This is a genomic window from Rhizobium sp. BK491, assembly GCF_014194925.1.
Taxonomy (GTDB): Bacteria; Pseudomonadota; Alphaproteobacteria; order Rhizobiales; family Rhizobiaceae; genus Rhizobium.
Genome location: NZ_JACIAR010000002.1, coordinates 1,179,486 through 1,294,828, shown reverse-complemented (window position 1 = coordinate 1,294,828; position 115,343 = coordinate 1,179,486). Strand labels below are relative to the sequence as shown.

Annotated in this window: 106 protein-coding genes and 3 tRNA genes; 55 read left to right on the top strand and 54 right to left on the bottom strand. The window is 58.6% G+C overall.

Annotation, left to right across the window (positions count from 1 at the left end):
• Positions 1-427: 427 nt before the first annotated feature.
• Positions 428-1,801, bottom strand: a complete 1,374-nt coding sequence (locus tag FHX05_RS14205) for a PleD family two-component system response regulator (protein ID WP_183872339.1) — start codon at positions 1,799-1,801, stop codon at positions 428-430.
• 16 nt (positions 1,802-1,817) lie between these two features.
• On the bottom strand, positions 1,818-2,189 hold the full coding sequence (locus FHX05_RS14200) for a response regulator (RefSeq protein WP_041677854.1): 372 nt from the start codon (positions 2,187-2,189) through the stop codon (positions 1,818-1,820).
• Between the two features lie 131 nt (positions 2,190-2,320).
• Between FHX05_RS14200 and FHX05_RS14195 the strand changes: the two genes are divergently transcribed.
• Together FHX05_RS14195 and FHX05_RS14190 are read left to right on the top strand one after the other, a co-directional pair.
• On the top strand, positions 2,321-2,629 hold the full coding sequence (locus FHX05_RS14195; protein ID WP_112337507.1) for a DUF3572 domain-containing protein: 309 nt from the start codon (positions 2,321-2,323) through the stop codon (positions 2,627-2,629).
• Positions 2,630-2,631: 2 nt separating this feature from the next.
• Positions 2,632-3,279 carry a hypothetical protein gene (locus FHX05_RS14190; RefSeq protein WP_183710322.1) on the top strand — a complete coding sequence of 216 codons (648 nt, stop codon included), beginning with the start codon at positions 2,632-2,634 and terminating at the stop codon, positions 3,277-3,279.
• 17 nt (positions 3,280-3,296) lie between these two features.
• On the opposite strand, the gene FHX05_RS14185 is transcribed toward FHX05_RS14190, so the two are convergent.
• On the bottom strand, positions 3,297-3,875 hold the full coding sequence (locus FHX05_RS14185) for a GNAT family N-acetyltransferase (protein WP_112607126.1): 579 nt from the start codon (positions 3,873-3,875) through the stop codon (positions 3,297-3,299).
• Positions 3,876-3,958: 83 nt separating this feature from the next.
• Between FHX05_RS14185 and FHX05_RS14180 the strand changes: the two genes are divergently transcribed.
• The 3 genes from FHX05_RS14180 to FHX05_RS14170 all read left to right on the top strand — a co-directional run bounded on the left by FHX05_RS14180 (position 3,959) and on the right by FHX05_RS14170 (position 7,944).
• The gene (locus tag FHX05_RS14180; protein WP_183872337.1) at positions 3,959-5,248 is read left to right on the top strand and encodes a DNA polymerase IV; all 1,290 of its coding nucleotides are present in this window, start codon (positions 3,959-3,961) and stop codon (positions 5,246-5,248) included.
• Positions 5,249-5,438: 190 nt separating this feature from the next.
• A complete protein-coding gene (locus tag FHX05_RS14175; RefSeq protein ID WP_112398582.1) occupies positions 5,439-6,482 on the top strand; it encodes a GH25 family lysozyme in 1,044 nt (347 codons plus the stop codon).
• 190 nt (positions 6,483-6,672) lie between these two features.
• Positions 6,673-7,944 (top strand): L,D-transpeptidase family protein, encoded by a 1,272-nt coding sequence (locus FHX05_RS14170; RefSeq protein ID WP_183872336.1) that lies wholly within the window; start codon positions 6,673-6,675, stop codon positions 7,942-7,944.
• Between the two features lie 62 nt (positions 7,945-8,006).
• Here FHX05_RS14170 and dnaE read toward each other — a convergent pair whose 3' ends face one another.
• Positions 8,007-11,501: a DNA polymerase III subunit alpha gene (dnaE, locus tag FHX05_RS14165; RefSeq protein WP_183710328.1), complete on the bottom strand. Its 3,495-nt coding sequence runs from the start codon at positions 11,499-11,501 to the stop codon at positions 8,007-8,009.
• Between the two features lie 353 nt (positions 11,502-11,854).
• On the opposite strand from dnaE, the gene FHX05_RS14160 reads away from it, so the two are divergent.
• Positions 11,855-12,451 (top strand): hypothetical protein, encoded by a 597-nt coding sequence (locus tag FHX05_RS14160; RefSeq protein WP_183872334.1) that lies wholly within the window; start codon positions 11,855-11,857, stop codon positions 12,449-12,451.
• A gap of 76 nt (positions 12,452-12,527) precedes the next feature.
• Positions 12,528-12,995, top strand: coding sequence for a DUF5680 domain-containing protein (locus FHX05_RS14155; RefSeq protein ID WP_183872332.1), 468 nt, complete (start codon positions 12,528-12,530; stop codon positions 12,993-12,995).
• A 5-nt stretch (positions 12,996-13,000) separates the two neighbouring features.
• Here FHX05_RS14155 and FHX05_RS14150 read toward each other — a convergent pair whose 3' ends face one another.
• The 3 genes from FHX05_RS14150 to proS are packed head-to-tail and all read right to left on the bottom strand — an operon-like array spanning position 13,001 to position 16,358.
• Entirely contained in the window at positions 13,001-13,684 is a 684-nt protein-coding gene (locus FHX05_RS14150) for an ABC transporter ATP-binding protein (protein ID WP_183872330.1), read from the bottom strand.
• A 14-nt stretch (positions 13,685-13,698) separates the two neighbouring features.
• A complete protein-coding gene (locus FHX05_RS14145; protein WP_183710339.1) occupies positions 13,699-15,009 on the bottom strand; it encodes a lipoprotein-releasing ABC transporter permease subunit in 1,311 nt (436 codons plus the stop codon).
• 26 nt (positions 15,010-15,035) lie between these two features.
• Positions 15,036-16,358, bottom strand: a complete 1,323-nt coding sequence (gene proS, locus FHX05_RS14140) for a proline--tRNA ligase (RefSeq protein ID WP_183872328.1) — start codon at positions 16,356-16,358, stop codon at positions 15,036-15,038.
• Between proS and FHX05_RS14135 the strand changes: the two genes are divergently transcribed.
• Complete coding sequence (locus FHX05_RS14135) at positions 16,357-16,620, top strand: hypothetical protein (RefSeq protein WP_146746692.1); 264 nt, start codon at positions 16,357-16,359, stop codon at positions 16,618-16,620. The genes proS and FHX05_RS14135 overlap by 2 nt on opposite strands.
• A 375-nt stretch (positions 16,621-16,995) precedes the next feature.
• On the opposite strand, the gene FHX05_RS14130 is transcribed toward FHX05_RS14135, so the two are convergent.
• From FHX05_RS14130 to FHX05_RS14025, 22 genes are all read right to left on the bottom strand, one after another.
• Positions 16,996-17,271: a DUF1467 family protein gene (locus FHX05_RS14130; RefSeq protein WP_112337517.1), complete on the bottom strand. Its 276-nt coding sequence runs from the start codon at positions 17,269-17,271 to the stop codon at positions 16,996-16,998.
• A 150-nt stretch (positions 17,272-17,421) separates the two neighbouring features.
• Positions 17,422-17,826: a methylmalonyl-CoA epimerase gene (mce, locus tag FHX05_RS14125; RefSeq protein WP_183710345.1), complete on the bottom strand. Its 405-nt coding sequence runs from the start codon at positions 17,824-17,826 to the stop codon at positions 17,422-17,424.
• A gap of 30 nt (positions 17,827-17,856) precedes the next feature.
• Entirely contained in the window at positions 17,857-19,530 is a 1,674-nt protein-coding gene (locus tag FHX05_RS14120; protein ID WP_183872326.1) for a ribonuclease J, read from the bottom strand.
• Positions 19,531-19,544: 14 nt separating this feature from the next.
• Entirely contained in the window at positions 19,545-20,309 is a 765-nt protein-coding gene (locus tag FHX05_RS14115) for a biotin--[acetyl-CoA-carboxylase] ligase (protein ID WP_112410594.1), read from the bottom strand.
• Positions 20,309-21,751: an NADH-quinone oxidoreductase subunit NuoN gene (nuoN, locus tag FHX05_RS14110; RefSeq protein WP_112607149.1), complete on the bottom strand. Its 1,443-nt coding sequence runs from the start codon at positions 21,749-21,751 to the stop codon at positions 20,309-20,311. The genes FHX05_RS14115 and nuoN overlap by 1 nt, the downstream gene beginning before the upstream one ends.
• 18 nt (positions 21,752-21,769) lie before the next feature.
• Positions 21,770-23,281 carry an NADH-quinone oxidoreductase subunit M gene (locus FHX05_RS14105; RefSeq protein WP_112410596.1) on the bottom strand — a complete coding sequence of 504 codons (1,512 nt, stop codon included), beginning with the start codon at positions 23,279-23,281 and terminating at the stop codon, positions 21,770-21,772.
• Complete coding sequence (gene nuoL, locus FHX05_RS14100) at positions 23,281-25,275, bottom strand: NADH-quinone oxidoreductase subunit L (RefSeq protein WP_015339515.1); 1,995 nt, start codon at positions 25,273-25,275, stop codon at positions 23,281-23,283. The genes FHX05_RS14105 and nuoL overlap by 1 nt, the downstream gene beginning before the upstream one ends.
• A 7-nt stretch (positions 25,276-25,282) precedes the next feature.
• Entirely contained in the window at positions 25,283-25,591 is a 309-nt protein-coding gene (nuoK, locus tag FHX05_RS14095) for an NADH-quinone oxidoreductase subunit NuoK (protein ID WP_007689961.1), read from the bottom strand.
• 31 nt (positions 25,592-25,622) lie between these two features.
• Positions 25,623-26,237 (bottom strand): NADH-quinone oxidoreductase subunit J, encoded by a 615-nt coding sequence (locus tag FHX05_RS14090; protein WP_015339514.1) that lies wholly within the window; start codon positions 26,235-26,237, stop codon positions 25,623-25,625.
• A 149-nt stretch (positions 26,238-26,386) separates the two neighbouring features.
• Positions 26,387-26,878 carry an NADH-quinone oxidoreductase subunit NuoI gene (nuoI, locus tag FHX05_RS14085; protein ID WP_092710917.1) on the bottom strand — a complete coding sequence of 164 codons (492 nt, stop codon included), beginning with the start codon at positions 26,876-26,878 and terminating at the stop codon, positions 26,387-26,389.
• A gap of 40 nt (positions 26,879-26,918) precedes the next feature.
• The gene (nuoH, locus tag FHX05_RS14080) at positions 26,919-27,962 is read right to left on the bottom strand and encodes an NADH-quinone oxidoreductase subunit NuoH (RefSeq protein WP_034507519.1); all 1,044 of its coding nucleotides are present in this window, start codon (positions 27,960-27,962) and stop codon (positions 26,919-26,921) included.
• 12 nt (positions 27,963-27,974) lie between these two features.
• Positions 27,975-30,056 (bottom strand): NADH-quinone oxidoreductase subunit NuoG, encoded by a 2,082-nt coding sequence (gene nuoG / locus FHX05_RS14075; protein ID WP_183872324.1) that lies wholly within the window; start codon positions 30,054-30,056, stop codon positions 27,975-27,977.
• Positions 30,057-30,294: 238 nt separating this feature from the next.
• Positions 30,295-31,053 carry a 5' DNA nuclease gene (locus FHX05_RS14070; RefSeq protein ID WP_183872322.1) on the bottom strand — a complete coding sequence of 253 codons (759 nt, stop codon included), beginning with the start codon at positions 31,051-31,053 and terminating at the stop codon, positions 30,295-30,297.
• A gap of 9 nt (positions 31,054-31,062) precedes the next feature.
• Entirely contained in the window at positions 31,063-32,367 is a 1,305-nt protein-coding gene (nuoF, locus tag FHX05_RS14065) for an NADH-quinone oxidoreductase subunit NuoF (protein ID WP_095434513.1), read from the bottom strand.
• A gap of 10 nt (positions 32,368-32,377) precedes the next feature.
• Positions 32,378-33,499 (bottom strand): NADH-quinone oxidoreductase subunit E, encoded by a 1,122-nt coding sequence (locus FHX05_RS14060; RefSeq protein ID WP_112337526.1) that lies wholly within the window; start codon positions 33,497-33,499, stop codon positions 32,378-32,380.
• A 15-nt stretch (positions 33,500-33,514) separates the two neighbouring features.
• The gene (locus FHX05_RS14055) at positions 33,515-33,832 is read right to left on the bottom strand and encodes a hypothetical protein (RefSeq protein WP_112398587.1); all 318 of its coding nucleotides are present in this window, start codon (positions 33,830-33,832) and stop codon (positions 33,515-33,517) included.
• The gene (locus FHX05_RS14050) at positions 33,832-35,022 is read right to left on the bottom strand and encodes an NADH-quinone oxidoreductase subunit D (RefSeq protein ID WP_183872320.1); all 1,191 of its coding nucleotides are present in this window, start codon (positions 35,020-35,022) and stop codon (positions 33,832-33,834) included. The genes FHX05_RS14055 and FHX05_RS14050 overlap by 1 nt, the downstream gene beginning before the upstream one ends.
• Positions 35,023-35,088: 66 nt before the next feature.
• Positions 35,089-35,691: an NADH-quinone oxidoreductase subunit C gene (locus tag FHX05_RS14045; RefSeq protein ID WP_112337529.1), complete on the bottom strand. Its 603-nt coding sequence runs from the start codon at positions 35,689-35,691 to the stop codon at positions 35,089-35,091.
• Positions 35,692-35,709: 18 nt separating this feature from the next.
• Positions 35,710-36,291: an NADH-quinone oxidoreductase subunit B gene (locus FHX05_RS14040; protein ID WP_015339504.1), complete on the bottom strand. Its 582-nt coding sequence runs from the start codon at positions 36,289-36,291 to the stop codon at positions 35,710-35,712.
• Positions 36,282-36,647 carry an NADH-quinone oxidoreductase subunit A gene (locus FHX05_RS14035; RefSeq protein ID WP_034489570.1) on the bottom strand — a complete coding sequence of 122 codons (366 nt, stop codon included), beginning with the start codon at positions 36,645-36,647 and terminating at the stop codon, positions 36,282-36,284. The genes FHX05_RS14040 and FHX05_RS14035 overlap by 10 nt, the downstream gene beginning before the upstream one ends.
• A 257-nt stretch (positions 36,648-36,904) precedes the next feature.
• Positions 36,905-36,981: transfer RNA gene (locus FHX05_RS14030), tRNA-Asp, on the bottom strand.
• 48 nt (positions 36,982-37,029) lie between these two features.
• A tRNA-Asp gene (locus FHX05_RS14025) sits at positions 37,030-37,106 on the bottom strand.
• Positions 37,107-37,498: 392 nt separating this feature from the next.
• On the opposite strand from FHX05_RS14025, the gene FHX05_RS14020 reads away from it, so the two are divergent.
• From FHX05_RS14020 to FHX05_RS13990, 7 genes are all read left to right on the top strand, one after another.
• Positions 37,499-37,574: transfer RNA gene (locus FHX05_RS14020), tRNA-Val, on the top strand.
• Positions 37,575-37,664: 90 nt separating this feature from the next.
• Positions 37,665-39,230 carry an integrase gene (locus FHX05_RS14015; protein WP_183872318.1) on the top strand — a complete coding sequence of 522 codons (1,566 nt, stop codon included), beginning with the start codon at positions 37,665-37,667 and terminating at the stop codon, positions 39,228-39,230.
• 143 nt (positions 39,231-39,373) lie between these two features.
• Positions 39,374-40,570, top strand: a complete 1,197-nt coding sequence (locus tag FHX05_RS14010) for a phage portal protein (protein ID WP_183872316.1) — start codon at positions 39,374-39,376, stop codon at positions 40,568-40,570.
• A gap of 67 nt (positions 40,571-40,637) precedes the next feature.
• Entirely contained in the window at positions 40,638-41,018 is a 381-nt protein-coding gene (locus FHX05_RS14005) for a gene transfer agent family protein (protein ID WP_183872314.1), read from the top strand.
• On the top strand, positions 41,015-42,550 hold the full coding sequence (locus tag FHX05_RS14000) for a phage major capsid protein (protein ID WP_183872312.1): 1,536 nt from the start codon (positions 41,015-41,017) through the stop codon (positions 42,548-42,550). Before FHX05_RS14005 ends, FHX05_RS14000 begins: the two co-directional genes overlap by 4 nt.
• A 143-nt stretch (positions 42,551-42,693) precedes the next feature.
• The gene (locus tag FHX05_RS13995) at positions 42,694-43,176 is read left to right on the top strand and encodes a hypothetical protein (protein ID WP_246698916.1); all 483 of its coding nucleotides are present in this window, start codon (positions 42,694-42,696) and stop codon (positions 43,174-43,176) included.
• Positions 43,173-43,526 carry an HNH endonuclease gene (locus FHX05_RS13990; RefSeq protein ID WP_183872310.1) on the top strand — a complete coding sequence of 118 codons (354 nt, stop codon included), beginning with the start codon at positions 43,173-43,175 and terminating at the stop codon, positions 43,524-43,526. Before FHX05_RS13995 ends, FHX05_RS13990 begins: the two co-directional genes overlap by 4 nt.
• Here FHX05_RS13990 and FHX05_RS13985 read toward each other — a convergent pair.
• Positions 43,520-43,756: a hypothetical protein gene (locus FHX05_RS13985; protein ID WP_183872308.1), complete on the bottom strand. Its 237-nt coding sequence runs from the start codon at positions 43,754-43,756 to the stop codon at positions 43,520-43,522. The genes FHX05_RS13990 and FHX05_RS13985 overlap by 7 nt on opposite strands.
• Before the next feature lie 74 nt (positions 43,757-43,830).
• On the opposite strand from FHX05_RS13985, the gene FHX05_RS13980 reads away from it, so the two are divergent.
• The 17 genes from FHX05_RS13980 (at position 43,831) to FHX05_RS13905 (ending at position 54,431) form a co-directional block, all read left to right on the top strand.
• Positions 43,831-44,316: a hypothetical protein gene (locus tag FHX05_RS13980; RefSeq protein WP_183872306.1), complete on the top strand. Its 486-nt coding sequence runs from the start codon at positions 43,831-43,833 to the stop codon at positions 44,314-44,316.
• Positions 44,313-44,561: a head-tail connector protein gene (locus tag FHX05_RS13975; protein ID WP_246698915.1), complete on the top strand. Its 249-nt coding sequence runs from the start codon at positions 44,313-44,315 to the stop codon at positions 44,559-44,561. The genes FHX05_RS13980 and FHX05_RS13975 overlap by 4 nt, the downstream gene beginning before the upstream one ends.
• A 39-nt stretch (positions 44,562-44,600) precedes the next feature.
• The gene (locus FHX05_RS13970) at positions 44,601-45,020 is read left to right on the top strand and encodes an HK97-gp10 family putative phage morphogenesis protein (protein ID WP_183872304.1); all 420 of its coding nucleotides are present in this window, start codon (positions 44,601-44,603) and stop codon (positions 45,018-45,020) included.
• Positions 45,020-45,433, top strand: a complete 414-nt coding sequence (locus FHX05_RS13965; protein ID WP_183872302.1) for a DUF3168 domain-containing protein — start codon at positions 45,020-45,022, stop codon at positions 45,431-45,433. Before FHX05_RS13970 ends, FHX05_RS13965 begins: the two co-directional genes overlap by 1 nt.
• Positions 45,433-45,750 (top strand): phage head closure protein, encoded by a 318-nt coding sequence (locus tag FHX05_RS13960; RefSeq protein WP_183872301.1) that lies wholly within the window; start codon positions 45,433-45,435, stop codon positions 45,748-45,750. Before FHX05_RS13965 ends, FHX05_RS13960 begins: the two co-directional genes overlap by 1 nt.
• Positions 45,747-46,145, top strand: a complete 399-nt coding sequence (locus FHX05_RS13955) for a P27 family phage terminase small subunit (protein ID WP_183872299.1) — start codon at positions 45,747-45,749, stop codon at positions 46,143-46,145. The genes FHX05_RS13960 and FHX05_RS13955 overlap by 4 nt, the downstream gene beginning before the upstream one ends.
• On the top strand, positions 46,142-47,785 hold the full coding sequence (locus FHX05_RS13950; protein WP_183872297.1) for a terminase TerL endonuclease subunit: 1,644 nt from the start codon (positions 46,142-46,144) through the stop codon (positions 47,783-47,785). The genes FHX05_RS13955 and FHX05_RS13950 overlap by 4 nt, the downstream gene beginning before the upstream one ends.
• Positions 47,786-47,796: 11 nt before the next feature.
• Positions 47,797-48,393, top strand: coding sequence for a phage tail tape measure protein (locus tag FHX05_RS30355; RefSeq protein ID WP_246698913.1), 597 nt, complete (start codon positions 47,797-47,799; stop codon positions 48,391-48,393).
• A 15-nt stretch (positions 48,394-48,408) separates the two neighbouring features.
• The gene (locus FHX05_RS30840; RefSeq protein ID WP_348648315.1) at positions 48,409-50,517 is read left to right on the top strand and encodes a D-alanyl-D-alanine carboxypeptidase family protein; all 2,109 of its coding nucleotides are present in this window, start codon (positions 48,409-48,411) and stop codon (positions 50,515-50,517) included.
• A 490-nt stretch (positions 50,518-51,007) separates the two neighbouring features.
• Complete coding sequence (locus FHX05_RS13940) at positions 51,008-51,361, top strand: hypothetical protein (RefSeq protein ID WP_183872295.1); 354 nt, start codon at positions 51,008-51,010, stop codon at positions 51,359-51,361.
• A 169-nt stretch (positions 51,362-51,530) separates the two neighbouring features.
• Positions 51,531-51,725 carry a hypothetical protein gene (locus tag FHX05_RS13935; RefSeq protein ID WP_183872293.1) on the top strand — a complete coding sequence of 65 codons (195 nt, stop codon included), beginning with the start codon at positions 51,531-51,533 and terminating at the stop codon, positions 51,723-51,725.
• Between the two features lie 315 nt (positions 51,726-52,040).
• The gene (locus FHX05_RS13930) at positions 52,041-52,313 is read left to right on the top strand and encodes a hypothetical protein (RefSeq protein WP_183872291.1); all 273 of its coding nucleotides are present in this window, start codon (positions 52,041-52,043) and stop codon (positions 52,311-52,313) included.
• Positions 52,314-52,535 (top strand): hypothetical protein, encoded by a 222-nt coding sequence (locus FHX05_RS13925; RefSeq protein ID WP_183872289.1) that lies wholly within the window; start codon positions 52,314-52,316, stop codon positions 52,533-52,535. It abuts the gene before it with no gap.
• A gap of 49 nt (positions 52,536-52,584) precedes the next feature.
• Positions 52,585-52,791 carry a hypothetical protein gene (locus FHX05_RS13920; protein WP_183872287.1) on the top strand — a complete coding sequence of 69 codons (207 nt, stop codon included), beginning with the start codon at positions 52,585-52,587 and terminating at the stop codon, positions 52,789-52,791.
• A 68-nt stretch (positions 52,792-52,859) separates the two neighbouring features.
• On the top strand, positions 52,860-53,126 hold the full coding sequence (locus FHX05_RS13915) for a DUF2293 domain-containing protein (RefSeq protein ID WP_183872285.1): 267 nt from the start codon (positions 52,860-52,862) through the stop codon (positions 53,124-53,126).
• A 92-nt stretch (positions 53,127-53,218) separates the two neighbouring features.
• The gene (locus FHX05_RS13910) at positions 53,219-53,770 is read left to right on the top strand and encodes a hypothetical protein (RefSeq protein WP_183872283.1); all 552 of its coding nucleotides are present in this window, start codon (positions 53,219-53,221) and stop codon (positions 53,768-53,770) included.
• 13 nt (positions 53,771-53,783) lie between these two features.
• Positions 53,784-54,431 (top strand): hypothetical protein, encoded by a 648-nt coding sequence (locus FHX05_RS13905; RefSeq protein ID WP_183872281.1) that lies wholly within the window; start codon positions 53,784-53,786, stop codon positions 54,429-54,431.
• A gap of 185 nt (positions 54,432-54,616) precedes the next feature.
• Here FHX05_RS13905 and FHX05_RS13900 read toward each other — a convergent pair whose 3' ends face one another.
• From FHX05_RS13900 to FHX05_RS13865, 8 genes are all read right to left on the bottom strand, one after another.
• Positions 54,617-55,012 carry a hypothetical protein gene (locus tag FHX05_RS13900; protein ID WP_183872279.1) on the bottom strand — a complete coding sequence of 132 codons (396 nt, stop codon included), beginning with the start codon at positions 55,010-55,012 and terminating at the stop codon, positions 54,617-54,619.
• The gene (locus FHX05_RS13895; protein ID WP_183872277.1) at positions 55,009-55,518 is read right to left on the bottom strand and encodes a hypothetical protein; all 510 of its coding nucleotides are present in this window, start codon (positions 55,516-55,518) and stop codon (positions 55,009-55,011) included. The genes FHX05_RS13900 and FHX05_RS13895 overlap by 4 nt, the downstream gene beginning before the upstream one ends.
• Before the next feature lie 603 nt (positions 55,519-56,121).
• Complete coding sequence (locus FHX05_RS13890; protein WP_183872275.1) at positions 56,122-57,417, bottom strand: capsular biosynthesis protein; 1,296 nt, start codon at positions 57,415-57,417, stop codon at positions 56,122-56,124.
• The gene (locus tag FHX05_RS13885) at positions 57,414-58,991 is read right to left on the bottom strand and encodes a sulfatase-like hydrolase/transferase (RefSeq protein ID WP_246698912.1); all 1,578 of its coding nucleotides are present in this window, start codon (positions 58,989-58,991) and stop codon (positions 57,414-57,416) included. Before FHX05_RS13885 ends, FHX05_RS13890 begins: the two co-directional genes overlap by 4 nt.
• Before the next feature lie 131 nt (positions 58,992-59,122).
• Complete coding sequence (locus FHX05_RS13880) at positions 59,123-59,977, bottom strand: SDR family oxidoreductase (RefSeq protein ID WP_183872271.1); 855 nt, start codon at positions 59,975-59,977, stop codon at positions 59,123-59,125.
• A 19-nt stretch (positions 59,978-59,996) separates the two neighbouring features.
• Positions 59,997-61,355 (bottom strand): aminotransferase class I/II-fold pyridoxal phosphate-dependent enzyme, encoded by a 1,359-nt coding sequence (locus FHX05_RS13875; RefSeq protein WP_246698946.1) that lies wholly within the window; start codon positions 61,353-61,355, stop codon positions 59,997-59,999.
• A 50-nt stretch (positions 61,356-61,405) separates the two neighbouring features.
• Positions 61,406-68,866, bottom strand: coding sequence for a type I polyketide synthase (locus tag FHX05_RS13870; protein ID WP_183872269.1), 7,461 nt, complete (start codon positions 68,864-68,866; stop codon positions 61,406-61,408).
• Between the two features lie 324 nt (positions 68,867-69,190).
• Entirely contained in the window at positions 69,191-70,369 is a 1,179-nt protein-coding gene (locus FHX05_RS13865) for a polysaccharide biosynthesis/export family protein (protein WP_183872267.1), read from the bottom strand.
• Between the two features lie 374 nt (positions 70,370-70,743).
• Here FHX05_RS13865 and FHX05_RS13860 point away from each other — a divergent pair, with 374 nt between their 5' ends.
• From FHX05_RS13860 to FHX05_RS13830, 7 genes are all read left to right on the top strand, one after another.
• A complete protein-coding gene (locus FHX05_RS13860; protein ID WP_246698911.1) occupies positions 70,744-71,832 on the top strand; it encodes a class I SAM-dependent methyltransferase in 1,089 nt (362 codons plus the stop codon).
• A gap of 139 nt (positions 71,833-71,971) precedes the next feature.
• Positions 71,972-73,036, top strand: a complete 1,065-nt coding sequence (locus FHX05_RS13855) for a hypothetical protein (RefSeq protein ID WP_183872265.1) — start codon at positions 71,972-71,974, stop codon at positions 73,034-73,036.
• 1 nt (position 73,037) lies between these two features.
• A complete protein-coding gene (locus FHX05_RS13850; RefSeq protein ID WP_183872263.1) occupies positions 73,038-74,318 on the top strand; it encodes a capsule biosynthesis protein in 1,281 nt (426 codons plus the stop codon).
• 13 nt (positions 74,319-74,331) lie between these two features.
• Complete coding sequence (locus tag FHX05_RS13845) at positions 74,332-74,985, top strand: ABC transporter ATP-binding protein (RefSeq protein WP_183872261.1); 654 nt, start codon at positions 74,332-74,334, stop codon at positions 74,983-74,985.
• Between the two features lie 30 nt (positions 74,986-75,015).
• Positions 75,016-76,281: a capsule biosynthesis protein gene (locus FHX05_RS13840; protein WP_112607177.1), complete on the top strand. Its 1,266-nt coding sequence runs from the start codon at positions 75,016-75,018 to the stop codon at positions 76,279-76,281.
• Positions 76,282-76,297: 16 nt separating this feature from the next.
• Positions 76,298-77,404, top strand: a complete 1,107-nt coding sequence (locus tag FHX05_RS13835; protein ID WP_183872259.1) for a hypothetical protein — start codon at positions 76,298-76,300, stop codon at positions 77,402-77,404.
• Between the two features lie 173 nt (positions 77,405-77,577).
• Complete coding sequence (locus FHX05_RS13830) at positions 77,578-79,647, top strand: glycosyltransferase family 2 protein (RefSeq protein ID WP_246698910.1); 2,070 nt, start codon at positions 77,578-77,580, stop codon at positions 79,645-79,647.
• Positions 79,648-79,771: 124 nt separating this feature from the next.
• Here FHX05_RS13830 and FHX05_RS13825 read toward each other — a convergent pair whose 3' ends face one another.
• Entirely contained in the window at positions 79,772-83,227 is a 3,456-nt protein-coding gene (locus FHX05_RS13825) for a YhaN family protein (RefSeq protein ID WP_183872255.1), read from the bottom strand.
• Positions 83,227-84,462 (bottom strand): DNA repair exonuclease, encoded by a 1,236-nt coding sequence (locus FHX05_RS13820; RefSeq protein WP_183872254.1) that lies wholly within the window; start codon positions 84,460-84,462, stop codon positions 83,227-83,229. The genes FHX05_RS13825 and FHX05_RS13820 overlap by 1 nt, the downstream gene beginning before the upstream one ends.
• Positions 84,463-84,685: 223 nt before the next feature.
• Here FHX05_RS13820 and FHX05_RS13815 point away from each other — a divergent pair, with 223 nt between their 5' ends.
• Both FHX05_RS13815 and FHX05_RS13810 read left to right on the top strand, forming a co-directional pair.
• Positions 84,686-85,672 carry an aldo/keto reductase gene (locus FHX05_RS13815; RefSeq protein ID WP_183872252.1) on the top strand — a complete coding sequence of 329 codons (987 nt, stop codon included), beginning with the start codon at positions 84,686-84,688 and terminating at the stop codon, positions 85,670-85,672.
• Positions 85,673-85,817: 145 nt separating this feature from the next.
• Positions 85,818-86,555, top strand: coding sequence for an SDR family oxidoreductase (locus tag FHX05_RS13810; protein WP_183872250.1), 738 nt, complete (start codon positions 85,818-85,820; stop codon positions 86,553-86,555).
• Positions 86,556-86,660: 105 nt separating this feature from the next.
• Here FHX05_RS13810 and FHX05_RS13805 read toward each other — a convergent pair whose 3' ends face one another.
• Positions 86,661-87,041: a helix-turn-helix domain-containing protein gene (locus FHX05_RS13805; RefSeq protein WP_183872460.1), complete on the bottom strand. Its 381-nt coding sequence runs from the start codon at positions 87,039-87,041 to the stop codon at positions 86,661-86,663.
• Between the two features lie 153 nt (positions 87,042-87,194).
• Here FHX05_RS13805 and FHX05_RS13800 point away from each other — a divergent pair, with 153 nt between their 5' ends.
• Both FHX05_RS13800 and FHX05_RS13795 read left to right on the top strand, forming a co-directional pair.
• Entirely contained in the window at positions 87,195-87,584 is a 390-nt protein-coding gene (locus tag FHX05_RS13800; RefSeq protein ID WP_183710381.1) for a DoxX family protein, read from the top strand.
• 24 nt (positions 87,585-87,608) lie between these two features.
• On the top strand, positions 87,609-88,352 hold the full coding sequence (locus FHX05_RS13795; protein WP_183872248.1) for an SDR family oxidoreductase: 744 nt from the start codon (positions 87,609-87,611) through the stop codon (positions 88,350-88,352).
• Positions 88,353-88,509: 157 nt separating this feature from the next.
• Here the strand turns inward: FHX05_RS13795 and hupB are convergent, their stop codons facing one another.
• From hupB to clpP, 4 genes are all read right to left on the bottom strand, one after another.
• Positions 88,510-88,785, bottom strand: coding sequence for a DNA-binding protein HupB (gene hupB / locus FHX05_RS13790; RefSeq protein WP_015339480.1), 276 nt, complete (start codon positions 88,783-88,785; stop codon positions 88,510-88,512).
• 203 nt (positions 88,786-88,988) lie between these two features.
• Positions 88,989-91,409 carry an endopeptidase La gene (gene lon / locus FHX05_RS13785; protein WP_112337550.1) on the bottom strand — a complete coding sequence of 807 codons (2,421 nt, stop codon included), beginning with the start codon at positions 91,407-91,409 and terminating at the stop codon, positions 88,989-88,991.
• A gap of 418 nt (positions 91,410-91,827) precedes the next feature.
• Positions 91,828-93,105, bottom strand: coding sequence for an ATP-dependent Clp protease ATP-binding subunit ClpX (clpX, locus tag FHX05_RS13780; protein ID WP_015339478.1), 1,278 nt, complete (start codon positions 93,103-93,105; stop codon positions 91,828-91,830).
• 297 nt (positions 93,106-93,402) lie between these two features.
• Positions 93,403-94,035, bottom strand: a complete 633-nt coding sequence (clpP, locus tag FHX05_RS13775; protein WP_015339477.1) for an ATP-dependent Clp endopeptidase proteolytic subunit ClpP — start codon at positions 94,033-94,035, stop codon at positions 93,403-93,405.
• A gap of 403 nt (positions 94,036-94,438) precedes the next feature.
• On the opposite strand from clpP, the gene FHX05_RS13770 reads away from it, so the two are divergent.
• Positions 94,439-95,689, top strand: coding sequence for a GGDEF domain-containing protein (locus tag FHX05_RS13770; protein ID WP_183710383.1), 1,251 nt, complete (start codon positions 94,439-94,441; stop codon positions 95,687-95,689).
• A 141-nt stretch (positions 95,690-95,830) separates the two neighbouring features.
• Here the strand turns inward: FHX05_RS13770 and pstB are convergent, their stop codons facing one another.
• From pstB to FHX05_RS13735, 7 genes are all read right to left on the bottom strand, one after another.
• Positions 95,831-96,664: a phosphate ABC transporter ATP-binding protein PstB gene (gene pstB / locus FHX05_RS13765; RefSeq protein ID WP_081598367.1), complete on the bottom strand. Its 834-nt coding sequence runs from the start codon at positions 96,662-96,664 to the stop codon at positions 95,831-95,833.
• Between the two features lie 29 nt (positions 96,665-96,693).
• Positions 96,694-97,545 (bottom strand): phosphate ABC transporter permease PstA, encoded by an 852-nt coding sequence (pstA, locus tag FHX05_RS13760; protein ID WP_112337553.1) that lies wholly within the window; start codon positions 97,543-97,545, stop codon positions 96,694-96,696.
• A 10-nt stretch (positions 97,546-97,555) separates the two neighbouring features.
• Positions 97,556-98,527 (bottom strand): phosphate ABC transporter permease subunit PstC, encoded by a 972-nt coding sequence (pstC, locus tag FHX05_RS13755; protein ID WP_112607197.1) that lies wholly within the window; start codon positions 98,525-98,527, stop codon positions 97,556-97,558.
• Between the two features lie 76 nt (positions 98,528-98,603).
• A complete protein-coding gene (gene pstS, locus FHX05_RS13750) occupies positions 98,604-99,629 on the bottom strand; it encodes a phosphate ABC transporter substrate-binding protein PstS (protein WP_112337555.1) in 1,026 nt (341 codons plus the stop codon).
• Between the two features lie 264 nt (positions 99,630-99,893).
• Positions 99,894-100,238 carry a cupin domain-containing protein gene (locus FHX05_RS13745; protein ID WP_183872247.1) on the bottom strand — a complete coding sequence of 115 codons (345 nt, stop codon included), beginning with the start codon at positions 100,236-100,238 and terminating at the stop codon, positions 99,894-99,896.
• A gap of 141 nt (positions 100,239-100,379) precedes the next feature.
• The gene (locus tag FHX05_RS13740; protein WP_183872245.1) at positions 100,380-101,663 is read right to left on the bottom strand and encodes an O-acetylhomoserine aminocarboxypropyltransferase; all 1,284 of its coding nucleotides are present in this window, start codon (positions 101,661-101,663) and stop codon (positions 100,380-100,382) included.
• 168 nt (positions 101,664-101,831) lie between these two features.
• Positions 101,832-102,260, bottom strand: coding sequence for a CoA-binding protein (locus FHX05_RS13735; protein ID WP_112337558.1), 429 nt, complete (start codon positions 102,258-102,260; stop codon positions 101,832-101,834).
• 109 nt (positions 102,261-102,369) lie between these two features.
• Here FHX05_RS13735 and FHX05_RS13730 point away from each other — a divergent pair, with 109 nt between their 5' ends.
• From FHX05_RS13730 to FHX05_RS13690, 9 genes are all read left to right on the top strand, one after another.
• The gene (locus tag FHX05_RS13730) at positions 102,370-102,696 is read left to right on the top strand and encodes a hypothetical protein (protein ID WP_112414676.1); all 327 of its coding nucleotides are present in this window, start codon (positions 102,370-102,372) and stop codon (positions 102,694-102,696) included.
• Between the two features lie 863 nt (positions 102,697-103,559).
• Positions 103,560-104,396, top strand: a complete 837-nt coding sequence (locus tag FHX05_RS13725; protein ID WP_183872243.1) for a DMT family transporter — start codon at positions 103,560-103,562, stop codon at positions 104,394-104,396.
• 237 nt (positions 104,397-104,633) lie between these two features.
• The gene (gene rplM, locus FHX05_RS13720) at positions 104,634-105,098 is read left to right on the top strand and encodes a 50S ribosomal protein L13 (protein ID WP_004122374.1); all 465 of its coding nucleotides are present in this window, start codon (positions 104,634-104,636) and stop codon (positions 105,096-105,098) included.
• A gap of 2 nt (positions 105,099-105,100) precedes the next feature.
• On the top strand, positions 105,101-105,571 hold the full coding sequence (gene rpsI, locus FHX05_RS13715) for a 30S ribosomal protein S9 (protein ID WP_075852256.1): 471 nt from the start codon (positions 105,101-105,103) through the stop codon (positions 105,569-105,571).
• A gap of 140 nt (positions 105,572-105,711) precedes the next feature.
• A complete protein-coding gene (locus tag FHX05_RS13710) occupies positions 105,712-105,975 on the top strand; it encodes a hypothetical protein (RefSeq protein ID WP_183872241.1) in 264 nt (87 codons plus the stop codon).
• A gap of 66 nt (positions 105,976-106,041) precedes the next feature.
• Positions 106,042-106,419: an antibiotic biosynthesis monooxygenase gene (locus tag FHX05_RS13705; protein WP_183872239.1), complete on the top strand. Its 378-nt coding sequence runs from the start codon at positions 106,042-106,044 to the stop codon at positions 106,417-106,419.
• Positions 106,400-107,353: an agmatinase gene (gene speB, locus FHX05_RS13700; RefSeq protein ID WP_183872237.1), complete on the top strand. Its 954-nt coding sequence runs from the start codon at positions 106,400-106,402 to the stop codon at positions 107,351-107,353. The genes FHX05_RS13705 and speB overlap by 20 nt, the downstream gene beginning before the upstream one ends.
• Positions 107,354-107,490: 137 nt before the next feature.
• Positions 107,491-108,423, top strand: coding sequence for an N-acetyl-gamma-glutamyl-phosphate reductase (gene argC / locus FHX05_RS13695; RefSeq protein ID WP_112410617.1), 933 nt, complete (start codon positions 107,491-107,493; stop codon positions 108,421-108,423).
• Between the two features lie 416 nt (positions 108,424-108,839).
• Entirely contained in the window at positions 108,840-110,150 is a 1,311-nt protein-coding gene (locus FHX05_RS13690; protein WP_183872235.1) for a DUF2778 domain-containing protein, read from the top strand.
• Between the two features lie 23 nt (positions 110,151-110,173).
• On the opposite strand, the gene FHX05_RS13685 is transcribed toward FHX05_RS13690, so the two are convergent.
• Positions 110,174-111,277, bottom strand: a complete 1,104-nt coding sequence (locus FHX05_RS13685) for a COX15/CtaA family protein (RefSeq protein WP_183872233.1) — start codon at positions 111,275-111,277, stop codon at positions 110,174-110,176.
• Between the two features lie 112 nt (positions 111,278-111,389).
• Here FHX05_RS13685 and FHX05_RS13680 point away from each other — a divergent pair, with 112 nt between their 5' ends.
• Both FHX05_RS13680 and FHX05_RS13675 read left to right on the top strand, forming a co-directional pair.
• Positions 111,390-111,599, top strand: a complete 210-nt coding sequence (locus tag FHX05_RS13680; protein WP_015339457.1) for a DUF2842 domain-containing protein — start codon at positions 111,390-111,392, stop codon at positions 111,597-111,599.
• Between the two features lie 135 nt (positions 111,600-111,734).
• Positions 111,735-112,985 (top strand): GNAT family N-acetyltransferase, encoded by a 1,251-nt coding sequence (locus FHX05_RS13675; RefSeq protein ID WP_183872231.1) that lies wholly within the window; start codon positions 111,735-111,737, stop codon positions 112,983-112,985.
• Here FHX05_RS13675 and FHX05_RS13670 read toward each other — a convergent pair whose 3' ends face one another.
• Complete coding sequence (locus FHX05_RS13670; RefSeq protein ID WP_183872229.1) at positions 112,986-115,241, bottom strand: Wzz/FepE/Etk N-terminal domain-containing protein; 2,256 nt, start codon at positions 115,239-115,241, stop codon at positions 112,986-112,988. It lies immediately after the preceding gene.
• Positions 115,242-115,343 lie beyond the last annotated feature (102 nt).

The window sequence follows — 115,343 nt, the reverse complement described above, 5'->3', positions numbered from 1 at the left end:
CCCGCATGGTTAAAATTCATGACTTTGACGGAAAAGAATGCCCGATAGCATTAACGAAAAATAGTCAAGAAATTATCAAGAATAAAGAGAGATCTCCTCTCTCGCTAGAAAAGATACAATACAGATACTAAAGTAAAATTGAATATTCAATTTAGTTTCAATCAAGCTCCTGCCCTTCCAACTCCCACCTGACCGCCAAGCCACGAACAAGATAAAAACATATAGTAATATAATGCGAATATTTCGCCTTTGGGCAGAAAGTGAGAATTTATTCCGAAAATGAAAGTATAAGTATTCTTATTTCTTTGAACCAGAACTCAAGTGGCTGTGGAGGTGAGATAAAGAACGGGAAGAACTGAATCGTGGTTCAAAAACCTGGAAGCTACCTCAGTATCGATGGGTAATTGCCATTTTCGGCCGTTTACCCCTATGCGGCTGAAGCTACGACCCTGTTGCGGCCTGCCCTTTTGGCTTCGTAAAGCGCAAGATCGGCCTGTTTCATCAACTGCTCCGGCGTATCGATCGTCTCCAAACGGCACGAAATTCCGAAGGATGCGGTAATGTTAAGCGCCACACCAGTGTCGCGTAGTTTCACAGGCATATTTTCTACCGAAGCGCGTAGACGTTCTGCGACGGCTGCGGCGATATCGGCGGGCGTATCCGGCATGACGACTACGAATTCCTCACCTCCGTAACGACAGGCAAGATCGGCGCCGCGCACCGTTGAGCGGATCCGTGCGGCAAACTCCTTGAGAACTTCGTCGCCGGCATCGTGACCATGGGTGTCGTTTACGGTCTTGAAGCGGTCTATGTCGGTGATCAGAATCGAGAGCGGCCTGCCCCGTGCCAGGGATCGATCAAAAAGCACCTTTAAGTGATTGTCGAGGTAGCGCCTGTTGTGCAGGCCGGTGAGCGCGTCGGTGACGGCAAGCTCGATCGTCTGCTGTACGCTGGCACGCAAACGGTCGTTATAGCGTTTGCGGCGGATCTGCGTGAGGCAGCGAGCCACGAGCTCGTTCGGATCGATCGGCCGGACGATATAATCATTGACGCCGAGATCCAGCGCGCGGACGATCATGTCATCGGCCCCCTGCTCCGTCACCAGCAGCACTGGCAGGAAGCGGGTACGCTCCAGCGAGCGCAGCTGCGAGCAAAGCCTCAGCGGATCATAATCGTCGAAATTAGAATTGACGATCACCAGCTCGAACGGCCGTTCGGCCGCTTCGAACAAAGCCGCCTGCGGATCGGACATCGCAATGACCTGGGCAATCGGCTTCAGCGTTCGGATAATCCGCTCCTGCGAATTGGCGCGGCCGTCGACCAGCAGCACCTGGCCGGCTTCCTCGGAACGACCTTCTCCGGAGCGCATCAGATCGCCGATGCCGAAGTTGCGCGCGGTCTCGTTGCGCATATGCAGCTCGTCACTCAATGTCTTCAGGCGAAGCAGGCTTTTGACGCGCGAAATCAGCTGGAGGTCATTGACCGGCTTCGTCAGGAAATCGTCGGCACCGGCCTTCAGACCACGCACGCGGTCGGCAGGCTGATCGAGCGCCGTCACCATGACGACCGGGATATGCGCAGTTCGGGCATCGGATTTCAGGCGCTCACACACTTCGAAGCCGTCCATGCCGGGCATCATAATATCGAGAAGGATCAGATCGACCTGCGTGCTCGCGCAAATGGCGAGCGCCTTCAAACCGTCCTCAGCCGTCAGCACTTCGAAATATTCGGCAAGCAGCCGCGCTTCCAGAAGCTTTACGTTGGCCGGAATATCGTCGACTACCAGGATGCGTGCGGTCATCAGCTGCTCCCCATCATCAGGCGTCGCCCAGATAGGTTTTAATGGTCTCAATGAATTTCGGCACTGAAATCGGCTTCGAGACATAGGCCTCGCAGCCACCCTGGCGAATGCGCTCCTCATCGCCCTTCATGGCGAAGGCCGTGACTGCGATCACGGGGATCATGTGCAGGTCGTCGTCTTCCTTCAGCCACTTGGTGACCTCCAGACCGGAGACCTCCGGCAGCTGAATATCCATGAGAATCAGATCTGGACGGTGCTTGCGCGCGAGATCGAGCGCTTCCATGCCATTGCGGGTCTGGATCGTTGTATAGCCGGAGGCTTCGATCAGATCGCGAAAGAGCTTCATATTCAGCTCATTGTCTTCTACAATCATTACCTGCTTAGCCATGGAACGCTGCCCCTGCATCCTGTATTGCATCCATTCTCTCGAAATATAGGGTCGCGAGGAACCGATTCCAGAAATAGTTGAATCGCAAATTACCGGCATTTGGTTGAAAAATAGGTAACTCACCCCTCAAAATGCAAAGTAACTTCAAGAACCCGAAGAAGAGCGCGGCCAATCCGCAAGAGACTGCTATTGCCGTACTCGGCTGGCTCGCCAATGAACCCGATATGTTTGGCCGCTTCCTGGCGCTCACCGGCGTGGAGCCGGCGCAGGTGCGCAACGCCATCAACGAGCCCGCCTTTCTTGCTGGCATGCTCGATTTCCTCATGAACCACGAACCGACATTATTGGCCTTCTGCGAGGCCAGCGGCATTCCACCGGAGGCCGTCGCCGCTGCGTCGGCGCATTTTTCGCCGCCCGGCCTTGCCTCTGGAGAATACTGATCATGGATGCCCCGATCGAATTCGACGTATCGCATATCCAGCTTCAGGAACGGCCATTGATCGTCTGCGATGTCGATGACGTTGTTTTGCATTTCTTTGCGCCCTTCCTGGCCTTCATCGACGCCGAAGGCCATGAATTCCTGCCGCGCTCCTTCCGGCTGACGGGCAACATCGTTTCCAAGGCCAATGGCTCCGCGCTGGAGGAAAAGGATGTCCGCCGGCTGATCGAGGCGTTCTTCGAGGCGCAGGAGCAATGGCAGACGCCTTTCGATCGCGTGGTGGACACGCTCGCGACGTTTTCGAAAGATGCCGATATCGTTTTTCTGACAGCCATGCCGCCACAGTTCTGGGAGCAGAGGCGGCGGCTCCTCGACAGGCTTGAGCTTGACTATCCGTTGCTCGCGTCGCTGCAGCCGAAGGGGCCGATCGTACGCTCGCTGCATCGACAGCGCGAGATGCCCGTCGCCTTCGTCGACGACATGGCCCACAACCTGCATTCGGTCAGCGAATATGTTCCGGGATGCCTCCTCATCAATCTGAAACCGGCCTCCATCGTTCATCGCATGGCGCCCGCCGTCGCCGCTGGTATTCCGGAAGCCAATGAATGGGACCAGGCAGCACCGCTGATCCAGGCTCATATCGCACGCTGACGTCATCCTACCTACCCTCAAAGAGCGAGACGCATCAGAGGCCTGCCGTCCTTCCGCTTCGCAACTTCAGAAAATCCGGCGGCCTCGAATATGCGCTGCGAACCGACATAGAGACCGACCGATTTCGACTGCTTCGTACGCTCGATCGGGCAGCCCTCCAGCAGCCGCGCGCCGGAAGCACGGGCGAAATTCACAGCCTCCGACAGCATGCGATGGCTATACCCCTTGCCGCGATCCTTCGAATTTATGAAGAAGCAACTTACCGCCCAAACAGTGCTGTCTTCCGCATCGGCTGGATCGAGCGGACGAGACACTGTTTTCGGCGAGTTCCATTGCGGCAGCTCTGCACGCGGACCAACCTGCACCCAAGCGATCGGTTGCCCATCAATGTAGCCTAGGAGACCGGGCGGCGGCCCAGCCGAGATTCGCTCCTGGATCAACTGCTTCTTTGCTGCCGCATCCATCGTCTTGCGCTGCGATGTCGCGACACGGAAATGAGTGCACCAACAGCCATAGCAGGCACCGCTTGGTCCAAACAGCGTCTCGAAATCGCCCCAGCGATCCGGCGTCAATGCCTGCACGACTAAGTTCTGCACTCGCGCCTCCCCGGCAGTTTTCCAGCTTGAGACTCGCGAGCTTAGATCATAAAGTGGCGATGTTCAATTTTTGTTCTCACTCGATGACCCATGCGCCCGATAAGATCTCCGGCTTCTGTCGCGATTGCTTGAGCGAGCAATCGGCCACGCGCACGCGCTGCCGGAGCTGCGGAAGCCCTCGCCTCGTTTACCACCGGGAGCTTTACGCACTGACGCTGGCGCATATCGATTGCGATGCTTTTTATGCCTCCATCGAGAAACGTGACAATCCGGAGTTGGCCGACAAGCCCGTTATCATCGGCGGCGGTAAGCGCGGCGTCGTCTCCACTGCCTGCTATATCGCCCGCATCCACGGGGTGCGCTCCGCCATGCCTATGTTCAAGGCGTTGGAAGCCTGCCCGCAGGCCGTCGTCATCCGGCCGAACATGGAGAAATACGTGCGCGTCGGCCGCGAGGTCCGTGCGATGATGCAGGACCTGACACCGCTGGTGCAGCCGCTTTCGATCGACGAGGCCTTTCTCGAGCTGGAGGGCACGCAGCGGCTGCATCACGATCCGCCGGCGCGCATCCTCGCCAAGTTCGTCAAGCGCGTGGAGCAGGAAGTCGGCATCACCATCTCCGTCGGCCTTTCCTACTGCAAATTCCTCGCCAAGGTTGCCTCCGATCTACAGAAGCCGCGAGGCTTCTCCGTCATTGGCAAGGAAGAGGCGCTCTCCTTCCTGGAGCCACGATCGGTCACCACCATCTGGGGAGTAGGCAAGGCCTTTGCCGCTACGCTCGAAAGCGACGGTATTCGCACCATCGGCCAATTGCAGGCCATGGAGGAAGGTGACCTCATGCGCCGTTATGGCGTCATCGGCCAGCGACTTTTCCGTCTCTCGCGCGGGATCGACGACCGAACCGTGCATCCCAATGAAGCGGCAAAGAGCGTGTCTTCCGAAACCACCTTCTTCGAAGACATCTGGCGCCATGAAGATCTCGTGCCGATCCTGCGCGATCTCTCCGAGAAGGTTTCCCGGCGTCTGAAGCGCAGCGGCATTGCCGGCCAGACCGTCGTGCTGAAGCTGAAGACCGCAGACTTCAAGATCCGCACGCGCAATCGTCGGCTGGAGGACCCAACCCAACTCGCGGATCGGATTTTCCGCACCGGACTGCGGTTGCTCGAACCTGAAACCGACGGCACGAAATTCCGTCTCATCGGCATCGGGGTTACCGATCTTGGCGATGCCGGGCGCGCGGACCCACCCGATCTTATCGACGTTCAGGCCATGCGACGGGCCGCTGCGGAAGCAGCCATGGACAAGCTCCGAGAAAAATTCGGCAACAAGACAGTCGAAACCGGCTATACGTTCGGCGACAAAAACCAGAAATAACAATTATTTAGCACAAGTCACCGGATGGTGATTTTTGGCTGCATTGCAAATAATTGAACGACGTGCGCGATTCTTTGGCGCGAGAAAGCTCGGATTCAAACTTTTTTGGTAAATTTCCATTAGGACTTGGATTCTGTAACTTTCCGGCGGCGTGAACTCGTCGCCTCCAGTGTTTTGCGTACGGGTTCCTATGCGTCTATCGGCTGTATCGACCATTCTTCTCGCCTGCCTGACGATTTCAGGCTGCGCCGCCCGAGGTGAGCGCGAAGCCGCGCAAGCCGCCCCGCCTTCGAAAGAATTGACCGGTTCAATCACAAAGACCAGCAGGGTCGTGCCTTCGGTCGAAATCGGCGAAACCGTTTCGCGCGTCGAGCGGCAGCAGGCGCTCGCAGTCGCGATGCCGACGAATCTCCGGCCTGAGGGTCTTATGCCCTCCGACCAGAGCGGCGACGATGACGCGCCAGTCCCGCTGCAACGACCGCTCGCCATGCTCTCGCCATCGAATCCGGTGCCCCGCGCCCTGCGGCAGCAGCCGATGCAGATCTACAGCCATCGCTTCCGCGATGCCAAGCCGATCAACTTCGGTGCGTCCACCTCGCCCCGGAAGCTCGCTGTCCATGGTGTCGACGTCTCTCGCTGGCAGGGCGAGATCGACTGGGATACGCTGCGCACGCAGGGTGCGAACTTCGTTTACATCAAGGCAACGGACGGCGGCGATCACATCGATCCCATGTTCAAGAAGAACTGGCGGGCTGCCCAGCAGGCCGGCCTGAAACATGGCGCCTATCATTTCTTCTACTGGTGCCGGACTGCCGGAGAGCAGGCCGACTGGTTCATTCGCAACGTGCCGAAGGAAGCCGGAGCCCTACCGCCGGTCATCGACGTGGAATGGAACGGTGAGTCAAGTTGCAAGCGGCGGCCCTCGCGCGAGCAGGTTCTCGCCAAGATGCAGGTCTTCATGGACAAGCTGGAAAAGCATTACGGCCAGCGTCCGATCGTCTACACGGCTCCGGACTTCTATCGCGACAATCTGAGTGGCGAGCTGCTCAACTATCCCTTCTGGCTGCGCGCCGTGGCTCAACATCCGTCCAAGGTCTATCCGGGCCGTAAATGGCTGTTCTGGCAATATTCCGGCTCCGGTGTATCGCACGGCGTCGAAGGCAAGATCGACCTCAACGCTTTCCACGGCAGCGAACAGGACTGGCACAACTGGGTGGCCTCCAGCGTCCACTGATTCCCCGTTAGTTCAAGATTTCAATCGTCGCCGAAGCAGAGTTTGAACGCTCCGCTTCGGCGATGCCGCATTGGGCGTTCGGCGAACTCACGCTTTCATGGACGCAGAAAGGCATGAGTCTTCGGCAAGTCTTCCTTAAACTTCCAAGTCTAACCTCAGGTACAACGAGTATTGCGTTTTGGTTGTGTCTATGAAGCCATTTTTGTTGCTGGGGCTCGCGCTGGTGTCAGCCACCGCCCTTTCCCATCCCGTCTTTGCTGCGCCGGATACCCGCACCCTGCAGATCGTGGTGTCGAAGGACAAGCAGTCGCTCGCGGTCTATGACGGCGATAAGGTAATCGCGACTTCGAAGGTTTCCACCGGCAAGCGCGGCCACACGACCCCCAGCGGCATCTTCTCCATTCTGGAGAAGAAGGTGTATCACGAATCCAATCTCTATTCGGCCTCGCCCATGCCTTTCATGCAGAGGCTGACCTGGTCGGGGATCGCGCTGCACGAATCCAATTCCGTCCCGAGTTATCCGGCATCGCATGGCTGCGTGCGGATGCCGAAGGCCTTTGCGAAGACGCTTTATCAAATGACCGAGCGCGGCGTGCATGTCGTCATCGCCGATCAGCCGCTAGTGCCGCAGCCATTTGAAAACGCGATGCTGTTCCAGCCGCTGCCAGCTCCACCGCCGGCGCTGTTTTCCGGCATCGAACTCCGTCCGATGACTGCAAGCTTCCTGCCGCAGGCACAACAGCTGCAGGTGGCGACGAACGACGTGACGTCGATCCAGATACCGAAGGCGCGGGAGACTCTGGCGCCACCGGCCGATCCCGCTCCGCTCAGCATCCTCATCACCCGGCGGGGCTTGCGCGAAAACGTGCGCGACCTTCAGGGCATCCTGAACGGGATGGGCTTCATCACGGGAACGCCCGACGGCATGCTGGGGCCTGCGACAGTGCAGGCGATCGAGGACTTCAAGAAGGCGCATGACATCAAGACGACGGGCGGCCTCGTCAGCCCCGCGCTGATGAAGGCAATCTATGCCGCGGCCGGCAGGGGCGAACCGCCGAACGGCGCGATCATGGTCCGGCAGAACTTCAAACCACTGTTCGAAGGACCGGCCATCATTGCAGAGCCGCAGGAGGCGCTCGGCGTACATTTCTTCACCGCCAATGCGATCGACCGGATCAGCGGCAAGGCCGACTGGTTCGGCATGACGCTCGAGGAAGATCTGAGCAAGCAGACGAAGAAGCGCTACGGCATCACCAGCGAGGAACAATCGCAATCGTTCGACGCAGCCGGACAGGCGCTCAATCGCATCACCATCCCTGACGATATCCGTCACCGCATCGAGGATCTGCTGACCGCGGGATCGTCGCTGACGATTTCCGATACCGGCGTCGGACCGGAAACCGGCAACGAGACCGATTTCATCACCCTTACCAACAACGGCGCGCTGGGTAAAAAGGGCTAGAGCCTTTTTGTTTTTACGCAATTCCGGACGGAAAACCGCTATACACTTTTCCCGGAATTGCTTCAGACCAGCTCCACGTCGATCACGCCCGGCGCCGTGCGCAATGCGGCGGCGATTTCAGGCGTAATGCGATATTTCTCCGGTAGCGCCACCTCGACCTCTCGCAACCCCTCTTCCTTGATGACAATGAAGGAAACGAGGCCGTCGCCTTTCGTGTTCAGATGCGCGGCAACGGCTTTCAGCGGGCCGGAATCGCGGACATAGACGCGCAGCGCCTTCTGCATCTGCAACGACTTCTCTTCCAGCGACTGTGCTGTCTGCAGGCGCAGGCTGATACCCTCGGGGCGCTCGTCCGCCTGAGCCGTGATCACGAAGGATTTGCCGACTTCGAGAACGTCGCGATACTGGTTGAGCGTTTCAGAGAAAAGCACGGCTTCGAACTGGCCGGAAGCATCCGAAAAGACGAAGATGCCCATCTTATTGCCGGTGCGCGTCTTGCGCTCCTGCTTTGAGATGACAGTGCCGGCCAAGCGGCCGTTGCTGGCGCCTTGCTTCACCGCCGCGGAAAAATCGGCGAAGGGCTGCACCCGCATCTTGTCGAGCACGCTCTTATAAGTATCGAGCGGATGTGCCGTCAGATAGAAACCGAGCACCTGGAATTCGCGCAGGAGACGCTCCGAGGCGAGCCATGGCGTATAGGGCGGAAACACGATCTTTTCCGGACCGGAGGCAGCACTTCCGAACATGTCATGCTGGCCGCTGCGCTTGTTTTCCTGCGCCACCTGGGCATAGCCCATGACGCGGTCCAAGCCGGCAATCAGCTGCGCACGGTCGATTTCGAAGCAATCGAAAGCACCGGCGCAGATCAGGCTTTCCAGAACGCGGCGGTTGATCTGCTTGGGATCGATGCGCAGGCAGAAATCCTCGATGCTGGCAAAGGGCTGATCGCCGCGCACCTCGACGATATGGTCGACGGCGGATTCACCGACGCCCTTGATGGCGGCCAGTGCATAATAGATGCGGTTTTCGCCCGTTTCAAAATGGCGGAATGAGGTCTGCACGGAAGGCGCGATGACCTCGATGCCCAGCCGCTTGGCGTCCTGACGGAAGTCGTTGACCTTCTCGGTATTGGACATATCGAGCGTCATCGACGCGGCCAGAAACTCCACCGGATAATGCGCCTTCATATAGGCGGTCTGGTAGGAGACGATGGCGTAGGCGGCGGCGTGCGACTTGTTGAAGCCGTAATTCGCGAATTTGGCGAGCAGATCGAAGATGACATCGGCCTGCCCCTTCGACACGCCGTTCTTGATGGCACCGTCGACGAAGCGCTCGCGCTGCTGGTCCATCTCCGCCTTGATCTTCTTACCCATGGCGCGGCGCAGAAGATCGGCTTCGCCGAGCGAATAGCCCGAGAGCACCTGGGCGACCTGCATCACCTGCTCCTGATAGACGATAACGCCCTGAGTTTCCTTCAAGAGATAGTCGATCTTCGGGTGGATCGATTCGATCTCTTCCTCGCCGTGCTTGCGGGCATTATAGACCGGGATGTTCTCCATCGGACCTGGACGATAAAGCGCCACGAGCGCGATAATATCCTCGATGCAGTCCGGCCGCATGCCGATCAGCGCCTTGCGCATGCCCGCACTTTCCACCTGGAACACGCCGACCGTCTCACCGCGCGAGAGCATATCGTAGGTCTTCTTGTCGTCGAGCGGGATGCTGGCAAGATCGATCGAGATACCGCGTTTCGCGACGAAATCGACCGCCGTTTTCAGGACGGTCAGCGTCTTCAGACCGAGGAAGTCGAACTTCACCAGGCCGGCTTGCTCCACCCATTTCATGTTGAACTGGGTGACGGGCATGTCGGAGCGCGGGTCGCGATACATCGGCACGAGCTTCGATAGCGGGCGGTCGCCGATGACGATACCGGCGGCATGTGTCGATGCGTGGCGATAGAGGCCTTCGATCTTCTGGGCGATATCGAGAAGACGGGCGACAACCGGCTCCTTGTCCGCCTCCTCCTGCAAGCGCGGCTCCTCCTCGATCGCTTTGCTCAGCGGGGTCGGATTGGCAGGATTGTTCGGCACCAGCTTGCAGATCTTATCGACCTGGCCATAGGGCATTTCCAGCACGCGGCCAACATCGCGCAAGGCGGCGCGTGCCTGCAGCGAACCGAAGGTGATGATCTGCGCCACCTGCTCGCGGCCGTATTTGGCCTGCACGTAGCGAATCACCTCTTCACGCCGGTCCTGGCAGAAGTCGATATCGAAGTCCGGCATGGAGACGCGTTCCGGGTTGAGGAAGCGCTCGAACAGCAGCGAGAAGCGCAGCGGATCGACGTCGGTGATGGTAAGGGCGTAGGCGACCAGCGAACCCGCACCGGAACCGCGACCGGGGCCGACAGGGATATCGTGGCGCTTGGCCCATTTGATGAAATCGGCAACGATCAGAAAGTAGCCGGGAAACTTCATGCGCTCGATGACGCTCAGTTCGAATTCCAGCCGATCGCGATAGTCCTTCTCCTCGTAACCCGGTGCCATACCAAGCGAGGTTATGCGCTGCTCGAGGCCCTCTACCGCCTGAGCGCGCAGCTCGGCCGCCTCGGCGCGCCCGGCCTCTTCAGGGTCGTCAGTCGCCCCGGTAAAGCGCGGCAGGATCGGCGAGCGGGTCTTCAACACGAAGGAGCAGCGGCGAGCGATTTCGACCGTGTTCTCAAGCGCTTCCGGCAAGTTGGCGAAAAGCTTTGCCATGTCTGCGCGGCTCTTCAGATAGTGATCCGGCGTCAGGCGAAATCGCGTATCGTCCGAGACGATGGCATTGTGGGCCACCGCCATCAAGGCGTCATGCGCATCGTAATCGTCCCGCGTCGGGAAAAAGGCTTCGTTGGTGGCAACGAGCGGGATCTCGTGCTCGTAAGCCAGCTTGATCATCTTCTGCTCGTGACGACGATCATAGGTGCCGTGGCGCTGCAATTCGACATAGAGCCTGTCATCGAACAGCTGCTTCAGTCTCAACAACCGGGAGAGAGCCTGTGCGGCATGCCCTTCTTTCAAAGCCATATCGACCGGGCCGGTGAGCGAACCGGTGAGCGCGATCAACCCTCCCGTACCGATCTCATCCAGCCATGAGGCTGCGATGTGAACGGCGCTGTTGCCCTCGCCGCCGAGATAGGCCCGACTGACGAGATCGACGAGGCGCTCATATCCCCGCTCGGTCGCGGCAAGCAGCACGATGGATGGCATCTTCGCCAAAGCTTGCTGCGGCCCGCGCTTCTCGCTCTCACCGCCATCCTCCATATCGATCGATACCTGACAGCCAATGATCGGCTGCAGCCCCTCATCCATCGCCTTCTGCGAGAATTCCAAGGCGACGAACAGATTGTTCGTATCGGTAATCGCAATGGCCGGCTGACTGTCCCCGGCAGCCTTGGCCAATATCTTCTTGAGCGGCAATGCGCCCTCTAGCAGAGAATAGGCGGAATGAACCCTGAGGTGCACAAACTCCGGCATTTCGCCGACCGGCGCTGCCACGCCGCTGCCACCTGCATCCGCCATTTCATACCCTTCCGCACGCCTGAATGAATCAGCGACATTTTCGGCATTGCGGACCATAAAGTCCAGAAGTTGCTCCCATCAAATATGGGAACAGCATGTGCAAACGGGGATAAAACTTACATCGCCATCATGATGAGGGAAAAGCTGGCGACGAACATGACGATGGAAGTGAATGCTGCAACGTCTCGAATAATGTCGGTCATTTAGGCGCTCCTTACTCGTTATGTTTTCTTTTTGTTCCATTTTTGTTCGAGAGTCAATAGAAGCATCGGTAAATTTCATCAGAGAACTTTTTAGCCCGCGATGGACGCCCGCGCGGCCCGGCGCTATGCAGAGGCAAACCGGGGGTCACGATGAAGTCACTTGGCTGCGCTCTCATTCTTCTTTTGACCGCAATCGCGGCTCGCGCCGAAGACACCATTGCTTCCGACCGCATCATCGACGCGGCGATCGGCGATTGGAACAAGGACGGCAAGCCGGACCTTGCATTACTGGTGACAATGCCGCCGAATGACGAGGCAGATTATGAGATCGGGATCTACATCTATCTCCGCGACAAGGAGCACGAGCTACTGAAGCTTGCCGCCGCCGCCCCTGATAAGGTATGGGGCCGCGCTGAGCCTGGTGGCATCTACGGCCAGGAACCATCGATCGCCGCACTGCCGAGCGGTTCAATCGCGATCACCTCGCAGAACGATGCGATCGGGCGCGACCGATGGCATCAGACTTTGACGCTTGCCTATCGCAACAGCGCATTTTTGGTTGCCGGCTATAGTTACGATTTTCGTGACAACCTCCAACCCGGTAACAGCTATCGCTGCGATTACAACGTCCTGACCGGTAAGGTGACCAAGGACGACAAGATACTGAAGGCCGATGCCAAGACCATCAGCATACAGGACTGGCAGGATGATATCGGCCAGAAGGCCTGCGAAAGCAGCCATCGCTAGCAAATGTTCTCTTTTTGTTCTTTACAAATCTCGCATTGAATGGCATCTTGGCCGCTCACCAAAATTGGAGAGGGTCATGCCGGATCTTGCCGAGCTGAACAATTTTATTGTCGTCGCCAAAGCCGAAACCTATGTCGGTGACGGCGAGAGGCTGCCATCCTGCCGCAGCGGCTCGCATGACATTGGCTATGCGAGCGGCCGCTGGCGCTATCTCGACAGCTACTTCGGCGGCACGGATTTCGCCGGACAAGAGCTCGTATGGCATGACGGCGAGCCGGTATGGGCCATGAACTATTTTGGCCATATCGTCGAACACGACCTGATCGACGGAACGCGCGCCGGCATGGTGATCAAGGCGGCCCTGCTGCGGCTCTATCTTGACGAAAGGCGCTTTCTCGGCGGCTTCGAGTTCGAGCATGCCTATGGGCTTTACATCGATGAAAACATCGGCGACTGCCACCATTTCAGCGGCTACGAAGCTATCGTCGTCAGCGAACGTAGGGCTTACGAACTGGATTATCGCGGCGGCCTGATCATCCCGTAAAGGGATCAGACCTCCACAACCTTGCCTTCACTCAAGGTAACACGGCGATCCATGCGGGCAGCGAGTTCGTGATTGTGCGTGGCGATCAGGGCCGCAAGACCGGATTGGCGCACCAGCGCCTCCAGTGCATCGAAGACGTAATGCGCGGTCGCCGGATCGAGATTGCCGGTGGGCTCATCCGCCAGCAGCACCAGCGGGGCATTGGCGACGGCCCGGGCGATTGCGACGCGTTGCTGCTCGCCACCGGACAATTCGGCGGGGCGATGATCACCGCGATGGCCGATACGCATGTAGTCGAGAAGCTGAGCGGCGCGTTCGCTGGCATCCCTCCGTGAAAGGCCGGAAATGAGCTGCGGCATCATGATATTCTCAAGCGCCGAGAATTCCGGAAGCAGGTGATGGAACTGATAGACGAAGCCGATCTCGCTGCGGCGCACGGCCGTACGTCTATCGTCAGACAAGTCCTCACAGGCCTGACCGTTGACGAGCACTTCGCCGCCATCCGGATGCTCAAGCAGCCCGGCCACATGCAGAAGTGTCGATTTACCCGTGCCTGACGGCGCGACGAGTGCAACAATCTCGCCGCTGTGCAGCGTGAAATCCGCCCCCTTCAAGATCGACAGCCGCGTCTCGCCCTGCCCGTAGTGACGCTCCACGCCAGAGAGCTGGAGAACGACGTTGCGTTTCATCAAATGAAATATCCTTATTCGTAGCGCAGCGCCTGCACCGGATCGAGCCGCGAGGCCCGCCAGGCGGGAAAGATGGTGGCAAGGAAGGACAGGGTGAGTGCCATCACGATGACGGAGATGGTCTCACTGAGATTCATCTGGGCCGGCAATTTGCTGAGGAAATAGACCTCCGGATTGAAAATCACGGTGCCGGAAATCCAGGAGAAGAACTGGCGGATGGACTCGATATTGAGACAGACCAGGACACCGAGTATGACGCCGGCGAACGTTCCAACGACGCCGATCGCCGCCCCCGTCATGAAGAAGATGCGCATGATCGCGCCCGACGTCGCCCCCATAGTGCGCAGGATGGCGATGTCGCTGCCCTTGTCCTTCACCAGCATGATCAGGCCGGAAATGATATTCAGCGCGGCGACGAGAACGATCAGCGTCAGGATCATGAACATCGTGTTGCGCTCGACCTGGAGTGCCGAGAAGAAAGTGGCGTTGACCTGCCGCCAGTCCGTCAGGAAAATCTGTCGCCCCGCCGCCTCTTCGATCTTCGGCCGCAATTGATCGACGTCATCCGGATTGGTGACGAAGAGCTCGATCTTCTCGACAATGCCCTCGGCATTGAAAAAGACCTGTGCCTCCTCCAGCGGCATGAAGACGACGGAAGAATCATATTCCGACATGCCGACTTCGAAGATACCGGAGATCGTGTATGCCTTGACGCGCGGGTTGACGCCGAAGGGCGTGACGTCGCCATCCGGTGCCGTAAGGGTGATCTGATCGCCGACCGTCAATCCCAGTTGCCGGGCTAACCGGCTGCCGACAAGAACGCCCTGTCCGGAAGCAAAGCCGACAATGTCACCGGAAACGATGTGATCGGAGACCGATTTGAGCTTGGTCAGATCTTCCGAACGGATGCCGCGGACCAGCGCGCCAGTGCCGGAGCCGCCGCGGCCGGAAGCAAGTGTTTCGCCCTCGACGAGCGGCAGGGCCATGGTGACGCCGGGAACGGCAGAAAACTTCTTTGCCAGATCAGCATAATCGTTCAACGGCGAATCAATCGGCTGCACGACGACATGACCGTTGAAGCCGAGAATCTGCTTGAAGAGCTCGGCGCGGAAACCGTTCATCACGGCCATGACGATAATCAGGGCAGCGACACCGAGCATGATGCCGACCAACGAGAAGCCGGCAATTACCGAAATCGAGGCCTCCTTGCGCCGGGAGCGCAGATAGCGCCAGGCGACGAGCCGCTCGAAACCGGAGAACGGGCGAGACGATGGGCCGGCCTTGAACGAATTTTCCTGCTGTTCCACTGCCGCGCTCACCGCCATTCGCCTTTCATCCTTTGTATCGTCAATCAGCCTGCCAGCCGATTGATCGCTGCCTCGACCGTCATCGTCTCGCGAGCGCCGGTCTTACGGTCCTTCACTTCCACTTCGCCGCTCGCGATCGAACGCGGGCCGACGATGATCTGCACGGGCACACCGATCAGATCGGCCGTGGCGAACTTCGTTCCGGCGCGCTCGTCGCGATCGTCGTACAGCACGTCCTTGCCGGCCTTCGACAGCGCGGCATAGACCGTTTCGCAAGCTTCGTCACAGGCCTGGTCCCCGGCCTTCATGTTGATCACCACGACATCGAACGGCGCGACCGAAGCCGGCCAGATGATTCCGTTCTCATCATGCGATGCTTCGATGATGGCGGGAACAAGGCGTGTCGGGCCGATACCGTAAGATCCCATGTGGACAGCATGTTCCTTGCCGTCGGGACCCTGCACCTTCGCACCCATCGGCTCGGAATACTTGGTGCCAAAATAGAAGATATGGCCGACCTCGATGCCACGCGCAGACAGGCGATCCCCTTCGGGAATAGCGTTGAAGGCGGCTTCGTCATGCATTTCCGAGGTTGCGGCATAGACCGAGGTCCACTTGTCGAAAATCCCCTTCAGGCCGGCGGCATCATCGAAATCCGTGTCTTCGCCCGGAATGTCGAAATTGACGAAATCCTTATGGCAGAAAACTTCGGACTCGCCGGTATCGGCAAGAATGATGAATTCGTGACTGAGATTGCCGCCGATAGGACCGGTATCCGCGCGCATCGGGATTGCTCTCAGGCCGAGCCGATTGAAAGTGCGCAGATAAGCGGCGAACATCTTGTTATAAGATTGCACGGCGCCTTCCTGCGTCAGATCGAAGGAATAGGCATCCTTCATCATGAATTCGCGCGAGCGCATCGTGCCGAAACGCGGACGGATTTCGTCACGGAACTTCAGCTGGATGTGATAGAGATTCAATGGCAAGTCCTTGTAGGACTTGATGTAAGACCGAAAGATGTCGGTGACCATCTCCTCGTTGGTCGGACCATAAAGCATGGGCCGATCCTGCCGGTCCTTGATGCGCAGCATCTCCTTGCCATAGGCGTCATAACGGCCGCTTTCCTGCCAAAGCTCGGCCGACTGCAGTGTCGGCATCAACAGCTCGATGGCGCCGGAACGGTTCTGTTCCTCGCGGATGATCTTATTGACCTTGTCCAGTACGCGCTTGCCCAGCGGTAGCCAGGAATAGATGCCCTGCGACTGCTGCCGGATCATGCCGGTGCGCAGCATAAGCCGATGGGAAACGATTTCAGCCTCCTTGGGATTTTCCTTCAGGATGGGCATGAAGTAACGAGACAGACGCATGACGCTTGTTCCAGATGGTTTGACGTTCCGCTCGCGGCGGAATCGTTGGCAAATTATGTACTGGAGGCAGTTCATAACTGCTTCGGCGAAGGAAGGAAACCCGCATTCTTCAACAGAAGATTTTGGTAAAAGCCCAGAAATGCAAGGGAAAGCGCCTATTTCGGCTGGTTCGAAAAAGCACACATTTATAAGGATTTACGGCAAAAATCCGCTAACAGAAAAATTCTGCGCGACTGTAGCAAAAAAGCAAAAAAAAGGATGACAAAGCTCAATGTTTGAGCTAATTTCAGCTCACAAAAGAGGCAGGAAGGCTAAATTCTTGTCGTTTCGCGGTCAAGTCTTGGGAGGATCAGATCTTAGGCGCGCTCGCTCGCTGCCCCGGTAACGGATAAGGATCACGCGATACTTTAAAACAAGGCTTATGGCCTTGTTTTTTTTTGCTTTCTCAGCTCGATCTACTACAGATCAGTCCAATTGCGAGAAAGTGTCTTCGGCCTTTCGGCAGAACAACTCAAATGTCGTCCGGGATTTGATGCGCCATGCACATGACAGACGTGTGACGAATTGATGGCGATTGCGAGGCGCAAGCAAAGAGACGGCTCAAATGATTGATCCGTGTTCTACTGCGCCCTTTACATCAATTGTAGTTCGGCACGAACCTTGGAATGGAATCTATGCTCAGCCCGAAATAATGCGATGCAACATACCAAGTGGCGTACAGGAGAGCCGACACCAGCGTCGTGATGAGAACCACTCGCCAAGCGCGGAATTTCGTTGGTGCACTTTCGACCGTACCTAGAATCACATGCTCGTCTTCGGCCTGGGTGCGCAGACCGAACGGTAGAACGGCAAAAAGCGTAATCCACCAGATGACGAAATAAACGGCGAAACTGGCGATGATCTGCTGTGCCATTATGCTCCCTTCGAGACGAGCCCGCTCGTCTCCTCCTCTTCCAAACTGCTTATAGGGGCAAAACAGTTGTCTTTCAAAGCGCAGATCAGCGCACTTTAAAGCGGATTCAGATTCTGGGCCAGCTCCGGCAAAAATCATCCCGCTCCGGCATCACACCTGCTCAAGCTCGATAAGCGTGCCGAAGAAATCCTTCGGATGCAGGAAGAGCACGGGCTTGCCATGCGCGCCGATCTTCGGCTCGCCATTGCCGAGCACGCGTGCTCCCGACGCGACAAGTTTATCGCGAGCGGCGAAGATATCGGCGACCTCATAACAAATGTGGTGCATGCCGCCATCCGGGTTCTTGGCCAGGAAGGCAGCGATGGGCGAGGCTTCGCCCAACGGCTCGAGCAGTTCGACCTTGGTATTCGGCAGCTCTACGAAAACGACGGTAACGCCGTGTTCTGGCAGTGTCTGCGGCTGAGATACTGTAGCACCGAGCGTTTCACGATAGGCCTTAGAAGCCGCCGCAATATCCGGCACGGCTATCGCGATATGATTGATCCGTCCCAGCACGGTACTCTCCTCCCCGATCGGCCGTTGAACTCAGCCGCCGGTTCGCGTCACGAACACGGTCACCATCGGCTTCTTGCCCCAGCCCTGATTGGCGGCGGCGCGCACCGCGCGGCGTACCGCCTCCTGCAGCATATTCAGATCCTTGCGGCGAGCGCGCGGAATGCTTTCGATGGCGCTGACGATGGCGTCGAAGAGCGTGTCCTCCATCTCCTCACCTTCATCATCATAGGCCGGCAGGCCGATCGGCACGAGATCAGGGTCACCGACGATGTCGTAACGGGCATCGAGCACGACATTGACGGCGACATGGCCGACATAGGAAAGCTTCTTGCGCTCGCCGATGCCCATCTCGTCGAAATCGCCAATCAGAATACCGTCCTTGAAGATGCGCCCATGCGGGGCCTCGCCGATCACCTCGACCGGACCGGGCGCAAGGCGCACGACATCGCCGTTGCGCACGCGCGGCACGGTGGCAATGCCACTCTGTTCGGCCAATTCCTTATGGGCGGTCAGGTGCGTCGCCTCGCCATGCACGGGGATGACGACCTTCGGGCGCGTCCATTCATACATCTTCTGCAATTCGTTGCGCCGAGGATGGCCGGAGACGTGCACGAGCGCCTCAGCATCCGTCACCACATGAACGCCCTGTTCGATCAGACCGTTCTTGATGTCCTGAATGGCCTTCTCATTGCCGGGAATGGGGCGCGAGGAAAAGACGACGATATCGCCAGCCGCCAATGCGACGTTGCGCATCTCGTCCCGGGAGAGCTTGGCAAGCGCTGCGCGCGGCTCACCTTGGCTGCCGGTCAGGATCACCACGACCTTGTCGCGCGGGATATAGCCATATTCGTCTTCAGCGATGAAAGGCTTGATGCCTTCCATCAGGCCAATGTCGCGGGCGACATCGACGACACGTTTCAGCGAGCTGCCAAGCAGCAGTATTTCGCGGCCGGCAGCTTCGGCAGCTTCGGCAATGGTTCGGATGCGGCCGACATTCGACGAGAACGTCGTGATCGCCACCCTGCCCTCAGCATCCTCGATGATCTTGCGCAGGCTTTCCGAGACGTCCTTTTCCGAAGGCGAAACGCCGTCGCGCAACGCGTTGGTGGAATCGCACATCAGCGCCAGCACACCCTCTTCGCCGAGCTGGCGGAAGCGGGTCTCGTCGGTCAGCGGCCCAAGCGACGGCTCGTGATCGATCTTCCAGTCACCGGTATGGACGACATTGCCGAGCGGCGTGCGGATCATCAACGACATCGGCTCGGGGATCGAGTGGTTGACGGCCACGCCTTCGATCTCGAACGAGCCGACATTGATGCGGTCGCCGGCCTTGAACAGCGTCACCGGGATTTCGCCCATCGATTTCTCGTAATCGCGCTTTGCTTCGAGAAGGCCGGCGGTAAAAGCCGAGGCGTAGATCGGAACGTTCAGCCCGGGCCAAAGATCATTAAGCGCGCCGTAGTGATCCTCGTGCGCGTGGGTGATGATGATGCCCTTGAGGTTCTTGCGTTCCTTGGCGAGGAAACGGATATCCGGCAAGACGAGATCGACACCCGGCAGATCCGGCCCCGGGAAGGTGACGCCGCAATCGACCATGATCCACTGGCGCTGCTCAGCCGGACCGTAGCCGTAGAGCGCGAGATTCATGCCGATTTCGCCGACGCCGCCGAGTGGCAGAAACACCAGTTCGTCTTGCTTCGCCATCTGATCCCCAACCATTATCTAAAGAAAACGTCGCCCGCCGCGATCGGCATAATCCTGCCGTCCTCGGTTTCGAGCATCAACAAGCCATTATCATCGATTCCCGAGAAATGGCCCAAAATCGAGCGATCCGGCAAGTTTACCGTGATCTTTTCCCCGATGCCGCACGCAAATTCACGCCAGCGCGCGGTGATCTCGCGAACGCCCTTGCCGCGGCTCCAGACGTCGAGCGCCTCCGACATCGCGGCATAAAGATGGGCGAACAACTCCTCCGGCGACACCATGGAACCCTGCTGCCTCAGGCATGTGACCGGATACATCGGATTGTCAGGCATCACGGCAATGTTGATGCCGATGCCGATGACGAGCGCATACCGGCCGTCCGGCAGCGCTTCGCCCTCGATCAAGATGCCGCAGGTCTTCTTGCGGCCGATCAGAATATCGTTCGGCCATTTGATCTCGACCGGCTCGGCGGCGAGCGGCAGCACCCCGCGTACCGCCTGATGCACGGCGAGCGCCACCGCAAGCGGCAGAGAGCCAAGGCGGTCCATGGGAGCGGGATCGATCAGAAGAAGAGATGCGTAGAGATTGCCGGCTTCCGACACCCAGGGACGACCGCGGCGACCACGTCCCCCCGTCTGGCGCTCAGCGGTGACCCAAAGGTTTCCAGGGTCGCCTGCGCGCGCCCGCTCGAGGCAGACGCTGTTTGTGGACGAGGTTTCCTGAAGGGCATCATGCCGGAAGTCGGCGAGCGACTTCCGGCTATTCATGTCAGACGCCATCAAAACAGCGTCGCAGCGGCCAGATCGGCAGCACCACCGATTGCGCCGCCGAAGAAGACATAGGCGATGACGAACAGACCGGAGAGACCGAAGACGAGGCGCAGCGAACCAGCCGTGCGTGCAAATTCATCCTTGGCTTCATCGAACCACATCACCTTGATGACGCGCAGATAGTAGTAAGCGCCGACGACCGAAGCCAGAACGCCGATGATGGCGAGCGCATAGAGATGCGCCTGGATGGCGGCGACGAAGACGAAATACTTTCCGAAGAAGCCTGCGAGCGGCGGAATGCCGGCCAGCGAGAACATCAGCGCGGTCAGGACAACCGCCATGAAAGGATTGGTCGTCGAAAGGCCGGCGAGATCGTCGATGTTTTCGACCTGACGGCCATCCTTGCGGCGCATCGCCATGATGATGGCGAAGGAGCCGAGCGTCATGACCATGTAGATGACCATGTAGAGCATGACGCCGGAGACGCCGGTCTTGGTGCCGGCGGCGAGGCCGACAAGCGCATAGCCCATGTGACCGATCGACGAATAGGCCATCAGTCGCTTGAAGTTGCGCTGACCGATCGCCGCGAACGAGCCGAGCAGCATCGAGGCGATCGAGATGAACACGATGATCTGTTGCCAGTCGGCAAGCACCGGATGGAAAGCGGTGACGACGATGCGGGTCAGGATCGCCATGGCAGCAACCTTTGGCGCGGCCGCGAAGAAGGCTGTGACCGGGGTCGGCGCACCTTCATAGACATCGGGCGTCCACATGTGGAACGGCACGGCGGAGATCTTGAAGGCGAGGCCCGCAAGCACGAAGACCAGACCGAAGACGAGGCCGAGCGAACGGGTTTCGGCGCTGAGTGCGGTCGCGATCGCATCGAAGCTCGTGTGGCCGGTGAAGCCATAGACCAGCGACATGCCATAGAGCAGCATACCGGAGGACAGCGCGCCGAGAACGAAGTACTTCAGGCCGGCTTCGGTCGACTTCAGGCTGTCGCGGTTGATGGCGGCCACGACGTAAAGGGCCAGCGACTGCAGTTCCAGCGACAGATAGAGCGAGATCAGGTCATGCGCCGAGATCATCAGCAGGATGCCCAGGGTCGCGAGCACGAGCAGAACCGGGAACTCGAAGCGGTCGAGCTGCTGCTCGCGCGCATGCCCCATGCTGAGGAACATGGCGACGATCGAGCCGACCAGCGCGACGATCTTCATGAAGCGGGAGAAGCCGTCGGCGAGATAGGCGCCGCCATAAGCCAGGCCTTCGCCCGGAACGAAGATGATCCAGAGACCTGCCACCGCGAGGACCGCGATCGCAAGACCGGTGACAGTGGGTCCCGACCGCTCGCCCGAGAAGACGCCGATCATGAGCAGCACAAGCGCACCGACCGCGAGGATGAGCTCCGGAATGGAAAGATGCAGGCTTGCAAGAATTGTGTCAGCAGTCATGTCGAATAGGTCCCGTCATCAATTCATCGACAGCGCAACATTCTGCGCAGCGTGCAGGGCAGCGGTATAATTGTTCACCAGCAGATCCACCGAAGCCGCCGTGGCATCGAAGATCGGAGCCGGATAGACACCGAAGAGGATCGTCAGCGCGATCAGCGGATAGAGGATCAGCTGTTCACGCGGCGACAGATCCAGAAGCTTCTTCAGGTTTTCCTTTTCCAGCGCGCCGAAAATGACACGGCGGTAGAGCCAGAGCGCGTAGGCGGCCGACAGGATCACACCGGTCGCGGCAAAGAGCGCAACCCAGGTATTGGCGCGGAAAACGCCGATCAGGGTTAGGAATTCGCCGATGAAGCCGGAGGTACCGGGCAGGCCAACGTTCGCCATGGTGAAGACCATCATGGCGACAGCATATTTCGGCATGTTGTTGACCAGACCGCCGTAAGCCGCGATTTCGCGGGTATGGGTGCGGTCATAAATCACGCCGACGCAGAGGAAGAGCGCGCCCGAGACGATGCCGTGCGACAGCATCTGGAAGATAGCACCCTGCACGCCCTGCTGGTTCGCCGCGAAGATACCCATCGTCACGTAGCCCATGTGGGCGACCGACGAATAGGCGATCAGCTTCTTGATGTCGTCCTGCATCATCGCGACCAGCGAGGTGTAGATGATGGCGATGACCGAAAGGGCAAAAACGAGCGGCGCGAAATATTCCGAAGCGTTCGGGAACATGCCGAGCGAGAAGCGGATGAGGCCGTAGCCGCCGAGCTTCAGAAGGATGCCTGCCAGGATGACCGAGCCTGCCGTCGGCGCCTGAACGTGCGCGTCTGGAAGCCAGGTATGGACCGGCCACATCGGCATCTTCACCGCGAAGGAGGCGAAGAAGGCGAGCCATAGCCAGGTCTGCAGCTGCGGCGGGAACTTGTAGGCGAGCAGCGTCGGGATGTCGGTCGTGCCGGCCTGCCAGTACATCGCCATGATGGCGAGCAGCATCAGCACTGAGCCGAGCAGCGTGTAGAGGAAGAACTTGTAGCTGGCGTAAACGCGATCCTTGCCGCCCCAGACGCCGATGATCAGGAACATCGGGATGAGGCCGGCTTCGAAGAAGACGTAGAACAGCACGATATCCAGCGATACGAACACGCCGACCATCATCGTCTCGAGGACGAGGAAGGCGATCATGTAGTCCTTCAGGCGCTTTTCGACCGAGAGCCAGCTTGCCAGCACGCAGAACGGCATCAGGAAGGTCGACAGGATGACGAACAGCATGGAGATGCCGTCGACGCCCATGTGATAGCTGATGCCGCCCGTCAGCCACTCATGCTTTTCCACCAGCTGGAAGCCCGGATTGGCATTGTCGAACCAGATCCAGACGAACAGCGACACGATGAAGGTGACGATGGTCGTCGCCAGCGAAATGTTCAGGACGTTCCGGCGGCCGTTGGCGCCGTTCTCCTGCGTGAACAGCAGAAGGAGAACGCCCACCAGCGGCAGGAAGGTGACCGTTGAAAGAATGGGCCAATCGGTCATCAGAGGGAACTCCCGAGCATCATCCAGGTAACGAGGGCTGCGATACCGAGCAGCATCGCGAAGGCATAGTGATAGAGGTAGCCGGTCTGCAGGCGCACGACGCGGTTGGTGACATCGACGACGCGGGCGGCAATGCCGTTCGGGCCGATGGTGTCGATGACCCCGATATCGCCCTTCTTCCACAGAAAGCGGCCAAGCGCCTTGGCGGAGCGGACGAAGAGGAAATCATAGAGTTCGTCGAAGTACCACTTGTTCAGCAGGAACTCGTAAAGGACGCGCTGCTGCTGAGCGAGGCGGCGCGGCGTTTCCGGCGACCTGATGTAGAAGTACCAGGCGGTAACGAGGCCGAGAAGCATGGCGATGAACGGGCTGAGCTCAACCCAGACAGGCGCATGTTCCATCTCTTCGAGGATCTTGTTGTCCGGGAGCGTGAACAGCGCATGCTTCCAGAATTCCTCGTAGGCGTGGCCGACGAAGTCAGCATTGAAATACATACCGGCGGCGACGGCGCCGATCGCCAGCAGGTAAAGCGGGATCAGCATGACGTTCGGCGATTCATGCACGTGGTGCATGACCTCGTGCGAAGCGCGCGGCTTGCCGAAGAAGGTCATGAAAATCAGGCGCCAAGAATAGAAGCTGGTGAACATCGCAGCGATGACCAGCAGCGTGAAGGCGAAGCCGGCAGCTGCGTTGTGCGAGGCGAAGGCCGCCAGGATGATCGCATCCTTGGAAAGGAAGCCGGCGAAACCGATATGGGTCAGCGGGATACCGACGCCGGTGATTGCCAGCGTGCCGATGACCATCATCCAGAAGGTCTTCTGGATATGTGGGCGCAGGCCACCCATGTGACGCATGTCCTGCTCGCCGTCGACGGCGTGGATGACCGAGCCGGCGCAGAGGAAGAGCAGAGCCTTGAAGAAAGCGTGGGTGAAGAGATGGAAGATCGCAGCACCGTAAGCGCCGACGCCGAGGGCGACGAACATGTAGCCGAGCTGCGAACAGGTCGAATACGCGATGACGCGCTTGATGTCGTTCTGCACGAGGCCGACGGTCGCGGCGAAGAAGGCCGTGATCGCGCCGATGATGGTGACGAAGGTCAGTGCATCCTGCGACAATTCGAAGATCGGCGACATGCGGGCGACGAGGAACACGCCGGCGGTGACCATGGTGGCGGCATGGATGAGTGCGGAAACCGGCGTCGGGCCTTCCATGGCGTCCGGCAGCCAGGTGTGCAGCAGGAACTGCGCCGACTTACCCATCGCGCCCATGAACAGCAGCAGGCAGACGGCCGTCAGCGCGTGGCCACGGTCGAGGTGCATGCCGAGGAAATTGAGCACGATATCGGTCGGCTGACCGCCCTGCCCGGAAGCAAAGCTCTGGGCGTTGCCGAAGATGACGTCGAAATTGATCGAGCCGAAGAGGACGAAGACACCGGCAATGCCGAGCACGAAGCCGAAGTCGCCGACACGGTTGACGATGAAGGCCTTCATCGCGGCGGCCGAGGCGGACGGCTTCTTGAACCAGAAGCCGATCAGCAAATAGGAGGCGAGACCGACGCCTTCCCAGCCGAAGAACATCTGGGCGAGGTTGTCGGACGTCACCAGCATCAGCATGGCGAAGGTGAAGAGCGAGAGATAGGCGAAGAAGCGCGGGCGATGCGGATCGTGATGCATGTACCCGATCGAGTAGACGTGAACCAGGGTCGAGACCGAGTTCACGACGATCAGCATCACGGAGGTCAGCGTATCGACGCGCAGCGCCCAGGAAACGTCGATGCCACCGGACTGGATCCAGCGCAGGACTTCAACCTTGATCGGGCCGTCGGTGTGGCCGAGCGCCACCGTGAAGAAGACGATCCACGAAAGGACGGCCGCGATGATCATCAGGCCGGTGGTTACATATTCCGAAGCCTTGGCGCCGATCGCACGGCCGAAAAGGCCGGCTATGATCGCGCCAATCAGGGGAAGAAAGACGATAGCCTTATATAAGAACATAGCTTTATCAGCCCTTCATCACGTTGACGTCTTCGACCGCGATCGAGCCGCGGTTACGGTAGAAGACGACGAGAATTGCGAGACCGATCGCAGCTTCAGCGGCAGCGACGGTCAAAATGAATAGAGCGAAAACCTGGCCGACGATGTCGTTGAGGAACGACGAGAAGGCGACCATGTTGATGTTGACGGCGAGCAATATGAGCTCGACGGACATCAGAATGATGATGACGTTCTTGCGGTTCAGAAAGATACCGAAGACGCCGAGCACGAAGAGGATGGCGCTGACCGTGAGGTAATGGGAAAGTCCGATGACCATGTTCTTGTTCCTTTGATCCTCGTGCCTCGCCTCAGACGCCCTGCCCCGGCTTGACCTTGACCACCTCGACGGCGGTCGCGGGCGTGCGGGCGACCTGTTGGGAAATGTTCTGGCGCTTGATATGCGTGCGATGCTTCAGCGTCAGCACGATTGCGCCGATCATCGCGACCAGCAGCACAAGGCCGGCGATTTCGAAGAAGTAAACGTAATTGGTATAGAGCACATCGCCGAGGGCGGCGGTGTTGGTCCGCTGCGTCAGCGCCGGGATCGGCATGGCGACGGTCTTGGCGATAGTCGGCGAAATCACGCTGCCCCCGATGACGACGATGAGCTCGGCCGCAAGGATGACCCCGATCAAAGCACCGATCGGCGCATATTCCAGGATGCCGGCCCTCAACTCCGAAAAGTCGATATCGAGCATCATGACGACGAAAAGAAAGAGAACCGCCACGGCGCCGACATAAACGACCAGCAGGATCATCGCCAGGAATTCAGCCCCCATCAGCAGGAAGAGGCCGGCCGCGTTGAAGAAAACCAGGATGAGGAACAGGACCGAATGGACCGGATTCCGCGCCGAGATGACCATGAACGCCGACGCCACAGCGACAAAGGCGAAGATATAGAAAAAAAGAGCCTGCAGACCCATGTTGGTGCCTTTTTCGTCTTCCCCCGGGCAGCCGGGAGTTTCCCTGCCCGATGGAGCCAGGCCGGACGATAGGTCCGACAAAACTCCGGTCTAGATTCAACCGCGACGGCGACAATCGGCCGCCTGTCACGACATATTCAAAACTCCGCTCAGCGGTACGGCGAATCGATCGCGATATTGCGCGCGATTTCGCGTTCCCAGCGGTCGCCATTTTCCAAAAGCCGCGCCTTGTCGAAATAGAGCTCTTCGCGGGTTTCGGTGGCGAATTCAAAGTTCGGCCCTTCGACGATGGCGTCGACCGGGCATGCTTCCTGGCAGAAGCCGCAATAGATGCACTTCACCATGTCGATGTCGTAGCGCACCGTGCGGCGGGTGCCGTCGTTGCGGCGCGGCCCGGCTTCGATGGTGATGGCCTGGGCAGGACAGATGGCTTCGCAGAGCTTGCAGGCGATGCAACGCTCTTCGCCGTTCGGATAACGGCGCAGCGCATGTTCGCCGCGGAAGCGCGGGCTGACCGGCCCCTTTTCGAACGGGTAGTTGATCGTTGCCTTCTGCTTGAAGAAGTAACGCATCGACAAAAAGAATGCGCCGACAAATTCCTTGAGGAACAGCGAGCTGACGGCGTTGGAAATTCCGGCCATCTTCAACCTCCAAATCTGCTTGAAGCGAGGATCGACATCATCATGCCCATCCCGTCAGCTTCAGCACGAATGCAACGATAACGACCATGGCGAGCGACAGCGGCAGGAAAACCTTCCAGCCAAGGCGCATGAGCTGGTCATAGCGGTAGCGCGGCACGAAAGCCTTCACCATCGCGAACATGAAGAACACAAGGCACGACTTCAGCAGGAACCAGATGATGCCCGGAACCCAGTTCAGGATCCAGATATCAACCGGAGGCAGCCAGCCACCGAGGAAGAGGATCGTGGTCAGCGAGCACATCAGGACGACGGCGGCATATTCGCCGAGCATGAACATCATGTAGGGCGAAGAGCCGTATTCGACCATGAAGCCGGCAACCAGTTCCGATTCCGCTTCTGGAAGATCGAAGGGCGGACGGTTCGTTTCAGCTAGCGCCGAAATGAAGAACACGATGAACATCGGGAACAGCGACAGCCAGTGCCAGTCGAGGAACGAGGCCGGCAGGCCGAGCTTGGTGCCGAGTCCGGTCTGCTGCGACAGTACGATATCCGTCAGGTTCAGCGAACCGACGCAGAGCAGCACGGTTACAATGACGAGGCCGATCGAGACTTCATAGGACACCATCTGCGCGGCCGAACGGAGCGCGCCGAGGAACGGATACTTCGAGTTCGAAGCCCAGCCGCCCATGATGATGCCGTAAACTTCGAGCGACGAAATCGCCAGAATGTAGAGGATGCCGACGTTGATGTCGGCGACGACCCAGTTCTGCGCGACAGGCACGACAGCCCAGGTCGACAGCGCCAATACCACCGAAACCAGTGGAGCCAGCAGGAACACGGTCTTGTTGGCGCCAGCCGGGATGATCGGCTCCTTGAACATGAACTTCAACAAGTCGGCGAAGGACTGGAACAGGCCGAAGGGACCGACGACATTGGGGCCACGGCGCAGCTGCACGGCCGCCCAGATCTTACGGTCGGCAAGCAGAATGTAGGCGATGAAAATCAGCAGGCAGACCAGAAGCAGCAGAGACTGGCCGATCATGATCAGCGCCGGCCAGAGATAGGTCGAAACGAATGAATCCATAGTCCTCTGCCCTTACTCTGCCGCAACGCGGAAATTGTTGCGGGCCAATGCCGAGCACTCGGCCATGACAGCCGATGCGCGCGTTATCGGGTTCGTCAAATAGAAGTCTTTGATCGGCGAAGCAAATGCCGATTTGCCCATTGCGCCGGCTTTTTTCGCAAGTGCGGCAATTTGGGCGCTATCAGCTTCGGCAATCTCGTCGATGCCGGCGAAATGCGGGAAGGCTGCATAGAGTTTGGCGCGCAATTCTCTCAGCGAATCAAAGGGAAGCTTCTTGCCGAGCACGTCGGAAAGGGCACGGATGATCGCCCAGTCCTCGCGGGCATCGCCCGGTGCGAAACCGGCGCGGTTCCCCATCTGGATGCGGCCTTCGGTGTTGACCCAGGTGCCCGACTTTTCAGTGTAGGCAGCCGCCGGAAGGATGACATCGGCGTTCTGAGCGCCGTTATCGCCGTGCGAGCCAATATAAACCGTAAACTTCGCGCCCTTGCGGCTGAAGTCGAGCTCATCGGCGCCCAGCAGGAAGAGGACGTCCATCGACGACAGCATGGCAGCGGCATTGACGCCCTTTGCACCCGGCACGAAGCCGAGATCAAGGCCGCCGACACGCGCAGCTGCCGTGTGCAGCACGGCAAAACCGTTCCAGTCTTCCTTGACGACGCCGACGGCGGCAGCGAGCTTGGCGGCGTTTGCCAGAACCTCGGCACCGTCTTCGCGGATCAGGGCGCCCTGGCCGATGATGATCATCGGCTTCTGAGCATTCCTCAGCACGTCGGCGAAGCTGTGCGAGCCGCTGACGAGATCTGCCAGCGTGTCCGGACCGGCGCCGAGATAGTCATAGGAGTAGCGAAGGTCTGCAGCTTCGCCGATCACGCCGATCGGGAACTTGCCGCGACGCCAGCGCTTGCGGATGCGCGAGTTCATCACTGCAGCCTCGAAGCGCGGATTGGCGCCGACGATCAGCAGCGCATCAGCGGCTTCGATGCCTTGGATGCTCGGGTTGAAGATGTAGCTTGCGCGGCCGAGCGACGGATCAAGCGCCGTCCCGTCTTGGCGACAGTCGAGATTTTCCGATCCGAGCGACTTCAGCAGCTCGCCAAGGGCGTACATTTCCTCGACCGAGGCGAGATCGCCGGCGATCGCGCCGATCTTGTCGCCGCTGGTGGCGGAAACGGCCGACTTGATGGCAGCGAAAGCGTCGCTCCAGCTTGCCGGTTGCAGACGGCCGTCCTTGCGGACATAGGGCTTGTCCAGGCGCTGGGTCTTCAGGCCGTCCCAGATAAAGCGGGTCTTGTCGGAAATCCACTCTTCGTTGATCTGCTCGTTGACGCGGGGCAGCACGCGCATGACTTCGCGGCCGCGCGTATCGACACGGATTGCCGAGCCGAGAGCGTCCATGACGTCGATCGATTCGGTCTTGTTCAGTTCCCACGGACGAGCTGTGAAGGCGAAGGGCTTGGAGGTCAGCGCGCCGACCGGGCAAAGATCGACGACGTTGCCCTGCAACTCGGAAGTCATCGCCTGCTCGAGATAGGTGGTAATCTCGGCATCCTCGCCGCGGCCGATGAGGCCGAGCTCGGAAACGCCGGCAACTTCCGTCGTGAAGCGAACGCAGCGCGTGCAGTGGATGCAGCGGTTCATCACGGTCTTGACGAGCGGGCCGATATACTTGTCCTCGACGGCGCGCTTGTCTTCCTGATAGCGCGAACTGTCGATGCCGAAGGCCATGGCCTGGTCCTGCAGGTCGCATTCGCCGCCCTGATCGCAGATCGGGCAATCCAGCGGGTGGTTGATCAGCAGGAATTCCATCACGCCTTCGCGGGCCTTCTTGACCATCGGCGTGTTGGTGAAGACTTCCGGAAGCTCGCCGTTCGGCCCGCCACGAATATCGCGAACGCCCATGGCACAGGATGCCTGCGGCTTCGGCGGGCCACCCTTCACCTCAACGAGGCACATGCGGCAATTGCCGGCCACCGACAGTCGTTCATGGAAGCAGAAGCGCGGGACTTCGGCGCCGGCTTCCTCGCACGCCTGGATAAGCGTGTAGTGATCCGGAACTTCGATCTCTTTACCGTCAATCTTCAGTTTAGCCATCGTCCACTCAGTCCTATGTCACGTCTTCAGCCCAACCTGGCCGCAGACAATTTCATGATCGCAGACCGGATTGCCATCGGGGCGGCTCAGACGCCTGATAGCACCAGCTTGCTCACAATAAGCTTTGCCAAGCCTTGTCCCCGCAAGACCCGCTTTGCGATCGAGCCATGTGGGGCACCCACATCGTCTCCATCGCCTTCATTCACCCTCCCCGGCCGCGATCCAGCCGAGGAAAACCTTAACTCCGGCCCTTCGGCAGCAGCGCCTTCGCCTGGCCAACCCAGTCATCGCGCCGGATACGACCTTCGAAACCGAGCTCGCCATCGATCCGCTCGACATCCGCGTCGCTCCAGGCGGCGATATCGGCGAAGCGCTTGATGCCGCGTCCGTTCAGCACCTGCTCCAGCTTCGGACCGACGCCGGAAATTCGCTTCAGGTCGTCAGCCTTCTCGGCTGCCTTGCGGCCGCGCGCAGGAGCCGGCTTTACGGCGACGGGCGCAGCGACTTCAACCTTCGCCGTCTTCTTTGCAGGAGCCGTAACCGCCTTGGGTGAGTCAACCGCGGGCTTCGGCTCGGCTTTCTTCACGGCAGCCGGCCTCTGCTTCGCAGCAACCGGTTTCGGTGCAACAGCCTTGACCGCAGCCTCCTTGACTGCAGCCTCGGGCTTTACAGGTTTGGCATCCCCTGCCCCACTGTCCACGCCCGCCGGCTTCTCAGCGACCTCAGCCGGATGCTTTTCGTCTTCAAGGGCATCGGCCAGCCGGGTGGTTGCTTCGACAGCGCCCTGGAAAGCGCCCAAAAACGCGCCGGCCAGTTGCGAGGTAAAGCCGAAACCGATTGCCGTGACCGCAGCAATAGCTGCGGCAGGATGGGCCATCAGCGGATGGATCGGCATGATCGGCGTGTTCCCAAATATATCGGCAGCAGCGCGGCCAAGATCGGCCGATGCATTACCGGCCGCTCCGCTCTCCTGCCTGATATCGTTGGTCTTCGCCATCTTCGATCCTTACTCGGCTGCTTCCAGAACAGCGCCGTGGCTCGTCGCATTGGCAGTGTACTGGTCGATGCGCTTTTCGATCTCGGGACGGAAATTGCGGATCAGGCCCTGAACCGGCCATGCGGCTGCGTCACCGAGCGCACAGATGGTATGACCTTCGATCTGCTTCGTCACCTGGAACAGCATGTCGATCTCGCGCTTCTGCGCGTTGCCGCGAGCCATGCGCTCGAGAACGCGCCACATCCAGCCCGTGCCTTCGCGGCACGGCGTGCACTGGCCGCAGCTCTCATGCTTGAAGAAGGCCGAGATGCGGGCAATCGCCTTGATGATGTCGGTCGACTTGTCCATGACGATCGCCGCAGCCGTGCCGAAGGACGACTTGACCTCGCGCAGGCCGTCGAAATCCATCGGGCAGTCGATGATGTCAGCAGCCGGAACGACCGGGCACGATGCGCCGCCGGGAATGACGGCGAGCAGGTTATCCCAGCCGCCGCGAATGCCGCCGCCATGCTTTTCGACCAGCTCCCGGAAGGTGATGCCCATCGTCTCCTCGACCGTGCAGGGCCGATTGACGTGACCGGAGAGCATGAACAGCTTCGTGCCGACATTGTTCGGACGGCCGAAGGAGGAGAACCAGCCGGCGCCGCGGCGCAGGATCGTCGGGGCAACGGCGATCGACTCGACATTGTTGACCGTCGTCGGGCAGCCGTAGAGACCCATATTGGCCGGGAATGGCGGCTTCAGGCGCGGCTGGCCCTTCTTGCCTTCCAGGCTTTCGAGCAGCGCGGTTTCCTCGCCGCAGATGTAAGCGCCGGCGCCGTGATGAACGAAAACATCAAAATCCCAGCCGAGCTTATTGTTTTTGCCCAGCAATCCAGCATCGTAGCATTCATCGATCGCTGCCTGCAGGGCTTCGCGCTCGCGCATGTACTCACCGCGGACATAGATGTAAGCGGTATTCGCGCCCATGGCGAAACCAGCGATGACGCAGCCTTCGATCAGCGTATGCGGATCGTGGCGCATGATGTCGCGGTCCTTGCAGGTGCCGGGTTCCGACTCGTCGGCATTGACGACGAGATAATGCGGACGGCCGTCACTTTCCTTCGGCATGAAGGACCACTTGAGTCCGGTCGGGAAGCCTGCGCCGCCGCGACCGCGAAGGCCGGATGCCTTCATCTCGTTGATGATCCAGTCACGGCCCTTTTCGAGGATTTGCTTCGTGCCGTCCCAATGGCCGCGCGACATCGCGCCCTTCAGGGATTTATCCTTGAGGCCGTAGATATTGGTAAAGATGCGATCCTGATCCTGTAACATGCTTCACCTCTTACCGCGGCTTCTTGCCGAAGACCTTGATATATTCCGCTTCGCCACCCTTAGCGAGTGCCTCAGCCTGCCTGACCCAGTCGTCACGATCGATCCGGCCCTTGAAATTCAGATAGCCGTCGACCCAATGGCGCTCTGCTTCGTGCCAGCTGGCAATCTGCGCGAAGGTAAAGATGCCGAGCTCATGCAAGGTCCCTTCGATCTTCGGGCCAACACCTGAAATGAGCTGCAGATTGTCCGGCTGCGCGGGTCTTTCGATACCGGCGGGACGATTCTTGTCGTCGAGCGACGGCTTTCCGGCGACAGGCTCGGCAGCCGCAGTCCCAGAAAGCGGCTGCGCTTCCGCTGCCTTGGCGTTCTTGGCTGCTTCCTTCGGCGCCGTCGCCGGCGTCTTTAGGCTCTTATTGGTTTCCGCATCCGTGCTCTTGGCACGGGCAGCTTCGGACGGCGGGATCGATACGGTATCAGCAGTAGCCTTGGCCACCTTGCTCGCCGTGCTCTTTGCCTTAGCCTCATCCGACAGGAGCGACGTTAAACCGCCTTCCGGCGCGGAGAAAACGCGATCGATCTGTGGGCCGGTCTGAATCTCATGACCCTTGCCTGCGGCGAATGCATCGATGATTTCTTCCAGGCGTGCCGGGGTCAGATCCTCATAGGTATCCTTGCCGATCACCACCATCGGTGCGTTGACGCAGGCGCCCTGACATTCGACCTCTTCCCAGGAGAGCGTGCCATCGGCATTGCGCTCGAAAGCGTGATCGTTGATCCGGCTCTTGCAGACCTTGATCAGCCCCTCGGCGCCACGCAGCATACACGGCGTCGTGCCGCAAACCTGAACGTGGGCGCGCGTGCCAACCGGGTGCAGCTGGAACTGCGTATAGAAGGTCGCGACTTCGAGCGCGCGGATATAGGCCATGTCGAGCATGTCGGCGATCGTTTCGATGGCCGCCTTGGTGACCCAGCCTTCCTGCTCCTGCGCACGCATCATCAGAGGGATGATCGCGGATTGCTGGCGGCCCTCCGGGTATTTCTGGATCGTCTTTTCAGCCCAGACCGAATTCTCCGCATTGAAAGCGAAGGCGGCAGGCTGGAATTGATCTTCGGCTAGTCGACGAACGGACATCTTTCACGCCTTATCTCAGTTTAAGGACCCACACCGCGTATTCGTCAGAGACGAGAATTCGCAGGCATAGGCCGACTGGTCTTTCTGCATAAACACAACGAACTTACCGCCGTTCGGCACGGCGGCCTTGATCTGGTAGCCACGGGAGAGAAGGTCCGCAACGGTCGAATCTCCGCCCGACGTACCCTCATTTCCGCCTTTTGCAGTATTCGTGCTCGTGGCATTCGAACCCTGCATGTTGAGGGTCGGCAGGCTCGGCGTCTTGCCGGTCTGCTGTGCCGAGGCACCGCAAGCGACCAGAAGCGCCGGAACTATCGCCTGCCAGACCCGCATTAGCGATCCACCTCACCGAAGACGATATCGAGCGAACCGAGCACGGCTGCGACGTCGGCGAGCTGGTGGCCGCGGCACATGAAGTCCATGGCCTGCAGATGCGCATAGCCCGGCGCGCGGATCTTGCAGCGATAAGGCTTGTTGGAGCCGTCCGAGACGAGATAGACGCCGAATTCGCCCTTCGGCGCTTCGACGGCTGCATAAACCTCGCCGGCCGGCACGTGATAGCCCTCGGTGTAAAGCTTGAAATGGTGGATCAGCGCTTCCATGGAGCGCTTCATCTCGCCGCGCTTCGGCGGAACCACCTTACCATCGAGCGATGAAACCGGTCCGGTCCTGGCATCGCCGAGCAGGCGATTGACGCACTGCTTCATGATGCGGACAGATTCGCGCATTTCGATCATGCGGATGAGGTAACGGTCGTAACAGTCGCCGTTCTTGCCGATGGGAATATCGAATTCGAGATCGGAGTAACATTCGTAAGGCTGCGCTTTGCGCAAGTCCCAGGCAGCACCGGAGCCGCGTACCATGACGCCGGAGAAGCCCCAAGCCCAACAGTCTTCCAGCGAGACTACGCCAATATCGACGTTACGCTGCTTGAAGATGCGGTTGCCGGTCAGCAGGTCATCGATATCGTCGAGCGCCTTCAGGAAAGGATCGCACCAGTTGCCGATATCCTGCACGAGCTTTTCAGGCAGGTCCTGGTGAACGCCACCCGGACGGATGTAGGCGGCATGCATGCGCGAACCGGAAGCGCGCTCGTAGAACACCATCAGCTTTTCGCGCTCTTCGAAGCCCCAAAGCGGCGGCGTCAGCGCGCCGACGTCCATAGCCTGCGTCGTGACGTTCAGAAGATGCGACAGGATACGGCCGATTTCCGAATAAAGGACGCGGATCAGCTGGCCGCGGATCGGGATATCAATGCCGAGCAGCTTTTCGACGGCCAAGGCATAGGCATGCTCCTGGTTCATCGGCGCGACATAGTCGAGGCGGTCGAAATAAGGAACGGCCTGAAGATAGGTCTTCGTCTCGATCAGCTTTTCCGTGCCGCGATGCAGCAGGCCGATATGGGGATCGACGCGTTCCACAATTTCGCCGTCCAATTCGAGGACAAGACGCAAAACGCCGTGCGCAGCCGGATGCTGCGGACCGAAATTGATGTTGAAGTTGCGAACGTTATGTTCTGTCATGACGGCGATGCTCGCGTTTTCGGAATTTCAGAGGATGGCAGGCCGAAGCCCGCCACACGCCAACAATCAGGCCTTCGCCTTTTCGTCGCCCGGGAGCACGTAGTCGGTACCCTCCCACGGCGACAGGAAATCGAAGTTGCGGAATTCCTGCTTCAGTTCCACCGGCTCGTAGACGACGCGCTTGGCGGCATCATCGTAGCGGACTTCGACGAAACCGGTCGTCGGGAAGTCCTTGCGCAGCGGGTGACCTTCGAAACCGTAGTCGGTCAGGATACGGCGCAGATCCGGATGGCCGGTAAAGAGAACGCCATACATGTCCCAGGTTTCGCGCTCGAACCAATCCGCGCCGGGATAGATACCGCAGGCGGAGGGAACAGGCTGATCTTCGCCGACGGGAACCTTGACGCGGATGCGCAGGTTCTTCTTGGGCGACAGCAGATGGTATACCACGTCGAAACGCTCGACACGCTGCGGCCAGTCAACGCCGCAAATATCCGTCATGTTGACGAAGCCGCACCTGGCGTCGTCACGCAGGAAGGTCAGCAGGGCGATAACGTTTTCGGTCGTCGTCGTCACGGTCAGCTCGCCATATTTGATCTCGCTCGACGAGATCAAGGCGCTGCGGACTTCCGTGAGGTAGGCGGCAAGCTCGTTCAGGGCTTCACTCATAATACCTTGTCCCCTGCCTTACCGTTCGATCGTGCCGGTGCGCCGGATCTTCTTCTGCAGCAGAAGCACGCCGTAAAGCAGCGCTTCCGCCGTGGGAGGACAGCCCGGAATATAAATGTCGATCGGAACGACACGGTCGCATCCGCGAACGACGGAATAGGAATAGTGATAATAGCCGCCGCCGTTCGCGCAGGAGCCCATCGAAATGACGTAACGCGGCTCGGGCATCTGGTCATAGACCTTGCGGAGCGCAGGCGCCATCTTGTTGGTGAGCGTGCCGGCAACGATCATGACGTCAGACTGGCGAGGCGAAGCGCGCGGCGCAAAGCCGAAGCGCTCGACGTCGTAACGCGGCATCGAAACCTGCATCATCTCGACGGCGCAGCAGGCGAGACCAAAGGTCATCCACATCAGCGAGCCGGTACGGGCCCAGTTGATCAGCTCATCGGTAGAGGTGACCAGAAAGCCCTTGTCGGCGAGCTCGTTGTTGATCTCGCCGAAGAACGGATCGTTGCTGCCGACAGGCCGGCCGGTCGCGGGATCGATGATCCCTTTCGGCTGCGGCGCAACGAGCGTCGTGTTGCTTGGAGCTACTCCCATTCCAGGGCTCCCTTCTTCCATTCATAGATAAAGCCGATGGTCAGCACCGCGAGGAACACCATCATCGACCAGAACCCGAACCAGCCGATCGCACCAAAGGATACAGCCCACGGAAAGAGGAAGGCGACTTCCAGATCGAAGATGATGAAGAGAATCGATACCAGGTAGAAGCGGATATCGAACTTCATGCGGGCATCATCGAATGCATTGAAACCGCATTCGTAAGCCGACAGCTTTTCCGAGTCAGGCGCCTTGAAGGCGACGGCAAACGGCGTGATCAACAGCGCCAGGCCAATCACCAGGGCAATACCAATGAAAATCGCTATCGGAATATAGGAACTGAGCAGTCCAGTCATCATGTCCATCCCTGCTTGCGGTCAGCGCCGGGGCGGCGCATCTGAGCAAATGCCCAGCAAGCGAAAGAGCGTTGCAACAGAGCCGTGGTTAGCGCAGGCGGAGCGCGCGCGCAAGCCTTTTGAATCTGTCGTCGGGGTCCTGTCGAGCGGTAGATATCAATGTGTTGCGACGACAACGCGACAAATTGGCGCAAACGCGAAAAGGCTCGTTCGCAATCGCAATAAATTGACGTTTGATTGTAATGGCTTGGAGAGAATGGCGCGAGTGACGGGGCTCGAACCCGCGACCTCCGGCGTGACAGGCCGGCACTCTAACCGACTGAGCTACACCCGCGCATTGTTTGGCCTTTCAGCCAGTACGGATCCGAAATTTGCCTTGAAATGGCGCGAGTGACGGGGCTCGAACCCGCGACCTCCGGCGTGACAGGCCGGCACTCTAACCGACTGAGCTACACCCGCATTGCATTTCAAGCATTCCAGATGCTTCCGCACCCATCAAAGCGGCCCTCGCCGTTCGATGAGCGGCTAACTACGGGGTTCGTGTTTGGGTGTCAAGCAGGTTTGAATACAAATCGATGACAGAATGCGAATTGTTTTGGACAAGCGCTCCTGCAATTTTCGGTCCTCTCGATTTCACATGGCAGGTTCCCAGCCCATGCATTTCATGAGAACCTGATATGCATGGGAATAACCTCGCGGGGCGTCGAGCCAGCATATGTTGACGAGTGCGGCCAGGAATGTGCAAAAATCAAAAAAATCAAAAAAACTTCATAAACACTCTTGCGGTTTTTCCCCGTTCCGCATAGATCACGGCCACCGAACGCGGCGGGCCGATGACCCGCTTCGCAGAAGGGCGATTAGCTCAGTTGGTAGAGCGCCTCGTTTACACCGAGGATGTCGGGAGTTCGAGTCTCTCATCGCCCACCATCTCATCCCATTGAAATCGTTAGAAGCCCTTGCGCCATAAGGCTTTTTCCCCATACTGACGTCACAAATCACGTCACAAATGGGTTTAGCATGGCTGGCAAGCCGCAACATTGGAAAGAACGCAACGGGCGTTACTCAGCTCGCATCGTCATCCCTACCCAACTTCGGCCATACCTCGACAATCGTCGCGAACTGGAAATCCAGCTAGGCGGCGACCGTCGGACGGCTCTCCGAAACCATGCCGCAGCCGTCGCGTCTATGCAGCGGCAAATCGGTATTGCCCGTCAGAAGCATGAGGCAGCGACGGGAAAGCAACCTGCCGCTGCACCCTACCCCCTCACCGTCCAACAGATCGCGATTCGGGACTATCAAAGCCAGATCGACTTTGACGCGGAACTTCGCGCAAACGATTCGCGATACGCTCGATTCGATCCGGACCCAGACGAGGCCCGGCGCTTCCGCGACGGCTTTGCCGGCAAGCTCTCAGATGATGAACTCTATGCGCTGGTCGGTGCCCGTGTCGAACGCGCTCGGCTCGCGGGTAACACGGATGCCGTTAGAGGCACCGATAAATGGCGAGCGTTAGCTCAAGGGTTATGCGTGGCCACCTATGAGGCTATGGCCCGCGAGGAAGAGCGAAACGAAGGCAACTTCACCGGCGAGCCGGCGCATCCACTGCTTGCCGATGCTCCCCATATATATAATGGCTCTCCAGATCCGATCACGTTTAACTCTGTCGTTGACGATGAGGTGAAGCGTCGGGCGCGTGGCAAGAACGCTAAGCCACTCCCAGACCGGACAGCGAAGAAGTATCGTGACCATTGCGCCGCGTTTGCCAAGTGGCGAAAGAGCAATGACGCGCTGACCGTGACGGCCGCAAAGGGCAAAGGCTGGATCGAATCATTGCAAGATGCCGGCGAACTCAGCAATCGCACGGTTAAAGCAATGCTTCAGAACGTCCGCACGGTCATGAATTGGGGGCGGCAGAACGATCCGGCGAACTTCTTCCCGACCGGCAATCCATTGAACGGCATCAAGGCCCCTGATTACACAACCCTGCCCTCATACCTCCGCGCCTTCACGATGGATGAGGCCGAGCTAGTCCTTACGGCTGCCCGGAAAGAAGAAAAGGCCATGTTCCGGTGGATACCGTGGCTGTGCGCCTATTCGGGCATGCGCGTGAGCGAGGCCGGCAAACTTCGGAAGGAAGATTTCTTCCAGGTCGGCGACCGGTGGTTTTGGAAGGTGACGATGGCTGGTAACCGGACATTGAAGACGGAGAGCAGCGAACGCCGCATCCCCGTTCATAAGGCACTCGCCGATGAAGGTTTGGTTGATTTCGTCCAGGCGGCACCGGGTGGCCGCCTATTCAGGGGCGAAACGAAAGATGAGATTTCCGTTCAACCCCGTGTCGGCACGTGGGTGCGCGGGTTGATCCCTGTGGATAAGCACCCGGAACTATCGCCTAATCATGGCTGGCGTCACCTGTTCGACGACTTTTGCCGCCGCGATGGCGTGTCGGAAGACGCGCGGAACTACATGACGGGTCGCACGGATGGGGGCTCGCAGGAGCTATACGGGCGAAGCGAGGTCATGCTTCCCGGCCTTGCCGCTGCGATGGATCGGATAACGCCGGTTCCGCTCGGGGACACTTGAATCAATAAAATTGACAAATAGTCGACGAATATTCAAATTTCTTTAATGTAAGTATTTACTTACACACCCGCCTATGAGAGAATCCTTCTCAAGTTGAATTGAGGACGGATTGCCTGTTGTTAGAGAATATTAGGAAGGCGGCGATGAAGCCGCTGAATAACATCATCGAACAAAAGGCATATTCTCTCTTAGATGGGCGCATTTCTGAGTTATTCGGCGTTCGTCCTACTTATTCTGGCGTGAACATCAGCGGTCAATCGGCGCTTTATGTTCCCGCTGTTCTTCAGGCTGTCCGGTTAATCTCCGAAACTATTGGCTCTCTCCCGTGCAAGGTCTATCGGGAAACCGGAGCCGGGAAGCTGCCCGCCAAGGATCATTCCGCCTATCGCATCGTCCACAAGCGGGCGAACGAATGGACCGGCGCGGGCGAGCTTCGCACCCTCCTAACCGCCGACGCGCTCATGTATGGTGACGGATATGCGAAGGTAGTGCGGTTTGACGATGGCCGGCCCTTTGAACTTCATCAGCTGAAGCGCGGCAAGGTCACGCTTCTTGAGGACGAGTTTACCGGCGCACCGGTCTATCGCGTGCAGGAAAAGACCGGCACCAGCGATTATCCGCACACTGAAATCCTTCATATCCGCTCGTTCCTCGGCACGTCACCGATCGCGCTCGGCAAGGAAGCTATTGGCCTTGCCGCGATCCTTGAGCGCCACGGCGCACAGTTCTTCGGTTCCGGCGCTCGTCCTTCCGTCGTCATCAAGGCCGGCAAGACGGCAGACAACGACGCGGGCGCAAACAATATCAAGAATGTTCGGAACGACTTCAAGCGTTGGAAGACCGAACCGAGTGAGCTCCTGATTCTTCCTCCCGAGTGGGACGTTGATCAGCCGGCCATGACCTCGACGGATGCGCAGTTCCTCGAACATCGTCTTGAACAGGTCCGTGAAATCGCCCGCATCTTCGGCGTGCCGCCGACCATGCTTTTCGAGCTTACGCGCGGAACGTGGTCGAACACGGAACAGATGGGCGCGCAGTTCCTTCAGCTTTGCCTTCGCCCGTGGCTCGACCGTTGGCAGGATGCTTACACGGCTGTCCTTCTCAATGAAGACGAGCAAGGCGATCACTATTTCGAGTTTGTCACTGACGACCTCATGCGCGCCGACGCGGCCAGCCGCACCGCAAATATGACCGCCCTCGTGACGAACCGCATTATGACGCCGAACGAGGTTCGGGCAATCCTCAACATGCCGCCGCTCCCCGGTGGCGACGAACTTACCAATCCGCACACGACAAGCAATGCCGCGCCCGCACCGGCCCCGGCGAAGGAGAACGCATGACCCCAGCACAGAAGCTGTTGGCAGCTTTCGAAGCTCGCCTTGCCGCATATGAGAGGGCAATGGCCCGATGATCGAACATCACGCTTTCTTCGGCGACGGCGAAAAGGTCTTCGCCTTCCCGACCCGCGCCCTCATTGAGGAACTTGAGCGCACGACCGGCAACGGTATCGGTGCACTGTTCCGGCGATTCCGCACGTCGGAATATTCGTTTGCCGAAATCATTCATGTGCTTCGCCTTGGCTTGATCGGTGGCGGAACCCTCCCGGCCGCAGCCGACCAGCTTGTTGCGATCTACTGTATCGGCCGCCCCATGGCCGAAACCTTCGCCGTAGCAGATGGCGTCATTACCGCGCTGTTCTTCGGTAATGCCGAACCCGAGCCTGAAGACGACTTCGACGCTCCCTTGAGCGAAATTCGACACGCCGCCCATGAGGGCGTTGTCGAATGACCGATCGCCTCGAAATCAAGGCCGCGCTCACGGTTGACGATGCCGGCACCATCACCGGCATTGCATGGCCGTTCGGCTCGCCGGATCGCGTCGGCGACGTGATCGAAAAGGGAGCCATCGCCTCGCCGGAGGTGCTGCCGATGTTATTCGCCCATGATCAGGCGCAGGTTATCGGCGTTTGGGACGAAATCAGCGAGACGCCGGACGGCCTGACCGTCAAGGGTCGCTTGCTCGTGGATGACGTTGAGCGCGCCCGCGAAGTCCGCGCCATGATCCGCACGAAGGCCGTTTCAGGCTTGTCCATCGGTTTCCGCACAAAGGCCAGCAAGCCCCGCCAGCACGGGCGCACAATTACGGCCCTCGACCTCCACGAAATCTCAGTTGTCGCCGTTCCGAGCCATCCCGGCGCGCAAATCACGTCAGTAAAGGCCGCCGATGGCACGGCAGACCAAAAGGAACCCATCTTGGAAAACGAAGCAGAAATTGAAGTGAAGAACGACCCGGTAATCTCGCCGGAAGACCTAAAGGCTCTCAAGGCCGACGTCGCGACCATCAAGGCGAAGCTCAACCGCCCGACCGCAGCGAACAACAACCATCCGGCCGCCGCCAACGACAACGGTGTCGAACAGAAGGCTTTCGCTGACTATCTCCGCAGTGGTGAAGTTGACCGCAAGGCCCTGACCGTCGCCAACGACGCGCCGGGCTATGTCCTCGCACCGGAAGAAACCAGCGGCGAATTCATCCGTAACCTTGTCGAATTTTCGCCGGTTCGCGGCATCGCCGATGTTCGCTCGACCGGCTCGCATACCATCATCCTGCCGAAGCGCCTGACCGTCACGAACGCCAAGTGGAAGGGCGAAGCAGTCACCTCAGAAGCATCCGAACCGACGTTCGATCAGATGGAATTTTCCGTCAAGGAAATGACCACGCACGTCGATGTCGGCAACTGGCTTATCGAAGATGCCAGCCATGACGTCGAAGCCGAAATCCGCCTCGCACTTACCGAAGACTTCGGTGCGAAGGAAGGTCTTACTTTCGTCAACGGTAGCGCCGCAGTCGAGCCGAAGGGCTTCATGCAGGAAGCAGCCATCACGAACAGCCTGAACGGGCATGCGACGAACCTTTCGGCAGACGCGCTTATCAAGCTCATGTATTCCCTGCCGGGCGTCTACCGGAACCGGGGAACGTGGGCCATGAACGGCACCACGCTCGCGGTCATCCGCACTCTGAAGGACGGAAACGGCAACTATCTGTGGCAGCCGTCTTATCAGGCAGGCCAGCCCGAAACGATCCTCGGCCGCCCGGTGGTCGAACTGATCGATATGCCGGACGTTGCCGTTAACGGCTTCCCGATCATCTTCGGCGACTTCAAGGCCGGCTATCGCATCTATGACCGTATCGAACTTCAGGTTCGCCCGAACCCGTATTTGCTCGCGACCGAAGGCATAATCCGCTTCCATGCTCGCCGTCGTGTCGGCGCCGGGGTGGTCCGCGCCGATGTCTTCCGCAAGCTGAAGATGGCGACGGCCTAAACTATGACCTTTCAGCGGCCCGCATATGAACAGGTGACGATTGCGCACGGTGTCAACACCGTTGCGCTTCGTCCTACCTTGCGGCCGCTGCCACCCTTGAGGAGCGCTACGGCTTCCCGGCACTGTTCCGGGCGCTGGACGACATGAACCTCACCATCATATCCGAAATCATCCTGACGGCTTCGTCACCCCAGGATGCAGCGGCCTGCTTGGCTGGCATACCCGGCAGGCCGCTTTTTCCCTTTTTCATAGCTGTTCGCCAGCCGCTCGGCAATCTCGTTTCCATGCTCATGCCGGCACCCGACCCGAAGGCAAAGCGCTCGACCAGCACCGGCAAGCCGATGCCATGGGCCGAAGTGTATTCTTCGCTCTTCGATAGCGCGACCGGCTGGCTTGGCTGGACGCCTGAAACTGCATGGAACTGCACGCCGACCGAGATCACCCGCGCCATGTCCGCACACTTCGACCGTCTCGTGACCACGGGCGTTCTAGTGCGCGACGATAAGCGGCCGGCCAAGGAAGCCGATCCCGAGCAGGCCGCGCGCAACGAAGCCGAAGGCCTCGACACCGCATTTGACCGTGCCGGACTTCGCGCCCTCAAGGCCAAGATGGCAGGTGGCGCATGAGCAAGCCGCATCGCATCTGTTCTTGCGGCTCTATCGTGCCACACGGCGAGCGCTGCGAATGCCAGCGCACCGCGACCCGCGACCGTAACCGCCGCCATGATGCCCGCCGGCCGTCAGCATCCGCACGCGGATATAATGGCGAATGGCGCAAGGCCCGCCTCGACTACCTCGCCATGCATCCGCATTGCCGGGAGTGCAGCAAGAGCGGACTTACTCGCCTTGCTACCGTCGTGGATCACATCATTCCGCATCGTGGCGACAAGCGCCTCTTCTGGCACCGCGCCAACTGGCAGCCGCTTTGCGAGCCCTGCCACAACTCTATCAAGCAGCGGCAGGAGCAAACTCAGTGACCTTGTTGTGCCATTCTTCTCCTCGCCGCGATAATCGGCAGAAGCTCTGCTTCGACCAGCTTTTTGCCAGCAGCGCTAACGCCGGCCCCGCCAAGTCTACCTTCCACCAATCCCAGCTCAGTGAGTCGCTTGTCCATTTTGACAGTAAGCAGGGCAGCGTTGTGCCTATAAATGCGAAGCAGCCAATCCCACTCTTCGTCCGTCAGATCGTTGCGAGAAAGCATTTTCATCGTCCTTTCGAATGAGGGTTGCGACGACTCAGCATTGTGAATGCGAATGGTTGTTTTGAAAATTGGTGGGCTCGATGACGCCCGCAGAACGCGCCCGACAGATCGACCGGCAAGAATTCGAAGCAGAGTGCGTAGCCATCCGGCAGCGTGCCTATGCGATGCTGATGCGCAAGCCCGCTCGTGATCCCCGTGTTGACCAATGGATCAAGCGAGGGATGGAGCCTGCCGTCGCCAGCTTCAAGCCTCAAATGACAGCCTCGAACCGGACGGTATCACCCAACTTCCGGCGTCCGGCAACGATGCACGAAGCCTTCGGAAGGGAGCAGAGCCTAGACCAATGGGCGCAAGAGTATGGCATCCGACGCGGGACATTGCGCACTCGCCTCAAGCTCGGCTGGACGCTCGAAGCCGCGTTGCGAAAGCCTCCTGGCCAGACCGGCCGGCGCGTTCACCTCCCCAGGCCGGGGGTGCCTTCTGACTTTGCCCCTTCGCGGGAGACCGGCGCATGGGGCACCGCGCAAGAGACGCCGAATATAACTTTTTCAGGAATTGAAGCATGACGGCTGTTAGCCTCGACCTCGCCAAGGCTTATATGAAGGTGGACGGAACCGCCGAAGACGAGCTTATTTCTCTTTATCTTGAGGCCGCAGAGACGTGGTGCGGGAATTACATCGGTAGTCCTATCGCCGATCTCGACCCCGTTCCTGCAGACGTGAAGATTGCCGTTTTGCGGCTCGTTTCCTTCTATTTCGAGTGCCGAAACATCGCGACTTTCTTTCCATGCAGCTTGCGCCGCATGGCGTGACCTCGATCCTCGATAGCTACCGTGAAAAGTGGTTCACCGATGGCGAGTAATGACGGATTAGACGACCTCATGAAGGCGTTCGACCGCGTGAAGACCGCCCCACGACAGCAGATCACGAAGGCGCTTTTGGATTCCGGCAACGAACTTGCCGACGCCCAACAGCATCTTGCACCGAAGGACACCCATGCGCTCGCCGACAGCATCTCCGTGACCGGCCCCGGCCAGCCCACGCCGGCTTACAGCCAGCCGGGCGGCTCTCGCTTAGCCGGTGAAACGGAAGTCATCGTGACGGCTGGCAACACCGATATCCGTTACGCGCACCTTGTCGAATACGGCACCAGCAAGTCCGAAGCGCAGCCTTTCTTTTGGCCGGCCCTTCGCCTTCTCCGCAAGCGCCTTCAGCAGCGCATTGACCGCGCCGGCCGGAAGGCCGTGCGGGACGCATGGAACAATAAGTAATGATCGAACCGACCCTTGCCCTTCAGACCGCAATTCGCACCGCGCTTATTACGTCGCCGGCCGTGACCGTGCTTGTGCCTGTTGACCATATCCGTTCCGGCAGCACGCGGCCCGATAAGACGCCGGCCGTCATCATGAGCGACGGCAACACCGCAAACGGCGGGCACGACTACGCCAGCCAGCGCACGGCATGGGTTTACCTCGACCTTCATATCTGGACGTTGGACGCCGGACAGGATGCCGCGAAGGAAATCGCTGGCACTGTAGCCACCGCTCTCGACAAGCCCTTGAATTTTGAGGGGTGTGAGTGTGATCATTTCCGCGTCACCGCATCCCGGTTCCCGCGCGACCCTGACCCCGCTTATGGTCATGGCGTCCTATCGATCGAAGCTCTCATTCGGTGGACGGTCTAATGCTCAATATTGGAAACATGGATCGCCGGATCACTATCGAGCGCGAAACTGAAATTGTGTCACCGTCCGGTGATGCACGAAAGGTTTGGACGCCAGTTGCAACTGTGTGGGGCGAAGTCCTTCAGCAGACGGCGAGCGAATTCTTCACCGGCTACGGCGAGGCTGAAACCGGCACCGTGATCTTCCGTATCCGCTATCGCCCAGGCATCACGACGGCCGACCGTGTGACCTACGACGGCGTGCTTTACGGCCTGAAGGAAATCAAGGAACTCGGCAGGCGGGACGTGCTGGAGCTTCGCGGCGAGGCCCTGAAGTGACGCATACCCGTGGCGTGAAGCCGCCCGTTTCCCGCGACAGCAACGCATTGACGAAGGCACCGGCAGCGCCGAAGCATCTTTCTCCGTATGCGCGCGCCGAATGGAAGCGGATTATGCCCGGCCTCATTGAGCGGGGCATTATTGTCCGCTCCGATCTCAGCGGCCTAGAAGAACTTTGCACCGTTCGCGGTTTGGCCCGCACCTACACCGAAGCCTTGAGCATGACGCCCCTCGACAAGGTAGTTTTCGGAATGTTGAACCGCGCCTTGCAGACTTCGCGGCAGCTTGCGGCCGAATATGGATTGTCGCCGGTTTCCCGCGCCCGTGTCGGCAGCGCAACCGGCGAAGACGACGACAGCGACAACCCGCTCATGATCGGCAGGAACCGGGCATGAGCAAGAGCGCCTTTCCGCATTGGATTTATGACAGCTCGGAAATCCAGGATACGAACGGCGACGGTGAGCTTGCCGTGCAGTTCCTCCGCGCCTTGCGGCACCCGGCCAGCACCGCGCCGAAGCGCGCCTTTCAGCTTTACACGCCCTTCGAACGGATGACGAAGCGCATCTATGGGCCTCGCAACCCCGATGGCACCCGTGTTGTGAAGAAGGTTTTCTTGATGCTCGGCCGTGGCAACCGCAAGACCAGCCACGCTGCCGCATGGTCGCTTTTGCACCTGCTTGGCCCTGAAGCTGTCCCGGCCGGGCAAGTGATCTTTGCCGCTTGTGACCGCGAACAGGCCGGCATCGGCTTTCGCGAGGCCGCGAACATCGTCCGTATGGACCGCCGGCTTGTTGCTGCGACGAAGATCAATGACGCCTTTAATTCCGCGAAGCAGATCTTAAACCGCCGAAACGGCGCGACCCTCAAGGCAATTTCCAGCGACGGCAAGGCGCAGCACGGCACCACGCCGAATTTCATTCTTGTGGACGAAATTCACCAATGGAAGGGCCGCGACCTTTGGGAAGCTCTCGACTCCGGCACGACGAAGGTGGCCGACCCGCTCACCATCATCTGCACCACGGCCGGCCGTGGACAGGATAATCTCGGCTTCGAACAGTATGATTACGCCTACAAGGTCGCGATCGGCGAGATTGACGACCCGACCGTATTGCCGATCCTGTTCCAGCTTGAACCGGGCGACGACTGGCGCGACGAAGCGACATGGCCGAAGGCGAACCCCGGCCTTCCGCACGGGTTCCCCAATATCGTCGGCTTGCGCAATAAGTCGAAGGAAGCAGAGAACAGCCCGCCGGCCCGTTACCAGTTTCAGCAGTTGAACTTGAATATCTGGCAGGCCGCTTCCCGCGATCCGCTTTTCGACATGGCCGTTTATGACGCTGGCCGTGATCCGTATTTTGACCTTGCCGAGCTTGAGAGCTTGCCTTGCTGGCTCGGCGTAGACTTGTCACGATCCGGTGACTTGACTGCCATAGTAGCCGCGTTCCGGCATCATGATGGCAGGATTTCACTTGCCCCGTGGTTCTTCCTGCCGTCTGAAGGCTTGGAGGATAAGGCGAAGATCGAACAGGTTCCTTATCCCCGCTGGCGTGACGACGGCCTGTTGACGGTGATCGAAGGCCCGGTGATCGAACCCGACGTGATCGCGGATAACATCGTTGACCTTTGCGGCACCTACGACGTTCGCGAAGTTATTTTTGACCCGTCGCTTGCCGGCCCGCTCATGTCGAAGCTCATGCATGCCGGCATCAACGTGCTTCAGCTTCCGCAGACGGCGAAGCACATGCATGGCCCGATTTGCGACCTTGAGCGCATCGTGAACGGCCGGCGCATCCGGCACGGCGCGCACCCGATCCTTCGCAATCACTTCGAAAGCGTCGTCGTGAAGCGCGCCACCAGTGCCAGCGAATTGACCACCATGCACAAGGGCACTCGCCACAGCAATCATATCGACGGCGCTATCGCGTCCGCGCTGTCCGTCTTCCGGGCAGCCGCGAACGATAACACGCGTTCCATTTTCGACCTCGACCCCGATGAATTTGACCGGCTTCGCGAAGACGATGCCGAAGCCGCATAAGGATTACTGCAATGGATGAAGGCCAGCGCCTTTTAGTCACCTTCGAAGCCCGCCTGACGAAGTATGAACGCGACCTTGAACGCTCGAAGAACAAGAGCCGAATCAATTTCAAGGCTATCCAGAAGGATGCCGCAGAAGCCGGCTCCGGTATCGAAAAGGCCATGTCTAGCGCGCTCGGCACGCTCGGCAGCTTTGGCAAGGGTCTTGCCGGCGGCGTCGTCGGCGGGCTTGCCGTTGGCGGCATTGACGAGATTCTCGGCCGTGTCCGGGAGCTTTCCAAGAGTGTCGCCGAAGTCGGCGACCAGGCCAAGATGACCGGCATGAAGGCGAAGGACTTTCAGGAACTCGCCTATGTCGCCGAACAGAACCGCATTCCCGTTGACGCCCTTGCCGATGGCATGAAGGAGCTTTCTCTCCGCGCTGATGAGTGGATCAAGACCGGACAGGGCAGCGGTGCGGAGAGCTTTCAGCGGCTCGGCTATTCGGCCCAAGAGCTTGCGAAGAAGCTCGAAGATCCAAAGGAACTGTTGCTGGATATCATCGACCGCACGCAGGAGCTTGACCGGGCCGCGCGCATCCGTGTCTTCGATGAGTTGTTCGGCGGCTAAGGTGGCGAAAAGTTCGTGCAGCTTATCGACCGTGGCAGGGAAGGCATCGCCAAGACGATCAAGGAAGCGAACGCTCTCGGCATCATCATGTCAGATCAGCTTATCCAGCGTGCCGACGAATTCAATCAGAAGTGGGATGCTATCGGCCGCACGATCAGCACGAATGTCAAGCAGGCCGTGCTTGGCCTTGCGTTTGCCGCCGACGATTTCCTCGACAGCTTCAACAAGGTCGAAGAGCAGGCGACCGGCAACGTTCAGAAGGCTCTCATTGCCAAGTATAAGGAGCTTGACGAGGCCAAGAGGAAGCTCGCCGAACTCCAGCAGGATCAGCTCGCTAACCCGGATGACCCCTTTGTCGCGCAAAACATCGAGCGCCAGCAACAGGCCGTCGCCGAGCTGACCAAGGAGGCGATGAAGCTCCGCGACGTGCTGGACCGCCGCAGCGGCTATTCCGATAATTTCGTCTACAAGACCGGTGAAGACGCGAAGGCAGCAACCCCGCAGATCAACGCCTTGAATGCGGCGCTGGCGAACACCGACACCAGCACCCGGAGCGCCATCAATGCGATGACGAGCTATGCCGCTGCAATCCGCGCGCTCAAGGGCGAGGTTCCCGAACTGGCGAAGCAGCTTGCGGAATTGGACGCCAAGAGCAAGATCGAGGCCATCTATCAGAAGGCGGTTTCCATGGCGAACGGCCCGGCTGACGTTTACATGGCGCACGAAATCCGTGGCAAGGCGCTCGAGTCCCTAAACATCAAGAGCGCCACGGACGATCCCGAAAGCTACCTCTCTTCCATTCTGGCGACCGGCAAGGGCGCAAGTAGCATCGCCGGAATGCAGTCGGCTTTCCAGCAGAAGCTTGCCAAGATGATTGCTAGCATGCCGGACGATCTGAAGGGCAGCGTCACCATCAATTCCGGCTTCCGTGATATCGCCGATCAGCGGCAGAAGTGGCTTAATGCTCTCAAGAAGCATGGGTCGCCGGAGGCCGCTCGCAAGTGGGTGGCACCGCCCGGCAACAGTCAGCACAACAAGGGTAACGCGGCGGATCTCGGTTACGGTTCCGATGCGGCACGGCAGTGGGTTCATCAGAACGCCGGCACCTTCGGTCTGTCCTCCCCCCTCAATAATGAGGATTGGCATATCGAGGACAGCGCCGCCCGCTCGAAGGACACCACCGCCGAAATCGACAAGCTGACGGCAGTAGCACAAAAGCAGTCTGAAGCCTACGCCCGCATCACCGGCCATGCCCGCGAATACGTCAACGAGCAGAAGACTGAACAGCAAGCCCTTGGCATGACCGCAGAAAGGGCCAAGGCGCTTCGGTTTGAACAGGAAATGCTCGCCCAGGCACAGCGCGCCGGTATTCCGCTTACGGCGCAGAACCGGCAGGAGATTGCCCAGCTTGCGCAGGGGATGGCTTCGGCGGCCACTTCCTTCGAGCAGTATCAGGACAAGCAGCAGCAGGCGCAGGAAACCGCTCACTTCTTCGGCCAAAGCCTTACCGACGCCCTGACCGGCGTCATAACCGGCACACAGACGGCACAACAGGCGTTGCAGAGCCTCTTGCAGACGCTCATCAAGGCAACCTTGCAAGCAGCGCTCATGGGCGAAGGGCCGCTAGCTAACCTCTTCGGCACCGCGCCGAAGAAGGACGCTGCCGGCGGCGGTAGCGGCTTCGGCGGACTGCTTGGCGGGCTGTTAGGCAAGTTGTTTGGATTTTCGGAAGGTGGTTATACCGGTGACGGCGCGAAGCACGAGCCAAAGGGCATTGTGCATGGGGGCGAATTCGTCGTGACGAAGGAAGCTACCCGGCGCATCGGCGTGCGAAACCTCCAGCGGCTCAATGCTGTTCGCGGATACGCCGAAGGAGGTTATGTCGGGAACGCGCCCGCGATCCGCACGCGTGATCTGAAGCCGGCGAATGCGAATGCTCCGGTGCAGCAAATCAGCATCTCCGCACCTGTCACGGTCAACGCTAACGGTGGCACGCCCGAGCAGAACAACGATCTCGCCCAGAAGATGAGCAAGCAGATGGAAACGACCATGCGCTCGGTCGTAGCCGATGAACTGCGCCGCCAGACCCGGCCGGGCAACTATTTGAACCAGAGGAGCCGCTAAACGACTCACAGCGAGTCATAGGCGCGCTTCGGCGGCGCGGGTGTCTCCTTTCCCTATCCGGGAGCCTCCGCGCCCGCCTGTGACTCTCTATGGCGGAAACCGGCCGGGTGCGAAGCAACCGCGCCGGCCCATCTGCCTTCGAAACGGGAAACGTCTTTCCGATTGCCGTGAGAGAACCGCAGCCGGGAGCTTCCTTAGATACCTTCCGGGAAACAGTGCTCAAGCGGTCAGCGCCGCAAGGCGCTGACAAGGCCGAAGGCCGCGTAGGCGAGCCGCGCCAGCGGCGAGTTGCAGGCGTGTCAGCATTCCTTTGTCTTGTTTGTCTGATATATGTGTATCTGTATATATGTATCTAATACATATATAGGATATATATAGATAAGCGTAAGGAATGCTGACACGCCGGATGGATATCCGCGCTCACGACTTCATGCACGCCAGCAAATTTTGGCTATACCTACCTTAAACGAACTCTCGGAGAGGTGGTAACATGCCCGTAGTATTGCCTTTTGCTGATGCCATGGCGAAGGCGCGGAATGCAATCGCATATGAAAAGGCCGTTCGCGCGTTGGACCGCACGGAGACTCGGAAGGCCGAGCGTGCCGCAGAGGCGGCGGCCGAAGGCCGCGAAGATTATAAGCCGCGCCGTTGGTTTGGTGATGATGTGGTTCGCCAACTCGCTCGCCAGCGCAACAAGGAAGAACAGCAGTCCGTCAAGCGCGCAACTGGCGTTCGTAACTACACCTTCCACGAAACGGAAGAGGAGCGTCTTGCCGCAAGACGGGCGAGCAACAGGCTTGCTTCCAAGAAGCGGCGGGACGCCAAGAAGGCCGCAGCCGCATGACGACCTTGCGGCGGCTAGCGTCAAACACCTTATTTCCTGATTTCAATAAATACTGAATTACTGAAGTAACTATATGTTTTTATTGCATTTTATGATTTTCTTTATTGCCAAATCGCTACCCATGATTCATGCATGGGACGCTCGATTTTGAGCCGGGGGATAAAATCAAATGCAAACCTACATTTCGACCGACATCTATCATGACGTTCTCGATCAGCTTGAAGAGCTGTTCGCCACCTTCGACCCGTCCAAGCCTGATTGCCTACGCACGCGGCTCATCATGATCCTCGGCGAGGAAGGTGGAATCTGGCCGTCCTCGTGCCGCAACGGCTCGGAAAATGAGAGCCTTAAGCGCGCCGCTTAACAAACCTGTCCTAAGAAAACAATGACTTACATGGCGAGACAAACACGCCTATGGCCGGCCTGTTGCTTTCCATACTTTCGTGTAGCAAATGGGAAGTCCCGCAACGAACAAGGGACGTTCCCATGCACAACTCCATTGGAAATGAGCGTGATCGGTAGGAAACACCGATCCGATCAGCCGTGCCTTACGTGACGGGATCAGGCTTTGTTCCTGATGGAATACCTACCGGAAGCGGCGGGAACCGCCCCGGCAGGGATTTAGAAATGTCGACTACCAAATCAACATTAAAGGCCGTAGGCCAGAAAGATCTATACCATGGCGAAGACTGACAAGGAACTGTTCCGCGACTACCTGATGTCGAAGGAGAAGGGCCAAAGTGACAACGTGGGAGCTCTTTACCTCACCGGGCATGAGTGCTTCGGAATTGACGAAATGTTGCGCGACGTAGTGAACAGTATTGTCAACGCCGACCCTCAGCCGGTGGAAGAACTGGACTTCCTCATGCAGGAGTTGCGAGGGCTCCTGCATAATCTCGCTCATGTGAGGAATGGCTTTATCGCCTATAAGGCTTCTCAGGAGGCGGCGTAAATGGCCCTCAATCCGAGCCTTCGCCTCATGGTCGCTAACGCCAAGGCCAAGTATGGAGACGACTTAAAGACCGCAACGGGCATGCCCTGTAAGTCCGAATTGGAAGCGGCTTTGCGCCTTACGGTGATGGAGCACCTCGTCGTTCTCGGCTTGCGCAAGGCTAGCAAGGATGAACTCCGGCGCATCATCCTCGACGCATTGGCCGAAGGAGCGACAGCGTAGTCGCAAGGCCCGCCACCTTGGCGGGCCTTTTCCATTTCAGAGAGCTACCATGTCGAACGAATACACCGGCCTCACGCACGCTGAAGCAAATGCCCTCATGCGGTCGAAGATCATAGCCATTGCCGCAGAAACCATCGCCGAAGCGCGATCTATGTCGCCGGACGAGTGGTCCGGCCGCGATGTGCCCTATTGGTCGGATAGCATTGCTGGCGCGATCTATTACGTCGTTCAAAATCGCTTACGGGGTGGTCCATGATGAGCCACACGCAGCGAAGGCGAGAAAGGCAAGCTCGAAGACATAAGCAGTAGTTCCACCAATATGAGGTGGAGTATTTCATACGCGAGCATTTTCCGGGTTGCCCGGAAGTGGCCGTCTCTTTCTTCGCATATAAAATCTGCACGACTCCGAAAAATTGGGCCGGGGCTACGATTGCAGACGCGGTCGATCTGACGATGCAAAACCACCTACGCCACGAATTCACCGACTATGATCAGCTGCTAATGGTAGGTGTGCAGCGAAAGGAAGCCCGCTACAGGGTGCAGCCGAAAGTGAATGCGATGATAGCCATGTGGAAGAAACATGAGGCGTAAACACACGACCCAGTGCAGGGCGAACCCAGCGCTGTTGAACTCAACATTTTGGTGTGCCAAAGGATACCAATGCAAAGTGTTTGGGTGGACACATGACCTCGACAGAATTGGATGAGCTTTACGGAACGTGTGACCTGCCGGCGAGGCCAGTAGCACAGCATGAACTTAACTATCGTCCGATGAGCCACATGACCTTGAACGACGAGACCGCTGCGTTCCTTAAATCTTACATGGATCAAGCAGCACCGGTGAAGCTTTACCACCCCTCTGCACAGACGAGTCACATCCTTTGGCTCATTGATGAGAATGGGGTGATGCACATTGCCGTCGAAGAAATTATCAACGAAGACGGAACGTTGATCGGCGTTTTGCCCAAATCCATCTTGGCACGACCTCCCAAGGACGAACTGAGGAAGTTAGGTCATCCAAGTTTGCTACCGCCAGGGCAAACCAAAGCCCGTATTGGTGGAGAGATTGGCTACGACCCTGGTGGGCACGATGGCCGCGAATGGTGCCTGACCAATGAATCGGGCCGATTTGGAACATGTCCAGGCCGAACCGAAGCTCATCTTCAAGCCGCATGTGGAATATTCGAGGATTTCGACATATATCTTGCCTATGAATTTTATTCCCCTGTCAACTGAAGGGCGGTCATAAATGGATCTTTTGGCTATGCGTCCGTCCGAATGGCGCACTCTTGGCGAGCGCCTCCTTGATGACAGGACTCAACAAGACTTCCTCAACTCGCTGCGCCAATTCCTCGCAGTGATGGCGAATGACAATGGGGCCGATACTGACAAGATCTATACTACAGCGCTAAAGGCTTCCAAAGCAGATGTCTGGAACCACATTCCCGCCTCCGCGGTCGCCGACACCCTCGCAGGGGCGCCGCCTGAGAATGCGACCGTGTTCCTTGGCGGAATCCCTTATGCTGCTCGCGAACAAATTATGGTCAATTTCCTTCTCCGGCGCATCACCACATCGCTGGGACAACCCACGGAAATTGCCGATGTCATCGCGGATAAAGACCGACAGCCACAGAAGCGGGTCACAGCGGCGGACCTGGACGAAATTATGAGGGGAATCGAGGGGCGCCTCTCCGTTGCGTCTGCCCTAAAGCGTGACACACTGCCACTTGCGCTAGCAATTCATGACTCTGATGTTAGATCTCCACGAATCGACACACTCATAGAGGATATCCAAAAGCTACTACGACATCAGGGTCTGTTGACGACGGATGAGCTTGATGTTCCCAGACTTGCGGTAAACCTCCCGTGGCTACTTAAGAGCGGCATCGTTCGGTGACGTTTAATAGCGTCCTATTGTGTGATCTCTGAGGCGAGATCCTGTGCGATCAACTTGAAATCGCTTCCTTGCTCTTAGGTAAAGGCTTAGTGCGCGGCTGGAAACCGAAACTAGAGCGGGGAAAGCAACGGCCAAAGCCTCTTTCATAGACGAAGGACCGCCTAAAATTCAGCAATCTTTTGCTCTCAGATTGGCCTCACGTAATCGCCTGATTCAATATCAAGCGCCAGCCTTTGACGCTCTTGGCCTTCTGTGATCTCCTCCACAGACCCTTGATTGCTAAACGCCCATATTGCGCCCGTCCGCTTAATCACGCGCTTTGTTCCCGGTGCTGTCGCGAATTCATCGCTGGATAAAGTGCTCATCTTCGCTTGAACATGAACGACACGTGCCTTGCCGCGAACAATTTCCAAAATGCCCAAATCCTCGCCAGTATCAGGATCGTTAAGCTGTTCGCCCGCGCTAAATACTAGAAATCTTGATCCAAGAACTATGCCGTGATCGCTACCTCGATTAATTACGAGGTCATAGTCGTCTATAACTTTGATGACCTTGGGTAGGCCGCTGTATTCATCGCTCATTGGCTTACTCTCCTGAACAAACCGGGCCGGATAAGAATCGCGCCCTTGGCGGTTTGAGCTAGCTTTTCTGTAGCGGCATCAATATCACCGAAAACATCGTCGTTCTCGCGGACTAAAATTTGCACAAGTCTATTAGTCTGGACGTTCACGACTTCGCCTGTGCATATTAAGCGTTCATACTCACCATCCTTGATATAGATCGCGGTCATAACCCCAAGGCTTAACCAGGGCGTGCCTTCGACTATAAGCAGCTTCTTGTCGTGAATTGCCTTGACGACGGGCACCCCCAGAAAATCGGGGGTGTCATGGCTAAGAATGATCCACAGGAGGTATAGTATAAGAATGCAATACACGCCGTTTAGGATGGCAATGTTGGAATATGTTACACGCCATTGTTCGCCCTGCCACCAACCGATGATGCCAATCAGGGCGGTTGTCGCAGCAAATATCGCCGCGAAAGCCCCAGCATGACGAATCACAGCTTTCCTGACGGCTTCCTGATTCACTGCGACCCGACCTCGACTCATCTGCGCCTAAATTGGCGAGATTATAAAATACCGCTGGCTGTATGGAAGTATATGACGCCCCTATTTGCGATTGATCATGCCTGTGGAAAACTCCTTCGGCGTCACAAAATCGCGACCGTCGCGCCGTCACAAATTAGTAAAATCTAATAATAATATTATCTAATAATATCAATTAATTAAAATTTTAAACGATGAGAGATTTGAGTTTTCGAGTCTCTCATCGCCCACCACTTCTTCAGATTGAATGTCAGTTGATTTTCTAGCAGCTTTGTTGTGCTCTCGATGAGCGAGGTTGCGCGCTATCGCGGCGGCTCAGTAGTTGCCGAGAATAATCACGCCCAGAAGCACCACGGAAACAAGCACAAGGGCTGCTATGATGATCAGCAGCTCCTTCAACATGAATCGTTCCATCTTGCTGTCATCCATGACGTTTGCTCCCGGCAAACCGCTATTGAAATTCACTCCCAACGTCGAATCGCCGCGCCGGGTTCTCTATCAATCCATATGTAAGCGGTCGTATTGTCAATTTCAGCCTGAAGACCCCTCGCGGCGGCATTCTTCTTTCATCCCATTGCATCTTCATTACGGCACATGAAGCTTTATCGGCCGCTGCCTTGGCGGCGGATCGACGTAGGCGTCGGGCAAATTGACCGTTCGCAATAACAGTCTCTCGGCAATCTGCGCGGCGGCGGCGCGAGCGCCCTCGCGCGAGCAAAAGTTGCCGCGTACCTGTACCGCCGCGGCCAGCAGGCGAAAAAATGCATCGCGCAGTTCCGGTGACGGCTGCGTCGGCTCTAGCCAGAATCGATCCAGGTTCCCCTGGTCACTCAGTCCATCGATATCGTAGATCGCGGCTCCCAGCGCTTTGACCGGCTTCCCCGCTTGCAGCGCCGAAAGTGCCGCAGTCGAGTTGATCGTTACCATGCCCTGACTGGCGACAATCAGCCGGTCGAGACTGCCGCCATCGATCAGATGGATGCGCGGCGACAATCCGCATGAGGCGCCGATATGCTCGACATAGGCCCGCCAGTCCACGAGCCCATTGTCGAGCGGATGAAGCTTTAGGACGAGATGTGTATCCGGCGCGGCATGCTCCGCAAAAGAACGGAGAATCAGCCGGATCGCATCCTGCTGCTGATGAAAAGGCGAATGCGCGCGGAGCTGAAAATCGGTCTGAAGCTGTAGGGGATAGACGAAGAATCGTTTGCCGCCCGCAATCAGCTCCTCGATCACGCCCTGCGCTTCCCGTGTCCTTCTGCCGCTTGCCGGCAGTTTCTTCAGCCATCCGGCATATTCCATCAAGGGATGGTAGAGCCCGTGCCGGCGATAGCCGGGATAGAGGAACCACAGAAAGACGGTCGGCAGATAATAGGCGAGATCGTAAAGCGCTTCCGCCAGGAAAGTCTGGTTGTAACGACGTGTCCAATCCGGCTCCGGCAGATTGGACGCGGCCTTCAGAATATGGACCGGATTGGTGGGAAAGTGCGAATTGGAAGAGAGGCCGTCTCGCTCGAGGGTCACCCAGTCCGGCCGCAAATAACCCATTTCCACGACATTGACGGCAACGCCGGCGCGGCGCGCCTCCTCGATGGCGACCCGGTGATAGGGCCGCTCTTCCCCATGCAGGATCAGATCCGTGACATGCTCGGCTTCGATTCGAAGCCTGACATAGGCTCGCCATCCGGCAAAGTCGCCGCGATAGTTGAACGCCTTGCGGCGGCGCCACGAAATCCAGTCCCCGGCATTCAGGTTGATGCGGATGCAACGGCCGCCAGCCTTCTCCAATATCCTGGCAGTCTCGACGAACAAAGGCGAGGATGGGCCCTGCAGGAAGAGGAAGACGCGCGGTCGCGCGGCCCCTTCCCCACTGGGCATCATTCCGCAACCTCGGTGGCAAGGCCGGCATAGCGCAGCAATGTGCCGATCAGATTCCAGGGCGCTTCTTCCTGCGGCGGCTGCGGCTTTTGCGAATGGGCGCGTGCGCGGCCAAGCGGAACGATGACATAATCGGTGCGCGGATCCGGGAACGGATCGGCAAAGGCCTTCAGCAGGGGTGCATGATCGCCATAGAAAAGCAGCCAGACCGGGCGATCCAGCCTGTCGAGATGATGGGCAAGATTGCCGAGCGCATGATCGGCGCGCATCAGGAGTTCGCCGTAGATGTCCACCGGATTGACGAGGTCGCCGCAGCGACCCGGCTCCCAGGGGCCGTGATTCGCCATGGACGCGACAAAGAGGAAGTTCTTGTTCGTGCCTTCATCATCGATCGTCCGAATCACGCTTTTCGTCAGCGAGAGGTCGCTGACATAAGGGCCATCGCGCTCGGGATTGTGATCGAACTCGTCCAGCATCATCATCCGGTCGAAGCCAAGCTGCGGCAACGCCTTGTGACGCAGGAAAAACGTCTTGTCGTAGGGATGGATGAACTGCGTCTTCCAGCCGGCCTTTTTCAGCCGCGCCGGCCAGACGACATCCTTGTAATGGCTGGCACGCAAATAAGGGTAGCTGGCGTCGATATGCACATTTTCGGGCAGTAGCCCGCTCAAGACGGCAAACTCGGTTCGTAGCGTATAGCCACCCTCGAAGACGCTTGTCATGCGGCCCCATTGCGCGGCCTGCTCCCTCAGACGGTCGAGATTGGGAAGCTTGATATTGTCGACGCCGAAATGTCTGAGGTCGATGAAGGATTCGGATTGCCAGACGACGATGAGCGGCTCGTCTTCGCCATGCTCCCAAAGCTCCTGCAGCGCCGACATGAAACGCTCGGATAATTCCGAGACGATTGCCTCGCGCCGGACACCGACCCAGATGACGAAATGAAAAACGACGGAGGCAAAGGTGCCGAATCGCACCGTATCGCTCTTGACGTCAACCTTGCCGAGAAATTTCTGCGTAAGACGGCAGACCGGTTCGCTGACGACGCGGCTGAACAAAGCGATCCATGGCGTAAAGGCTGCAGCCAGCATCAGCAGGATCCAAAGCACACCGTGGTTGTCCGGCAGAACCGCAGGCTCCAGATACATGTAAAGACCGCTGAGGCCGAAGACGTAGGCAAAAGCGATGATCCAGAAGACGATGTTCAGCGATGTCGCGTAGAAGATCTCCTTGTATTTGAAGACATCCACGACGAGCGCGATGTCCGAAAATACCAGAGGCTCGCGGATGAACTCGAATTTCGCCCTCGATATGCCGGTGAAGATGACGAAGAAACTGATGACGGCCTGAGTGCTGTAGATCGGGCGCCAGGAAATGGCGAAGAAAGCCGCATAAATCAGGATGATGACCGGAATTCTTGCCGCCCAGTCGCAGACTACTCGCCGCCAGCTTCTTTTCGCACGGTTCTCGGCATTGATGGCCGCCGGCATCGCCAACGGATCGGTCAGAAAGACGATGACGCAGGAAAACGCGAAGCAGGCAAGGGTCAAAAGAACTGGAAAATCGTGAAGCTTCAAGACTGCGCCATCCAAATGCCCGCTGCCTCGGCAGCATTTCCATATCAGCGAGGAACGGGCCGCTAATACCCCTGACTTACCTTCTCTTGCACGTGTTTCGCTGGCGGTGCAACTCCTGTGCGTGTTTTGTATTACTTATCGCGATCAAAGCTCTGCTTGCCGGTATCGGCAAGACCGCTATGCGCCTCGTCACCAAATATTTTTCGCGCCTTGCGTGAAAACCACCATAACAGCAATGGTTTTATCAGCGGTCCGAAGTAAGCCAGCGCCGTCAGCGAAAATCCGAAGTGAAGCTTCTGCCTGCCGCGATCCATCCCACGGACGATTCTTGCTGCTACCTCCTCCGCACTCCACGGCTTGACGGCCCCCATCAAAATCTCCGCTTCACGCGGCCTTAACGCAATTTCCCGAGCATATTGCGGCGTCATCGTATCGGGCGGGAAGCAGATCGAAATCTGCACGCCCCAAGCGCCGGCTTCCGCGCTCAAAGCCTCGGCAAAGCTCGCCAGCGCCGATTTGGATGCGCAATAGGCGGTATAGCCGAAGATACCGATCAAGGCGGCACCCGAAGAAATCATCATGATCCGGCCGCCGCGGCGGCTCTTCATGCCTTTATAAACAGCACGAACCGCGTTGGCTGTCCCAAGGAGATTGACGGAGATCTGCTCATCGAAAACCGACGCGGACATTGCATCGAAGGTACGGGGCTCGACGATACCCGCGGAAGCGACAAGAATATCGCAAGGGCCGAAGGACGCCTCGCAAAGCCTTACCGCCTCGGTAGTCTGTTCGGCAGAGGCCACATCAACGGAAGCCGTCCGGATAAAGGCGCCGTCGACACCGGGAAGCATCGCGATTTCAGCGCGCGCCTCTTCGAGGCGCCCGGTATCGCGAGCAAGAAGCGAAACCCGAGCCCCTCGGGCGGCATAGAGCTTGGCTATCGCCAGACCAATTCCGCTTGAACCTCCCGTGACGATAACGTGCATGAGACGATCGCCCCGAAACTTAAGAGCCGCCTGGAGTTTGAGCCATGGGCAGCAGTTGCATCATCTTCTCCATATCCAGCGAAGCAAGACCGAAATTGCGGTCCTTCAAGCTCTTGAGTTTTTCTGCTGTCAGCCTGACCGCACGCCGGATTTGCTCCTCGGTATGATTGCAGGTGATGAAGAAACGAAGGCGCGCCATGCCCTCGGGCACCGCCGGATGGATGATGGGCAGCACGTTGATGCCTTCGGCGAGCAAGTCGTTGGAAAGCTGCGCGGCCCGAAGCGAATCGCCGACGATCACGGGCACGACCGAGTGCCCCACGCTGAGGCCGGTATCGAGGCCAGCCGCCTTTGCCTCGTCGAGAAACAGATGGCCGTTGCGCCTAAGCCGCGCGGTTCGCTCCGGTTCGGACTTGAGAATATCGAGGCCAGCGACGGCGGCGGCGGCGAGAACGGGCGAAAGGCCGACGCTATAGACGAAACCGCCGGCTTCCGCCTTCAGAATATCGGCAAGCGCACGCGTGCCGGCGATATAGCCACCGCAGCTCGACGTCGTCTTCGAGAGCGTGCCCATCCAGATATCGACATCACGCGGATCAAGATCGAAGTGCTCGAATGTGCCGCGGCCCGTCCTGCCGAGAATGCCAAGCGCGTGCGCCTCGTCGACCATCAGCCAGAAACCATAGCGCGCCTTGAGCTCCAGCAGCGCCGGCAGGTCGGCGATATCACCATCCATCGAATAGATGCCTTCGACGATGACCAGAATGCGCCGGAAATCCGACGATAGTGTCTTCAGGATATTCTCGAGGCTATCGACATCATTATGCTGGAACAGCCGGCGGGCGGCACCGGAAAGCTTGATGCCGGCAAGCGCGCTGTTGTGAATGAATTCATCGTGGATCACGAGATCCTGCGGCCCCATCAGACAGCCGATCGCAGCGACATTGGTTAAGTAGCCGCTGACGAAGCAGACGGCGGCATCGACACCATAGACCTCTGCAAGCCTGCGCTCGAGCTCCACATGATCAGGTCGCTCGCCTGCGACGAGACGACTGGCCGACGCCGAGATTCCGAAGCGGTCGATCGCCTCCTTGGCGCGCTTGGCGACATGCGGGTCCGTATTGGTCGCCAGATAATCATAGGAGGCAAAATTGACGAACTCACGCCCGCCGATGCGCGTCGTCGCGCCGGCGGCGGCATCATGCGACCGATAGAATGGATTGGCGACGCCGAGCAGCTCACCTGCCATGCGCTGCGTTGCGACACGCTTATATTCGGGCAGATCCTCGAAACGGGTCGCCTGACGCGGTTGTAACTGTGGCTGCCGGTTCAGCCTTTCGGTCCGATTGCGGCCGGAGGATTCGCCGACACGGCGCATCTGCTCAAGCAACTTGCTTTTCTTCTGCTCCGCCTGTTCGCCATTATAGGTCACTGCACGGCCCTTTTTTCGTGTTCTGCGGCATGGCTACGCGCCAGGCGCTCGACCACCTCGTCTCCGGCCATGTCACTAGCAGCATTGTCGCCGTTGCGATTCATGACCCGATCACGCAAACGGCTGACGACATCGCCTACGGTCGTACCCTCGCCTACTCCGCTCAAGGGAATATCGAAGCCGGTTTTCTGCTGGAAGCTCATGCCGAGCTCCATGGCCATCAGGCTGTCGAGGCCGATATCCTTCAAAACCTCATCGGGGGTCACCGTGTCTTCGGTCACGCGCAGGATGGCCGCAATCTCTGCCGCGACAAGCGCATGCAGAGCGGCCTGAGCCTCCTCTTCCGATTTCCCGCTGATCAGTTCCCTGAGATCGATGCTGTCTCCCTCGTTGAGGGCCTGATGGTTGCCTGCATGGCGCATCAGCGGCTCGAACAGAGAACGTCCGGCAATCGGCAGCAGACGAGCGGCATTCCAATCGATCTCGGCGATCATGACCGCCGCCGCATCGACATCTCCTCTGTCCGCCAACATATAACGCTCGACCTGTTCCAGCGCGTCTCGCGCCTTTAATGCGGCCTTGCCGATACGCTTGGAGAGGAGATCGTTGACCTCGATGTTGCGGGCAAGGAAGCCCTTGTCAGCGATCGCGCCGAAGCCCACCGCAAGCGCGGGCCTGCCTGCGGCCCGACGCGCACGCGCCAACCCCTCCAGATAGCCATTGGCCATCACATAGTTAGCCTGACCGGGATTGCCGAGCATGGTCGTTGCCGAGGAGAACAGCAGGAAGAGTTCCAGCCTGTCATCTCGCGTCAGACGATCCAGATTTTCCGCGCCACGGATCTTTACCTCGAGAACGGGGCGATTGCGTTCCGGCGTCAGATTGGCAAGGAGTGCGTCGTCCAGGACCATGGCGGCGTGAACGACGCCCTTCAATGCCCCTTCGGTGCGGAGCGAGGCAAGCAGCGTCTCGACCGCGGCGGCATCGGTGATATCGCAGGCATGCAGCGTCGTAACGACACCCCGCTTTGCCCAATCTGCTATCGCCTGCTTCGTTTCAGCATCGGCAATGCCGCGGCGTGAGCATAGCGCTATGCGGCGCGCGCCCTTCGAAACGAGCCAATCGGCGGCGGACAACCCGAAGCCGCCAATGCCGCCCGCGATCAGGAAAACACCCTTGCCATCGACACGCAGGGATTTCGCGGGTGCGCGCAAGACGCTGTCAACACCCGCAACGGGCGGCCGCACCACGATTTTGCCGATATGGCCGGCATTCTGCATCAGCCGGAAGGCATTGCCGATCTCGTCATAAGCGAAGGCGCGATATGGCAGCGGCGTCAGCTTTTCCTCGGCGAAAAGCTGCCCGATCTCCCTGAAGATGCGCCGAGTGAGATCGGGTACGTTGACCAGAAGCTGATCCGCATCGATACCGAAATAGCTGACATTGCGCCGGAACGGACGTAGGCCAATCTTACGGTCGGAATAATAGTCGCGCTTGCCGAGCTCCAGGAAGCGGCCGAATGGCTTGACCAGCTCGATGCTCCGCTCCATCGCTTCGGAAAAGAGCGAATTGAGGACAAGATCGACACCCTCGCCACCCGTAAGCCGCCGCACGCCGGAAACGAAATCCAGAGAGCGGGAATCAAGCACATGATCGGCGCCGAGCATTTCGAGAAAGCCACGCTTCTCGACCGTGCCGGCGGTGGCGATCACCCTGGCACCCTTAAGCTTGGCAATCTGGAGCGCCGCCAGACCGACGCCGCCGGCAGCTCCATGAATCAGGATGGTTTCACCCGGCTGAATGCGCCCAAGCTCGACCATTGCATAATAGGCGGTCAGAAAAGCGACAGGCACGGTCGCAGCCGCAACGGTGTCCATCCGTTCTGGGAGCTTCGTCACTCCGTCGCGGTGAACACGGACATGGGTCGAGAACGCGGCAGGCCCGATCCCCATCACCTTGTCACCCAGCTTGAGATCGTCGACGGCATCGCCAACGGCAAGAATTCGCCCAGCGAATTCCATGCCGATGGTGGCACCAGCAAAGCCGTCCTCAAGCGCCTCTTCTGGCAGGAGCCCCATAGCCCACATCACGTCGCGGAAATTGAGGCCGGTCGCTTCGACGGAGACGACAATCTCCCTCTCGTCAGGCACTGGAAGGCCGACTTCCTCCCAAACGACGCTATCCAGACGCCCGCCCAGATGTTGCCGGATCATCGCCGCGACAAAATCCCGGCGGCTTGCTTCGACGGCATCAAAGGGACCTGCGGCAGCTCTGATCTCCCGAACCTTTCCGGTCGCGCGATCCATGAACCATTCGCGGTTGTCCGTGTCCGCCGTCATGAGGGTGTCAACTGCGGAGAACACTCGCCCGTCATCTGCATCGGCATCCAGCAGATGGACGTCAAAGGCATCATATTCGTTTTGAAGAACGCGGCCCAAAGCCCACAGACCGGCATTCGCGTCATCGACGGGGCGAGCCGACAGCGGAGAACCGCCGGGCGCCAAGATCACCAGTCGAGGCCGTGCTCCATCGCTGTTCTGCGACAGCAGGTTCGCCAGTTCGGTGAAGATCGAGAGACGCGATAGTGAAAGTTCCGCCGCATCGCCGCGCTTCACGCCGGCAAGATACACGATCCCGCTGGTTCTCCGGTTGACCGCATCGAGAACGCCGGCAATATCTGGCGACAACGCACTGAGATCGATGACCTTTGCATTCTCACCCAGCTTGCCAAGCCCCTTCTTGCCCTGCTCCGACAAGATCAGGATTGGCTCGGCGATCTCCACGACGGCAGCTGTTTCCGGTTGCCGTTCGGACATAGCCGATACCGCTATCAACGCTCCCTCGGGGAATACCTGCTCATGGATCAGCGGCTTGGCAAAACCCAAGTTCCCCAGGAGCTCGGCGATCTGCTGCGGCGTGCCGAGCCGCCCAACGGGGAATTCCGGCGACGAGCTATCCGCAAACCAGCCTTCGGAAAGGCCGAAGACGAAATCATTGAAGGCGCTCGGCGCACGATCGACCAGCAACAACCGCGCGCCGCAGGCGGCAACCGTCCGGACAGCCCGCTTGATATCGTCATTGTGAAGCATCAGGTACTGGCTCTGATCGCCGGAGGCGACCACGAGGTCCGCGACATAGCGATCCGTCAGTTTGGCCGGATCGGTAACGATGACATGCGCATCGCGTTCGAATGCGATCTCCAGTGCTCGGCGCACCTGCTCACGCGGCTCGGCAATCACGAGACATGCGCCCGCTGCTGCGGTGATCGTCGCCAGTTTTCGGCTGAAAGCGGCCGAAACCGAGCCGACTTCCAAAACGTATGCGATCGCGCCGGCATCGGCCTCGATGGCGGATGTCAATGCTTCCGCGAGCATCGAAAGCCGCCGTTCGCTCAAGGGCGAATGAGCAAGCACATGCTCCAGAGTCGCCCCACCCGGAATGTTTGCCCCTTGGGCAGCAGGCTCACGTTCCAGCACGTGCGGTCGTATCGTCGCCAAATGTTCGAGCGTCTCGCGATAGGCATCGCCAACGAGAACACTTTCGGCCACGCGCCCAGCGTCCTCGCGATAGATTTCCTGAAGCAGCTCGGCCACAGGCGGCAGTGTCGGCTCCAGGGGAACGTGCCACTTGCCGTCTCCAGTCTCCGCGATGCCGGCATCCTCCAGAATGTAGAGGCAATTGACCAGGAAAGACCGGAATTCGGCATCGCCGGGAAGGCCGGAAAATGCGACGGCGCCGTTACGGTCCGCAACCTTTAGTGCGATATCGTAGCAGGCGCGATAGACTGCGGCTTCAAGAAGAAGGCTTGCATTGTTGAGCGCATGGCTCGCGCCGGAACTGCCGTACGACGGAATCTGCCCTACGTTAGCGCCCGATTTGCGCGCGCCAGCGAAAAGAGCCGAAGGTACGCTCTCATAATGAAATGCAACGGAATCGAGCGTTGCCCTGCGGCGCAGCTGAGTGCGCCGGAAACGACAATCGTCAAGAACGGCAACGGCGCTGCCCTTCGCATCGAACAAGGTGAAACGGGCCTTGATCGAATTCGCGCTGAAACGCTCGATCTCAATGAAGGCTTTGACGATCGACCTTTCCTTGCCGAAAGCTCTCACGGTGCCAAAGTGAACGGGAATATAGGGAGCGCCGGTTTCGTCGCCGGAAAATTGATCGAACAATGCGACGAGACCGTGAAAGGCCGCGTCGACCGACATAGGGTTGAGATTATAGCTGGCGAAGGGATGAGACGGTGAGGCAGCCGTCTTCAGGTCCACTTCGATCGCATGATGACCGAACGCCGCAGCTTTCGACAGAAGCTGGAAATGTGGGCCGTAATGCAATCCGAAACGTTCCGCGGTTTCGTAGGCCACCTCGGACGTCAATATGGATTTACGGTCCCCCCTCGATCGCGCGGCAGTCTTGCTATCCATCTCAGCCGCCAGCGGCTTGCGGCAACGTCCGACCGCATGCACTGTCCATTCGTCATGGCTGAGGCGCTCGCGCGACCGGATCTCGAGATCTCCCGTCTCGGGTGACAGAATGGTGGACAATTCGACCATCCTGTCTTGAGACAATTCAAGCGGTCGGAAGATTTCGAGATTGCCGATTTCGACTTCATCGGTCCCGTAATAACGCTGCGCAGCCGTTACGGCGATTTCGATAAAGCCGCTGCCGGGCAGGATTGCCTTGCCATCCACCACATGTTCGGCGAGGTCTGGAAAAAGGCGGGCGTCGAGATGGTTCTTCCAATTCGTACCATTGAGATCGGCGCGCCAGCCAAGCAGCGTATACGGGCTTTTGCGATCGCGACCGAAAATATCGATCTCGTCCGTCGTCGCATGAGCACGAAGCTCCACCGGCTCGAAAGGCAGGGGCGGCAGCTTGACGAAGGCGTTGCGCGTGGCGCTGCTGCGCGTGCGTAGCGCAGGCGCACCGTTCGCAACCGCCCGTGCAAATGACTGTGAGACCGGATCATGGCCATCAATGGCGGCCTCGCGCAACAAAGTCGGTATTGCGATCGCCTGAACCGATGCCTGTTTTGCGATCTCCGCGACATAGTTCGACAGGATCGGGCGCGGTGAAATTTCTATAAAGAGGTTGCAGCCCATTGCCAGGGCGACCTGACAGCCAGCCTTGAAAAGCACGGGATCGCGAACATTGCGCCACCAATATTGCGTATCCAGCAGGCGCCCATCGCGCAGTTCGCCAGTTACCGTCGAGATGAAGGTCCCAGTGCCGCTATCCGGCGCGAGATCGGGCAAATCTGCGAAAAACGCCTCCCTGGCACGGTCGATGATGGGATGGTGGAATGGATAGTTGATATCGAGAACATGCGCGACGATCTGAGATTTACGCGCGGCGTCCCTGTAGGCCTCTATCTCATCGGCGGGACCGGAGATCGTTACCGAATTCGGCGCGTTGACGGCCGCGATACATATATTGTCCAGGCCCCTGGCTTTCGCAAAAGCCAGCGCTGCATCCTCGCCAAGCACCACGGCGGCCATCTTGCCCTCACCGGCAAGAAAATCCTGATGCAGCGAACGCTTCGCGACGATTGCAACCGCCTCGGCAGCCGTCAACACCTTGGCTGCGTAGGCGGCTGCGATTTCGCCGACCGAGTGGCCGAAGACCGCATCCGGCTTGACGCCCATCGACCAGAGACAGTCCGAGAGGGAGGCCTGGATCGCGAACAGCAGCGGCTGCGCGATCTTGGTATCGGCCAGGCGGGCAGCAAGATCAGAGGCGACCAGAACATCGGTCAGCTTCTCGCCGAGATAATATTCAAAGAGAGCGCTGAAGGACTGAAAGCATTGCCGGAAATGGCGGTTTTCCTGATAGGCGCCGATGCCCATTCCCGCCCACTGCGCGCCGTTGCCGGAAAAGACGAAGGCGATCTTGGTGGCCTGGGCCGGAGCTTCGCCAGCCTCGCCAGCCGAATTTCTCCCTGCAAGATGCGCATCGATCGCGGCAAGTACCGCTGCACTGTCTTTTGCGCGGGCTGCGAAACGATGACGCATGGGTTCGCGATTGGCAGCGGCGGAAGCAACGATCTGACGCGCTTCCTTGAGCTCGGCAGTTTCAAGACGGGTCTTGTAGTCTTCGAGCAGCGCCGAAAGAGCCGAGGCCGTATGAGCGCTGACGGCGAAAACGACCCCCTCGCCTCGGATTGGCGGTTCGGGCGGTGCGATCGGATCGGGGTCACTGATGACGACGTGAGCGTTCGTTCCGCCGAAGCCGAAGGAATTGATCCCGGCAAAGCGTGCCTGCTTGGCCGGAAGAAGCTCGATCGTTGATGTATTGACCCGAACGTTCAGGCCCTCGAAATCGATGGACTCATTCGGGTGGTCGAAATGCAATGAGGCCGGTAAGAAATTATTTTCAAGCGCAATTACAGCCTTCAACAACCCGAAAAGGCCGGATGCCGGTTCGGTATGGCCGATATTCGTCTTGATCGAGCCGATCGGTACCGGCGCCCGCCGATTGCGCCCTATGACTTCGCCGATTGCCCAGATTTCGGCGGGGTCGCCGACCTTCGTTCCCGTTCCATGCCCTTCGATGAAGGCGATACGATTGACGTCGATATTGCGCCCTTCATAGATCGACTGAAGCAAGGCGGCCTGCGCCTCACGCGACGGCATGGAAATACCGTTGGTTCGTCCCGAAGAATTGACGCCTACGGCATGTATTCTAGCATAGCTGCGGTCCTTCTCGCGCAGCGCAACGTCCGTCCGGCGCAATACGATCGCCGCACCACCTTCTGCGCGAACGTAACCGCGACCGTTGTCGTCATAGGCGCGGCAGAGCCCTTCCGGCGATAGCATGCGCGCCTGCGCGAAGCCCACGAAGGACATGGGGTTGAGCAGAATATTGATGCCGCCGACGATCGCGGTATCGATCTCTCCGTTTTCGAGGGCCTTCACCGCCTGGTCGAGCGCTACCAGCGACGACGAACAGGCCGTGTCGATCGTCATGCTTGGCCCGCGCAAGCCGAATATATGCGAGATGCGGTTGGAAACGATGGAAAGCGTGTTGCCCGTCATGAAATACGGGCTACCCGAGGCGGGATCCTCGAGCGTTAGATTGCCATATTCAAGGGAAGATGCGCCGACATAGACACCCACGCGCTGGCCTTCGAACCCATCGATCGGCAGGTTTGCATCTTCCAAAGCTCGCCAGACAACGTTGAGAAGGATGCGCTGCTGCGGATCCATCTGCATTGCTTCACGCTGGGAAAGGCCGAAAACCGCAGGATCAAAGGCGTAGACATTCTCGAAGACGCCGGCTGCAAAACTGTAAGTTTTTCCCTGGATGCCCACAGCCGGATGCCAAAAGCGCGCAAGATCCCAGCGCTCCTCTGGTATACGGCCTACGGTGCAACGCCCCTCCTTCAGTACGAGCTGCAGTTCATCGATAGAACCCGCTCCAGGGGCAATGCTTGCGCGTCCGATAATCTCAACTGTCATGATCTCTCAGCAATATTCGAAGAAATGCATCAAACTGACCAATATTAACTACTCACGCTAGTATTGCCCGCGTTTTTCAACGACAACAATTTGCGCGCGCAGCATTTATGCGGCAGCGCACCAACCGCTGCAATATGCGATCAGTTAAGCTTTCAATTCAAGCCAGAAATCGCAATTCTTGCTTGCGTGGTTGCAGTTCTTTCTCTAAATCAGTTCGCGATGAATTTCCGTTATCGACAAGGCACGATCCGTCAAAATCATACAGATGTCGGCATCGATCAACGAATAGGTTAAGTCAAGCCGCCGTCGTTCCGTTTCTTGCAACTATTGCCCCAGATTTGCCGCCGTTGCCGCTCCCTGGGATGCGATGCCAAGCGGCGTGCCGATAAGATTCAAGAACTTCCTGATGTCGACGGAAGGATGACGCGATACATAGATGACGTCGCGGCTTTTTACCGGGAAAGTCTGCCCTACGATCAGGCTGTCGGGATTGGACATGTCGAAGCGATAGACGATCGGATAGCGTCCCTTGGCATCCGGAACCATTCCCTTACGCAGCAAACCGTCGAAGCGAGCAGGACCGAGCAGGGCTTTGGCGATTTCAGGCTCCTCGTAGCGGAACAGGAAGAAGCCTTTCGCATTGCTCGAATCGTCGATCGCGCCGTGACCCAGCGCAACAGCCTCGAGCAGGTTCAGATCGTTTGCTCCAAATTCGAGGCGACCATCTCCGCGAACAGATCCAAGCAGAGTGAAGGTCCTCGGATCCCGGACGAGGAAGATCTGATCGCCCGGCTGGACATAGATATCTTCCGACGGATGCTCAATGATGGACTTCAGCAGAACCGTTCCCGTCCGGCTGCCGCGAACCAGCGTTACATAGGTTTCATAAGGTTGCGTTGAAGGCCCACCGGCCTTGGCGATGACTTCGGTAATCTTTTCCTTGGTCAGATCGAGCGGAACCATGGAAGGACGGCCAACGGCGCCCGAAACCGTGACGGTACGCGACGGCGTGCCCATGCTCGTTACGATAACATCAGGCTCGACGGCCTTGGTCGCCAGCGCCGCAAGGATTGCCTTGCGAGCCTGATCAAGCGTCTTGCCCGCAAATCGAACCGAGCCGGCATAAGGAATTGCCGCCGCGCCATCCGGCTGCACGACGACATCGAGCGATACCTGCTTTGATTGCGCCGTTGAAAACAGGCCATCGGCGCCAGCTTCGAAAATCGTGATCTTCAGTGCATCGCCGACACCGATAACGACGGCGCCGACACCACCACCCATGCCAAAACGGCGATTGAGTGTGGATGAAACATAATCGGAAACCAGACGCGCACTGCGGCTGTCGATGTCAACGATATCGAACACCGCAGCATTTCTGCGACCCAGTTCGACGCTGGATTGCCCGGCGTCCTTTACAATGGCGCCAGCCAAAGGACCTTCGCTTGAGACGGAATTGCACCCCGCAAGAACCACGCAACAAATCACGGCGCCAATACGAAACAATTGAAAACCTCAAACAATTAGCTGCCGTGATTACCTGATGGCATACATCGACATGGAATGCATCAAATCTATCGACGCCTTGAAAAGCATAACGGGCACGCGTCAACAAGCCCAAATAGCGGAAATGCAACCAAAAAAATCAGATGCGCTCATATGAACACACCCGGCCCTCAAGAATCGCTCAACCAGCTCCGATTTATAAGGGCCAAGGAGACTTGAAGCAATTTTGGCGAGTATTTTTGAAGATTTAAAATTAAAATTTTCTGAAAAGCAAACAGGACCCGTTAAGCAACGGCATTAGCAGAGGGGTCACCTCATCGATAACGTTGAAGTTTCGCTGAATCGCATTTATGCCGCTTTCCATAGGATGCATCTTGCCTATAAAAGAACCGAGTTCAGACCCGCAACTCACGCAGAAGACGACGAACCACAACAATCGGAGCTTGCTAAGTTTCTGCCGTCAGCGAGACATTCCGACAATCTTTGATTGCCTATCGTCGCTTGCAAATTGCCGCAAAAATATACTTCGGGGCGAGAAACGGCTTGGGAGCTGTGGTACGACAGCGGAACGATCCCGTAACTCTCCAGCTCGGCGGGATGCCGATGAAAATAAAGGGTGCGTATTAATGCTTGGTTTTTCAAAGCGTTCACAAAAGAAAGCCTCGAAAAGTCCCCTCGAAATATTCGATCAGTACGAGCAGGGCAAACCGGCTCATCAAAATGCTATCAGCGCCCTCCAGGGATGGAATTGTGCATTTCCGCCGGAGTTCGGTCTCAATGCCGGCACCCTGCCCCTCTTTGCGGATGACCGCATCGATTGGGCATTGCAGACTTTCGGATCGATCGAAGGCAGGCGAGTTCTCGAGATCGGCCCGCTTGAGGGAATGCATACCCACATGCTGAACCGCCACCGGCCGGCGCGGATCGACGCCATCGAGGCAAACCGCCTCTGCTTTCTAAGATGCCTGGTTACCAAGCAGATCCTCAACATCGATGCCGCCTCTTTCATGCTCGGCGACATCCAGGCGTGGCTTACGGAAGGCGAAGAGATTTACGACTTCGCACTCGCATCGGGGGTTCTTTACCATATGGCCGACCCAGGCGAATTTCTTCGCTTGCTGGCAAAGCGGGTCAACGCGGTTTTCATCTGGACTCACTTCGTTCTGGAGGACGCGATGCCGGAGGGCGACGTGCGGTGGCTGCCCTTCAGCGGCAAGATTGAGACGAAGCTAATCGATGGCATCGAGGTGCGCTATTACGAGCGCAGCTATCACCACGCCAATGCCAACGCGTCCTTCTGCGGCGGCATGAAGGATCGGCACTTCTGGATGCACAGGGACGATATATTGAAGCTGCTGCACGCGTTCGGCTTTGATGATGTTATCATCCGGGATGAACATCTCAGTCATCCTGGGGGGCCCAGCTTCTCGCTGCTGGCCCGGAAAACGTCCAGCGGCGCCTGACGACTCCGAATGCCAGGGGCTGACATTTGCGATATCGACAGGCATTTTGATAGATGTGAAGCCATGCAGAAGAGAATGACGCCGCTCCATCGCCAATTTCGGTCCTGTCCCCAACGGATAGAAGCGCCGGAGAAAATCCGTGCTTTTTAACCTCGAATACGATCATGGCAATGTTATCGAGGGTTACCTGATCCCCGATGGCTTTTCCGAAAAACCGCAAATCAGAGTCTCGGACGCCGACGGCGATCTGATGATCCTGCCGTGCGACCAAGTCAAACAGGCGGTCATAGATTCAGGACGGCACGAAGATGGCCATGTCGGGTTCAAGCTCGACACGACGACCATTCCCGATCTGGCTGAGCGCACATCGCTGATGATCCATGACGCCAAGTCGGGGCTGCTGATCTACCGCCGGCCGCAGGTATCGAGCACGATTCCGTTAAAGATTGTAAGGCTCGAGACGCAGCTGCTGCCAATGGTCAAATTCGACTACTATTGTGGCCGCAACTTTCAATATGAGCTTTCCTCCGTCGAGCGCTTCGGTCACGAAACGACCCTTCAGGCCTTTCATTTGAACGCCATCCAGTCGATCTATCTTAGCGGCCGGCTGCTGATGCGCAATTATGAAGAATTCCTCGACAAGGGATTCAAGGCCATCGTTCTGCTGACCGATCCCTATTACGAACTTGCCCTGCGAATATTCCTTATAAAACGAATGGCGAAAACCCAGATTTCCTTCTTCGGCGATCGCGACAAGATCATCTTGGCGCCTGCTGCGGAGCATTTTGCCGAGGTAAGCCTTGAAAACGAAGCCTCTCTCAAGGCAGCTCTGAAGAAGGCTTCTCAGAGCGTCAGAAACGTTCTGGTATCCCCGGTCACCCGGCAATTGGCCACGACCATACCGGAACAGACAGTGACGCGCAGCGATGTCGCCACTGCGATCGACCTTCTCTCACGTTTTGCCGTTGTTGGTTTCGATACGGACAGCCTTTATTTTCAGCAGGCGGTCAGCGAGCTCATCGGGATTTCGGTTGGTGATTTTCCGTTGCCACCCAGACACAGCACCCTCGAGGACGTTGCGGCACGGTTGCGTTCATTGCATATTGCGGAGCTCATGCTCGAAGAAGATTTGATTTTCGATCACTATGTGCGTCAGGCGATGAAACCGACCGCGCCTCAATTGCCAGAAACGATTGCAAGCTGACATGCAAAAGCCAGTTATTGAAGACGCGATAGTTCAGGACTCTCCGCGGGTAAAAGCGAGCCGGCAAATCCTGCCTTCGCTGTTTCGGCGCAGGCTGCCGGCGCAGCGTGCGCGCACCGATCTCGAGGAGATCGAATATGTATCGGTGCATGATGGCAACGAGCCCGAAACACAGTCGGGGGGCAAGCCGCCCCTGAGGCTTATCGGCTTTATCCTGCTCGTCATCCTGCCTTTCCTGGCAAGCTCGGTCTATTATGCCTTCATTGCTTCGGATCAATATGTAGCGGAAGCGCGTTTCGCCGTGCGGGCCGTGTCGGGAACAGGCGATACCAGCGACGCCAGTGATCCCGGCGGAGCCACCAGCGCTCTCAACATGCGCTCAGCGTCACAAGATGCCTATGTCGTCACCAGCTTCATTCACTCCACCGAAATTCTCAATCGAATCGGAAAGAAGATCGACTATCGCTCCATGTTTATCCGGCAGAATGCGGATTTCCTGTCGCGATTTGGTTCATCCCGATCCGACGAAGAGTTTCTGAAATACTGGAACGATCACGTCACCGCCTATATCGATGTGACTTCCGGCATCATAACGCTGAAGGTCAGAACCTTCTCCCCGGACGATTCCGTCAAGCTTGCGGATGCCATCATCGAAGAGAGCGAAAAGCTCATCAACGAGCTTTCGGAAAGAGCGCGCAACGACATCGTGCAGAGCATGAAGGCCGATGTCCAGAAGAGCGGCAAAGCCTATGGCGATACCTTGATCGCCCTCAATCAGTTTCAAAATGCATCCGGCCTTCTCAGCCCCCAGACACAGGCCAAGAACAGCGGCGCGATTCTAACGGGTCTGCTGGCCCAGAAGCTTGAATTCGAAACGCGCCTCTTCGTCATGCGGCAATCCAACGCCCAGAATTCTCCGACCTATCAGCAGCTCAATCTCGCCAAAGAGAGCCTCGATGCGCAGATCGAGAAGATGAAATCGGCGCTGACGGGGCCTGAGAATGCAAGCCTTGCAAAATCCTTGCTGGAGTATTCCAGGCTGGAAACCGATCGCATGATCGCGGAAAAACTCTATGAAAGCTCGCAGAAGAATTATGACGCCGTGCTTGCCGAAGCTCTTCGAAAGACACTATATCTTGCCGTCTTCGTTAAACCCGTGCTGCCGGACGAGTCGATATTTCCGCGTCGTGTCAGTACGCCATTGATCATATTGCTTGCGCTTGTTGTCACCTGGGCGACGCTTTCCCTTATCTGGGCATCCGTAGAGGATCACCGGATATGAGGGGAGAAGCAGAATGATCAGCTTCAAGAACGTCTCGAAATTCTTCAAGACGCAAAGCGGCAAGAAGGTCATTCTCGATCGGGTGAGCTGCGAGTTCGAGTCCGGCTATTCCTATGGCTTGCTCGGCGTGAACGGCGCCGGGAAATCGACGACGATGCGCATGATCGCGGGCACCATGCTGCCGAACTCCGGCAGGATCAGCAAGGATGTACGGGTGTCTTGGCCTCTGGGCTTGAGCAGCGGCTTCAATCCTTTCATGACGGGGCGAGCCAATGTTCATTTCGTCGCGCGCGCCTATGGCGAGGACGTGAGGCGTGTTTCCCGCTTTGTCGAAGAATTCGCCGAACTCGGCGATTATATCGATGCACCCGTGCGCACCTACTCCTCGGGCATGGGCGCACGATTGGCATTCGGCCTCTCGATGGCGATCGAGTTCGAGTGCTATCTGGTGGACGAGGTTCTTGCTGTTGGCGATGCACGCTTCCAGGAACGCTGCCGCATCGCATTCGAGAACAGGCGCAAGAATTCCGACATCATCATGATCTCGCACAGCATGAGCATGATCAATACGCATTGCGACAGAGGGATGGTACTTGTCGACGGCAGACTTATCGCCTTCGATAAGGTAGAGCAGGCTATAGAATCCTATTATAGATTGAACCGCTAGAAGACCAGGGATCGACGGCAAGGCCCAAATATGGCTCATGATACCGAAAATGCGCCAAAAGCGCTTCAGCTCAGCGCGACGGAGCATAGCCGCAATGTGGCCGCGAATCTGTCGGTAGCAGCGCGGAAATTGCGTTTCTCGACATCGAGGCGAAGCCAGCTGTTCAAGGCCGTTGGCCTGCGGCCTCGCCCGATGCAGCAGGTCATCAGCAAGGCCATCCTGGCATCGACCGTTCTGCTACTTGTCATCCCCAATATTGCTTCGGTCTATTACTTCACCTGCGTCGCATCCGATCAGTATCAATCCGAAACGCGTTTTACGGTCCGAACGTCCACGCCGGCGCTCGGGGGCAATCAGATTACCAAGGTGACCGGTCTGCCGCCGGCACAGATCGTGCAAAATACCTTGATCGTCACCAATTTTATCAAGAGCAAGGACATGGTTGCGGCTCTTGAGGAAAAGGTCGATTTTCAAAAGATCTATGGGAACGACTCGATCGACCGGATCGCGCGCCTGAAAAAAGATGCGAGTTCGGAAAAGCTGCTCGATTATTGGGAAGACATGGTCTCGGTCAAGATCGATGCGAATAGCGGCATCGTGACGGTCAAGGCGCGCGCTTTCACGGCAGCCGACGCCCAGAAGGTGTTACATCAGGTCGTGGCGGCGTCCGAAGTCGTGGTCAACGATGTCAACACCCGCATCTGGCGGGACGTCATAGCGACCGCTCAGGCGAACCTGGACAATGCAAAGGATCAACTGCAGAAAGCGCGGGACAAGCTTTTGATTGCGCGCAACCAGACCGGCGTCCTCAGCGTCGAGGGATCGTCGACCGTTATCACGAACCTGATCTCGTCCGTTCAGAAGGAAAGAATAGATCTTCAGCAGAAATATGATGCGCTTCTTGGAACGGTCTCCGCCGATGCCCCGCAAATGCGCGTGTTGAAACGCGAGATCGATAGCAGGCAGAAGCAGATCGATCAGCTGAACAGCCAAGTCGCCGGGCAGAACAAATCAGAACAGAATCTCGCGGATGTTTCCGTGGATATGTCACAGCGCGAATTGGAGCAGAGCCTTGCCGAGCAGCAATTTGCCACGAGCATGAAGACGCTCGAACAGGTCAAGTTCGTCAGCAAGCAGCAGCTGCTCTACCTCGACACGTTTCTGGCACCCAGCCTGCCCGACGAGGCGGAGTACCCGCAGCGGGCGCTCTGGATCGGCGGAATTTTGGGCGTGACGATCCTTGCCTGGGGTGCTGTTTTCGGCATTCTCGCCAATCTTCGAAATCGTCTGGCGTAGTGTCGCACGGAAACCTATGCAAGTTTTACGCGATATCCTCTACCAACTGCTTCCAAGACCACGACCCTTCGGGGCACCGCCGCAGGATGGCGAGCGCGTCGCGAGGCGCCTGCTCATCTTATCACGCAACCCCAATCCGAGCTTCAGCTATTATCTCGACGAGCGCGCCAAGACACTCGACCACATTGAAGTCATCATGAAAGGCCTCGATGATCCGCTCGATGCTATCGATAGCGATGGGCTCTTCGTCATCATCTGCCGCTACATCAAGCCGCCGCAATTGCGCTGGTTGGAGGAACGGCGAGACACGCTTGCCGGAGTGGCCTATTTCGTCGACGACGACATTCCGGCTGTTGTTACCGGGAACGAAGCAGGGTGGCTCTATAAGTTCAGGCTGATCAAACTGGCGGTCCGCCCGCTGCCAAGGATCAACAGGCTGCTCACTCACGTGTGGACCTCCACCGATGCCCTGGCAAATGCACTCGCGATGAAAAGCCATAGGATCGATATTCTGCGTCCCCTTCCGGCGGATGCGCCTGACATCGCAATCAATAGCCGGAATGAAAGCGTCCAGCCGCTGAAGATGGTCTATCATGCCACCGGCGTGCATCGCCGGGAACACGAGTTCCTGATGCCGATCATCAAGGCCGCAATGGAAAAACACGGAAACCTTCATTTTGAGGTTTTTGCCGCCGGCTCCCTCGCCCGACGCTGGAGCCAACAGGGGATCGACCCGGCGAAAATGACCATCATCCCGCCATTGCCCTGGCCAGCCTATCTCGCCAAGACAACGCATCACCAAGCCGACATCGCTTTGGCGCCTCTCCTGTCGGGAAAGACAAATGCGAGCCGCTCCGACACCAAGCGGATCGACATCAGCCGCCTTCAGGCGGCTGCCATCTTTTCCCGGTGCCCCACCTTCGAACGATGTGCCGTCCCTGGCGAGCTTCACATTGGCAACACCGCCGAAGAGTGGATGGCTGCCATCGATCTGCTCGTTAGCGACCACGCTCGCCGGCTTTCTGCCCGCGATGCTACGCGTTGCTCGATCGAGAAAATGCGGCAGCACGCGAGTCCGACATTTCCCGGCATTCGTTTTGAGCCTCTCAGCGGTGCCGACTAGAGCTTTAATTTGGCAGGCGATGTTCCTTCCAGCATGTGGATGAAACCAATATTTCGATGACACTCAAAATCATACCAAACGCCGATCTTGAACGGGAAATATCCGCTGGAGCCCATCTTGGCCAATGGAAATCCTTGGGGGATGATCCGGCTTTCGAGATCAGGTTCTCACCCTTGCGAAAGAAGCTGGTCGTCATCCATGTGGCCGCGACCAGCGAGCCCATAGATCCGAAACTTTATATCAATCGTGGTTATGGTTTTCGCGAGAAGGATACGGTTTCCCTCCCGGAAGGAAGCCGCTTCGTCATCACCGCGGATATCGGCTCGGTTGGCTCGATCTGCGCCCTGCGTGCCGATCCAGCCAGTTTTCCGACATCGTTCAAGTTTGCCGCCAGGGCTTTTGCATCCGAAAAAGCAGCCGAAAGATATATTGCAACGCTTCTTCGAAGCGAGGGACAAACCAAACGTATCGATCTCGGCAGACTGCCCCAGTATTGGCTGAAATTGCCGAGGCTGCGCTTGGGGCGCCGCGCACCTAGCCTGACGATACAATATGCCGAGGCGAGCTATAGGCTTGCCTCAGAACTGGAGACAGCACCTACACCGGCGACGGCGGGAACCTGGCTCAGCGTCGTTGTTCCAGTCTATAATGCTCCGCCGCGCTATCTGGATGATCTCGTCAAATCCTTCGAAACACAGGGGGAAACAGGAGCAGAGCTCATCCTGAGCGATGATGGCTCGACATCTCCGGAAACGCGGCAGTGGTATCAGAGCCAGCAATCAAAGGACAATGTCCGCCTCGTGCTGAACGAGCGCAACGGCGGCATCGCTGCCGCAACCAATGCCGGCCTGTCCCATGCAGAGGGGCAATGGATCGCCTTTCTGGATCATGACGATGTGATCGCACCGCATGCCTTCAAGCTCATCCGGCATACGCTCGAGCAAAATCCGGATGCCAATTTTCTCTATACGGACGAACTTGTGGTCGACGACACCCTGAGGCCAACCGGCGTCATGCTGAAACCGGCCTATGATTCCGTCCTGCTGACGGGCCTCAATTACATCAACCATTTCTCCATCTATCGCCACAGCCGCCTTCGGGAAATCGGTTATCTCCGCACCGGCTACGACGGCTCGCAGGATTACGATCTGCTGCTGCGCTACATGGAGGGCGTCCCGGAAGAAAGCATTCTCCATCTGCCCTATCCCGCTTACTGGTGGCGCCGCAACGGCAAGACCTATTCACGCCAATTCATGGATGCCGCAACCGCCAACGCGAGAAAGGCCCTGACCGAACGGTTCGCACGACAGCGACAGACAGTCTCTGTTGACGGCGCTCTCACCAAGACCTTGCACAGGGTCGTCTTCGATGCGCCCCACGAATGGCCGAAAATCTCTGTTATCATTCCGAGCAAGGACAATTTCGATCTGATCTCGCGCATTCTCGGCGATCTCTTCGAAAAAACAGATTATCCCAATTTTGAAGTCCTGGTCGTCGACAACGGCTCCGCTGACCAGGCCGTCCTCGATCTCTATGAGCATTATCGCAAAATCCAACCTCGCTTTTCGGCCGTCATCAATCGGGAAACCTTCAATTTCTCACGTTCGGTCAATCGCGGCCTGAACGCTGCGACGGGCGAGCACTGCCTCATCCTCAACAATGACGTCGAAGTTATCGAACCAGGCTGGCTGAAGGAGATGGTTTCCTGTCTTGCCTATGACCGAACCGGCATCGTCGGCGCCAAACTGCTCTTCTCGAACGACAAGATGCAGCATGCCGGTGTGGTAATCGGCTTCGGCGGGCTTGCCGGTCACTGGTATTTGAACAAGCCGAAAGAGTTCGGTGGGCCGATGAACCGGCTGCATGTGCGCAACACGATGACTTGCGTGACTGGCGCCGTGATGCTGATCTCGGGTGACTGCCTTCGCAACATCGGTCTCTTCGACGAAGAGAATTTCGCGGTCGCCTATAATGACGTGGATTATTGTCTGCGGGCGCATAAGGCCGGCTATCGCATCATTTGGACACCCTTTGCCTGCCTTTATCACCATGAATCGCTGTCGCGCGGCTCGGACAAATCCGGCGAACGAAAGAAGCGCTTCGAGCAGGAGAAGCAGAACCTGCGCCGGCTGCACGCGACGCAGGGCTTCATCGATCGCGCGCTCAATCCGGCCTATGGCCGCGATAAATCAGACCCCAAGATCGTGGTGCCCACGCGCCTGCATATCCCGTCGATGTCTTAGAGCATTTCCGCTTTTCTTCGAATCGCGAAAACGCTCTATGTTCTTGTTTTTACGCAGTTCCGGACGCAAAACCGCTTCGCACTTTTGCTGGAACAGCGATAGCCCGATCCGGGACCGCTCCTCATCAAAGCTGAATCAGATCGAGAACCCGGCCGATCTCGCTCTGGGCGATCTCCACTACGCTCTTCTCATGGGTAAACAGGATCGTCTGGAAACGATCGGCCGTCGCAGCCAGCACCTGCAGACCGGCGCTGACGCGCTCGTCGTCGAACGTCTGGAAGATATCGTCGACGATTAGCGGCGCAGGCTCGTTGCGGGCGGAGTAATCCTCGAGAAATGCCAGCCGCAGCGCGAGATAAAGCTGATCGCCGGTTCCCTCGCTCAAGCCGTCAAGCGGCACACGCTCACCTGCCGCACGCTCGGCCAGCAATTGCAGCGTATCGCTTTCATCATGCGCTTCGACAAGACGGGAGAAACGACCGCCGGTCAGCTGCGAGAACAACTCGCCCGCCCGTCTGATGACGGGATCGGCCTGCTTTTCGCGATAGGCTTCCATCGAGCCGGCCAGCATTCGCGCTGCGATCTTGAGGACAACCCATTGCCGCGCGAGGTCCTTCGCCTCCTGCTCAGCCGCAAGCCTCTCGAAAACTGCGTATTCTGCGCTGACGCCGGTTTCCAGGGCTTGCCGTTGACGGCGGTTCTCAGCCAGCCGGGCCGAAAGCTCGCCATGCATGGCGAACTGCCGCTGATCTTCCTCGGTCAACCGCTCAATTTCAAGATCGGCTGCAACCCGCTCAAAGCCGGCAAGCTCGGCGCGAAGCTCGTCTTCGGCCTTGCCGTCAGCCTGCTGGCGGAATCGATCGCGGCTTTCGGCAAGCCGCGCGGCGAGACGCGCACGTTCGCGCAGCTGCGAGAGCAGTGCGGGCAGATCGTCGACACCGCGAAGATCCGCGGTTAGCTGGTCGAGTTCGACGGCAACGGCGCCGAGCACTGCCTCCTGGCGTGTTACCATGCCCTGCCAGCGCTGCCGCTCCTCTTCGAGGCCGTCGCGCTTTTTCAGCTCTCCGCGCATGGCGTTGACACGGGTATGCAGCGCCTCGGCGGCGGCATCCGGCGGCAGATGGTCCAGCTCATAGCCGCTGTTGGCGGCAAGCGTCGCCAACCGCCGCTCGAAATCGGCCATGTCGCGGCGCATGCCGCTAACCCGGCGCAGACGGTTCTCCCGCTCCGCTAGGACATCGGGCAGTTCCTGCCATGCCTTCAGGGCAACATTCGCCATCTCCAGGGTCGTGTCGGACGGCAACCGAAGCAGTTCGACGGCCTTGGCGAAGGCGGCGCGCCAAGCGACCTGCTGACTTTCCAAGAGCTGCTGCTGATCCTCGAAGCGAGCCAGCCGGTCACGCGCGGCCCCGATCTCGCCTTCCCGCGTGCGGCTTTCGCTCCAGCGCTCCGAAAGAAGGCGCAGATGCTTGCGCAAGCCTTCCGCAATCGCGGAAGGCGGAAGGCGGCCGCTCTTGTAGCCGGTCGCCTCGACGATATCCTGCAGAGCCGGCAAGACTCGACCTTCCGCCAGTGCATTCTCATCCCGTTGATCGACTAAATCCCGCAAAGCCTTGCGCTCGCGTCGCAGCAGCTCCACTCCGCGGCGCCATTCCAGCATCGTCGATGGATCGAGGGCATCGACGCCGCAAGGCTCAAAAAGGGCTGCGAAGGCTGCCTGTGCATCCTTCAGCGATTTCTCGCAGCTCCTCAGCTGTCCAGAAGCCTCCTCCCGCTCCCGCAGCAGACGCGCCTGCCGCAAACGATAGTCGGCGTGACGTGCGACACGATCCGCATCGCTCAGCGCGGCATCGGCCAAACGATCGGCCTCAGCCACCTCAACAGTCAATGCGGCAAGCGCCTTAGCTTCCGGAGCTGCGCCCTCGGTCCATTTCCGCCGGATGGAGGACCATTGCGCATCGCGGCTCGCGCGCGCGGCGACGATCTGTTCGCGCGTAACAACCGGCCCGGTGCGCTCAGCATCCGCGAGGATTCGTGCTATTTCCGCCAGCTGCTCGTCATAGGTCTGCAGCTTGCTGGTGGCATCGCGCACCTTCGATCGAGCGGCGTCGATCGCATCCCGATGTGCCGTAATCTCCATCGCTTCCGGAAGCGGCACAGAAAACAATACGTCGATGTCACCGATCGGTGGCTGCAGCCGTCCGGCCGCCTCGTGAAGATCGGCCTCGATGCGGCGTATCTGGGTTTCCAGCCCATCAAGGCGAGCCAAGGAGGAGAGATCACTGCCCAAAGCCTCAAGCTGGTCAATATAAGGTCTCGGATCGATCAGTCGTCCGTTAAGGCTGTCCCTCTCCAGAGCGGTAAGCTGCCTGCGCTCGCTCTCAGCTTGCTCGGCAAGCGACTGCATCTGCTGCGCGAGCTGCCGGCCTTCGTCCACCAGTTCGGACAGGCGCGCGCGGTCGATGTCACTCGGCTGCTGCCGTTCCAACTCAGCCTCCGCAAGACCGAGACGGCGGGCAAGCTGGGTGAACTTCAATTCGAAATCCGCCAATTCTCGATCAACACCTGGCAGATCGTGCCTCTGGGCGCGGTAGTTGCCGGTATCAGCAAAGAGCTGGGTGATATCGCCTGACATCTGCAGCAGCGCTTCATCGACGTGAACACGCGCGAGATCTTCCTCGGCACGCACAACGGCTTGTTGAGCACGGCGCAGTTCCTCTTCGCTCGCCTGTTTATCGTGCAGCTTCTGTTCAAGCTGGTCGGCGAAACCGTTCGGTATGGCCGCGAGATCGGAAAGACCGTCGAGTGCAAGGGTTTCCGCATCGATCTCGGCAAGCAACGGCTGCAGGGTCTTCAGCCGCTTCAGCCGATCCAGCGCCTCACGTGTGCCGCGGCGCTCCGCCTGTAGGCGCTCCAGCTCCGCTTCCAATTCGGACGCCTCGGCAAGAAGCTTCTTCCAGTCGCCGGATTTCAGCTCGTTGTCCCGCTCGGCCTTGCGAGCATCCTCATAGCGGTCGAGAGCCTGGTAGAAGCCGCGATCCTTCGAGCGCCTGGCCGCATAGATACCATCGGCCTCCGCTTCCAGCGACTGGCGCAGGCGCGACAGACCGGTAAGCCCGGAAGCTGCAGAAAACAGCAGGCTGCCGATCTCGCCGCCGCTGCGCAGCATGGCAGTCGCGCCCTGCCGCAGCCGTTGGGAGTCGAGGCCGAAGGCGCGCTCGAAGACATCGCGGCTCAGATTGCCGAGGAAGGGCGCAAGCGCATCGTCGGCAAGCGCCGTCTCCTTGTCATCGGGCGCGAGCAGCGTCCCCTTGCGGCCACGGCGGCGGCGAAAACTCAGCCTTGCGCCATCGCGCGCGCTGAGATCGGCGCCGATCCGCAGGGTATTCGGCTCATGCAGGAAGCTTTGCTCGGCAGCGGCCGGGAAACCGAAGAGAAGATCTGAGATCGCGCTTAAAGCCGAGGATTTACCCGCTTCGTTCGGACCATAGATCACATGCAGCCGTGCATCGGGGCGAAAATCGATCGATCGATCGGTCAGCGCGCCGTAGCGGAGAATATCGAGCCGGGTGAAGCGCATCAGCCTGCCCCCTGCCCGCGCGCCAGCAGCAGTTGCCGCGCCTCTTCGATGAGGGCATCCATGCTATCGTCCAACGGCTGCTCCGTCGCGCCGAGGCCACCCGGCAGGCGCACGGCGATCTCGTCGATTAACCGGGCCGCTTCCGCCGCAATATCGGTATCGCCGGCATGGTCTGCTAGTAGCTGGCGCAGATCGAGCGCGCCGTCCGTGTCCGCTGCTCTCTCCGGCGGCGGTTCCAGCCGCAGCTCGAGCTTTTCCAGCCAGATATCCTCATGCACGCGATGACAGGCGGCTTCCACCTCGTCGCGCCATTGCTGGCGGCTGGCAGCGATCGCACCCTGCAGCGGCGTTACGCCGGAAAGCCGCACACGCAGCGCGGTCATGCGACCCGCCATCTCATCGGCAATCGGCTGCACCGCCTGCTCCACATGGCGCAGGATCGCCGCCTGATCGTCCTCCGGTCCAACCACGATATCGATCTGCGCAAAGCGCGCGTCATCGACGATCAGACGCTCATGATCGATCCGCCCGTCTTCGACTGTCACCAGCACCGCGCCCTTGGCTCCGCGCTCGCGGATGTTGCGGCCCTGCAGATTGCCGGGAAAAATGACGAGCGGGTCCTGCGCCACCACTTCAAAGTCGTGCACATGGCCGAGCGCCCAGTAGTCATAGCCGCGCGAACGCAGGTCATCGACGGAACACGGCGCATAGGGCGCATGCGGCTCGCGGCCGGTCAGCGAGGTATGGAGAATGCCAATGTTGAACCAGCCGGAGACGGGTGCCGGATAGGCAATCGCCAGATTGTCGTTGGCGGAGCGCTCGGCAAAGCCCTGGCCATGCAGCGCCACCTTCAGCGCCTCCAGCCTGACACTGCCCGGCTTGCCGGTCGGGAACTCATGGACGTTTGGTGGCAGAGTGATGGTCTTGGTGATGACGCTCGCCGCATCGTGATTGCCGCGCAGCAGGTAGACCGGAATGCCCGCCCGTTCCAGCCGGGCCATTTCGCGATTGAAGAACAGGCCGATCTTGTTGTCCTTCCAGTCGCCGTCATAGACATCGCCGGCAATGACGAAGAAATCGACGCGCTTTTCGATCGCCAAGCCCACAAGGGTCGAGAAGGCCTTGCGGCTCGCTTCGACGAAGACTGCCGCAACGGCGGCATCCTTCAAGGCCAGCCCCTGAAACGGACTGCCAAGATGCAGATCGGCGGCATGAATGAAGCTGAAAGAGGGCATGAGCTCCGATAATAGTCAGAAATCCGATCTCCCCTTTTAAGGAAACGAAGGCGCTGTGAATACCGCACCGGCGGGTTCATCCAACGGTTTCGTAAGCCGGCCAGCGCCTGCCATGTTTCTCAGTCACGCGATTGCGATCCTCGATCGCCAATGTGCGCTTGTGGCCCTGTCGGACGGCTGCTACTGCGCTATCATCTTACGAATAAAAGAGAGGAGACTTTTCATGAGACATCATGCCTTTGGACGGACGCCCTTTATCGTGACGGATGTCGGCTTCGGGGCCTGGCAGATCGGCGGCGCATGGGGCGATGTCAGCGAGACCGACGGCCGCGCAGCGTTGAACGCCGCCCTCGATGCCGGCATGACCTTCATCGATACAGCCGATGTCTATGGCGACGGCCGCTCGGAAAAGATCATTGCCGATGTCTTGAAGGCACGCGGCGGCGCGCGCCCTATGGTGGCGACGAAGGCTGGCCGCCGTCTGAGCCCGCATGTGGCCGGCGGCTATACCAAGGCCAATCTCGAAGGCTTCATCGATCGCAGCCTGAAGAACCTCGGCGTCGAGAGCCTTGATCTCGTGCAGCTTCACTGCCCGCCGACCGAAGTCCTCTATAGGCCGGAAGTTCTTGCCGGTCTCGACGAATTGCAGAAGGCCGGCAAGATCAAGGGATACGGTGTCAGCGTCGAAAAGGTCGAAGAAGCGCTGAAGGCCATCGAATATCCGGGCGTCGTCAGCATTCAGATCATCTACAATATCTTCCGTCAGCGGCCCGACCATCTGTTTTTCAAGGAAGCCAGGCGCAAGAACGTGGCTGTCATCGCCCGCGTACCGCTGGCCTCCGGCCTGCTATCCGGCAAGATCACCCGCGATACGCAATTTGCCAGCGACGACCACCGCAACTTCAACCGTCACGGCGAGGCCTTCGATGTCGGCGAAACCTTTGCGGGCGTGCCGTTCGAAGTTGGTCTGCAGGCTGTGGAAGAAGTGCGAAAGCTGGTTCCGGCCGGCGCCAGCATGGCTGCCTTTGCACTCCGCTGGATCCTGATGAATGACGCCGTCACCGTCGTCATTCCGGGTGCGCGCAATGCCGAGCAAGCGAAGGCCAATGCCGCCGCGGCCGATCTCGCTCCGCTTTCGGCCGATGTCATGGCGGCAACGCGCGAAATCTACGAGCGCCTGATTGCACCGCACGTTCATCATCGCTGGTAACGTCCATATCTGAAATGGGTAGCCGGAACGTGCTTTCGGCCGCCATGGGCATATTGTTCCGTAGGTGCGGAGACAGCATCAATAGCTGTTGCCCAAGCTTGACGCCATTGAGGAAAGGGGCGGACAGGCTCCAAGGAGGAATGTCATGAAAGTAGCGCTGGTAACGGGTGCCTCTCGCGGCTTAGGTGCGGTGATCGCGGTGCAGCTTGCCGAGGCCGGCTGGGCCGTCGCCGTCAATTATGCGAATGACACGCAGGGCGCCGAGAGGGTTGTCGAGACCATCCGGCAGCGTGATGGGCAGGCTTATGCCGCAAAATTCAGCGTGATTGACAAGGACCAGCTTGCGGACGGTCTGGAAAAGATCAAGGCGTCGCTCGGGCCGGTGGATCTCATCGTCAACAATGCGACCGGCCCTCAGCCGGAAATGCCGCTCATGGAGCAATCCTGGCGGACCTATCTCGATCAGCTCGAGTTCTTCGTCAAGGCGCCTCTGGAGCTGCTCCAAGCCGTGCTCCCCGATTGGCGGGCGCGCAAATCCGGCCGCGTTATCAATATCGGCTCCGAAGTCGCGGAACTCGGCAATCCTAATTTCGGCAATTATGCCGCTGCCAAGGGCGCTATGCTCTCGATGACGCGCTCCTGGGCAAGGGAGCTCGCGCCGGAAGGCATTACCGTCAATCTCATTGCTCCCGGCTGGATCCCGGTCGAGCGTCATGCAGAAGCGTCGCAGCAGGTCAAGGACGGCTATCTCGCGCAGACGCCGCTTGCCCATTTTGGCAGGCCGGAAGATATCGCCGATGCCGTCGTCTTCCTCGCCTCGAACAAGGCAGATTTCATCACCGGCCAGAAACTCGCGGTCAATGGCGGCCGGACGCTGCTCTAACTCTGCACTTCGGTAGCAAAGCTCATCAGCCGAAGCTGTGGTCGTGGCGCTGCCTCGCACCTCAAGCAGTCATCCGACGCCGGCTCCGCGGTTTGGAGCAGGCATCTATTTTTTCGAGGTTTGTTTTCGGCCGCGAGTTGTCGTCCTTTCGGGTATGCTTCGCCCATATTCGCTCCACCACACGGTCAAGGCTTCCATGGTGGGTCCAAGCCCCCTTGCCTTCGCCGTGATTTCATATTCCACCCGAGGCGGAACTTCGGCAAAGACAGTGCGTGAGATGAGACCATCAGCCTCCAGCTCCCGCAATTGCGTGGTCAACATGTGCTGCGTGATGCCTGGGATGGCCTTGCGCAGCTCGTTAAAGCGATAGATCCGCTGGTTGAGAAGCCACATGATTTCCAGCTTCCATTTTCCGGAGAGCAGTGTGAACGCTCGGCGCATCTCCTCATGCATATTGATGCCTGGTTCATTAGTCTGGTTTTCCATACTTACCACGCCAAATTCATCCTACTTGTATAGATTCATTTAATATCACATTTTCGATCTGCAGACCGGTGAAATGGCGGATCGCCATTCCGGACATCGAAAATCTTGAAACGGAGCAAGCTGCCGGAGCCATTCGGCGGCAACGGATATCCCATGTCTGAATTCTATGTTTACTGGGCCGCAACGGCCTTGCTTGTCCTGCTGTACCTGGCCTCCGCCGTGACCTACGTCGTCAAAACCGAGTGGGTACGGCAAACGATCCTCGGGTTCGGCTACCCAAGCTATCTCGTCCACCTTTTGACTTTCGTGAAGCTCGCCGCCGTTGCCGCTATTCTATCGCGGTTCAACGTCGCCATCAGCGATCTGGCCTATGCGGGCATGTTGTTTCACCTCCTGCTTTCCGGACTTGCTCACATTGGCGTTCGAAAACCCGTAGGCGCTCTGCCGGCTATAGTCGGACTGGCATTGCTCGTAACCTCCTTCGCCACGCAGAACGCGGGACGCGAAATTCCCTCACCATACGCATTTGCGATGGCGCTCTAATTGCCGAACCCGAAAGGAAATCGAATGGGAAAGCTAACCGGAAAAGTGGCTATCGTCGCCGGTGCCGGCAGGGGCATCGGACGTGCCACGGCAGAACTCTTTGCGGCGGAAGGCGCGAAGGTCGCGGTATTGTCGCTCACCCCAGCCAACGTGAATGCGGTTGTCGCTCACATCCAATCCAAGGGAGGAACCGCGCTCGGCGTGGTCTGTGACCTCAGTTACGGCGAGCAGATCGCCGAGGCAGTGGCAAAGGTGGTGCGGACATTCGGAGGGATCGATATTCTGGTGAATGTCGCATTCGACCCGACCGTTGTTCACTCCTCGATCCTCGATCTCTCCGTAGAACAATTGCAACGCAACTTCGATATAGGCCCGATTGCATATCTGCGAACCATGCAGGCCTGCTATCCATACCTGAAAGCCAGCGGAGAAGGCCGTGTGATCAACTTTGCGTCTCTGGCAGGCATTCTCGGCATGTCCCCTTACGGGCCATACAACCTCGCCAAAGAGGCCATACGCGCTCTCACGAGATCCGCTGCCCGCGAATGGGGTCCGGACAATATCACCGTCAATAACCTCCTGCCCGTAGCCGACACTTGGGGCGCAAGTCCCGACAGTCCTCCACCAACGAATGCCCTTGGCCGCTTCGGCTCACCCGAAGACGATGTCGCACCCGTCGTCCTGTTCCTTGCCAGCAGCGATTCGAGATTCATCACGGGTTCAAGTCTGACGCCCGATGGTGGCCAGATCATCGACAGCGCCCGATAGCTCCGGTTGGAGCATCGCATGAGCACATCGGCGTTCATCTGGCCCGATGCGGGATGGCGATTTCGGATCGGAAATCACCCATAAAAAAGGGCCCGCTTTTGCGGGCCCCAATCTTGTCCACCCCGCAAGGCTAAAGCCTCGCAGCGGGTGAAACGAATTAGCTGTTGACCGAGTCCTTCAGGCCCTTGCCGGGCGTGAACTTCGGTACGTTGCGGGCAGGAATATCGACCTCGGCGCCGGTAGACGGGTTACGGCCCTTGGTGGCTGCACGGTGAGAAACGGTGAAGCTGCCGAAACCAGCAAGGCGAATGTCGCCGCCCTTCTTCAGTTCGGCCTGGACAGTATCGAAAACAGCGTCGACAGCGGAAGCAGCGTCAGCCTTCGTGATACCGGCCTTCTCGGCCACTGCGGACACGAGCTCATTCTTGTTCATGTTTCCACCCCTTTCTCTGGTATGAAACGACTTATCAGTAAGCGGGGCGCAAAATAGCAATGCTCTTACCCGCCGCAACCCCAAAAGCCCTGCAAATCAAGGAAAAGCAAGCGTTGCCATACGCTTTTCACAAAAAAAGACCGGCAAAAATGCCGGTCTTTTCGTCCATTTATGTCAATTCGACAGAATTGAGGCGAAGGGGCTCAATGAGCGATGGTAGAACCCACTTCGTCGACGCCTTCGACCGTTGCGATCACAGGCGTTTCCACGGTGCCATCCCACTCGATCGGCTCAGGACGGCGAACAAGCGCGTGCTTGATCACCTCGCCCATGCGCGACACGGGGATGATTTCCATGCTGTTCTTCACGTTGTCCGGAATCTCCGCCAGATCCTTGGCGTTTTCTTCCGGGATCAGCACCTTCTTGATGCCGCCGCGCAGTGCCGCGAGCAGCTTTTCCTTCAGGCCGCCGATCGGCAGCACACGGCCGCGCAGCGTGATTTCACCCGTCATCGCAACATCCTTGGAAACCGGGATGCCGGTCATGATCGAGACGATTGCGGTTGCCATGGCGACACCGGCCGACGGACCATCCTTCGGCGTCGCACCTTCCGGCACGTGCACGTGGATGTCGCTCTTGTCGAAGCGAGGCGGCTCGATGCCGAAATCGACAGCGCGCGAGCGGACGTAGGAGGCCGCCGCCGAGATCGATTCCTTCATGACTTCCTTCAGGTTGCCTGTGACCGTCATGCGGCCCTTGCCCGGCATCATCACGCCTTCGATCGTCAGCAGCTCGCCGCCGACTTCAGTCCAGGCAAGACCGGTGACAACACCGACCTGATCGTCGCGCTCGGCTTCGCCATGGCGGAAGCGCGGCACGCCGAGATAGTCGGAAATATTCTCCGCCGTAACGGCAACCGACTTCACCTTGCCCTTGATGATCTCGGTGACCGCCTTGCGGGCGAGCTTCATCAATTCGCGCTCGAAGTTACGAACACCGGCTTCGCGGGTATACTGCTGGCTAATCGCCATCAGGGCACCGTCGGTGACCGAGAATTCCTCCGGCTGCAACGCGTGTTCCTTGATGGCCTTCGGCAGCAGGTGCCGCTTGGCGATCTCGCGCTTTTCATCTTCCGTATAGCCGGCGATACGGATGACTTCCATGCGGTCCATCAAGGGCGCAGGGATATTCAGCGTATTCGCCGTCGTGATGAACATCACATCCGACAGGTCATATTCGACTTCCAGGTAGTGATCCATGAAGGTCGAGTTCTGCGCGGGGTCCAGCACCTCAAGCAGAGCCGAGGACGGATCGCCGCGATAGTCCTGGCCGAGCTTATCGATCTCGTCGAGCAGGAACAGCGGGTTGGACTTCTTCGCCTTCTTCATCGACTGGATGACCTTGCCGGGCATCGAGCCGATATAGGTGCGGCGGTGACCGCGGATCTCGGCTTCGTCGCGAACGCCGCCGAGCGCCATGCGGACATACTCACGGCCGGTCGCCTTGGCGATCGACTGGGCGAGCGAGGTCTTGCCGACGCCCGGAGGGCCGACGAGGCACAGGATCGGGCCTTTGATCTTCGTCGCGCGAGCCTGGACGGCCAGATATTCGACGATCCGTTCCTTGACCTTTTCCAGGCCGAAATGATCCGCTTCGAGGATCTTCTCGGCGTTGTTCAGGTCGGCCTTGATCTTCGACTTCTTGTGCCAGGGGATGCCCAGCAGCCAGTCGAGATAGTTGCGCACCACGGTCGCCTCAGCCGACATCGGGCTCATCTGCCTGAGCTTCTTCAGCTCGGCATCGGCCTTTTCCTTGGCTTCCTTCGACAGCTTGGTCTTGGAGATGCGCTCTTCCAGTTCGGCCATCTCGTCACGGCCTTCCTCGCCGTCGCCGAGCTCCTTCTGGATCGCCTTCATCTGCTCGTTCAGGTAATATTCGCGCTGCGTCTTCTCCATCTGGCGCTTGACGCGCGAGCGGATGCGCTTCTCGACCTGCAGAACCGAAATCTCGCCTTCCATGAAGCCGAGCGCCTTTTCCAGGCGAGCCTTGACGCTGGTGGTTTCCAGCATTTCCTGCTTTTCGGTGATCTTGATCGAAAGATGCGATGCAACGGTGTCCGCCAGCTTCGAATAATCATCGATCTGGCTGGCTGCACCGACCACTTCCGGCGAAATCTTCTTGTTGAGCTTCACATAGCTCTCGAATTCGGAAACGACGGAGCGGCTCAAAGCTTCGAGCTCGACCTGGTCTTCTTCCGGCTCATGCAGGACATGGCCAAGGGCTTCGTAGAAGTCTTCACGGCCGGTATATTCGTCGATTTCTGCGCGCGCACGGCCTTCCACCAGCACCTTGACGGTGCCGTCGGGCAGTTTCAGCAGCTGCAGGACATTTGCAACGGTACCGACCTTGTGGATGGCGTCCGGCGCGGGATCGTCATCGCTGGCATTGATCTGGGTGACGAGCATAATCTGCTTGTCCGAACCCATGACCTCTTCCAGCGCGCGAATGGATTTCTCCCGTCCGACGAACAGAGGCACGATCATGTGGGGGAAGACCACGATGTCGCGCAACGGCAATACCGGATAGGCAATGCTGTCGTGTGCCGCAGACGTTTTCTTACTCATGTCATTTCCTTTCCGTCGTCCCGTTCCCGGGCTCTCTGCCGGCTTGGGGAGTTAGCCGGCTCTCTCACTTGGTAAACAAGTGGAGCTTCACACTGCCTATTTCAAGTCACAGGAAACGCCCGCCACAAGGCAACGATCCCGCATATCCGCAAGGAGGAACGCAACAACAAAACACCAAAGCCCGACAACTCGAACACTGCCGGCGACGTTAAGATCCGAAGAAAAACGCCGGGCCTGCGCCCTGTCCGCCTCGTGCTCCAGAATCATGCCATCATGGCTGCAGCAGGGGCTCTTCACAACCGGTTCCGACGGCATTCCCTTAAGCTTATCCAAGACTTTATCAGCAAACCGTGCGATTTTTCAAACAGAAAGGGGCCCGTCGATGACGAGCCCCCGATTAGTGATCACAGATGATGGATTAGGCCGTTGCGTTGGCCTTCTCCTCCTGCCGGTCGGCATAGATGTAGAGCGGGCGGGCCGAGCCGCGAACCACTTCCTCGGAAATGACCACTTCGCGCACGCCTTCCAGCGCCGGTAGCTCGAACATGGTATCGAGGAGGATCTTCTCCATGATGGAACGCAGACCACGGGCACCCGTCTTGCGGACGATCGCCCTGCGGGCGATTTCGCGCAGAGCATCCTCGTGGAAGGTCAGCTCGACATCTTCCATCTCGAACAGGCGCTGATACTGCTTCACCAGCGCGTTCTTCGGCTCGGACAGGATCTGGATCAGCGCATCCGCGTCCAGATCTTCCAGCGTCGCCAGAACGGGCAGACGGCCGATGAATTCCGGGATGAGACCGAACTTCACCAGATCTTCCGGCTCCAGCTCGCGCAGCACTTCGCCGACGCGGCGGTCATCCGGTGCCTTGACGGTCGCGCCGAAGCCGATCGAGGTCTTTTCGCCGCGGGCGGAGATGATCTTGTCGAGGCCTGCAAACGCACCGCCGCAGATGAAGAGAATGTTGGTCGTGTCCACCTGCAGGAATTCCTGCTGCGGATGCTTGCGGCCGCCCTGCGGGGGAACCGAAGCCACGGTGCCTTCCATGATCTTCAGAAGCGCCTGCTGCACGCCCTCGCCCGAGACGTCGCGCGTGATCGACGGATTGTCCGACTTGCGGGAAATCTTGTCGACTTCGTCGATGTAGACGATACCGCGCTGTGCGCGCTCGACGTTGTAGTCGGCAGCCTGCAGCAGCTTGAGGATGATGTTTTCGACGTCTTCGCCGACATAGCCTGCTTCGGTCAGCGTCGTCGCATCGGCCATGGTGAAGGGAACGTCGATGATACGGGCGAGCGTCTGGGCAAGATAGGTCTTGCCGCAGCCGGTCGGGCCGACGAGCATGATGTTCGACTTCGCCAGCTCGACGTCACCGTTCTTCGATGCGTGAGCGAGCCGCTTGTAATGGTTGTGAACGGCTACGGAGAGGATCTTCTTCGCCTGCCGCTGGCCGATGACGTACTCGTCAAGAACCTTGATGATGTCCTGCGGGGTCGGAACACCGTCACGAGACTTCACCATCGAGGATTTGTTTTCCTCGCGGATGATGTCCATGCATAGCTCGACGCACTCGTCGCAGATGAATACGGTCGGTCCGGCAATCAACTTCCGGACTTCATGCTGGCTCTTACCGCAGAACGAACAATAAAGCGTGTTCTTTGAGTCGCCGCCGTTGCTGCCGCTGACTTTGCTCATATCACTTTCCTTCCAGCACGCCGCAAATTTCCAACTTGAAATCGCGGTCCACTCTATGCGCCCGCCGGACCTGCCCCTCGTTTGCAGATCGCGACGCCCTTCAGGGTACTGAACGCAGGCCAGGCAACCAAACCGGAACTGCGTGGCAACGATCCCCCTTCGAATGCCGAATGCTATGTCATAAAAACGCTACATAGCATTAATGCGTACTATTACCGCGTTCTGCTCCACATTAAACCCCTATTCGATCACAAATGGGATAGAACTGTGGCGTAGAAGTCACCGCCTAGTGGATAATCACGAGGCGGTTTCACCTTCTATTTCAGTACGCGACGTCAGCACCTTGTCGATCAGACCCCATTCCTTGGCCTCGTCGGAGGACATGAAATGGTCGCGATCGAGCGTCTGCTCGACCTCTTCATAGGTCCGGCCGCAATGCTTGACGTAAACCTCATTGAGACGGCGCTTCATCTTGATGATGTCGCGTGCGTGGCGTTCGATGTCCGAAGCCTGGCCCTGGAAACCGCCAGAAGGCTGGTGAACCATGATCCGGGAATTCGGCGTTGCGAAACGCATGTCCTTGTCACCGGCGGCCAGAAGCAGCGATCCCATCGAGGCAGCCTGGCCGATGCAGAGCGTCGAAACGGCCGGCTTGATGAACTGCATCGTGTCGTAGATTGCCATACCCGCGGTGACGACGCCGCCCGGCGAATTGATATAAAGGGCGATTTCTTTCTTCGGGTTTTCGGCCTCAAGGAAGAGAAGCTGTGCGCACACCAGCGTCGCCATATGGTCTTCGACCGGTCCGGTCAGGAAAATGATGCGTTCCTTCAGCAGGCGGGAATAAATGTCATAAGACCGCTCCCCGCGGTTGGTCTGCTCGACAACCATCGGCACCAGAGCCATAGCTGTATCGACTGGATTTCTCATGTGCGTCCTTTATCAAACTTGTCCCGGCGACGGAAACGCCGGGAATCGGAGTAAAAATCCTTTACTCCTACATAGAGTGTCCCTGCCCTTCACTTCAAGACGCCCGAAAGCATAACGTCAAAAAGCTCTAATGACCCGCGAAGCGTTCACAAAGCATTTCTAACCGCGGCTCCTCGAATGCCAAGGTGCTGCAGCGACACGCAACCCGCTACTCACCATATTTCCAGATCGCAAGGTGAAGGAAGCGTGAAGGCCCGGATCGGGCCGACGCACATCTTCAGCACAGGCAAAATTTACCAAGGCACTTAAGGAACTTGCCATCTTATTGGGCAAGGATGAAACGATCGCGGAAATCGTCGTGCTGCTTGCGCCGACGGCCCCAAAACAGCGGAGAGGTCCGATCGTGCTGAATATGACCACAGGCCTGACCATCTGGTGCTCGGAAGCCATAACGCTGGCGACCGTTCTCCTTCTCGCCTGGCGGCATGATCGCAAATCCCCAGCCTATTTGATCTGGGCACTGGGCTTCACCGTCAGCGCCGTGGGATTCGCGTTGGTGGCTGCTCGAGGTCTCATCCCCGATATATGGTCGATCCAGATCGGCAATGCCGTGGCCCTGCTCGGCGAGAGCGCCTGGATCGTCGGATTCCGCTTCATGGACAAGCGTAGGCTGGAATGGTCGGCATTTCTGCCACCGGCCATCTGGCTAATCGGCGTCAGCCTTCCCTGGGTCACCGGCAATTTCGCCAATCGCGTCATCGTCTATGATCTCGCGGGCGCAGTCGGCGCGACCTTGCTAGCTTTTGCCGTACATCCAGGCGACGACCGACGGGAACCGGCGCGCGGGCAACTCGGCATCGTCTTCGTGGCGCTCGCCTGCTTCTGTTTCGGTTCTGCTCTGTGGATGGTGCTTGCTGCCCCTTCGCTTGAAGAGGCCATGATCTATCGCGGCTACATGGCACTCGGCTATGGACTGCTCATCATCATCGCCATCGTTCTCAACGGCAAGCTTCTCATGGAACGAGCCGAGCGCCGCTGGCGGGCAATATCCATCACCGATACTTTGACGGGCGTTCTGAACCGGCGCGGGCTTCAGGAAAGCTACGAGATCCTCGTCGGCAAGGGGCAGCAACAGCAAATGCTTGCCGCCCTGCTATTCGATCTCGATCATTTCAAGAAGATCAACGATCGCCATGGCCATCAGGCGGGCGATGCGGTGCTCGTCGAATTTGCCCGCATTGCCCGTCAGTTCGTGCCTCGCACCGGCGCATTCGGCAGAATGGGCGGGGAGGAATTCGTCGCCTTCCTTCCGATAGACGATCAATCCCAGGCAGAAGCGCTGGCGGAAACCATCCGCGCTGATTTCTGCCGGGTACCGCTGCTTGCCGGCCGCACGCTGGTGCCGGCAACCGTCAGCATCGGCGTTTCGATCATGCCGCACGATACCGTCAGCTGGGATCGTCTTATCTCTTTCGCAGACCGTGCGCTTTATGCCGCGAAACGCGCGGGCCGCAACTGCACCATCCTCTTCAACGAAACCGAGACTGCCAGGGAGCCTGACGCAACGTCTGCGGCGGACGGCGGCGAACTGGTGCCGACCCTCGACGACCAGATCCATGCCTTGCGGCGTATGGGTACGCTCGCAAGGATGTGACCAGCTTGTTCGGCGCACCCCATTCTATCGGCTTTGGTTTGACCAAATTGCATAGCCGCCCAACACGACGGCCATTCCCCAACGCAAAAAGCGCGCCTGAATAGCGCGCTTTCGCAAATTTGGCAGCAATGTCCAGCCGTATCAGCCGTAACGACCGGTGATGTAGTCTTCCGTGCGCTTGACCTTCGGCGCCTGGAAGATCTGCTCGGTCTGGCCGTATTCGATCAACTCACCAAGATACATGAAGGCAGTGCTGTCGGAGATACGGCTCGCCTGCTGCATGTTATGCGTGACGATAACGATGGTGAAGTCGCCCTTCAGCTGCGACACGAGTTCTTCGACCTTAGCGGTCGAGATCGGGTCCAGAGCCGAGGTCGGTTCATCGAGCAGCAGGACTTCGGGACGAATGGCGATGGCGCGAGCGATGCAGAGGCGCTGCTGCTGTCCACCGGAAAGGCCAAGTCCGCTCTGGTGCAGCTTGTCCTTGACTTCGCTCCACAGCGCCGTTTCCGTCAGCGCCGCTTCGACGCGGGCGTCCATTTCCGACTTGGAGACCTTCTCATAGAGGCGGATGCCGAAAGCGACGTTCTCATAGATCGACATGGGGAACGGCGTTGGCTTCTGGAACACCATGCCGACCTTGGCGCGCAGATCGTTCAGATCGACGTCCTTGGTGAGGATATTACGGCCATCCAGCAGAATTTCGCCCGCAACCGTCTGACCCGGATAAAGGTCATACATGCGGTTGAAGGTGCGCAGCAACGTGGACTTGCCGCAGCCCGAAGGGCCGATGAAGGCGGTGACCGCGTTTTTGCGGATGTTCATATTCACGCTCTTCAGAACGCGATGGCCGTTCTGATAGGTGAAATCGAGGTTCTTCACCTCAAGTTTCGCCAGGCCGAGATCCGACTGGGAAGCAGCATCCTTCCCCGGCTGTGCGTTGACGCTCTGGAAATTGCTGTCGCTCATGTTCATGGTCTCATTCCTATCGTTCGGCGGCTGCGTCACTGGCGGCGCCCACTCAAGACACGGGCAAGGATGTTAAGCGCAAGGATAGCAACGGTGATAATCAGCGCGCCCGCCCAGGCAAGTTGTTTGAGATCCTCGCCAGCATCGGCGGCGAGCGTATTGATCGCAACCGGCAGCGTGGCGATCGGACCGGTAAGGTCTGTATTCATGAATTTGCTGTAACCGGCCGTAAAGAGCAATGGCGCGGTTTCGCCGCTGATGCGGGCGATGGCCAGCAGGATGCCGGTGAGGATGCCGGTCCAGGCGGAACGGTAAACCACCATCATCATGGATTTCCAGCGCGGAGCGCCGAGCGCTGCAGTCGCCTCACGAAGCGCGTTTGGCACCAGCAACAGCATGTCCTGTGTCGTGCGGTTGACGACCGGAAGCGCGATCAGCGCCAGCGCAAGGATGCCCGCGATAGCGGAGTTGCCATGCATGGGCACGACCACCGCGCCGTAGACGAACACGCCGATAATGATCGAGGGCGCGGACAGCAAGATGTCGTTGAGGAACTTGGCAGCCTCGGCAAGTTTGCTGCCGTTGGCATATTCCACAAGATAGGTGGCGGCAAGAATGCCGATCGGCGCGGCGATCACGATCGCGAGACCCGTGACCAGCACGGTGCCGTAGATCGCGTTGATCAGACCGCCGCGCGAGCCCTGGGCCGGGATCGACATAGTGAACACGTCGAGGCTGAGCGCCGATATGCCGCGATAAAGCAGGGTCGCAAGGATCACGCTGAGAAAGAAGATGCCGAGGACGGCCGCGATGAAGCACAAGACCATCATCACCCGGTTCTTCCCATAACGCCTCGACACGAGGTTCTGACGAATTGCATTGTCCATGGTTTTTTCCTCAGTGCGCGTCGCCGCGGCCGATCATCCATCTCGCCAGCGCAAGCACGCAGAAGGAAAGGACGAACAGGAGCAGGCCGAGCGCAATCAGGCTCGACAATTGCAGACCGTCGGCATCGCCGAAATTGTTCGCGATCTGGGCGGAAATGGTGGTGGACGGCGAGATGATCGACGATTGCAGACGGCTCACCGAGCCGATAACGAAGGTGACGGCCATGGTTTCGCCGAGCGCGCGGCCGAGGCCGAGCATGATGCCGCCGACGAGGCCGCGGCGTGTATAGGGGATCAGGATGTGGCGAGCCACTTCCCATGTGGTCATGCCCATGCCGTAGGCGGATTCGCGCAGCATCGGCGGCACGGTGCTGAACACGTCGCGGGAGATCGCGGTGATGAACGGCAGGATCATGACGGCCAGCACGAGGCTTGCCGTCAGCAGGCCGACGCCCGGCGCCGGCGGCTGGAACAGCAGGCCGATCACCGGCACCTGACCGACAGTCCCCATCAGGAAAGGCAGGATATTGTTCTGCATCAGCGGCACGAGAATGAACAGGCCGACGATGCCATAGATAATGGAGGGAACGCCCGCCAGAAGCTCGATGGCCGTGCTGATGGGACGGCGCAGGCTGCCGGGGCAAAGTTCCGTGAGGAAGATGGCGATGCCGATGCCCAGGGGAACGGCAATCAACATGGCGATGAACGAACTCACCAGCGTACCGACTACGGCAGGGACGGCGCCATAGATATCGGCCGGCGCGCTCCACTTTGTGCCCCAAAGGAACGACAAGCCAAAGGTCTGAAATGTGGGCAAGGCATCGATGACAAGAACCACGAGGATCGCCAGCAGCAGAAGCACGACAAGAATAGCCGAGCCAAGCGTCATGAAATAGAAAATCCGATCCTGTATCCGGAATTTTCTGGTCGCGGCGGAGGTATTCACAGCCTGGAAGCCAGCCATCTGAGTCGCGTCAGCCATCGATTTCCCCTTGTCCTGTCACGAAAGGCGGACAGGGAAATACCCTGTCCGCCGCAACTTTTTCGCATAGCACAAATTACTTCGTGCCGAAGTCCGTCTTCCAAGACTTCTCGACGATCTCGACAACATTATCCGGGACCGCAAGATAAGACAGCGCGGTCGCGTCCTTCTGGCCATGCTCATAGGACCACTTGAAGAACTTCAGTGCTTCTTCATTCTTAGCAGCATCAGCCGGCTTCTTGTAGAGCAGAACCCAGGTCGAAGCGGCAATCGGCCAGCTCTTTTCGCCCGGCTGATTGGTGATGATCAGGTTGAAGTTCTTGGCCTTGGCCCAATCGGCGTTGGAAGCGGCAGCCTTGAAGGTTTCCAGGCTAGGCTCGATAACCTTGCCGGCAGAGTTTTTCATCTTCGCGAAACCGATGTGGTTGGCGACGACATAGGAATATTCAACGTAAGAGATCGAGCCAGCCGTCTGGTTGACGGTGGTGGAAACGCCTTCCGAGCCCTTGGCGCCGAAGCCGACCGGCCATTCAACAGCCGTGTTCGAGCCAACCTTTTCCTTCCACTCCGGCGAAACCTTCGCCAGGTAGTCGGTGAAGTTGAAGGTCGTGCCCGAGCTGTCGGCGCGGTAAACAACCGAGATCGGCGTGGACGGCAGCTTCACTTCCGGGTTGAGAGCCTTGATGGCTGCATCGTCCCACTTGGCGATCTTGCCGAGGAAGATGTCGGCCAGCGTCTTGCCGTCGAGAACGAGTTCGCCCGGCTTTACGCCTTCGACGTTATAGGAAACGACGATACCGCCGGAGATCATCGGGAACTGGGCAATGCCGTTCTTCTCGAGGTCGGCATCGCTCATCGGCTTGTCCGAAGCGCCGAATACGATGGTCTTGTCGAGGAGCTGCTTGATGCCGGCGCCCGAACCGACCGACTGGTAGTTGACGACGTTGTTCGTCGCAGCCTTGTAGCCTTCGGCCCACTTGGACAGAACCGGTGCAATGAAGCTCGAGCCAGCGCCCGTGATGTCGGCAGCGGAGGCCGAAGCGGACATAGCCGCGATAAGGCCTGCAGTCAGGCAAAGCGAACGGAGTTTCAGGTTAAGCATAATAGACTCACTTCCTCAAGTGAATGAAAGGATGGCGAGCAGAAGACCGGCGCGAGGCTTGCCATGGTAAACGAACCTCCCCGCCTGAAATCTCCCGGCGACAGCCTTGGCTCTAAAGACGCATTGTTTCAGTTTGATGACAGTTTAATGAAGCGGCAGTGACACAACCTGCGGCAATCATTGCGACCGTTGCGGAACGGCGTGAAGCAAGCTGCGCCAAAGGGCGCATGAACGCGAACTTCATGTTCTGATTCAAGAGCATCGTCAGAGACGGATCACATAATCCTTGCGAGTCGTTTCAATAACTTCCCAGGTCCCCTTGAAGCCCGGCCTCAAGATAAGACGGTCGCCTGCACGCAGATGGAAGGCCTTTCCATCCTCACCCGTCACAATAGAATAACCGGAGAGGATATGGAAATATTCCCATTCGTCGTAGACGATCCTCCATTTGCCCGGCGTTGCTTCCCAGACACCGGCATAGAGGCCGCCATCGGTCTCATCCATGTTCCACGTTCGGAAGATCGGAGCTCCCGAAATGAGACGATCCACTGCGGGCGCTCCGAGCTCCGGCTCAACGCCATCGACATTCAGTTGCACATAGCCTGCCACTCAGATCTCCCGTCGGTCACGTTTCGCCACATCAAAAAATATCCGCGACCGCCAATCGGCGAGCGCAGACCGAGACAAACATGAAATTCGCCGAGATCAAAGAATTCCTGCTGCTTTTTCGGCCTCCTGCCGGTGCCGTCCTCAGATTTTCGCCAGTGCCTGCTCCAGATCGGCGATGATATCCTTGACGTCCTCTATACCGATGGAGAGGCGTACCACATCCGGGCCGGCGCCGGCTGCGACCTTCTGTTCGTCGCTCAGCTGCTTGTGCGTCGTCGAAGCAGGATGGATGACGAGCGAGCGCGTGTCGCCGATATTGGCAAGATGCGAGAACAGCTGCAGGCCTTCGACCAACCCCTTGCCCGCTTCATATCCCCCCTTCAGACCAAAGGTGAAGACGGAGCCGGCGCCCTTCGGCGAGTAACGCTGCTGCAGCGCGTGGTTGGGATCGTCCTCAAGGCCGGCATAGTTGACCCATGCTACCTTTTCCTGCCCCTTCAGCCAACGCGCAACGGCAGCCGCATTGTCGGAATGGCGCTGCATCCGCAGTGGCAACGTTTCGATGCCCGTCAGGATCAGAAAGGCATTGAACGGCGAGATGGCTGGTCCGAGATCGCGCAGGCCCAGCACGCGGCAGGCAATGGCGAAAGCGAAATTGCCGAAGGTCGCATGCAGCACGATGCCGTTATATTCCGGCCGCGGTGAAGACAGCATGGGATAATTACCCGAGGCGGACCAGTCGAAAGTGCCGCCATCGACGATGATGCCGCCCATGGAGTTGCCATGGCCGCCGAGGAACTTCGTTAGGGAATGCACGACGATATCGGCGCCATGCTCCAGCGGTCGGATGAGATAGGGGCTTGCGAGAGTATTGTCGACGATCAACGGCAGGCCATGCTTGTGCGCGATGGCCGCGATGGCGGCGATATCAACGAAGGTACCGCCCGGATTGGCAAGGCTTTCGATAAAGACGGCGCGGGTGCGACTGTCGATCTGCGCTTCGAAGGTCGCAGGATCGGCGGAATCGGTCCAGCGGACCCGCCAGTCGAAACTCTTGAAGGATTGTCCGAACTGATTGACCGAACCACCATAAAGCCGTTTGGCCGCGACGAAATTGTCGCCCGGCTGCATGATGGCATGGAAGATGAGGAGCTGCGCGGCATGACCGGAGGCGACGGCGAGAGCCGCAGTGCCGCCTTCGAGGGCAGCCACCCGCTCTTCCAGCACGGCCTGGGTCGGGTTCATGATGCGTGTATAGATATTGCCGAATTGCTGCAATCCGAACAGCGCGGCTGCATGATCCGCATCCTGAAAGACGAAGGATGTCGTCTGGTAGATCGGCGTCGCGCGCGCGCCTGTCGCCGGATCCGGCTGCGCGCCGGCATGGATTGCAAGCGTGTCGAAACCTGGGTTGTTTGCTGGCATATCTTTCCTCCCGCCGGATTTTGTTGGTAACGGGAAAAGCATAACGCCTGGCATATGAAAGTTAACCGCGAACTTTGCCGTGCTTTTCGGCTCGCGGAAAAAACTTGCCATCTTTCGGTGAGATCGCGCGATAAACGGCCGGATGCCGTCGATCCCCTGTGATCTCGATCAGGCGACCAGGCGCGGATATTCGATGGCCGGGCAACGATCCATCACGACCCTTACGCCCGCCGCCTCCGCTCGTGCCGCGGCGGCGTCGTCACGCACGCCGAGTTGCCCCCAGATGACCGGCGGCCGCGGCTCGATCATGATCGTCTCCTCGACCACCGATCGGAGATATTCGGGCGCCCGAAAAACATCGACCATATCCACGGGCTCGGGGATATCGGCCAGACGCGCATAGACCCACTGCCCCAGAATTTCCTTGCCGGACTGCCCGGGATTGACGGGAATGACGCGATAGCCCCTGTTCAAAAGATAGGCCATTACGCCGTTGCTCGGACGTGCGGGATTGGGCGAAGCGCCAACGAGCGCGATGGTCCTCACGGACAAGAGGATATCGGCTATATAGGAATCGTCATAACTGTCGTGGTTCATCACGAAGCCTCCCGCTCCGATCACACTTGCGTTTTGCCATAAATACGGAAACCGCAATGGCGGTCTCTGCGTATAGTATATTATAGCAACTTCAGGGAGGATTACTCAGATGAAAAAAATCATCCTGCTCGGCCTGCTCGTTACATCGGTCGCAACGCCAGCCCTGGCTATCTCGCGCTACAATTCCATGTCCATGACCTGCGCCGAAGCGAGGACTGTCATCAACCGGGAGCGCGCGGTCATTATGCGCTATCCTGCCAAGAGAACGCCGAAAATGACGCTCTATGATCGCTATGTCGCCGACAGCGGAGCGTGTGACCAGGGCTTTTATGCCTATCAGGACTATCTGCCCACCAAAGATCGGGCCTCGTGCCCGGTTTATATATGCCGTCCGACGACCGATCTGGATGACGACGATTTGATTTTCCGGCGCTGATCGAAGTATGCCCGAACGGGATGTGGTGGACGATTCATGCGCTCGTCGCGATGACCACCGATCACAATCTATGATTGCAATCGGCACTGTGCGCTTTCGGCACTATAGGCATCCTCGTATTTTCCGCGAGGCTGTCCGGAGGCCATTCTTCAAAGCGCTTTTAGTCACTTTTGTGCGCCCGGAAAGTTGCGTTCTCAGGAAATGCAATCTTTGTTCTCTATTTATTCACATGTAATTTAGAAAATACGCATGAATAATGAATTCACCTGAGAACCGATTGCGAACATGGAACATCTACATACCTCATAAGTTCTCCACAGAATAATTTTCGAACTCGCGCAATGAGATATGTAGAAAATTGTCCGCTTCTCGATCCTATACTTGGAATATAGGCGATTTTTATCGACTCTGATTGGTGATAGCAGCTATTAACTGTAATATTTTTCAGCTGCTGTAGAATTATCCATCCTCACTCATGCGAGAATTTACGGTGGCGCGGACCGCCAAACAGCAATCTTATGGCGAACACCATTGTTCCTGACGATAAGCAGCGGCGCGACCGTCCGACGCGCTCTGTCGTTTTTAAGTAAGAAGTGTCTAATGCTACTCCCGCGTTCACAGGACATGCGATATTTGTTCGCGCTTCATACTCTAATAAATTAGTTATTTATAATATCAACGCGAACAATATGGAACACAACGAGAACGCGACTCCCAATGCCGGCTATCCATCACCGCAGGTGGAACAAGCCTTCAAAGTTGCCGATATTTCGTTGCTTTTCGATGTATTGCGGATCATATGGAAGCCGCATTCCCACAAAATGCCAAGCGCTGCCCTGCGCCTGCAAATCGCGAGGTTTTCCGTGTCTCTCGACGTTATCGCGCTCGTCCTTTTCGGCGCCCTGCTGCATGCGACGTGGAACGCGATCATCAAGGCGGGAACCGATAAATCGCTCGATGCGGCACTGGTCTCGGCAGGCGGCGCAGCTGCGGCCCTTCCCCTGTTGCCATTTCTGCCTTTGCCGGCCTCAGCCGCCTGGCCTTTCATCGGGGCTTCGGCCATCCTGCAATTTGCCTATTTCCAGCTTGTGGCGGCAGCCTATCGTGCCGGCGATATCGGGCTGGTCTATCCGCTGATGCGCGGTGTAGCCCCCCTCATCATCGTCTCGACAAGCAGTTTCATCCTGAAGGAAACTCTTTCGGGCGGCGCATTGATCGGAACCATGACCATCTGCGCCGGCATATTGACGCTTGCCTTCGAGGCCCGAAAGGGCAGCCGCCGGGCGATCGTCCTGGCCCTTGCCAATGCCGTTGTTATCGCGACCTACACCTATGTCGACGGTATCGGTGCGCGGGCGTCGGGCAATTCGGTATCCTATACCCTATGGATGGCGCTCCTGCCGCCCATCCTCCTATTCGCCTGGGCAATATCGCAACGCGGCCTCAATGCCGTCGCCGCCCACGTCCGCTATAATTGGTGGCGCGGGCTTATTGGCGGAGGCGGCTCGATCGCTTCCTACGGGTTGGCATTGTGGGCGATGACGAAGGCGCCGGTCGCCATGGTCGCCGCCTTGCGCGAGACTTCGATCCTCTTCGCTTTGGTGATATCCGTCGTCATCTTGAAGGAACGATCCAGCATCTGGCGTTATATTGCCGGCGCCATTATCGCTGGCGGAGTGCTGGTTTTGCGGCTGGGCTGACGACAAATTATGTGGTTTTATTTTACCACATAAGCAACATATTGATTTTACGTTCTAATTTTTACAGCCTACCAATCAGGCGATATTGACCCTGGCTCTTAATCGATCTATAAGCCGCCTCAGATCGCAGCCTTTCCGGGCTGCTTTCTTTTTGGCGCGCATCCATGCGAGCCAAATCAAGCAACAAGAAACGCCCAGACGCCTTCGGGCCAAGGGTCCTAAAAGAGAGTATGCAACATGGCAACCTTCTCCCAGAAGCCTGCAGAGGTGGAGAAGAAGTGGGTTCTCATCGACGCCGAAGGGCTTGTCGTTGGCCGTCTCGCTTCTATCATCGCAATGCGTCTGCGCGGCAAGCATAAGGCTACCTTCACGCCGCACGTCGACGACGGCGACAACGTCATCGTCATCAATGCCGACAAGGTCGTCTTCACCGGCAAGAAGTACGAAGACAAGGTTTACTACTGGCACACCGGTTATGCCGGCGGCATCAAGGAGCGTACGGCTCGCCAGATCATCGAAGGTCGCTTCCCGGAGCGCGTCGTTGAGAAGGCCGTCGAGCGCATGGTTCCCCGCGGCCCGCTCGGTCGTCGCCAGATGAAGAACCTGCGCGTCTACGCCGGCTCCAACCATCCCCACGAAGCTCAGCAGCCGGTCGTCCTCGACGTCGCCAAGCTGAACAAGAAGAACGTAAGGAGCGCCTGATAATGGCTGACCTCTCCTCCCTGAAGGACCTCGGCACGACTTCGGAAGCAGCTGCTGCTCCGGTTCACGTCCGCAAGGTTGACTCGCTCGGCCGCTCCTACGCGACCGGCAAGCGCAAGGACGCCGTCGCCCGCGTTTGGGTCAAGGCCGGCTCCGGCAAGATCATCGTCAACGGCAAGGACTACACGGCTTACTTCGCCCGCCCGGTTCTGCAGATGATCCTGCGCCAGCCGATCGTCGCAGCTGCCCGTGACGGCCAGTTCGACATCATCGCAACCGTTGCCGGCGGCGGCCTCTCCGGCCAGGCCGGTGCCGTTCGTCACGGCCTGTCCAAGGCGATCACCTACTTCGAGCCGGGCCTGCGCTCGGTGCTGAAGAAGGGCGGCTTCCTGACCCGCGACAGCCGCGTCGTCGAACGTAAGAAGTACGGCCGTGCAAAGGCACGTCGTTCCTTCCAGTTCTCCAAGCGTTAATCGCTTATCCGAGATCGGATTATTGGGAAGGCCGGGGTTTCCCCGGCCTTTTTCTTTGCAGCATTGAAATGATGCAGATTTGCCAAGGCAGGAAATGCTTTTTATGGCAGAGTCCCCCTACAAGCATCTGGGGGAGTTCAATGCGCAGCCTCATCTTTTCGCTTCCATTCTTGATCGGCCTAGCATCACCGGCTCTATGCGACGATGCCCAGCCAACTCTCCCCGCCGACAAGGCCGCGGAGATGCAAAGCATGAAGGATTTTCTCCAGGCAAACGCGGACTGTCGCGAGTTCAACGACAGCTGCTCCTATTGTGTCGTGACCGATGGCCAGGCCAATTGCTCGACGCCGCAGATCGCCTGCGTGAAAAAGGCGTATCAATGCACCGCTCGATCGGGCAAATAGTCGTCGGATCTTAGTTTACGATTCCAGCCCGAATTTGGAGATTTGACCGCTCTCCGGAGAAACACCATGAGCAAGAGTACTTCATCGCGTTTCGCGGCCACTCCCGAGCCGCCCTATTACATCGTCACATTCGCGTCGCTCCGCACCGAAGGCGACAACGGCTATGGTTCCATGGGCGACCGCATGGAAGAACTGGCCAGGGCACAGGACGGCTTTCTTGGGATTGAGAGCGTCAGGGAGCCTGGCGGCTTCGGCATCACCAACTCCTTCTGGCGTGACGAGGAAAGCATCCTCGCCTGGAAGAACGTCGTGTCGCATCTGGCCGCGCAGAAACTCGGCCGCGAGCGCTGGTACGAAGAATACAAGGTACGTATAGGCAGGATAGAACGGGCCTACGACTTTCATGCAAGTAAAGGAGAGGCCCTTGCCGAGCACATCGATTGACCATGCCTTCACCGCGGCAAGTCTGACCTCGGCTGCCAGCGATCCGACCTTTGCCGGCGCGTTGTCCTTCATGCGACGGCGGTTCACCAAATCGCTTGATGGTGTCGATGCCGTGGTTTGGGGCATTCCCTTCGATGCCGCCACCTCGAACCGGCCGGGAACGCGTTTCGGACCGCAGGCGATCCGTCGTGCCTCCGCGATCTTCGACAACGATCCGCAATATCCATTCAACCGCGATCTCTTCGCCGAAATGGCCGTCATCGACTATGGCGACTGCCTGCTCGATTACGGCAATCATCAGGATGCGCCCGCTGCAATCGAAAGACAGGCGACGGCGATCCTCAACAGCGGCGCCTTCCTGCTAACGCTCGGCGGCGATCACTTCGTCACTTGGCCGCTGTTGAAGGCTCATGCCGCCAAGCACGGGCCACTGGCGTTGGTGCAGTTCGATGCCCATCAGGATACCTGGTTCGATGACGGCAGGCGTATCGACCATGGCTCCTTCGTCGCTCGCGCCGTACGCGACGGGCTGATCGATCCCGACCGCTCCATCCAGATCGGCATCCGCACACATGCGCCCGACGATTTTGGTATCCAGCTCCTCCATGGCCATCAGGTTGAGGATATGAGCGCCGGCGACATCGCTTCGACGATTATCTCGCATATCAAGGGCGCGCCGACTTATCTGACCTTCGATATAGATTGCCTCGATCCGGCGTTTGCTCCGGGCACGGGAACGCCGGTCGCCGGAGGCCCTTCCAGCGCCAAGATCCTATCGGTGCTGCAGCGCCTGCATCAGCTCGACATCAGGGGTGCCGATGTCGTCGAAGTGTCGCCTGCCTACGACCACGCCGACATCACCGCCATTGCGGGAGCGACCGTGGCGATGTATATGCTCGGTCTCCACGCCGAACGACGTGCAAGCGGTCGCTGAGACATGATTTCGGGAGAGGCGCCACGGTTTTCGAAAGTCGCCCTGCCGCTCCCGAAGCGGCCGTTATGAAATTGAATCAACTGCATGGCAAACTGAGTCCGGAAACATTCTCAACCTATTGAAAGAGCAGGAATAAGATGGCACCGAAAATCTTCATCGATGGCGAACACGGAACCACGGGCTTGCAGATCCGCACGCGCATGGCCGACCGCCGCGATGTCGAGCTGCTGTCCATTCCCGAAGCCGAACGCCGCAATGCCGCCATGCGCGAAGACATGCTGAACAGCGCCGACATCGCCATCCTCTGCCTGCCCGACGACGCGTCGAAGGAAGCGGTGAAGATGGTGGCGGGCAACAACAATGTCCGCGTCATCGACACCTCGACGGCCTTCCGCATCCATCCAGACTGGGCCTATGGCTTTGCCGAGATGGACAGCAACCAGGGCAACAAGATCAAGGCAGCACGTTTCGTCGCCAATCCCGGCTGCTACCCGACGGGTGCGATCGGCGTCATCCGGCCGCTACGCGCCGCCGGCATCCTTCCGACGGACTATCCCGTGACGGTGAATGCAGTGTCCGGCTACACCGGCGGCGGCAAGCAGATGATCGCCCAGATGGAAAATCCGGACCATCCGGATGCGATCACCGCGCCGCATTTCCTCTACGGCCTGCCGCTGACCCACAAGCATGTGCCCGAGATGACGACGCACGGCCTGCTGGAGCGCGCGCCGATCTTCTCCCCCTCCGTCGGCCGCTTCCCGCAGGGCATGATCGTGCAGGTGCCGCTGCATCTCGGCGATCTCGCAGAAGGCTCGACGCTGGAAAGCATTCATGCCGCGCTCGTCGAGCATTATGCCGGTCAGGATATCGTTCAGGTCGTTTCGCTCGATGAGAGCCGCGCCCTGCCCCGCGTCAACGCCGTCGAGCTCGCCGGCAAGGATACGATGAAGCTCTTCGTCTTCGGCACGCCGGGCGGAGCGCAGGTCAATCTCGTTGCCCTGCTCGACAATCTCGGCAAGGGCGCATCGGGTGCAGCCGTACAGAACATGGATCTGATGCTGAGCGCGTAGCTCAGTCCAACGCGGATTGAAATTCGATAGGCCCGGCCTGTTTATTCAGGCCGGGCCTTTTCACGTCAAAAGCAGTTTTGCGCAATTTAGGCTCCGCTGCCGTACTCGGCCTTATTTTTGCCGTTGCCCTAAATTAGCGGAACCTACACGGAAAAGTGAACAACCGTTGGGCTTGCGACCAATTGTCGGCCGGATTTGCTCTTTAACGGCTTTGCTTGCCCGAATAGGTGGGGCGTTAAAACTATCCCTTTTTTCAATGAATATCCAAGAATGAGCCATCGTAAAGGAATTGGTTACCATAATTCGGCATGCTTCCAGACAGCCGGCAAGTTGGCGACCGAACGCGATTTTCGCGTTAGGGCACGTGTGCGTTCTTGAGCCGGTTCAGTGTCTGTGTAGGTTGGATAACGAGTATCATGGCGTTCGTGACCGAAACGTTCGGTAACTTCAATTCGCGCTCGGGCTACGCCTCGCGATCGAAAAAATCCCTCAGCATCCGTCCCGGCACCTTAGCCACCGGCGTCGCAGTCGCGGCGTTCGCCTGGGTCACTGCGACGCTGATGACGACGCAATCGATGGTACTGTCGCTTCCCGGCGCGGCGACATCGACCGACAGCTTCCTGGCGCCGCGAGCATCAGCCTTCATCGTTCCGCAAAGCCACGTGGCCCACCCTGCCCGCTATGCGAGCCAGACCACTTCGCTGCATGGGCAAAGCCGCTTCGGCAACGTCGCGGCTGCAGAGGTTCAAACGAAAGCTGGCAGGACGGATGCGGTTCGTGCGCAACTCGCATACGCACTCGCACAGCAGACGTCGGATATGAAGCAGGCTCAGATTGCGGCCGCCAGCATCAAGAGCGGCCGTCTCGAAGTAGCCGCGGCTTCGCCTGAGACGATTGACCATCTGCGCAAGGTGATCGCGATCAATTTCGCAACCGCAGTGCAATCGCTGAGTCCGGCAAAATATGCAGCCGCCCTGATGCCGGCCGCAGGCCCGCTGAAAACCACGGAAGAGCCAGCGGCGGTTGCTTCCGCGGCTCCTGAGGTCAGCCTGCCCGCCATAGCGGAAGCAAAGCCGGTGCCTGCGAAAGACGCCGACATTGCAGTGGCGGAAGCCGTGCTGAACGTCATTCCCATGACGCGCCCGGCCCGCGAAACGCCCGTGCAACGGGCCAGCGCCACAAGCGCCATCGCCAGGGCAACGGGAAGCGAAACGACCGCACAGCCGCCATCACGCATGATGGCCTATGCCGATCCGGATGACAGTTCCGTTCGCAAGGCGAAGCCCTTCATTAATCCGTTTGCCGCCATCAGCCCCGGACCAGGCACGGCGATCTACGATATCGAGGCGAAAACAGTTTATCTGCCGAGCGGCGAGCGCCTCGAGGCCCATTCCGGCCTCGGCCACATGCGTGACAATCCCCGCTATGTCGATCGCAAAAACACCGGCCCGACGCCGCCGGAAACTTATAACCTGACCTACCGGGAAAGCCTGTTTCACGGCGTGCAGGCACTGCGCCTGACACCCTCAGGCGGCGCTCGCGTCTATGGCCGCGACGGCCTGCTGGCTCACACATACATGCTCAGAGGCGGCCGTGGCGAATCGAACGGCTGCGTTGTTTTCAAGGATTACAATCGCTTCCTCGCCGCCTTCCGTCGCGGCGAAATCAAGCGGCTGAAAGTGGTCTCGCGGATGTCGTCGGCGGCAAGTGTCGCTTCCGCGCGCTAAACGGATTTGAGGCGCAAAGCGCCTCAATCTCTCACGACGATCGATGTCTGGCGCGGCAGTTCACCATAGAAACCGCGCCAGTTGGCAATCGCAAAGCCGAAGACGATCAGGGCGCCGGCCTGATGCGCCAGGGCCAAATCCAGCGGCACATGCAGCAGCAGCGTCGAAATGCCGAGGATCGCCTGGATCAGCACGAGCACGAAGAGAACGACGGACCGGCGCGCATGCGTCGTTTGCGCCGCGACGCGCAGCGAGATGATCATATTGATGGCGACCACCACGAAGAGCGCATAGGCACCGAGACGGTGAACGAACTGGACCGTCTTCGGGTTCTCAAAGAAATTGATCCAGCCCGGTGACTGTATGAAGAGATCGCTGGGCACGACGGCTCCATCCATCAGCGGCCAGGTATTATAGCTGAGGCCTGCATCGAGACCGGCGACGAGCGCGCCAAGATAGATCTGAAACAAGGCCATGAAGGCGATCAAACCGGCGAGCTTTGCCGAATGGCGAGTTGGCGGCGGCTCGTTCGAATGCGGCGACAGGGCGCGCATGAACCACATGCAGGCGGCAAAGATCAGACAAGCGGTGACGAGATGGGTGGCAAGCCGGTACTGGCTGACGTCGGTGCGTGCTTCCAGCCCCGAGGAGACCATCCACCAGCCGATCGCACCTTGAAGGCCACCGAGCACGAAAATGCCGGCAAGCGGCAGCCAGAGCTTGCGCTCGACGCGGCCGGTCAGGACGAAGAACAGCAGCGGCAGGCCGAAAATGACGCCGATGGTGCGCGCCAGCAGGCGATGCGCCCACTCCCACCAAAAGATGCTCTTGAACTCCTCGACCGTCATATCCTTGTTCAGGATCCGGAATTGCGGAATACGCTTGTAGAGATCGAATTCGTCTTGCCATTCCTGCGCATTCAGCGGCGGGATGACACCGTGGATCGGCTGCCATTGCGTGATCGACAGGCCGGAATTGGTGAGGCGCGTCGCACCACCCACCAGCACGAGAGCAAAGAGAACCAGAAGCACGCAGGCGAGCCAGATGCGGATGGCGCGGCGATTGCGGTCCTGACGGGCCACTTCCTTCAAAATTGCCTGTTCGGTCGTGAAATTAGTGGCAGCCATGGCTTCTCCCTTCGATCAGGCTGTTGATTTGCCCGATAGGGGCGTGCAAAACAAGTCCCGGGAGTTTGCGGCATGCCGTCGCGGCATGTTGTCATAATGAGGAGAAAACCCCGTGCCCCTTCGCCTGCGCAAATTCATTGGCATGATCTTGCTCGTGCTGCTGGTTGCAATCTATGCGATCGTCGCCATGATCGTTGCAGTGCGAACGCTCGCAGATCAACCCGGCTGGGTACATTTCCTGTATTTCTTTCTCAGCGGCATCATCTGGGTGCTGCCGGCAATGGGCATCATCAAGTGGATGGCCGGGCCACGCCCGCAATAGCGCTCGCCCCGACGCGATTTACATTAGGCTAACCTTGATCCGTGCCTTATCCCGCGCGAATGTCTCATATTAAGCCAAAAATAAGCCGTTGGCCGCCAGACTGCGTCCGAATACCGCCGGAGCGGAGAAGATCGGATGCAGACCCAGACGCGAGATATCGCCAGCATCACCGCCGCAGCCGGTGAGCAGATTGCGTCGATCGAGATGGAGCCTGCGCCCACCGTTCATCTGCAGGTCGACGTCTTCGACAGCATAGCACCGCTTGAAGCCGAATGGCGCGCGCTGGAACAGGACGACCTTAACTCGCTGCATCAGAGCTATGACTGGTGTGCAGCATGGGCGGAGAACCTCAAACGCCCTCTCGCCATAGTCAGGGGCTCCATCGGAAATCACGTCGCCTTCATCCTGCCGCTCGAGATCATCCGCAGTCACGGGATAAGACGGGCCGAGTTCATCGGAGGCCACCACAACAATATTAATACCGGTCTGTTTTCAGCCCGGCTCCTGGCGGACGGTCCACTGACCTCCGTTCAGGTGAACGCCATATCCGCGGCTTTGCGCGGCAAGGTGGACGTCGTCATCCTGCGCAATATCCCGCTCGAATGGCGGGGGCGCAAAAGCCCCCTCGCCTCGCTGACGACGATCGAAAACCAGAACCGTGCTTTTCAGCTGCCCTTCCTCGGCAGTTTCGAAGCGAGCCTGAAGCAGGTGAATGCCAAGCGCCGTCGCAAGAAGTTCAAGCATCAGAGCCGGCTTCTCGACGCAAGAGGCGGTTATGAATATCTGATTGCCGGTCCCGACCAGCAAGATGCGCTTCTCGATCTTTTCTTCCGACAGAAGGCGACCCGCTTCAAGGATGCCGGCTTGCCTGACGCGTTCAAGGATGCCCGGATCAAGGCTGCGCTGCACGCCATGTTACACCGACGCCACAGCGATGGCATCGGCGCGACACTTCAGATGCATGCGCTCCGGCTGAAAGGCGAGCATGAGGGCCATATTCCAGCCATCGCCGCCCTCTCCCGCAAGGGGGACCACGTCATCTGCCAGTTTGCTTCCATCGACGAGGCTGTGGCTGCTGACGCAAGCCCCGGCGAATTGCTGTTCTGGCTGATGATCGAGCGGCTGCATCGCGAAGGCGTCGCCCTCTTCGACTTCGGCATCGGCGACCAGACCTACAAGCGTTCCTGGTGTCCAATGGAAACTGTGCAGCATGATCTTTTCCTGCCGGTCTCAGGCGTGGGACGCCTTGCGGCAATGGCGAGCCGGAGCATGACGCGAACGAAAGTGGCGATCAAGTCCAATAGAAGGCTCTATTCCCTTATCCAGCGGCTGCGGGCGAGACATGCAGCTGGCGCGCCAGCGGATGATGGCGGCGACACAGATTGATCAGGCGGCGTCCCGGCGCGTATCCGGATCGTGCTCCTCGCGCCAGCCGGACATCAGGATGATGTGTTCGTAGCCGGCCTTTTGGAATTCCGTCATGGCTGCAATGAACTGGCTTTCATCCGGCTCCGGCATGGAGAGGACGATTTCCGTCTCCTTGCTGCGCGTCAGCCGCGCGACACCGGAGACCTCGGCCGCCCCGCATTCCACCAGAACGATGTCATAGGCCGAGTTCAGGGCATCGAGGATCAGTGACAGGCGGTCGGCACCCCGCATGGCGCGCGCAAGATCGCTCATGCCCTGGGGCACGATATGGGCATCCGACAGGCGATCCGGATGGATCGTATCGCCAAAGGCCGCTTCGCTGCATAGCAGATCGGTTACACCGGGAAGTTCGTCGTGTTCGGCCATCAGCTTCGAGGGGCATCCTGTGCCGGTCATGTCGACCAGCACGATGCGGCAGCCTGCATCGGCGATGGTCCGCGCCAGCATGACGGTTGCTGTCGAACCGTTATCACCGGTCGGAGATATGGCGATGGCAAGTCTCGAGCCGCTGTCGATCAGATAGTCGGCGACGGATTGAATGGAGAAATCTTCCTCTTCATCCGCAGCCTGGACGGCCTGCTTCGGCTCGTGATCCGGAGCGATTGCGGTACCCAAGGCAATTGCTGCCTCCGGAGCAACTGCGGTGTTCGCGACCTGAACCGGGATCTCTTCTGCTGGGACCGAGAGCATGCTTGTGGGCGCCTCGACATTGCTTGCTCGCGTGACTGGCCGAACCGGAGCCGGCGCGGGGACGGTTTGAGCACGCTTCGCTATCTCCAGCACGGCGACATCTTCTTTGCGGGCAGAACCGACAGGCCGCAACGCGCGGCCGCTGAACAGCTCCGAAAGCATGATGACGATGGCCGTCAGGAGAAAGGTGGCAAGAGTTGCGACGACGACGATCGGGCCGACCTTCGGGAAAGACGGATCGACCGGCTCAACCGCCGTGGAAACGATGCGCGCATCTGCAGGGCTGGAATTCTTGTCGACGCGAGAGGCCGCCTCGCGATAACGGGCGAGATAGGTCTCGAGCAATTGCCGCTCGGCCGTAGCTTCACGTTCCAGCGCGTTGAGGCCGACTTCGTCCTCCCCTGCCCGGGCGCTGTCTGCCTTCAGCGTGTTGGATTGGGCGAGGAGCTGCTGCTCGCGCAGTTGCGCCACCTTCGCTTCATTCTCGATGCTTGCCAGAATCCTCTGCGTTTCGCGCTCGATCTGCTGACGGATATCGGCGAGCTGCGCCCGCAGGCTCTTCAGTCGCGGATGTCCATCCATCAGCGTCGTGGAGAGATCGGAGATCTGTGACTCCAGGTTCGACTGGGTCGCCTTCAGCCGCTGAATTGTCTGCGATCCCGCGACATCGGCAAGCGTATCCGTGGAGCGGCCGCTGGACAGCGCACTGCGCACCGCCTGCGCCCTCGCCTCAGCATTGGCCCTGTCGCCGCGCACCTGCGCCAGCTGCGTCGAAATATCTGCAAGCTGCTGCGTGGCAAAATTGCTGTTCTGGCTGGTCTGCAGAAGCCCGTTGGCGGAGCGATAATCGGCAACCTTCTTTTCGGCCTCGCTGACCTTGTCGCGCAGCTTGGCGATCTCCGGCTCCAGCCAGCGGGTCGCCTCGCTGTTGGAATCGAGCTTGGCTCCGCTCTGCATCGACAGATAGACCTGCGCCATGGCATTCGGCACGCTGGCAGCAAGATCCGGATTGCGAGACGTGAAGCTGATACCGATCACGCGCGAGCTGTTGATCTGATAGACCTGCAGGCGACTGGTGAAGGCGTCCAGCATCCGTTCTTCCGGTGCCTTATCTGCCGCCGGCTGTCTCAGATGCAGCTTGATCAGGATATCCGAGATCGCGGAACTATTGTTGCCGGCGGCGAATTCCGGCCGATCGTAGAGCTTGAGATTGGTAATGACCTGTTTCACCAGATCTGCCGACTGCAGGATCTGCACCTGGCTGGCAATGTTCAGCTCGTCCAGCAGAGGTCCAGCACCGGCATCATTGCCAGACGTCGTCGTTGCGAAGGCCGGCGCACGCTGCTCGATGAGGATGCGGGCTTCGCTGCGATATTCCGGCGCCATGACCTTGGCAATCGCAAATGCCGCGCACGCGCCGGCCAGCGTGATGGCGATGACACGCACCCGCCGCTGCCACACAGCGCGAAAGAGCTGAGCGAGATCGATGTCCACATCCTGCTGGGTGCTGTTGACACCGGACATATGCAAAACTCCGTAATAGAAAGCCGGAATTAATCGTAAACGACTATAGTAACCCAAGCGTTAATAGTATTTCGCCAGCATTATTTTTGATGTCGCTAATTT

Bases quoted from the DNA above. Each gene is read 5' to 3' on its own strand.
- FHX05_RS14205 (WP_183872339.1), bottom strand. From the start codon at position 1,801: ATGACCGCACGCATCCTGGTAGTCGACGATATTCCGGCCAACGTAAAG.
- FHX05_RS14200 (WP_041677854.1), bottom strand. From the start codon at position 2,189: ATGGCTAAGCAGGTAATGATTGTAGAAGACAATGAGCTGAATATGAAG.
- FHX05_RS14195 (WP_112337507.1), top strand. From the start codon at position 2,321: ATGCAAAGTAACTTCAAGAACCCGAAGAAGAGCGCGGCCAATCCGCAA.
- FHX05_RS14190 (WP_183710322.1), top strand. From the start codon at position 2,632: ATGGATGCCCCGATCGAATTCGACGTATCGCATATCCAGCTTCAGGAA.
- FHX05_RS14180 (WP_183872337.1), top strand. From the start codon at position 3,959: ATGACCCATGCGCCCGATAAGATCTCCGGCTTCTGTCGCGATTGCTTG.
- FHX05_RS14175 (WP_112398582.1), top strand. From the start codon at position 5,439: ATGCGTCTATCGGCTGTATCGACCATTCTTCTCGCCTGCCTGACGATT.
- FHX05_RS14170 (WP_183872336.1), top strand. From the start codon at position 6,673: ATGAAGCCATTTTTGTTGCTGGGGCTCGCGCTGGTGTCAGCCACCGCC.
- dnaE (WP_183710328.1), bottom strand. From the start codon at position 11,501: ATGGCGGATGCAGGTGGCAGCGGCGTGGCAGCGCCGGTCGGCGAAATG.
- FHX05_RS14160 (WP_183872334.1), top strand. From the start codon at position 11,855: ATGAAGTCACTTGGCTGCGCTCTCATTCTTCTTTTGACCGCAATCGCG.
- FHX05_RS14155 (WP_183872332.1), top strand. From the start codon at position 12,528: ATGCCGGATCTTGCCGAGCTGAACAATTTTATTGTCGTCGCCAAAGCC.
- FHX05_RS14150 (WP_183872330.1), bottom strand. From the start codon at position 13,684: ATGAAACGCAACGTCGTTCTCCAGCTCTCTGGCGTGGAGCGTCACTAC.
- FHX05_RS14145 (WP_183710339.1), bottom strand. From the start codon at position 15,009: ATGGCGGTGAGCGCGGCAGTGGAACAGCAGGAAAATTCGTTCAAGGCC.
- FHX05_RS14135 (WP_146746692.1), top strand. From the start codon at position 16,357: ATGACGCTTGTTCCAGATGGTTTGACGTTCCGCTCGCGGCGGAATCGT.
- proS (WP_183872328.1), bottom strand. From the start codon at position 16,358: ATGCGTCTGTCTCGTTACTTCATGCCCATCCTGAAGGAAAATCCCAAG.
- FHX05_RS14130 (WP_112337517.1), bottom strand. From the start codon at position 17,271: ATGGCACAGCAGATCATCGCCAGTTTCGCCGTTTATTTCGTCATCTGG.
- FHX05_RS14120 (WP_183872326.1), bottom strand. From the start codon at position 19,530: ATGGCGAAGCAAGACGAACTGGTGTTTCTGCCACTCGGCGGCGTCGGC.
- FHX05_RS14115 (WP_112410594.1), bottom strand. From the start codon at position 20,309: ATGGCGTCTGACATGAATAGCCGGAAGTCGCTCGCCGACTTCCGGCAT.
- nuoN (WP_112607149.1), bottom strand. From the start codon at position 21,751: ATGACTGCTGACACAATTCTTGCAAGCCTGCATCTTTCCATTCCGGAG.
- FHX05_RS14105 (WP_112410596.1), bottom strand. From the start codon at position 23,281: ATGACCGATTGGCCCATTCTTTCAACGGTCACCTTCCTGCCGCTGGTG.
- nuoL (WP_015339515.1), bottom strand. From the start codon at position 25,275: ATGTTCTTATATAAGGCTATCGTCTTTCTTCCCCTGATTGGCGCGATC.
- nuoK (WP_007689961.1), bottom strand. From the start codon at position 25,591: ATGGTCATCGGACTTTCCCATTACCTCACGGTCAGCGCCATCCTCTTC.
- FHX05_RS14090 (WP_015339514.1), bottom strand. From the start codon at position 26,237: ATGGGTCTGCAGGCTCTTTTTTTCTATATCTTCGCCTTTGTCGCTGTG.
- nuoI (WP_092710917.1), bottom strand. From the start codon at position 26,878: ATGGCCGGAATTTCCAACGCCGTCAGCTCGCTGTTCCTCAAGGAATTT.
- nuoH (WP_034507519.1), bottom strand. From the start codon at position 27,962: ATGGATTCATTCGTTTCGACCTATCTCTGGCCGGCGCTGATCATGATC.
- nuoG (WP_183872324.1), bottom strand. From the start codon at position 30,056: ATGGCTAAACTGAAGATTGACGGTAAAGAGATCGAAGTTCCGGATCAC.
- FHX05_RS14070 (WP_183872322.1), bottom strand. From the start codon at position 31,053: ATGGCGAAGACCAACGATATCAGGCAGGAGAGCGGAGCGGCCGGTAAT.
- nuoF (WP_095434513.1), bottom strand. From the start codon at position 32,367: ATGTTACAGGATCAGGATCGCATCTTTACCAATATCTACGGCCTCAAG.
- FHX05_RS14060 (WP_112337526.1), bottom strand. From the start codon at position 33,499: ATGTCCGTTCGTCGACTAGCCGAAGATCAATTCCAGCCTGCCGCCTTC.
- FHX05_RS14055 (WP_112398587.1), bottom strand. From the start codon at position 33,832: ATGCGGGTCTGGCAGGCGATAGTTCCGGCGCTTCTGGTCGCTTGCGGT.
- FHX05_RS14050 (WP_183872320.1), bottom strand. From the start codon at position 35,022: ATGACAGAACATAACGTTCGCAACTTCAACATCAATTTCGGTCCGCAG.
- FHX05_RS14045 (WP_112337529.1), bottom strand. From the start codon at position 35,691: ATGAGTGAAGCCCTGAACGAGCTTGCCGCCTACCTCACGGAAGTCCGC.
- FHX05_RS14040 (WP_015339504.1), bottom strand. From the start codon at position 36,291: ATGGGAGTAGCTCCAAGCAACACGACGCTCGTTGCGCCGCAGCCGAAA.
- FHX05_RS14035 (WP_034489570.1), bottom strand. From the start codon at position 36,647: ATGACTGGACTGCTCAGTTCCTATATTCCGATAGCGATTTTCATTGGT.
- FHX05_RS14015 (WP_183872318.1), top strand. From the start codon at position 37,665: ATGGCTGGCAAGCCGCAACATTGGAAAGAACGCAACGGGCGTTACTCA.
- FHX05_RS14010 (WP_183872316.1), top strand. From the start codon at position 39,374: ATGAAGCCGCTGAATAACATCATCGAACAAAAGGCATATTCTCTCTTA.
- FHX05_RS14005 (WP_183872314.1), top strand. From the start codon at position 40,638: ATGATCGAACATCACGCTTTCTTCGGCGACGGCGAAAAGGTCTTCGCC.
- FHX05_RS14000 (WP_183872312.1), top strand. From the start codon at position 41,015: ATGACCGATCGCCTCGAAATCAAGGCCGCGCTCACGGTTGACGATGCC.
- FHX05_RS13995 (WP_246698916.1), top strand. From the start codon at position 42,694: ATGAACCTCACCATCATATCCGAAATCATCCTGACGGCTTCGTCACCC.
- FHX05_RS13990 (WP_183872310.1), top strand. From the start codon at position 43,173: ATGAGCAAGCCGCATCGCATCTGTTCTTGCGGCTCTATCGTGCCACAC.
- FHX05_RS13985 (WP_183872308.1), bottom strand. From the start codon at position 43,756: ATGAAAATGCTTTCTCGCAACGATCTGACGGACGAAGAGTGGGATTGG.
- FHX05_RS13980 (WP_183872306.1), top strand. From the start codon at position 43,831: ATGACGCCCGCAGAACGCGCCCGACAGATCGACCGGCAAGAATTCGAA.
- FHX05_RS13975 (WP_246698915.1), top strand. From the start codon at position 44,313: ATGACGGCTGTTAGCCTCGACCTCGCCAAGGCTTATATGAAGGTGGAC.
- FHX05_RS13970 (WP_183872304.1), top strand. From the start codon at position 44,601: ATGGCGAGTAATGACGGATTAGACGACCTCATGAAGGCGTTCGACCGC.
- FHX05_RS13965 (WP_183872302.1), top strand. From the start codon at position 45,020: ATGATCGAACCGACCCTTGCCCTTCAGACCGCAATTCGCACCGCGCTT.
- FHX05_RS13960 (WP_183872301.1), top strand. From the start codon at position 45,433: ATGCTCAATATTGGAAACATGGATCGCCGGATCACTATCGAGCGCGAA.
- FHX05_RS13950 (WP_183872297.1), top strand. From the start codon at position 46,142: ATGAGCAAGAGCGCCTTTCCGCATTGGATTTATGACAGCTCGGAAATC.
- FHX05_RS30355 (WP_246698913.1), top strand. From the start codon at position 47,797: ATGGATGAAGGCCAGCGCCTTTTAGTCACCTTCGAAGCCCGCCTGACG.
- FHX05_RS13940 (WP_183872295.1), top strand. From the start codon at position 51,008: ATGCCCGTAGTATTGCCTTTTGCTGATGCCATGGCGAAGGCGCGGAAT.
- FHX05_RS13935 (WP_183872293.1), top strand. From the start codon at position 51,531: ATGCAAACCTACATTTCGACCGACATCTATCATGACGTTCTCGATCAG.
- FHX05_RS13930 (WP_183872291.1), top strand. From the start codon at position 52,041: ATGGCGAAGACTGACAAGGAACTGTTCCGCGACTACCTGATGTCGAAG.
- FHX05_RS13925 (WP_183872289.1), top strand. From the start codon at position 52,314: ATGGCCCTCAATCCGAGCCTTCGCCTCATGGTCGCTAACGCCAAGGCC.
- FHX05_RS13920 (WP_183872287.1), top strand. From the start codon at position 52,585: ATGTCGAACGAATACACCGGCCTCACGCACGCTGAAGCAAATGCCCTC.
- FHX05_RS13910 (WP_183872283.1), top strand. From the start codon at position 53,219: ATGACCTCGACAGAATTGGATGAGCTTTACGGAACGTGTGACCTGCCG.
- FHX05_RS13905 (WP_183872281.1), top strand. From the start codon at position 53,784: ATGGATCTTTTGGCTATGCGTCCGTCCGAATGGCGCACTCTTGGCGAG.
- FHX05_RS13900 (WP_183872279.1), bottom strand. From the start codon at position 55,012: ATGAGCGATGAATACAGCGGCCTACCCAAGGTCATCAAAGTTATAGAC.
- FHX05_RS13890 (WP_183872275.1), bottom strand. From the start codon at position 57,417: ATGATGCCCAGTGGGGAAGGGGCCGCGCGACCGCGCGTCTTCCTCTTC.
- FHX05_RS13880 (WP_183872271.1), bottom strand. From the start codon at position 59,977: ATGCACGTTATCGTCACGGGAGGTTCAAGCGGAATTGGTCTGGCGATA.
- FHX05_RS13875 (WP_246698946.1), bottom strand. From the start codon at position 61,355: ATGCGCCGTGTCGGCGAATCCTCCGGCCGCAATCGGACCGAAAGGCTG.
- FHX05_RS13870 (WP_183872269.1), bottom strand. From the start codon at position 68,866: ATGACAGTTGAGATTATCGGACGCGCAAGCATTGCCCCTGGAGCGGGT.
- FHX05_RS13850 (WP_183872263.1), top strand. From the start codon at position 73,038: ATGCAAAAGCCAGTTATTGAAGACGCGATAGTTCAGGACTCTCCGCGG.
- FHX05_RS13845 (WP_183872261.1), top strand. From the start codon at position 74,332: ATGATCAGCTTCAAGAACGTCTCGAAATTCTTCAAGACGCAAAGCGGC.
- FHX05_RS13840 (WP_112607177.1), top strand. From the start codon at position 75,016: ATGGCTCATGATACCGAAAATGCGCCAAAAGCGCTTCAGCTCAGCGCG.
- FHX05_RS13835 (WP_183872259.1), top strand. From the start codon at position 76,298: ATGCAAGTTTTACGCGATATCCTCTACCAACTGCTTCCAAGACCACGA.
- FHX05_RS13825 (WP_183872255.1), bottom strand. From the start codon at position 83,227: ATGCGCTTCACCCGGCTCGATATTCTCCGCTACGGCGCGCTGACCGAT.
- FHX05_RS13820 (WP_183872254.1), bottom strand. From the start codon at position 84,462: ATGCCCTCTTTCAGCTTCATTCATGCCGCCGATCTGCATCTTGGCAGT.
- FHX05_RS13815 (WP_183872252.1), top strand. From the start codon at position 84,686: ATGAGACATCATGCCTTTGGACGGACGCCCTTTATCGTGACGGATGTC.
- FHX05_RS13810 (WP_183872250.1), top strand. From the start codon at position 85,818: ATGAAAGTAGCGCTGGTAACGGGTGCCTCTCGCGGCTTAGGTGCGGTG.
- FHX05_RS13805 (WP_183872460.1), bottom strand. From the start codon at position 87,041: ATGGAAAACCAGACTAATGAACCAGGCATCAATATGCATGAGGAGATG.
- FHX05_RS13800 (WP_183710381.1), top strand. From the start codon at position 87,195: ATGTCTGAATTCTATGTTTACTGGGCCGCAACGGCCTTGCTTGTCCTG.
- FHX05_RS13795 (WP_183872248.1), top strand. From the start codon at position 87,609: ATGGGAAAGCTAACCGGAAAAGTGGCTATCGTCGCCGGTGCCGGCAGG.
- hupB (WP_015339480.1), bottom strand. From the start codon at position 88,785: ATGAACAAGAATGAGCTCGTGTCCGCAGTGGCCGAGAAGGCCGGTATC.
- lon (WP_112337550.1), bottom strand. From the start codon at position 91,409: ATGAGTAAGAAAACGTCTGCGGCACACGACAGCATTGCCTATCCGGTA.
- clpX (WP_015339478.1), bottom strand. From the start codon at position 93,105: ATGAGCAAAGTCAGCGGCAGCAACGGCGGCGACTCAAAGAACACGCTT.
- clpP (WP_015339477.1), bottom strand. From the start codon at position 94,035: ATGAGAAATCCAGTCGATACAGCTATGGCTCTGGTGCCGATGGTTGTC.
- pstB (WP_081598367.1), bottom strand. From the start codon at position 96,664: ATGAACATGAGCGACAGCAATTTCCAGAGCGTCAACGCACAGCCGGGG.
- pstA (WP_112337553.1), bottom strand. From the start codon at position 97,545: ATGGACAATGCAATTCGTCAGAACCTCGTGTCGAGGCGTTATGGGAAG.
- pstC (WP_112607197.1), bottom strand. From the start codon at position 98,527: ATGGCTGACGCGACTCAGATGGCTGGCTTCCAGGCTGTGAATACCTCC.
- pstS (WP_112337555.1), bottom strand. From the start codon at position 99,629: ATGCTTAACCTGAAACTCCGTTCGCTTTGCCTGACTGCAGGCCTTATC.
- FHX05_RS13740 (WP_183872245.1), bottom strand. From the start codon at position 101,663: ATGCCAGCAAACAACCCAGGTTTCGACACGCTTGCAATCCATGCCGGC.
- FHX05_RS13735 (WP_112337558.1), bottom strand. From the start codon at position 102,260: ATGAACCACGACAGTTATGACGATTCCTATATAGCCGATATCCTCTTG.
- FHX05_RS13730 (WP_112414676.1), top strand. From the start codon at position 102,370: ATGAAAAAAATCATCCTGCTCGGCCTGCTCGTTACATCGGTCGCAACG.
- rplM (WP_004122374.1), top strand. From the start codon at position 104,634: ATGGCAACCTTCTCCCAGAAGCCTGCAGAGGTGGAGAAGAAGTGGGTT.
- rpsI (WP_075852256.1), top strand. From the start codon at position 105,101: ATGGCTGACCTCTCCTCCCTGAAGGACCTCGGCACGACTTCGGAAGCA.
- FHX05_RS13710 (WP_183872241.1), top strand. From the start codon at position 105,712: ATGCGCAGCCTCATCTTTTCGCTTCCATTCTTGATCGGCCTAGCATCA.
- FHX05_RS13705 (WP_183872239.1), top strand. From the start codon at position 106,042: ATGAGCAAGAGTACTTCATCGCGTTTCGCGGCCACTCCCGAGCCGCCC.
- argC (WP_112410617.1), top strand. From the start codon at position 107,491: ATGGCACCGAAAATCTTCATCGATGGCGAACACGGAACCACGGGCTTG.
- FHX05_RS13690 (WP_183872235.1), top strand. From the start codon at position 108,840: ATGGCGTTCGTGACCGAAACGTTCGGTAACTTCAATTCGCGCTCGGGC.
- FHX05_RS13685 (WP_183872233.1), bottom strand. From the start codon at position 111,277: ATGGCTGCCACTAATTTCACGACCGAACAGGCAATTTTGAAGGAAGTG.
- FHX05_RS13675 (WP_183872231.1), top strand. From the start codon at position 111,735: ATGCAGACCCAGACGCGAGATATCGCCAGCATCACCGCCGCAGCCGGT.
- FHX05_RS13670 (WP_183872229.1), bottom strand. From the start codon at position 115,241: ATGTCCGGTGTCAACAGCACCCAGCAGGATGTGGACATCGATCTCGCT.